Here is a 99,027-nt window from a genome sequence, read left to right on the forward strand (position 1 = left end):
CGCGCAGGGTCGCCACCAGAGCCGCCGCCTGCACGGGCGTCGGCGCCAGTTTGACCTGCACCACCAGCTTCACGATCACCGAGCGTAGACACACTCGCAACGCTCAGCCACACGTTCCCCACCCACCACCCCATCGAGTGACAACGACTCGGGCCGACAGGCAACGAAAACGCAGCCACCGCACAACCGAACGGATACACCGGCGCCGCAGGACTACGTGCTGCGCCACACTATGGCGCGAGCCTCCCCTGACGCGGGCCCCGGATCCCTCGCGAAAATGAACTGAACGCAGTTCGTCGCGTCCGTTCCCTTGACACCCCCGCCCGGAGCCGCGACTCTTCAAGACATCACTTGTGGGAGCGCTCCCACACTACCTGGCACTTACACATCCCGCACGTTCCCCGCCCGAGCCGCAGCGACGAACGAACGACATGAAGCAGCGGGTCCAACCATGCAGTTGGCCGGGGGGTCGGCACGTCAGGGCAACAGGAGGACGCAATGCGAGCAGCACGCAGAGGATCGGCCCGCAAGGCGGTGGTCGTGGCGGCCATCGCGTCGCTGGGCGCCGGGCTGCTGGCCGGCTGTGCCGACGACGGCAAGGACGAGGACAGCTCGTCGTCGGGCGACAGCAGCGGCAAGACCACCATCACCCTCGGCCTGTTCGGCACCATGGGCTTCAAGGAGGCCGGGCTCTACGAGGAGTACGAGAAGCTCAACCCGGACATCAACATCGAGGAAACGGTCACCGAGCGGAACGAGAACTACTACCCCGCTCTGGTCAACCACCTCACCACCGAGAGCGGCCTCCAGGACATCCAGGCCATCGAGGTCGGCAACATCGCCGAGGTCGTCGAGACCCAGGCCGACAAGTTCGTGGACATGGCCAAGGTCGAGGGCGTGCAGCCCAGCAGCTGGCTGGACTGGAAGTGGAAGCAGGGCGTCACCAAGGACGGCAAGGCGGTCGGCCTCGGCACCGACATCGGCCCGATGGCCATCTGCTACCGCAAGGACCTCTTCGAGAAGGCCGGCCTGCCGACCGACCGCGACGAGGTCAGCGCGCTGTGGGCGGGCGACTGGAACAAGTTCATCGAGGCCGGCGAGAAGTACAAGAAGGGTGCCGGCAAGGACACCTACTTCATGGACTCGCCCGGCGGCCTGATCAACGCCATCCTCAGCAGTGAGGAGGAGAAGTTCTACGACGCCTCCGGCAAGGTCATCTACAAGACCAACCCCGCCGTCAAGAAGGCCTTCGACCTGACCGCCGAGGCCGCCGAGAAGGACCTGGTCCAGGCGCAGACCCAGTTCCAGCCGGCCTGGGAACAGACCATCTCCAACAACCTCTTCGCCACCGTCGCCTGCCCGCCGTGGATGCTCGGCACCATCAAGGGCAAGTCCCAGCCCGAGGCCGCCGGCCAGTGGGACGTGGCCGCGGCGCCGAAGTCCGGCAACTGGGGCGGCTCCTTCCTGGGCGTGCCCAAGAGCGGCAAGAACGTCGAGGAGGCGCAGAAGTTCGTCGCCTGGCTGACCGCGCCGGAGCAGCAGGCCAAGCTCTTCGCCGTGCAGGGCAGCTTCCCGAGCGCGCCGGCCGCGTACAAGCTGCCGCAGGTGACGGACGCCAAGAACGAGATGACCGGTGACGCGCCGATCGGTGCGATCTTCGCCAAGGCCGCCGAGTCCATCCCGGCGCAGGTGATCGGCCCGAAGGACCAGATCATCCAGCAGGGTCTGACGGACAACGGCGTCATCCTCGTCACCCAGGGCAAGTCGCCCGAGGAGGCCTGGGAGAACGCCACCAAGACCATCGACAACAACCTGGAGAAGTGACCGGAATGACCACCCGGCACGACACCGCCGCGCCCCCCGCGAAGGGGGGCGCGGCCCCGGGCGGACCGCCCCGTGACGCGGTCGTCGCCGATGCGGCGAAGAAGCGGGCCCGGCTCTCCCGCCGCTGGCAGCGCGACCTGCGCTGGAGCCCGTACGCGTTCGTCTCCCCGTTCTTCCTGCTGTTCGCCGCCTTCGGCCTGTTCCCGCTGCTCTACACCGGCTGGGCCTCGCTGCACACGGTGGAGCTGACCGCGCCCACCGAGATGGAGTGGGCGGGCCTGGACAACTTCACCAGGATCTTCGACGACGACTTCTTCTGGAACGCCGCGCAGAACACCCTGACCATCGGCATCATCTCCACGGTGCCGCAGCTGCTGATGGCGATGGGCCTGGCGCACATCCTCAACTACAAGCTGCGCGGCTCCACGTTCTACCGCGTCGTGATGCTCGCGCCGTACGCGACGTCGATCGCTGCCGCGTCGCTGGTCTTCGTGCTGCTCTTCGGCCGCGACTACGGCATGATCAACTGGGCTCTCGACCTGGTCGGCCTGGACAAGGTCGACTGGCAGAGCGACAAGTGGCCGTCCCAGATAGCCGTCTCGTCGATCGTCATCTGGCGCTGGACCGGCTACAACGCGCTGATCTACCTGGCGGCGATGCAGGCGATCCCGCAGGACCTGTACGAGTCGGCGGCGCTGGACGGTGCCAGCCGGTGGCGGCAGTTCATCCACGTCACGCTGCCCCAGCTGCGTCCCACGATCCTCTTCACGGTCGTCGTGTCGACCATCGGCGCCTCGCAGCTGTTCGGCGAGCCGCTGCTGTTCGACGCCAACAAGGGCGCCTCCGGCGGCTCCCAGCACCAGTTCCAGACGCTCGGCCTGTACCTGTACGAACAGGGCTGGATCAACCAGCACCTGGGCCGCGCCTCCGCGATCGCCTGGACGATGTTCCTGATCCTCATCGTGATCGGGCTCGTCAACTACGTCATCTCGCGCCGGCTGCGCGCCAGTAGTTAAGGAGAACCGGCCGTGACGACGACCCTGACCAAACCCCCGGCCGAGCCGGTGCCCGAGCCGCCCCGGCGAGGCAGCCGCCGGCCGAAGTCGGCCCGCGCCGGCGGGCAGATGCACGCCGGCCCCGTCGCGTACATCATCCTCGCCCTGTTCACCATCGGCTCGCTGTTCCCGCTGGTGTGGACGGCGATCGCCGCCTCCCGCGACAACCAGCGCCTGGCCCAGACGCCGCCGCCGTTCTGGTTCGGCGGCAACCTCTTCGACAAGATCGAGATCGCCTGGACCGACGCCAACATGGGCGAGGCGATCCTCAACACCACGATCGTGGCGGGCATCTCGGCGGTCACCGTCGTCTTCCTGTCGACGATCGCCGGCTTCGCCTTCGCCAAGCTGAAGTTCCGGGGCCGCAGCGCCCTGATGCTGATCGTGGTCGGCACGATGATGATCCCGCCGCAGCTGAGCATCATCCCGCTGTACATGATGGTGGCCAAGCTGGACTGGACCGACCAGCTCCAGGCGGTGATCTTCCCGTCGCTGGTCAGCGCGTTCGGTGTGTTCTTCATGCGGCAGTACCTGCTCCAGGCGCTGCCGGACGAGATCATCGAGGCGGCCCGCGTGGACGGCGCGAGCAGCTGGCGCGTGGTGTGGCACGTGGTGTTCCCGGCGGCCCGGCCCGCGATGGCCGTCCTCGGCATGCTGATCTTCGTACAGGTGTGGAACGACTTCCTGTGGCCGTTCCTGGTGCTGACGCAGAACGGCAACCCGACCGTGCAGGTGGCGGTGGCGGGCCTCGGCCGCGGCTTCACCCCGGACCAGGCCCTGATCATGGGCGGCGCGCTGCTCGGCACCCTGCCCCTGCTGCTGGTCTTCGCGATCTTCGGCAAGCAGATCGTGGGCGGCATCATGCAGGGCGCCGTCAAGGGCTGACACCTGTCCGTCGCCAAGGGCTGACGCCGTCCCGGGGGCCGGGCCACCGCCGTCCCGGCCCCGCCTTCCCCCCTCGTACTTCCTACCCGTCGGTCTTCCACGATCCGCCCGTCGGTCTTCCACGATCCGCCCGTCGGTCTTCCACGATCCGCCCGTCGGTCTTCCACGATCCGCCCGTCGGTCTTCCACGACCGCCCGCCGGTCTCCCACGACCCGGGCGGCACGCCACGACCCCTCTATGGGAGCGCTTCCATGCTTGAGTCCGCAACGCCGGTGACCCCGGTGACCTTCCCCCCTGCCTTCCTCTGGGGCGCCGCGACCTCGGCCTACCAGATCGAGGGCGCGGTGCGGGAGGACGGCCGCACCCCCTCGATCTGGGACACCTTCAGCCACACGCCGGGGAAGACGGCCGGCGGCGACACCGGTGACATCGCTGTCGACCACTACCACCGCTACCGCGACGACGTGGCGCTGATGAAGGAGCTGGGGCTCGGCGCCTACCGCTTCTCCATCTCCTGGCCCCGGGTGCAGCCGACCGGCCGCGGCCCCGCCGTCCAGCGCGGCCTGGACTTCTACCGCCGCCTGGTGGACGAGCTGCTGGCCGCCGGGATCAAGCCGGCCGTCACCCTCTACCACTGGGACCTGCCGCAGGAGCTGGAGGACGCCGGCGGCTGGCCCGAACGGGACACGGCGTACCGGTTCGCCGAGTACGCGCAGATCGTCGGCGAGGCGCTCGGCGACCGCGTGGAGCAGTGGATCACGCTCAACGAGCCGTGGTGCGCCGCCTTCCTCGGCTACGCCTCCGGCGTGCACGCCCCCGGCCGCACCGACCCGGCGGCCGCACTGCGCGCCGCGCACCACCAGAACCTGGCGCACGGCCTGGGCACCGTGGCGCTGCGTTCGGTGATGCCGGCCCGCAACTCGGTGGCGATCAGCCTCAACACGTCCGTGGTCCGGCCGCTGTCGCAGAGCCCGGCGGACCTGGCGGCCGCGCAGAAGATCGACGACCTGTCCGGCGGCATCTTCCACGGCCCGATCCTGCACGGCGCCTACCCGCGGACCCTGCTGGAGGCGACGGCGCCGGTCACCGACTGGTCGTTCGTCCAGGACGGCGACCTGGGGCAGATCCGCCAGCCCATCGACGCCATCTGCCTCAACTACTACACGCCCACCGTCGTCTCGGCCGCCGACGCCGACTCGCGCGCCCCGCGCGCCGACGGCCACGGCGAGAGCGACCACTCCCCCTGGCCCGCCGCTGACGACGTGGCCTTCCACCAACCGCCGGGCGAGCGTACGGAGATGGGCTGGAGCGTCGACCCGACCGGCCTGCACGAGTTGATCATGCGCTACCACCGGGAGGCGCCCGGCCTGCCGCTGTACATCAGCGAGAACGGCGCCGCCTACGACGACAAGCCCGGCGCCGACGGCACGGTGCACGACCCCGAGCGGGTCGCCTACCTGGACGGTCACCTCAAGGCCGTCCGCCGGGCCATCGCGGACGGCGCCGACGTGCGCGGCTACTACCTGTGGTCCCTGCTGGACAACTTCGAGTGGGCGTACGGCTACGAGAAGCGGTTCGGCGCGGTGTACGTCGACTACGTCTCCCAGCAGCGCACGCCCAAGTCGAGCGCCCTGTGGTACGGGCGGGCGGCCCGCACGGGGGCGCTGCCGCCGGTGGAGTCGGCGGAGGGCGACGCCTCGGCCGAGTAGGCCCCTGCCCGGGGAGCGACGGGGCGGTTCCGGGCGGAGGTCGGCGATGTCCGGGTGGGCTCAAGGGTGACTCAAGGGAGAGATCGGGGCCGGTTGACGGAGGGGATCAGCCGGGGGTTGCGGCGCCGTCGCACGTTTCCGCGGTGTCCGTGCCGCCGCTCCGGTGCCGCCCGCCCGTCCAGCTGGATCCAGATCCGCACCTCGGTGCCGCCCAGCACGGAGGAGCCGATCCGTACGTCGCCGCCGGTCGACTCCGCCAGCCGGCGCACGATGTCCAGGCCGAGCCCGGTCGACCCGTCGCTGCCCGAACCCCGGCCGCGGGCCATCGCCGCCTGAGGGTCGGATATGCCGGGGCCCGCGTCCGACACGAGGACGATCACCGCGTCCTCGCCGTTGTGCAGGTCGACCGCGAAGGCCGCGCCCTCGGCGGTGTGCCGGAAGACGTTGCCGAGCAGGGCGTCCAGGGAGGCGGCCAGGTCGGCGCGGGCCACGGGTATGCGCACCGGCCGGTCGGCGCCGGCCACCCGCCACTTGCGGCCCTCGTCCTCGGCGAGCGCGGACCAGAAGACCATCCGCTCCCGGACCACTTCCGCCGCGTCGCACCCGGCGCCGGGACCGGCCGCGGCCGTCTGCGGCTTGGCGTCCCGGGCGGTGCGGATGATCGTGTCGACCTCGCGCTCCAACTGCTCGACGGCCGCCCGGGTCTGGTCGGCGGCCGGCCCGTCGCCGAGCGAGGCCGCGTTGAGCCGCAGCACGGTCAGCGGGGTGCGCAGGCGGTGGGACAGGTCGGCGGCCAGCTCCCGTTCGTTGGCCAGCAGCTGGACCACCTGGTCGGCCATGGAGTTGAACGCGACGGCCGCGAGCCGCAGTTCGTTCGGCCCCTCCTCCGGCACCCGCGCGCCCAGCTTCCCCTCCCCCAGTTCGTGCGCGCCCTCGACGAGGCGCTGCGCGGGTTGCACCATCCGTACGCCCAGCCGGTCGGCGACCGCGACCGAGCCGACGATCAGGGCGGCGCCGACGGCGGCCAGCACCGCCCAGGCCGTGCCGACGCCGTTGGTGACCTCGGACTCGGGGACGTACACCTCGACGACGGCGATCTCGCCGGAGCTGAGCGCGACCGGCTGGAGCAGGGTGGAACCGCCCTCGACCTCCGTGGTGGAGGCGCGGCCCATCTCGCGCACTGCGGCGATGTCCTGATCGGTGGCGCGCTGCCGGCCGATGTCGGTGGCGTCGGTCCGCGCGTCGAGTCCCGGTATGTGCACGGCCATTCCGGCGTCGGAGCCCGCGGAGGCGACGACGCGCTCCAACTGGTCGCGGTCGGTGGTGATGGACAGCGCGGGGGCGACGGCGGCGGCCTCGCGCTCGGCGTTGGAGAAGGCGCGGTCCCGGGCCATCTCGCGGATGACCAGGCCGAGCGGGACCGCGAAGGCGACCACGACCATCGCGGTGACCGCCAGCGACACCTTGACCAGGGCCCACCTCATCGTGGCGGCTCCGCACCGGGAGCCGGGGCGGCGGGCGGCTCCAGCTTCACGCCGACACCGCGCAGGGTGTGCAGATAGCGGGGCCGGGCCGCGGTCTCGCCCAGCTTGCGCCGCAGCCAGGACAGGTGGACGTCGATGGTCTGGTCGTCGCCGTAGGACTGCTGCCAGACCTCGGCGAGCAACTCCTTGCGCGGGACGACGACTCCCGGCCGTCCGGCCAGAAAGGCGAGCAGGTCGAACTCCCGACGGGTCAGGTCGAGCCGGGCACCGTCCAACTCGGCCTGGCGGCGCAGGGGGTCGACGGTGAGCCCGCCGACCCGGATCACGGTCTGAGGCGCCGCCTCCGCGGGACCGGACCGGGCCCGGCGCAGCACGGCCCCCATCCGGGCCGACAGGTGCTCCACAGAGAACGGCTTGGTCAGGTAGTCGTCCGCGCCCGCGTTCAACAGCCGTACGACCTCCGCCTCGTCGTCCCGGGCGGTGGCGACGATCACCGGCACGTCGGTGATGCCGCGCAGCATCTTCAGCGCCTCGGAGCCGTCCAGGTCGGGCAGTCCGAGGTCCAGGATCACCACGTCGAAGCGGAAATGGGCGACCTCGCGCAGCGCCTCCAGTGCCGTACCGACGCTGCGCACGGTGTGCGAGGCGTCGGTCAGATGCCGGATGAGCGCCGAGCGTACGAACTGGTCGTCCTCGACCACGAGCACACTTGCCATGGGCGGCACCGTACGCCATGCGAGAAAGCCCGGTGCGGGCCTGTGGACAACTCCCCCGGGCCCGCGTTACAGCACGTTCGCGCGACACGCGTGGGGCGGGTGAGGCAGTATGGCCGCGATGCGCAGAGGACTCGTCCACGTGATCGCCTGGCTGCTCGCCACCGGCGCCGCGGTCACCCTGTCGTGGTGGGGCGTCCACACGGTGATGGCGGGCACGGCCTACGACGCCCCCCGCGCGCTGCCCATCACGGCGGCCGACGCGAGCGTCCGGGACGGGGAGGACGACGACGGCGAGAGTGACGGCGGGGAGTCCCTCGCGTCGTCCACCAGCCGGCCGTCGCCCTCGCCGTCGGGCAGCGCGTCGCCGACGCCGAGCGGAACGCCCCGCGAGCCCGGCCCCGCTCCGTCACGGACCGCGCCGTCCACCGCGCCGCCCGAGGAACCGACGAGTCCCGCGCCCGCGACGTCCGGCCGGGTCAGGAGCTACGACACCGACGGGGGCCGCGCGGTCTTCGACCTCGGTACGTCGTCCGCGTCCCTGGTGTCGGCGACGCCGGGGGCGGGCTGGTCGATGCAGGTGTGGAAGACGGAGTCGTGGATCCGGGTGCAGTTCACCTCGGGCGCGGACCGGGTGTCGGTCTTCTGCACGTGGCACGACGGGCCGCCGAGGGTGGAGATCGGCAGCTACTGAGGGGCCTTCCGGTGCCGGTTCGGCCAGTTCGGCCGGTTCACCGGAACTTCGGCCGGTTCACCTGAACTTCGGCCGGTTCACCGGAACACGGAGTCCGGCGGGGCGGGCGAGTCCACGGCCGCCGCGTCCGTCACGGGTGCGGCGCCGCCGGTGAAGTCCCTCAGCGCACGGCCGTCTTCCACGCGCGCGGAGTGCGGGTCGGAGGCGGCCCGCCGGGTGAGTTCGGCGACCGGCAGCGGGTGGTCGGCGGCGACGAGGACCGCGTTGCCGAAGCGTCTGCCGCGCAGTACGACCGGGTCGGCGACGAGGGCGAGTTCCGGGAAGCGGGCGGCGGCGGTGGCGATCTGGCCGCGCAGGTGCGCCAGCGGCGGGCCGTCGGCGATGTTGGCGACGTAGACCCCGCCGGGCGCGAGCGCGCGCCGGACCTCGTCGAGGAACTCGGCGGACGTCAGGTGGGCCGGCGTGCGGGCCCCGCCGAACACGTCCGCGACGACCAGGTCCGCCCAGCCGTCGGGCACCTTGGCCAGCCCGGCGCGGGCGTCGGTGGAGCGCACCCGGATCCGGGCGCCGGGGTCCAGTGGCAGCTCGCGGCGGACCAGCTGGACGAGACCGGCGTCGCGCTCGACGACCTGCTGGGTGGAGCGGGGGCGGGTGGCGGCGACGTAGCGGGCGAGGGTGAACGCGCCGCCGCCGAGATGCACGGCGTGCACGGGTCTGCCGGGCGGGGCGACCAGGTCGATGACGTGGCCGATGCGGCGCTGGTACTCGAAGGACAGGTGCGCCGGGTCGTCGAGGTCGACGTGCGACTGCGGGGCGCCGTCGATCAGCAGCGTCCAGGCCCGGGGCCGCTCCCGGTCGGGGACCAGTTCGGCGCGCCCGCCGTCGACGTCCTCGACGACGGCTTCGACGGCCGCGCGCCCGCGGCGGGTGTTCCTGGACCTTCCCATCGGCCCATTATCGGACGACGCCGGGAGCGGACCGTCGTCCGGTCACCGGTCATGCCGTACGCACGGCGCTCGTCGTCCGGGCGCCGGGTCACGTCCGCGTCGCACGGCGCTCGTCCGGGCGCCGTGCCACGTCAGGGTCGGCGGACGTCGTGCGTACGTCGTGCCGTGTCCGGGTCGGCGGACGTCGTTCCTGCGCCGGGCCGGGCGGTGTCCGCCGGCCGCCGGCCGCGCACGGGCCCGCGGTGAGCCGGCGGCGGGGCTGCCGTCGGCCCGCTCAGCGGCAGCTGTCCGCGGCCTCGATCAGCCGGGCCGCCTCGCCCAGCGCGGCCCGCAGTACGGCGGGGTCGGTGGCCAGGTCGGCCTCACCGGGCGGCAGCAGCCAGTCCGAGCCCTCCACCGGAGGCTCCGGGTCCGGGGCGAGGCGCAGTCCGCGGCCGTCCGTCTCCGTGCAGGTGCTGCCGGGTACGTCCCAGGCGGCGGCCGTGCCCGAGGGCACCAGGAAGCCCAGGGTGTCGCAGCCGTCGTCGTGGATCACGGGGCCCACCCCGTCACCGGTGCCCCGCCTGAGGATGTCGACCGCCTCCAGGCCCTGCCGGGTCGGCACGGTGACGACGTCGCAGGCATCGCAGGCGGGTTCGCCGATCCGTCCGGTATCGCTGATCCGTCTGGTATCCATCCCGGCCTCCACCACGGAACTCCTCCTTGGACGAGCGGGTCGGGAGTCGGGGGCCTCCCGGTCCACCCGGTTCAACGCGGCGGAACGTCAACGGCTACGGCGCAAGTCAGCCGCAAAGGATGGCACTTCATGGCAGATCGGGGATGAGATATCCGGTTTGTAGCCAAACACCGCGTGGCCGTTCCGTCACAGCCGGTACGTTCTTGCTCGCCGGGAACGGGGCTGACGAACGGAGGAACGACCGCGCGTCCCCTGTTTCCCCGGCATGGTTCGACGGTTCGCACGAGAGGACCCGGCCATGGCGTCGTCAACGGTGACCTCTGCCCAGCCCGACCGGCCACCGCGGCCCAACCTCGCCTTCCGGCGGCTGCGCGGGAAGCGCTCGCCGGCCGAGTTCGCGGCGGCGGTGCGCCGGGCCGCGCTCGAGATCGGCGAACGGGTCAGCTGTGACGCGCGCTACGTCGGGCGGGTCGAGGCGGGCGAGATCCGCTGTCCCAACTACGCGTACGAGCGGGTGTTCCTGCACATGTTCCCCGGCCGCACGCTCACCGACCTGGGGTTCGCGCCCCGCTCGTCGGTACGTGGGCGCCGGGCGCGCGCCGCGAGTGAGACGCGGGGGGCGCGGGAGCCGTATGACACGCAGGAGACGCGGGACACGCAGGACCGGCAGTACCCGTACGACACGCACGACGACAACGAGGAGAGCGACGTGCTGCGTCGCGCATTCATGACGAGCGGTGCCACGGTGGCCGCCGCCTCGCTGGGCCCCCTGGGGCTCGCCCACGACGCCGCGGCGGCCGGACGCCCCCCGCGCAGGGCCGGGGCGGGTCACGCGGGCGCTCTGGAAGAAGCCGTCCGCCGGATCAGGCTGCTCGACGACCGGCACGGCGCGGACGGCCTCTACCGGCGCGCGGCGGCCCCGCTGCGCACGGCGTACGCGCTGCTGGACGCGGGCGCGACCCGGCAGGCGACGGCGGACCGGCTGTACGCGGGCGCGGGGGAACTGGCGATCTCCGTGGGCTGGCTGGCGCACGACTCCGGGCGCTTCGACGACGCGCGCTCCCACTACGCCGAGGCCCTCGCCACCTCACGCATGACCGGCGATCCCGCGCTGGAGGCGCACGCCTTCTGCAACATGGCGTTCCTGGCCCGTGACGCCGGGCGTCCGCGCGAGGCGGTCCGGGCGGCCCAGGCCGCGCAGCGCGCCGCCCGCCCGCTGGGCTCGGCCCGGCTGATGTCGCTGCTCGCGCTGCGCGAGGCGGGCGGCTGGGCGGGGCTCGCCGACCGGGTGGGCTGCGAGCAGGCGTTGGCCCGGGCGCAGGCGCTGTTCGGGCGGGGCTCCTCGGACACCGACCCCGAGTGGATGAGTTTCTACGGCGAGGCGGAACTGGAAGGCCTGGAGGCCCAGTGCTGGTCGACCCTGGGCGACTGGCCCCGGGCGGCCCGGCACGCACGCCGGGCGGCCGGGCTGCAGGACCCGCACTTCACCCGGAACCTCGCGCTGTACTCGGCGGAACTGGCCGACGACCTGGCCCGCGGCGGCCGTCCCGACGAGGCGGCCGGGGCGGGGCTGCGGGTCCTGGACCTCCTGGGCGAGGTCCAGTCCTCCCGCATCCACACGATGCTGGCGGGCACGGCCCGGGTACTGCTCCCGCACCGGCGGGCGTCGGGCGTGTCGGCCTTCCTGGACCGCCACGGGGCGCTGCCGCGGTCCGCGTGAGCGCGGCCCGGGTGAGCACGGTCTGCGTGAGCGCGGCCCGCGTCGGTGCGGCTCCCGTCGGTGCCCGGCACGGCCCGGGTGCTGCTCCCGCACCGGCGGGCGTCGGGCGTGTCGGCCTTCCTGGACCGCCACGGGGCGCTGCCGCGGTCCGCGTGAGCGTGGGCTGCGTCGGTGTGGGCCGCCGGGCGGTGTCGTGACCCGGCGTCGCGGGGTGCCGTTGTGCCCGCCCGCTCAGCCCGCCAGGTGCCCCAAGTCGTTCCAGCTCTCCAGCGCCGGCTCCCCGTACGCCCACCCCAGCACCGACAGCGACGTCGGGTTCAGCCGTATCCGGGCCGCGAAGTCCAGCGGCAGGCCCAGCCACCGCGCGCCGATCGACCGCAGGATGTGCCCGTGGGCGAAGACCAGGACGTCCCGGTCCGCCTCCCGCGCCCACGCGACGACCTCGTCCGCACGCGCGGTGACGTCCGCGAGGCTCTCCCCCTGCGGCACCCCGTCCCGCCAGATCAGCCAGCCGGGCCGGACGGCCTGGATCTCGGCCGGCGTCATGCCCTCGTACGCCCCGTAGTCCCACTCCATCAGCGTGTCCCAGGTCTCAGCGCGCTCGCCGAAGCCGGCGAGTTCGCAGGTCTCACGTGCGCGGGCGAGCGGACTGGTGCGCACCTCGACGCCGGGCAGTCCCTCCAGCGGGGCCCGGTGCAGCCGCTCGCCGAGCAGTTTCGCGCCGCGCCGGCCCTCCTCGAGGAGCGGCACATCGGTCCTGCCGGTGTGCTTGCCGGACAGCGACCACTCGGTCTGTCCATGCCGGGCCAGCAGGATGCGCGGTGCCATGAAGGGGGCCTTTCCGGGAGAAATGTCTGAGCGGACACCCCCATCATCGCGCACGCCCCGTACGGGCAACCCGGGGGGCGATGCCCGCGTCTATCAGGGCCGAGGGCGCTCCGTGAAGCGGGCGCGCACAGGCCGTAGAGTGGCACGTCCGTGTCAACGAGGCGCAAGCGAGAACGAAGGGGGAGGGCGATCGGATTGCCGCACACCGAGGCACCGGGCACCGAGGCGACCCCGGCGACCCCGAAGACTCGGCTGCGCTGGTGGACCGAGCTGCCGCTCATCCTCCTGGTCTACGCCTGCTACTCCGCGGGCCGCCTCCTCGTGCGGGGCGACGTCTCCGACGCGGTCGACCACGGCCTGGCCATCCTGCGCATAGAGAAGGCGCTGCACCTCAACGCGGAGCACCCGCTCAACCGTCTCTTCACCAGTGAGCCGTGGATCGGCATCCCGGCGGACTTCTGGTACGCGTCGCTGCACTACCTGGTCACCCCGGCGCTCCTGATCTGGATCTTCCGCTCCCGCGCGGTGCGCTACCGGGCCGCCCGGACCTGGCTGATGACGTCCACGTTCATCGGTCTCATCGGCTTCACGCTTCTGCCGACCTGCCCGCCCCGGCTGCTGGAGGCGAGCCACGGGTTCGTCGACACGATGGCCCAGTACAGCTCGTACGGCTGGTGGGGCGGCGAGGCGAGCGCGCCGCGCGGTCTGGGCGGGATGACCAACCAGTACGCGGCCATGCCGAGCCTGCACGTGGGCTGGTCGCTGTGGTGCGGGGTGATGCTGTGGCGCCACGGCGGCACGCGCGCGGCGAAGGTGGCCGGCGTCGTCTACCCGCTGGTGACCACGATCGTGGTGATGGGCACCGCCAACCACTACTTCCTCGACGCGGTCGCGGGCGCGGCCGTGATGGGCGCCGGGCTGCTGCTGACGCCGTATGTGATGCGGACCTCGGACCGGGCGCGGGCCCTGCTCGCGGCACGCTTCGCGACGCGCACCGCGTCCGGCTCCGCCACCGCGCCCGACGCGCTCGGCTCCTCCGGCGCACCGGTCACCGAGGGCGCGGTTTCCCCGATTGTCAGTGGTGGATGCCAGACTTCCGCGGGTGAGCGATTTCCACGGCAGCGCGAGCAGCGGCCGGCGCGAGGAGCCGAGCCGGACCCCTCCCCCTCGGACGCGGGGGACGAGACTCCGGCACCGGCTCGCTGAGCTGCGCGGCCCGGACGTACCGGCCAAGGCGCTGGACGCGCGGGCGCTGGCCGCCCTCGCCGCCAACCCGGGCTGCCGGCGGCGGGCGATCCTCGACGGTGCCGGGGTGGACAAGGCCTCGCTGGCGAGCGCGCTGGGCTCGCCGTCGGTCTTCGGGCAGTCGCAGTTCGCGTTCACGCGCGGCAACGCCTTCGAGGCGCGGGTCAAGGCGGACGGCGGCGCCGAGCTGCTGCGGTTGGTGCACGAGAAGCTCGACCGGGGCGCCGAGCCGCCCGCCGACGCGCACGTGCCCGACCTGTCCGCGTCCGGCCCCGAGGGCCGCGCCGCCCGGACGGCGCTGGCGCTGCGGGAGGCGACCGCCGGTACCGCGGCCGGGCCCGGCGGCACTCCGCAGGCGCCGGGCGCTCCTGGTACGTGGACGCTCCTCGACCACCCGATGCTCGCCCTGGACGTCGCCGGCTCCCCTGCCTTCCTGGAGCCGGACGCCGTGGTGGTGCATCCGGACGGCAGCTGGACGGTCGTGGAGATCAAGTCCTTCCCCATGCTGGACGGCTCCGCCGATCCGGCGAAGGTGGGCGCCGCGGCGCGGCAGGCCGCGGTGTACGTGCTGGCCCTGGAGCGGGTCGCCGCCCGGCTGGACCCCGCCCCGCGCGTACGCCACCGCGTCCTGCTGGTCTGCCCGAAGGACTTCTCCAACCTGCCCACCGCCTCCGCCGTCGACGTGCGCAAGCAGCGCGCGGTCACCGACCGGCAGCTGGCCCGGCTGACCCGCATCGAGGACATCGCGGACACGCTGCCCGAGGGCGTCTGCTTCTCCCCCGAACTGCCGGCCGAGGAGCTGACGGCCGCCGTGGAGGCGGTGCCTGCGACGTACGCGCCCGAGTGCCTGTCCGCCTGCGAGCTGGCCTTCCACTGCCGTGCCCGGTCCCGCGAGGCCGGCGTGGTGACCTCGCTGGGCCGCCCGGTGCGGGCGGAGCTGGGCGGTCTGTCGACGGTCGAGGACGTGCTGGCGGCGGCCCGCGGGGAGGCCGGTGACCCGGACGATCCGGCGGTGGCCGCGCTGCGCAGGGCGGCGGAGCTGCGGGCGGAGGCCCTCGCGGCGGCCGGTACCGGGACGCCGGGGGCGGCCGTATGTCCCTGATCACCACGCTGGCCCGGCTGGAGGCCGTGCGCACCGGCCGCGCCCAGCCCGCCGCCACCGTCCGGCACCGGCACCTGTCCGACCGCCCGCTGGTCTTCGTGCCGCTGATCACCGCCGGTGAGGCCGGCGCCCCGCTCGGCGCCCTGGTCGGCACCGACCGGGACGCGCCGCACCTGCTGGTCGTGCCGCAGCCCCGCGACCGCGACCTGCGGTTCGCGTTCCTCGCCGAGCTGGCCGGCATCGTGCTGCCGCACGTCGAGGCGTACGCGGACAGCGTCGAGGCCGCCGAGCGCACCGAGACCGACCCGGAGACGGGCAAGCGGGTCAAGGTCGAGGTCGACCTGTGCGCGGACGCCGCGCAGCTGATCGTGCCGTCCCGCGCGGGCGTCGACTTCGTGCGGCTGCTGGGCCGGTCGATGCGGTTCCGGCGTACGGCGGAGCAGGACCCGGAGACTCCGCACCCCGCGCCGCCGAGGGTGCCGCTGCTCGGGCGGTGGCTGACCCACTACGGCGAGCGGGCCCGGGTCCCCGGCTCCGCCCTGCTCCTCGCCATGACCGACCTGCTGGGCCGGCACTGGGCGACCGGTCAGTCCACGCTGGAGGACCAGCACCTGGGGGCGCTGCTCGCCTGGATCGCCCCGGACGAGGCGGGGCCGACCGGCGCGGAGGCGGCCCGCCGGGCCGAGCTGGCCCGTGACGCCGACGGCCAGTTGCTGTGTCCGCCCGCGGGCCCGGCCACCGACCCGGCCTTCGACAACAAGCTGCTCGCCCCCGCCATCGAGCGCTACGACCGGGCCCGCACCGCGCTCGCCGCCGCCGAGGACGGCCTGGAGGCCGACGACCGGCTCGGTGCGCTCACCGCCGCCGAACGCGAGATCCGCACACTCGTCGAGAGCCGCACGCGGCCCACCTGGGACGCGGTGTGGCGGGGCCTGGACCTGCTGCGGGAGCTGCCCGCCGGCGCGCATGTCGAGGACCGCTGGACCCGCGACCGCTGGTCCTTCACCTCCCACCGCGACCGCATCCTGTCCGGCGAGCCCCCGCAGCCGCGCCGCGACGACGCGGTGACCGCGGCCAACAAGCTCGCCACGCGGGAGCGGGAGCAGGCCCGGCTGGAGGCCCAGGAGGCGCTGGACGATCGGCTGGTGATGGCGGGGCGGCGGCTGGCCGGGGAGGCGTTCGCCGGGGAGGTCACCGACGTCGTGATGGCGTACAGCGAGAGCAGGCGGCCGAGCCCGCGCCCGCTGGTGACGGTCCGCACGGACGACCGGCCGCACCTGGGCGAGCGCGTGAGGGTCTACCGGTCGCTGGGCGGCAAGCCGCAGGCGGCCGAGTTCGTCGAGCAGCCGGAGGAGGGGGTCCTCGTGATGCGTGTCGTGGACAAGATGGGGCGTGGCAGGGAGCCCGAGGCCGGTTCGGTGCCGGAGAAGGGCGACCGGGTCTGCTTCACGCTCTTCGAGCACGAGCAGCGGGGCGGGGCGAAGCTGCCCGACCCGGACGCGACGCCGTGGACGCACGGCGGGCCGCCCGGTGAGGCGGCCGCGGTGCCGGAGGCCGCGGACGCCCAGACGGAGGAGGACGTCCTTTGACCGCCGAGACCGCCATCACCCCGGCCCTGGACACGGCCCTCGACTCCGCCTTCGACCCGGGTGCCGAGGCCGCCCGCGCGACCGCCGCGATCCTCCACGACACGCTGCACGGCACCGAGCGCGGCGTCGTCGTCGACTCCCCGCCCGGCGCCGGCAAGTCCACGCTCGTCGTGCGGGCCGCGCTGGAGCTGGCCGAGGCGGGCCGACCGCTGATGGTCGTGGCGCAGACCAACGCCCAGGTCGACGACCTCGTCCTGCGCCTCGCCGAGAAGAACCCGGACCTGCCGGTGGGCCGCCTGCACAGCAGCGACGCCGACCCGTACGACAAGGCGCTCGACGGCCTGGACAACGTACGCAAGTCGGCGAAGGCCGCCGATCTCGCCGGGCAGGCCGTCGTGCTGTCGACGGCGGCGAAGTGGGCGCACGTCAAGGTGGACGAGCCGTGGCGGCACGCGATCGTCGACGAGGCGTACCAGATGCGCTCCGACTCGCTGCTGGCGGTCGCCGGGCTGTTCGAGCGGGCGCTGTTCGTGGGCGACCCGGGTCAGCTGGACCCGTTCGCGACGGTCGGCAGTGAGCAGTGGGCGGGCCTGTCCTACGACCCGTCCGCCTCGGCCGTGACGACGTTGCTGGCCCACAATCCGGCCCTGCCGCAGCACCGGCTGCCGGTGTCGTGGCGGCTTCCGGCGTCGGCGGCGCCGCTGGTCTCCGACGCGTTCTACCCGTTCACGCCGTTCCGCAGCGGCACCGGTCACGGCGACCGGAGTCTCGCCTTCTCCGTCCCCTCGGACGGCTCGGGCCCCGACCGGGTGATCGACGAGGCCGCCCGCTCGGGCTGGGGCCTGCTGGAGCTGCCCGCGCGGCACACGCCGCGCACCGACCCGGAGGCGGTGCGGGCGGTGGCGGAGGTGGTCCGGCGGCTCCTGGACCGGGAGGGCGCGGCGACGTCCGAACGCGCGCCGGACCCCGTTCCCCTGACCGCCGACCGGGTCGCCGTCGGCACGGCGCACCGCGACCAGGCGGCGGCGGTGCGGGCGGCGCTGGCCGACCTGGGCGTGACCGAGGTGACCGTCGACACGGCGAACCGGCTCCAGGGCCGCGAGTACGACGTCACGGTCGTCCTGCACCCGCTCTCGGGCCGCCCCGACGCCACCGCCTTCCACCTGGAGACGGGCCGCCTGTGCGTCCTGACCTCCCGGCACCGGCACGCGTGCGTCGTGGTCTGCCGGGAAGGGGTCGGCGAGCTGCTGGACGACTACCCGTCCACGGAGCCGGTCCAGTTGGGCACGCTGGTGAAGTTCCCGGACGGCTGGGAAGCCAACCACGCGGTGCTGGCGCACCTCGCGGAACACCGCGTCGCCTGGCGGCCGTAACCCACCGGGCCCCTGCCCGGCAGGCGACCAGCGCGACGCCGCCTCACCCGCCGGACGGAGTCCGGCACGCCGCCGGAGGCGGCCGATGGACACAGCCCGGACGGCTGGGAGGCGAATCACGCGGTGCTGGCGCACCTCGCGGAGCACCGGGTGGCCTGGGGGCCTGACCCCCGGAGACGCGGTTTCCCTTAGGGCTAAGATTTCAATACCGAACACATGCCGCGAGGGGAAGACATGGCTCAGAGCAGGGCGGCGAAGCGGCCGGACGCCGTTGCGGGGATCGTCGAGGACTGGGCGCGGGAGCGGCCCGAGCTGGACACGTCACCGTTGGAGGTGCTGGCCCGGCTGCACCGGTCGTACCTGCAGTACCAGTCGCGGATGACCTCGCGGCTCGACGAGCACGGCGTGTCCGTCGCCGGGTTCGACGTGCTCACCGCGCTGCGCCGGGCCGGCGCCCCGTACCGGCTGACCGCCGGGCAGCTCGCGGACTCCGGGCTGATCTCCTCGGCCGGGGTGACCCTGCGGCTGGACCGGCTGGAGAAGGACGGGCTGCTGGTGCGCGAGCGCGATGCCGGTGACCGGCGCGTGGTGTACTCGCGGCTCACCGAGGCCGGGCTGGCGAAGGTGGACGAGGTGTTCGCCGAGCACCTGGAGAACGAGCGCCGGATGCTCGGCGGGATCTCGCCCGCCGAGCGTCGTCAGCTGGGCCGGCTGCTGGGGAAGCTGGAGCGGTCCATCGTGGATTCCGACGACCTCCCGGCTCAGCGTGCCGAGAGCGGCTGAGCTTTCGACTGCCGTGCGGCCTGGGCCTGGTAGAGGCGGCGCAGGCGGACCACGCCCAGGTCGTGCTGGTAGAGGTTCTCCCGCTGGTCGGCGTCGGCGGGCATGGCTTCGAGGATGATCCGGTCCTGCTCCAGGACCTCCCAGTGGCGGGCCTCGATGAGGGTCTTGTAGAGGAACCGCCAGGTGTCGCGCTGCCAGTCGCTCACCTTGCGGTAGCGCCAGAAGAAGACGCCGGTGCGGCCCGCGTCGACGGGGCAGGCCATACCGACGATGCCGAAGGGGCCGCCGGGGCCGGCCGACGGCGGGTAGGGGATGGACAGGTCCACCCAGTCGACGCCGGTGTGGCACAGCTCGACCCAGTCGAAGTTGACGCCCCGCTGGTCGGTCTTCTCGAAGAAGTAGCCCCGCTCGGTCTCCCGGATGCGGAACTTGGCGGTCGTGTCACCGGCGAACATCGTGTGCGACTCGGAGTGCAGGAACGCGCCGTGCATCGGGTCGAGCAGGTTCTCCATGGCGAACCGCCACGGCACGTTCCACTCGGCGTAGCAGAGGAAGGCGGAGATCCCGTCGTCGGCGAGCGGTTCGGGGAGGGTCAGCTCCACCGGCTCCGGGTGCTCCTCGTCGCCGAAGTAGGCGAGGATCGCGCCGCCGACCTCGCGGACGGGCAGCGAGGTGACGAGGGTCTTGCCCTCCAGGTTGCAGCCGGGCAGGCCGGGGACGGAGGTGACCGTGCCGGCGCCGTCGACCTCGACGCCGTGGTACCAGCAGGCGACCCGGTCGCCCAGGTGTTTGCCGAGGGAGAGGGGCGCCCCGCGGTGGGGGCAGCGGTCGGCGAGCATGGAGAGGCCGCCGTCGGACTTGCGGAAGAGCAGCCAGTTCTCGCCGAGGGCGGTCACCCTGCGCATGCCGCCGGGCTCGACGAAACTCGACGGTACGACGGGGTGCCACTGGTTGCGCAGGCCGTGGGCGTAGATGTGGTCGGCGGTGTCGCGGGTGGAGAGAGTGGTGGAGTGGGTGGTGGAGTGGGTCGTCATGTCAGGCTCCCAGGCGGTGCATCTCGGCGCGGAAGGACTCCTCGGTCCAGGGCTCGCCCGTGGGGGTGCGCAGCTGGCGGGAGTTGAGGCCGTCGATCACGTCGGACAGTTCGTGACCGTCCTTGGTGAAGATGTCCTCGAGGGTGCGCGCGAGCTTCGTCTCGTACGGGGTGGGCTCGTGGTCGCGGGTCTGGTGGGGGTCCAGGCTGGGCCAGGAGGTCTCGGGCACGGCGTTTCTCCGTAGGTGGTCAGAGGTTCAGGACGAGGCGGTCCGAGGCGCAGCGCGAGACGCAGATCATCATCGTCTCGCCGGTGGCGCGTTCGGCGTCGCTGAGCAGGAAGTCGCGGTGGTCGGGGGTGCCGGCCAGGACGCGGGTCTCGCAGGAGCCGCAGATGCCGTCGCGGCAGGAGGAGGCGACGGTGAGGCCCGCGTTCTCGGCGGCCTCCAGGACGGAGGTGCCGGGGCCGACGTTCAGGGTGACGCCCGACGTGCGGCACTCGACCTCGAAGGCGCTGTCGTCGCCGTCGTCCCGTGCGGTGGCCGGGGCGGCGAAGCGCTCGGTGCGCAGCCGCCCCTGCGGCGCCGCCTCCTCGACGGCCTTCAGCAGCGGCTCGGGACCGCAGCAGTACACGAGCGCGTCGGGCGGAAGGTCCGCGAGGACGCCCGCCACGTCGATGTGCCCCTGCTCGTCCTGCGGTACGAGGGTCACCTCGCCGCCGCCGAGCGCGGCGAGTTCGCCGCCGAACGCCATCGAGGCGCGGGTACGGCCGCCGTGGACCAGCCGGTAGGGGATGCCGTCCCGGTCGGCGCGGCGGGCCATCGCAAGGATCGGCGTGATGCCGATGCCGCCGGCGACGAAGAGGTAGGAGGCGGCCGGTTCGAGGGCGAAGTGGTTGCGCGGCCCGGCCACCCGCACAGTCTGGCCGGGCCGCACCTTGGTGTGCACGTGGCGCGAACCGCCGCGTGACGCCGGCTCGTTGAGGATGCCGAGCCGGTACACGCCCGTCTCCTCCGGGTCACCGCACAGGCTGTACTGGCGTATGTGGCCGCCCACGTGCAGGTCCAGGTGGGCGCCCGGTGTCCAGGCGGGCAGCGGTTTGCCGTCCGGGTGGACCAGTTCGACGGAGAGGACTCCGTCCGCCTCCCAGGTGGTGCGGTGGACGAGGAGGTCCAGTTCCTGCTCTTCGGTGGTGCTCATGTCGGCGGGCCTCCCTACCGGGCGGGGATCTTGACGGGCGGGGTGAAGGGGTTCTTCATCGGGCCGAGCGCGGCCAGGTCGACCTCGACGAGGGTCGGCCCGTCGGAGGCGACGGCCGCGTCGATCACCTTCGCGGCCTCGCTCGCGTCGCCGATCCGCGCGTACGGGAGGGAGCAGGCGGCGGCGAGCTGGGCGAAGTCGGGGGTGAACAGGTCGACGCCGGAGCGGCGTTCGGTGTAGGTGGCCTGCATGTTGCGCAGGACCCCGTACCCGCCGTCGTTGAAGACGATGAGCGTCAGCCGGGGCCGTTCCTGGGCGAGGGTGAGCAGTTCGCCGAGGTGGACGGCGAGTCCGCCGTCCCCGGCGATGACGACGGCCGGCTCGTCGGGGCGGGCGAGGGCGGCGCCGATGCCCATGGCGAGGCCCTGGCCGATGCCGCCGCCGCGCGGGAAGACGTTGGCCCGCGGATCGTGGATGGGCAGGAGGCGGTTGCCCCAGGCCGAGGAGGGAATGGTCACGTCCCGGGCGACGACGGCGCCCCGGGGCAGGGCGGCGGCGAGGGCGTCGCAGATCGCGGCCTGGGGGCCGATGCCGTCGTGCAGGGCGGCCCGCACCCGCTCCCGCACCTGCCGGACCCGGTCCGTCCACTCCGCGTCGGCCCGTACGGCGGCCTCGGTGAGGCGAGGCAGGACGGCCGCGGCGTCGCCGTGGAGACCGTGGCGGGCGGGGTACACGCGGCCGAGGGCGGCGGCGTCGACGTCGATCTGGATGTGCGCCTCGGGGAGGCGGAGGCCGTAGTCGGCGGTCTCGTTGGAGCGGAAGTGGGTGCCGACGGTGACGACGACGTCGGCGTCCGCGAGGAGGGCGCGAGCGGCGGGCGTGGTGGCGAAGTTGCCGATGACCTGGTCGTGGTCCTCGGGTACGGAGCCCCGGCCGGAGTTGGAGGTGAGCAGACCGGCGCCGGTCGCCTCCAGCAGGGCGTGGAGCTGGTCGCGGGCGGTGTTGGCGCCGCCGCCGGCCCAGATCAGCGGGCGCCGGGCGGTGGCGAGCAGGTCGCGTGCGCCGGCCAGCGCGGAGGCGTCCGGCACCGGAACCTCGACGGCGGGTGCGCTCTCGCCGTCGTCCTCCTGGACCGCGTACTGGAGGTCGATCGGCCACTCCACGCTCGCGGGCCCGCCCGGCGCGGTGAGCGCGGCGGCGGAGGCCTCGCGCAGGACGCGGCCCGCGTCCCGGGCGGAGGTGACGGTCGCGGCGTACGTGGAGACCGCGGCGAGCATGCCGAGCTGGTCCTTGGTCTCGTGGATGAAGCCGCGTCCGCTGCCGAGGTACGCCGACTCGACCTGGCCCGTGACGTGCAGCACCGCCGTTCCCGACGACAGGGCCTCGATCAGGGACCCGGCCGCGTTGCCCGCGCCGGTGCCGGTCGACGTGAGCGCGCAGCCGATGGAGCCGCGGGCCCGGCCGTAGGCGTCGGCGGCGTTGACGGCGCTCGCCTCGTGCCGCACCGGCACGAACCGCAGTTCCGGGTCGGCCTCGACGGCCTCCACCAGCGGCAGGTTGTGCACCGACACGATGCCGAACACGGTGTCGACGCCGAGGGACTTGAGGTGGGCGGCGAGGAGTCCGCCACCGTGGTCGTAACGCATGCGTACTCCTCAGAGGATGCCGCGGCCGACTCCGCCGCAGACGTCGATGCTGGTACCGGTGATGTAGGAGGCGCGCGGGGAGAGCAGGGAGACGATCGCGTAGGCGACCTCCTCGGCGCGGCCGAGCCGCCCGAGCGCGATGCCCCGGTCGGCGGCGATCTCCGCCTGCCACTCCTCGTACGTCAGCCCGCTGTCCGCCGCCGCGTGGCGGCGGGTCCACTGGCCGGTGTCGACCAGGCCGAGGCAGACGGAGTTGACGCGGATGCCCTCGGGAGCGAGGTCCCGGGCCAGGGAGGTGGAGAGGTTGAGGATGCCGGCGCGGGCGGCGCTCGTGGTGATCAGCCGGGTCTCGGGCTGCTTGGCGAGGACGGCGTTGACGTTGACGACGGCGGCGGCGTCGGAGGCGCGGAGCCGGTCGCGGGCGGCGGCGAGGGGGTTGAGGACGCCCGCGAACTTCAGCTCCAGCTCGTCGCGCCAGTCGTCCCCGGTCGTCTCGTCGAGGGACTTCATCCGCGACTGGCCCGCGTTGTTGACGAGGCCGTCGAGGCGTCCGCCGAGGTGGTCGGCGGCGCGCTCGGTGAAGTCCCGTACGGCGTCGGCGTCCCGGACGTCGCAGACGCCGGTGTACAGCCGGTCGCTGCCGGCGCCGAGGCCCGCGGCGGCCTTGGCGAGCCGGTCGGCGTCCCGCCCGCAGGTCGCGACGCGGGCGCCTTCCGCGAGCAGGGCGCGGACCGTGGCCAGGCCGACGCCGGAGCTGCCGCCGGTGACCAGGACGGTGCGGTCGGCGAGGCCGAGATCCATGAGTACTCCTAGACGCTGGGGAGTTGGTTCAGTGCATGGTGAAGCCGCCGTTGACGGCGATCACCTGGCCGGTCAGGTAGCGGGACTCCTCGCCCAGGAGGTGGGAGACGAGCCCCACCAGGTCGTCGGGCCGCTGGGGCCGGGCGATGGCGCGGTTCGCCGCGTAGAGGGCGTGCCGCTCGGCCGGTACGGTCTCGGTCGCCTCGACCTCGGTGAGGCCCGGCGCCACCGCGTTGACGGTGATGCCGCGCTCCCCCAGCTCGCGGGCCATCGCCCGGGTCAGTGCGATGACGGCGCCCTTGGAGGCGATGTAGTGGGCGAGGCGCGGGGAGCCGTAGAGGGCCGCGTCGGAGGCGATGTTGACGATCCGGCCCGGGCCGGACATCAGGGGCAGCAGGTGCTTGGCGACGAGCCAGGGGCCGCGCGCGTTGACGGTCATCAGCCGGTCCCAGGTCTCGACGTCGATGTCCTGGAACTCCCGGCCGCCCACGCCGTTGGCGAGGGCCGCGTTGTTGACCAGCCCGTACACCGGGCCGCCGGATGCGACGCGGGCGGCCAGCGCCTCGACGGAGGCCGGGTCGGCGACGTCCAGCGGTACGGACTCCGCCGCGCCGCCGGACTCCCGGATCGCCGTCGCCGTACGGGAGCCCCACTCGTCGTTCAGCTCGGCGACGACGACCCGGTATCCGTCGGCCGCCGCCCGGCGGGCCATGGCCTCCCCCAGGCCACGGCCCGCGCCGGTCACGACGACCGTGCGGCGCCCGGTGGCCGGGTCAGTCACGGGTGACGCCGTACAGCGGGGAGTACTCGGGGTAGGTCGGCACCTGCGGCTTCTGCGTGCCGATGATCACGCAGAACAGGGCGTCGGTGTCGCCCTCGTTCTTCAGCGAGCGGGTCACGCCGGCCGGGACCACGATCATGTCGCGGTAGCCGAGGGTGCGGTACTCGGTCTCGTCGGGGCCTCGGTGGATGCCGACGCGGACCTCGCCCTCCAGGACGAAGAAGGCCTCCTCGACGTCGTGGTGGGTGTGGGCGGGGCCCTCGGCGCCGGGCGGCAGCAGCATGTTGGAGAAGGTGAAGCCGCCGGAGGGGAGGATGCGGCCGTCGTTCTCGTGGTTGCCGGTGGCGCCGGAACCGACGTAGCGGATCTGCGCCCGCTTGTACTGCGGGCCCGCCTTCTCCTGGAAGGACAGGGTGCCCCAGTCCGGCTCGCGGGAGGCCTTGGAGGCGATCAGGGAGTCGGTGTACTTGGCGAGGTCCGAGCCGTTGTCGTAGTCGTCGGTGGTCAGCGGCATGGTGGTCAGCCCTTCGTGGTGCGGGTGTTGGTGACGATGTGCAGGTGGGAGAGCAGCCAGGCGTTGAAGTGCTCGGGCTGTTCCTGGTTGGCCAGGTGACCGGCGTCCTTGACGATCACGTAAGCGGTCTTGTGGAGTCCGCCGGCCAGGACCTGTGAGGCTTCGGGGCCGGTGATCCGGTCCTTCTCACCGCACAGGACGAGGGTGGGCGCGGTGACGTGGGCGAGTTCGCCGCGCAGGTCGGTGGCGGCCATCGACTCGGCCGCCGACCGGTAGCCGGGCGTCCGGACCGAGCCGGCCATGGTGTCGACGACCCGCCGCACCAGCTCGGGCGGCGCGTCCTCGGACAGCAGCCGGGGGCCGCGTTTCTCCGCGAAGGCGCGCGGGCCGAGGCTCTCCAGCTCCGGGACGCGGGCGCGCATGGCGGCGGCCTTCTCGGGGCTGGTGCCGGAGCCGGGTGTGGAGTCGGCGACGGTGAGGGAGGCGACGAGGTCCGGGTGCCGGGTGGCGAGCCGGAGCGCGATCACGCCGCCCCAGGAGACGCCGACGACGTGGGCGTCGGTGCCGCGGGCGCGGATGACCTCGGCGGCGGTGTCGGCGTAGTCGTCGAGGGTGAGGTCGTGGTCCGGGTCGGCGGACTCGGCGTAGCCGGGGGCGTCCCAGGCGACCATCCGGTGGCCGGCGGCGAGTGCCTCGGTCTGCGGGGCGAAGGCGGCGGACGAGGAGCCGATGCCGTGCAGGCACAGGACCAGCGGGCCGTCGTCGCCGTTCTCCTCCAGGTGCAGCCCGGCGGGGTCGTAGGCGGTCACAGGATCTGCCCCCGGCGTCCGGTCAGGGCCGCGAGCGAGCGCAGTACGGCGTACGGGACGACCCTGCTGGTGGCCGGGTTGGCCGCGTCGGGGACGTGGCGGACCTCGAAGCGGTACGAGCCCTGCGGGCCGCTCGCCTCGATCACGTGGGAGGTGTGCGCGGCCGCCGGGTCGGCGACGACGCGGACCCGTACGGCGTCGAGGTCGCCGACCGCGAGCGCCACCGAGGCGGCGACGTTCGTGGACTTGGGGAACCTGACCGGGACGTCGCGCGCGGTGCCGGACATGACCTCGACGGGCGTGGTCGTGGTCCGCAGCCGGGCGAGGGTCGCCTCGTCCATCCAGGGCTGTTCGAGGGTGGCCGGCAGTTTGGTGGTGGTGAGGGTGACCTCGCCGAGCGGTCCCATGGCGCGTACGGCCTGAAGCAGGTCGAGGCCGCCGACCGCGCCGCCGGTGAAGTACACCCGGCCGGGCCCGGCGGCGAGGAGCCGCTTGGACAGGTCCTCGTCGGTCAGTGCTCCGGTGGACGCCACGAGCAGGTCGGTGCCGGAGGCGAGGATCGTCTCGCCCCATTCCCGTACGACGCCCTGGCCCGCGGCCTCGACGATCAGGTCGCAGGAGGTGAGGGCCTGTTCCACGGTGAGCTGCGGGGCGGGGACGGCGTCGCCGAGCGGGCGGTTGTCGACGATGCCCGACAGTTCGGCGCCGGGCACCTCTCCCGCGGCGAGCGCGCCGCCGACGGTGCGGCCGATGGCGCCCCAGCCGATGAGGGCGACCTTGCGGGTGTGGGCTTGGGCGGCGCTGCTCATGCCGCTGCTCCTTCCGGGCCGGTGACGGCGTCCACGGGCGCGGCGACGGGGCTGCCGTCGGGCGTGCCCGTCATGTGGGCGCGGATGCGCTTCGACGGCGGGCCGGCCGTCCCCCACAGGTCGGACAGCTCGGGGGTGCGCCGCCACACCTTGCAGATCCAGGTGTCCTCGACGATCTGGGCGACCTCGGTGGTGTACTCGCAGACCAGGCCGGTGGGGTCGGTGAAGTAGGAGAAGGTGTTGTTGCCGGGGCCGTGCCGGCCGGGACCCCACTCGGGGTTGATTCCGTGGTGCCGGAGCCGGCCGAGGCCGCGCATGAAGTGGTCGATCGAGGTCATCTCGTAGGCGACGTGGTTGAGGGAGACCCACGGCGCCTGGTTGAAGGCGACGCAGTGGTGGTCGCTGCCGCAGCGCATGAAGGCCATCTGGTGCTCGGACCAGTCGGAGACGCGCATGCCGAGGACGTCGCGGTAGAAGGCGACGGAGGCGTCGATGTCGGGGGTGTTGAGGACGGCGTGGGTGACACCGACCGGCAGGGCCGCGTCCCGGCTGCGTTCGGTGACCGCCCAGGTGTCGGCGGACAGTTCGATCAGCCGTCCGTCGAGGTCGTGGAAGCGCAGGCCGTAGCCGCCGCCGACCTGGTCGAGGGGGCCGGGTTCGGTCACGAGCGCGATGCCGCGGGCCCGGAGGCGGCGGGCGGCCTCGTCGATCTCGGCGGGGGTGGCGAGGGCGAAGGCGAGGCGGCCGAGGCCGATCCGGTCGGAGCGGGTGAGGTGCAGGGCGTGGTGCTCCTCGCCGGTGCCGCGCAGCCAGCTCGCGCTGTGCTCGGCCTCGACGACCTGGAGGCCCCAGACCTCCTCGTAGAAGTCGACGGCGTCGGCGAAGTTCGGGGTGAGCAGCTCGACGGAGCGCAGGGCGCGCAGCCGGCCGATCGGGGGGTGGGTCGCGGCGGAACCGGTCGGGGGGTGGGTCATGGCGGAATCTCCCGGGGTGGTGGGTCAGTTGGCCCAGGGCAGGGGCGTGGCGTCGGTGCCCCAGTACAGGGACTTCTGCCGCTGGTAGGCGCGGATCAGGTCGCGGCCCTTCTCGGTGCCGAGCCCGGAGTCCTTCATCCCGCCGAAGGGGGTGGAGATGGAGAACTGCTTGTAGGTGTTGATCCACACGGTCCCGGCCTCGATCCGCCGCCCGAGCCGCCAGGCCGCCCGCGCGTCGCGGGTCCAGATGCCGCAGGCGAGGCCGTAGACGGAGTCGTTGGCCTGCGCGACGAGTTCGTCCTCGTCGTCGTAGGGCAGCGCGACGAGGACGGGACCGAAGACCTCCTCCTGGCAGACGCGGGCCGAGTTGGGCAGGGAGTCGATGACGGTCGGCAGGTAGTAGGCGCCGTTCGCGTACCGCTCGCCCTCGGGAGCGGACCCGCCGCACAGCACCCGGCCGCCCTCCGCGCGGGCGAGGTCGACGGCCGCGGCGACGGTGTCGCGGTGGGCGTGGTGGACGAGCGGTGCGACCTGGGTGTCGGGGGACGTGCCCGGTCCGACGCGCAGTTGGCGTACCCGCTCGACGAGTTCGCCGACGAAGGCGTCGTAGCGCGAGGCGTGGACGAAGAGCCGCGAGCCGGCGATGCAGGACTGGCCACTGGAGGAGAAGATCCCGTACATCACGCCCGCGAGGGCCTGTTCCGTGTCGGCGTCCTCGCGCACGATCGTCGGTGACTTGCCGCCGAGTTCGAGCGAGGCGGGGACGAGCTTGTCGGCGGCGGCGCGGGCGATGGCGCGTCCGGTGGCGGTGCCGCCGGTGAAGCCGATCCGGCCGACGAGCGGATGCCGGACGATGGCGTCGCCCACGATCCGGCCCTTGCCCGGCAGGACGGCGAACAGTGCGGCCGGCAACCCCTCCTCGGTGAGGACCCGGTGGACGAGCCGCCCGAAGGCGAGGGAGACCAGCGGGGTCCACTCGGCGGGCTTGAGCAGGACCGCGTTGCCGCCGGCCAGGGCGGGGGCGACCTTCTGGGCGTCGGAGGCGATCGGCGAGTTCCAGGGGTTGATCGCCCCGACGACGCCGATCGGTTCGTACGTGCTCATCGTGACGTAGGGGCCGCGTGAGGGGGTGAGCGCGTCCTCGGCGGTCTCCAGGGCGGCGGCCGTGTACCGGAAGGTGGCGGCGGCGCTGAGCGCCAGGGCGCGGGTCTCGCCGAGGGTCTTGCCGGTGTCGGCGGTCTGGAGGGCGGACAGTGCGTCGGCGTGCTCCTCGATCAGGTCGCCGATCCGGTGCAGGACGCGGGCCCGCCGGTGCGGCGGCAGATCCCGCCACTCGGGTGCGGCGGCCGCCGCGGCGGCGGCGTGCGCGGCCTCCTCCACGTCGTCCGGGGAGGCGGCGTGGACGGTGGTGATGACGCTGCCGTCGGCGGGGTCCACCGTGCGGATCGGCAGCCCGCCGCCGCGCCGCCAGTGCCCCGCGATGAGGATCTCGTCGGCTGGAACGCGCGGCATGGGGGCCTCCGGGAAGGGACGGTGCGGGAACTCGCGGACACGGCGGGGGCGTTGCCCGAACCGATGTGTCTAGGCGCTAGAAATCTAAGGGCTTAACTAATTGGCCCGCAAGGGACCAAGCGCGACGAATTTTTTCCGACGTCAGGACTAAGGCTTGCCTAACCTCGACCGACTACCGATAGAACTTAAGCCCTGAGACATTCAGCGCCTACATAAGTGGCCCGTCTCGTCCTCGCCGCACCTCTCCAGCCCTCATCGCCGCCCGGCACGCGGTTGCCCCGCCGTGCCGTGCGTCCCGAACCGGAGACCACACCATGACGATCGACGCAGCCCGGGCCACCCCGGGCCCACCGGGCGACTCGGCCGCGCTCGCGGCCGCCATCGGCGCCCGCTTCGAACGCCTGCCGCTGTGCCGCTGGCAGGTGATGGTCCGGCTCGTCGTCGGCGCCGTCACCTTCTTCGAGGCGTTCGACCAGCTCCTTATCGCGTACGCCCTCCCCGAACTGCGCGACGAGTGGCACCTCGGCACCACGCAGGTCACCGCCCTGATGACGGTCGGCTCGATCGGCATGCTGATCGGCGCGCTGGCCTCGGGCAGGCTCGCGGACCGGATCGGCCGGGTGAAGGTCATCGCCGCCTGCATCGCGCTGTCCGGCGTCTGCAACCTGGCCCTGACCCTGTGCACCTCCCCCGAGCCCTTCATGGCGATCCGCTTCGTCCAGGGCATGGCCATCGGCGGCGAGGTACCGATCGCGGCCACCTTCATCGCCGAGATCACCCGCGCCCACCAGCGCGGCCGCTTCGTCCTCCTGTACGAACTGGTCTTCCCGGCCGGTCTGACCGCGGGTGCCCTCCTCGCCGCGTGGCTGGTGCCGGTGCTCGGCTGGCGCTGGGTGTTCGGCCTCGCCGCAGTCCCCGGCCTGCTCTGCTTCGCCCTCGCCCGCTGGGTGCCGGAGTCACCGCGCTGGCTCGCCGACCACGGCAGGCACGACGAGGCCCTGGAGACGATGGCGTCGATCGAGGAGAAGGTCGAGCGGATCACCGGCGCCCCGCTGCCCGAGCCCGCCCCGGCGCGCCCCGTCCCGCCCGCGCCGCACAAGAGCGGCCTGCGCGAACTCCTGACCGGCAGGTACGGCAAACGCACCCTCGTGATCGGCCTGCTGTGGTTCACCGGCTACTTCGCGAACTACGGCATCACGTCCTGGCTGCCGACCATCTACGAGGACCACTTCGACCTCGACCTGTCCACGGCGCTCCTCTACTCGACGGTGACGAGCTGCGCGGGCCTGGCCGGCTGCCTGATCGTCGCCCTCACCGTCGACCGGGTCGGCCGCCGCAACACGGTGATCTGGTGCATGGCGGCGGCCGCGCTCTGCCTGCTGCTCCTCGGCCTGTCGGGCGGCGACTCGGCGACGGGCGTGCTGGCCTGGACGTCCCTGGCCGCGGTCTTCCTCTTCGGCTCCAACATCTGCCTCTACCTCTACACGCCGGAGCTCTTCCCCACCCGAATCAGGGCGCTGGGCTCCAGCGTGGGCGGCGCGATGAACCGCCTGGGCGTCATCCTCGGCCCGATCGTCGTGGGCGCCATCTACGCGGGAGGCGCCATCGGCACGGTGTTCGTGACCCTGGCGGCCGTCGCCCTCGCGGGCTCGCTGTCGGCGGCGGTCGGCGCGGAGGAGACGAGCGGCCGGACGCTGGAGGACGTCGCGCCGTAGCGTGCCGTCACCGAGGCCGCCGGGGATGGGCGGACTCCCCCCACGACGTGAACACTTGCGGTGATTCTGTCCTTGGACCGCTCATATGAGAGGTGGGTGAACAGTTTCGGCGGAAGTGTTCACGGTTGGGGGACGGTGGGTGTGAGCGATGCGGGCCGCGAGCCGGTGGATCAGCCGACGGGCCGGTTCCGGATCGACGACCTCGATGTGGTCGCTGAACTGGAGCAGTTGCCGCACTCCGTCCAGTCCGCCGTACGCCACGGTGATCTCGACCCGCCCGTCGCCGTCCGGCCGGTCACCCACCGTCCGGAGCCGGGCACCCAGGATGCGGCGGGCCAGGTCGACGCTCCCGGCATCGACGCGCGCCGTGACGACGACGTCCTGCCTGCTCTCCAGCACCTCGCCCAACTCCCGCGCCGTACCGACGAGGTCGGCGCCGGGCCGAAGCCGCCGCTCGGCGTCCAGCACCGACCAGTCCCGCAGGCGGGTGAGGGCGAACATACGCGGACGCCCGTCACGATCACCCACGAGATACCACCGCCCGGCCCGCTCCACCAGCCCGTAGGGATCGACCACGAAGTCCTCGGCGACAGCCGCGCCGCTGCGCCGGTAGCCGATCCGCAACCGCCTCCCCTTCCGCAGGTCCCGCACCAGCGCCGCGACGTCGGGCAGCGGCGCGGCCTCCCCGAACCAGGGCCGGTTGTCGATCGCGATCACGTCCGCCAGGGACAGCGGCAGGTCCTCCCGGGCCGGCGGAGGCGACCGGCGCGGCGTGAGCTTGCGCAGCGCCGACCGGGCGGCCGCCTCGCCGCCCACCCGGCGAGCCCGGTCGGGATCGAGCCCGACGGCCCGCAGCAGATCCGCCTCACCGGTCGTCAGCTTCGACAGATCGGCCTGGTCACCGGGCAGCAGACTGATCCCGCCGTACTTGCCCCGCTCGGTGAAGACGGGAATGCCCGCGTCGACCAGCGCCCGCACATCGCGCAGCACCGTCCGCCTCGAAACCCCCAGCTCCCCGGCCAACGCCTCGGCGGTGGTCCGCGGACGCGCCTGCAACGCCGCCAGCAGCTCGATCAAACGCTGCGGTCGCCCCACGCACCCTCCCCTTTTCCTCGAACAGGACAGGTCCTGTCATGTTCCCACGCGAGCCTGACACCGACGGCCGGAACCTCCGGCCCGAAGGGAGTCAGCCACCCATGTCCGCACCGTCCGCCCCCAACCTCTTCCTCGTCTACGTCACCGACACCGAGCGCGCGACCGCCTTCTACACCGACCTGTTCGACATGAAGCCGATCATGGTCACCCCCCGCTACATCCCGTTCGAGGTCGCACCCGGAGTCGTGTTCGCCCTCTGGAACGGCCAGACCGACCAGCTCCACCCCCGGACGCCGCGCACCTCGGAGATCGGCCTGATGCTGCCGGGCCCCGCCTCCGCCATCGACGACCTCCACACCGCGTGGACCGCCAAAGGCGCCACCGTGGTCGAACCGCCGCACGACGAGGTCTTCGGCCGCACCTTCGTCGTCGCGGACCCCGACGGCAACCTGATCCGGGTGGCGCCCGTCGACTAGCGACACGGGCCAGGGGGACGCGGGCCCACCGCGCCCCTCCGCCCGGGCGATCGCGCACTTGCCCTCAAGCGAACTTGAGGTCCTACGGTCTCCGCATGACCGAACGGCACCGGCTCCGCGCCCACGTACCGGGAGAGGACCTCTCATGACGACCCGACGGCTCTCCGAGTCCGAGGCCGAACTCGCCAAGCAGCCCGCGGCCTACTGGACCGGTGTCGCCTACGAGGCGCTCATCGCGTACACCCGGGCCCGGCAGGCCGAAAAGGGCTACACCCAGCCCCAGTTCTGGCTGCTGCGCAACCTGTCGGCGAACGACATCTCGCCCGACGGCGCGGGGATGACACTGCCCGAGCTGCGGGCGGCGATGGCCTCCTACATTCGGCCCGAGGACGACCTGGCGGCGGAGGCCGAGGCACTCCTGGATCGCGGCTGGCTGACGCGGGACGCCGAGGATCGGCTGTGGCTCACCGAGAAGGGCGAACAGGCCCGCGTCGACCTCAAACGCAGCACCCCCGCGATCCGCGCCGCCCTCCACGACGGCATCGACGACGCGGACTACGTCACCACGGTGAAGGTGCTCCAGCGACTGATCCGCAACGCGGGCGGGAGCCGCTGACGGCCCGGCCGGCGCGTCACGCCGTACGTCTCGCCGCCAACTCGCACCACACGTACTTGCCCCGGTTGCCCTCGCGGGCCAGCGGCTGCCACCCCCACACGTCGGCACAGGCCCGGACCATCGCCAGCCCCCGCCCGTCCTCCCGTTCCACCGCCCGATCGAACGGCTGCGGCGGCCGGGGCGGCGACGGGTCCGCGTCCCAGGCCCCGAGCCGGAGCACCCCGGTGCCGGACCAGCGCACCCGCAGGGCGGCGGGCCCCTTCGTATGCCGTACGGCATTGGAGACCAGCTCCGTCGCCAGCAGTTCGGCGCGGTCCACCAGCCGGATCAACCCGTGCATGGTGAGGATCAGCCGGAGGGTACGGCGGCAGACGGTGACGGCTCTGGGGTCGTTCGGGATGTAGAGGGAGTACTCCCACGGATCGTTTTCGGGCATGCGGGCTCCTTCGGAGATGCAGGGGGTGAGTGGGGCGCGGTGGCAGTGCCGCAGCCGTCATGGCAGGACGGAGGCGGGAAGCCGCAGGTCTCAAGGCGACCGAGGCTGCCAGCCTGCTCGGCGTGAACTCCGTTCAGATCAGTCAGATCGAATCCGGGATCGCGGGTGTGAGCGAGGAGCGTCTGCGACGCCTCGCCGCTCATTACGCCTGCGCAGACGAGGATTTGATCGCGGCGCTGGTGACGATGGCGACCGGCCGTACGCGCGGATGGTGGGAGGACTACCGGGGGTCGCTCCCCCACCCGTTCCTGGACCTCTCAGAATTGGAGCATCACGCATCCTGCCGGTGGGACGTGGACTTCCTGCACGTTCCGGGGCTTCTGCAGACCGCGGACTACGCGCGGGCCCTCTTCTCCTACGTCAACCCTCAGTTCCCGGACGAGGAGATCCAGCGCTGGGTGGATCACCGTATGCAGCGCAGAGTCATCGTCGAGCGACCACAGCCGATCCCGTACGAAGCCGTCATCCATGAAGCGGCCTTGCGCATCAGGGTGGTCGACAGCGCCGGGATGAGGGCCCAGCTCGCCCACATCCTGAGCCTTTCCGCACCCGACCACGTGACCGTACGCGTGATCCCCTTCTCCCTGAACCGCTTCGCCGGCGCGGGCAGCGCGATGGTGTACGCAGGCGGCCCCGTCCCGAAACTGGACACGGTCGTCCGCGACACACCGCATGGCACAGTCTTCGTCGACGCCGAAGCTCAACTGAGCCACTTCCGAACACTGTTTCGTAGGGTGGAAGAAGTGGCCCTTGAGCCCGAACGATCTCGTGAGTTCATTCACCGGCTGGCGAAGGAGCTGTGACCCGATGACACGCGGCCCATGGAAGAAGTCGTCCTACTCCGGTGGCGGTGAAGGCAACGCTTGCGTGGAGATCGCCCACCGCCACCCCCACATAGCCATCCGCGACTCCAAGACCCCCACCCGAGCCGTCCTCACCTTCCCCGCCCCCGCCTTCCTCACCTTCCTCGCCGCCCTCAAGGCCCCCGCCGGGGAATAACCGGAGACTGCCTCCTGTTACGTCCTCGCGCAGCGAACGACACCGAACGTGACACCGGGAGGCACCCACCATGGCCCCAGACGCCGCCGCAGGCACCGGCACAGGCACAGGCACCGCAGAGGAGATCCGGGGCACCGCCCACGGCACCGCCCCCGTCCCCCTCTCCGTGCTGGACCTGGTGACCGTCGGCGCCGGCCGGACCGCCACCGACGCCCTGCGCACCAGCGTGGACATCGCCCGCCTCGCGGAGAGCCGCGGCTTCCACCGGTACTGGGTCGCCGAGCACCACTCCATGCCCGGCGTCGCCTCCTCCTCCCCCGCCGTGATCCTGGCCCACCTGGCCGCCCACACCGACCGCATCCGGCTCGGCTCGGGCGGCGTCATGCTGCCGAACCACGCCCCGCTCGTCATCGCGGAGCAGTTCGGCACGCTGGAGGCCATGGCCCCCGGCCGCGTCGACCTCGGCCTCGGCCGCGCCCCCGGCACCGACGGCGCCACCGCCGCCGCCCTGCGCCGCACCGACCGCCTCAACGAAGGCGCCGACGACTTCCCGCAGCAGCTCGCCGAGCTGATCCGCTTCCTGGACGACGACTTCCCCGACGGACACCCCTACCGGCGCATCCACGCCGTACCCGGTCCCGTGCAGGCCACCTCCCCCGGCGGCGTGCAGTCGGCGCACCGGCCGCCGGTGTGGCTGCTCGGTTCCTCCGGCTTCAGCGCCCGGCTGGCCGGCACCATGGGCCTGCCCTTCGCCTTCGCGCACCACTTCTCCGCGCAGAACACGGTCCCCGCGCTGGACCTGTACCGGGAGTCGTTCCGACCGTCCGCCGTGCTCGACGCGCCGTACGCCCTCATCGGCGTCTCCGCGCTCGCCACCGACGACGAGAAGGAGGCCCGCCGGCAGGTGCTGGCCGCCGCGCTGAACATGGTCCGACTGCGCACCGGGCGTCCCGGGCTCGTGCCGACGCCCGAGGAGGCGGAGGCGTACGAGTTCAGCCCGATGGAGGAGGAGTTCGTCGCGTCCTGGAACTCCAACGTCATCCACGGCACCCCCGACGAGGTCCGCTCCGGCCTCGACGACCTCCAGAAGCGCACCGGCGCCGACGAGCTGATGCTCACCGCCAACGCCCACGGCGGCGACGTGCGCCTGCGCTCCTACGAGCTGATCGCCGATGCCTACGGCTTGCCGGCGCCTGCCTGAACCCCGGCCGCGCCGGGCCCGGCGGAGCCCAGCAGGGCGGAGATGCGGTCCGGCGCCACCGGCCGGGAGTAGAGCCAGCCCTGACCGGTGTCGCAGCCGATGCGGCGCAGCCGGGTCGCCTGGTCGGAGGTCTCCACGCACTCGGCGGTGACGGTGAGGCCGAGGCGGTGGGCGAGCTGGACCATCGCCTCGACGATGACCTCGTCGGCGGGGCTGGCCGCCGAGGCGTCCGCGTCCGGCGCGGCCGCGCCGCCCCGGATTCCGGCGGTGCCGCCACCGTCGTACTGGAAGCCCCGTACGAACGCCCCGTCCAGCTTCAGTACCGAGACCGGCAGCCGGCTGAGGTAGGCCAGGTTCGAGTAGCCGGTGCCGAAGTCGTCGATGGCGATGTGGACGCCCATGTCGCTGAGCGCCTTGAGGGCCTGGAGCGGGCGGCCCGCGGAGCCCATCACGGCCGACTCGGTCAGCTCCAGCTGGAGCAGGTGCGGGGCCAGGCCCGTCTCCTCCAGGGTCGCCGCCACGTCCGCCACCAGGTCGGAGTCCCAGACCTGGCGGACGGCCACGTTGACGCTGACGAAGATCGGCGGGTCGTCCGGGTGGGCGAGCTGCCAGCGGCGGGCCTGGCGGCAGGCCGTGCGCAGGATCCAGCGGCCGAGGGGAACGATCGATCCGTCCTCCTCCGCCAGTGCGATGAACCGATTCGGCGCCAGTACGCCGAACTGAGGATGATTCCAGCGGATGAGCGCCTCGACGCCGCGCACCCGGCCGTCCTCCATGCCGACCAGCGGCTGGTACTCCAGCGCGAACTCGCCGCGGTCGATGGCGGGGCGGAGGGTGGCGGCCAGCGCCTGGCGGGTCATGCGGCTGGCGTTGCGTTCGGGGTCGAACAGGGTCCAGCGGGCCCTGCCGTCGGCCTTGGCCCAGTACAGGGTCGTGTCGGCCGCCTGCATCAGGGCGGTGGGCGTGGTGCCGGCGGTGTGGCGTTCGACGACGCCGACGGAGGCGGTGACCGAGAGGCGGCGGTCGGCGACCTTGAAGGGCGCCTGGAGGGCCGCCAGCACGGATTCGGCCAGGTCGGCGAGCTGGTCGGTGCCGGTGGAGTCCTCGACGAGGAGGGCGAACTCGTCGCCGCCGAGGCGGGCGACCAGCGGGGCGCCGGAGCGGGCGTGCGCGGCCTCCTCGGCGCAGCGCGTGAGGCGCTCGGCGACGGCGGCCAGCAGCCGGTCGCCGACGCGGTGGCCGAGGGTGTCGTTGACGGCCTTGAAGCCGTCCAGGTCCAGGTAGCAGAGGCCGATCCGGCCGGTGCCGCCGCCGTGTTCGTACGACTCCGCCTCCAGGGCCGCCGTCAGGCGTTCGAAGAACAGGGCGCGGTTGGGCAGCCGGGTGACCGGGTCGTGCATCTGGAGGTGGCGCAGCCGGGCCTGGAGTTCGCGCCGGGCGCTGATGTCGGCGACCGACAGCAGCAGCCCCGGTGCGCCGTCCTCGCCCTCGGTCCCGGTCAGCGGTTCGACGGTCACCTGCACCCACAGGGAGCGCCCGTCGGCCCCCTTCAGGCGCCGGGTGCAGCGCAGCCGGGCCCGGTGGCCGGACAGCACCTCGCGGTACGCCTGCCAGGTGCCGGCGTCGGAGGCGAGGTCGACTAGGTCGGCGGCCGCACGGCCGGTCAGCGCGTCCGGGCCGGTGCCGAGGAGGGTGCCCAGCGTGTCGTTGGCGCCGACCACCAGGCCGTCGGCATCGACGACGGCCATGGCGAGGGGCGCGGCCGTGAACGCCGATCGGTAGGTGAGGGACCCCGCGCACGGCGCACGAGGAGCCAGGCCGACGTCACCCTCTGTGACGGTCGGCCGGTCGAAGTCTGCCGCGGGCGCCGGCCCTTCGGAGGTTCCGTTCACCGCTCGCTCCCGCAGTGCCTCGATCTCTGTTCGTGCTCTGTTCGTGCAGGAAAGTGTGCCGATCATAGAGGCTGGCACGGAGCCCTTCCAGCCGCCGCCCCGCGTTCCCGACCGGCCGAACCTCGCGCCAGATCGTTTCTGCTCGCGCCTGGACGACTTCTTCACGCCCCCGACCAGTTGTGACGTTGCGTAAGTGACTCACGGTTGCCGGTACGGTGACGTCCGTCGAAATTCCGGACGGCTCACCCATCCGGTGCAGGCGAACAGGACGTAGTACGACAATCACCCACAAGCTGGGTGCGGTGTCCCGTCAACCGCACCCGGAGGTCCATGTGCCGCGCCAGCTCCCCCTGAGGCGACTTCCGCGGGAGGCTCTCAAGGGGCTCGGTGCGGGCCGCGGCGCGGCGGGGGCGCCCCGCTCCAGGCTGCGCAGCACGGCGGCGGTGTGCACCACGATGTCCGCGCTCGCCGCGACCTCCCTGATCACCGCGCCGTCGGCCGCCGAGCCCTTCTCCCCTCAGCCCTGCGCCCTCCAGCGCACCGAGGTGCACCACTCCGAGGGCTTGAGCACCTGGAACGCCGCCTACCCGAAGCCCGTACGGGCCCTGGACGCGGTGATGGTCTTCCTGTCCTTCCCGGACTCCCAGCCGCTGACCGCGCCGGCCGAGCTCGCCGCCGACCACTTCCCCGCCACCACCCGCTTCTTCCAGCGCGCCTCGTACGGCAGGTTCACGCTGCGCCCGCACCCGTTGCCCGGCTGGATCCGCATGCCGCGCCCGTCGACGGCGTACGACATACAGCGTGACTGGAGTCCCCGGCACCGGGCCGCCTACCTGCGCGACGCCCTCGACGCCGCCGACCGGCACGTCGACTTCTCCCGCTACGACATCGTGTACTTCGTCGCCGACCCGGACGCGCCCGGCGTGGACTCCGACGCCACGAAGGTCGTCAACTTCGACACTCCCCTGCGGGCCGACGGCACCGACATCCGGCGGGTCGTCACCGTCTTCGAGAACCATCCGCCGGACCGGCTGGTCCTGGCCCACGAGACGGGGCACGTCTTCGACCTGCCCGACCTGTACCACCGGCCGGAGGACGACGAGGGCGACTGGGACACCCACGTCGGCGACTGGGACCTCATGGGCAGCCAGTTCGGACTGGCCCCGGACCTCTTCGGCTGGCACAAGTGGAAGCTGGGCTGGCTGGAGCCCCGGCAGGTGGCGTGCGTGCGGGGCGGTGAGCCGGTCCGGCTGACGCTGGAGCCGCTGGGGGCGGGGCCGGGGGTGGTGGTGACCGGCGCCGCGGGAGCGCCCGCCTTCGGCCTCGGCCGCGGTACGAAGCTGGCGGTGGTGCGGACGGGGGCGGACACCGTGCTCGCCTTCGAGGCCCGGGGACCGGTCGGCAACGACGCCGCCGCCTGCCGGGCGGGGATCCTCGTCTACCGGGTGCACAGCGGGGCCCGGTCCGGGGACGGGCCGATCGAGGTGGTCGACGCGCACCCGGACACCGAGGCGTGCTGGGAGGACTCCGTCTACCCGCCCCTGGCCGACGCCCCGGTCGCCCTGGGCGAGAGCTTCACGGTGCCGGGCGAGGGCGTACGGGTCCAGGTGCAGGGGCGGACGGTGTCGGGGGCGTGGACGGTGCAGGTCACGCCGGGGTGACCGGAGAGTCCCCTGAGCATGCGAGAAGGCCCTCCGCCTGGACGGAGGGCCTTCTCGTTGTCTGTGCGCCGCCAGGGACTCGAACCCCGGACCCGCTGATTAAGAGTCAGCTGCTCTAACCAACTGAGCTAGCGGCGCCTGCTGACGTCGTAGACATTAGCACTCTGGTCGGCGGAGGGAAAAATCGAAATACGTACGGCGGCGCGAGCGGCCCGCACCGCCGCCCACAGCAGCACCTCCGGGCCCGGCAGCCAGGGCATACGGGTGTCCGGTGCCACCAGCCAGCGGGAGCCGGTGCGGGCGGGTCCGCCGGCCGGGGCCGGCACGGTCACCGCGTCTCCGGCGCCGTGGCACAGCAGCGGCGGCACCGTGCCCGTACGGCCGCCCTCCCGGCCCCGCGCGCTCCACTCCTCCCACTCCAGCAGCGACGGCAGCCGCTGGGCCGTGCCGGGCGCGGCGAACAGGAGCATCCGTCCCCGGAACTCCGCCACGGGGCCCGAGCCCGGGCCCTCCTCCCACAGCCGGTCCAGCATCCGGCGGCCGAAAACCGCGGGAGCGCTCACCACGTCGAAGGCGGAACCGCAGGGCAGGACGACCGGGGCCGCGGGCCGCTCCTCCCAGAACGCGAGCGTGCTGCGCGGGTACGCGCCCGCCGAGGCCAGCCAGGCGGCGCCGTCGGCGGTGACGTCCGAGGCGTGGGGCGCGGCGTTGAGGGTGACGTTGCGCGTGCTGCTGCTCATGACGCATACATCTACCCGGCGTGAAGGGCCGGCTCCGGTGGGTTGCGGGAAACCGGGACAGGAGGGCGGGACGAGGAGTATCTTGCCCACCCGCGCGGCATATGCGGCTGTGCTAGTCGGTGCCGGTCCGCGCGGTCCGCGCAGTCCGCGCTAGTCGGGGTGGTCGCCGCCGCGCATCAGGTCCCGCCCGAACTCCACCATCTTCTTGGCGTAGTCCTCGGTCCACTCGGCCCGCTCGGCGATGTCCGCGGCCGTCAGCCGGTCGAAGCGGCGCGGGTCGGCCAGCTGGGCCGCCGCGATCGCCTGGAACTCCATCGCCCGGTCGGCCGCCGCGCGGAACGCCTGGGTCAGTTCGGTCGCCCGATCGAGGAGCGCCCGGGGGTCGTCGATCGACTCGAGGTCGAAGAAGTGCTCCGGGTCGGCGGACGCCTCCGCCGGCTCGAAGAGCAGGGGCGCGGGGCGTAGCCGCGGTTCGTTCCGACGCGGCGTGGGCTCCGCCATGTCTTCTCCTCCTCGTACGGTGCGACGGCCCTCCCCGCGTGGACGGGGGCACCCCGGTGGAGTGGGCCACCGTCCATTGTCCCGCGCCCGCGCAAGTGGGCGTCCGGCCCGGCGGGTGCCGGACCGGACGCGAGGAGAGGAGAACGGCGCCGCTAACCGGCGTAGGTCTCGAACTCGGCGACCTTCGGGGTGCCCGAGGCGCCGGTGATCTGGAAGGTGATCTTCTCCAGGGAGACCGCCGGGAAGGTGATGACGCCCGCTCCGCTGCCGGAGGCCAGGACGGCGCCGGTGTCGTGGTTCACGACCCGGTAGGAGCCGATGGTGCCCTCGGAGCCGGCCGCCTCCCGGATGTTGATCTTCGAGACGGTGGTGGCGTCGCCCCACTTGACCGAGACGGAGCCGGTGGTGCCGTCCGGCGACCAGTAGGTGCTCGGGTCACCGTCGCGGACGTCGCCGTAGCTGGTGCCGTCGGCCTTGGAGGAGCCGTCGGAGCCGGCGCCGATGCTGAGGTTGGTGCCGGTGGGCGGGTCGGTCGGGTCCGGTGTGGGGTCGGTGGGGTCCGGCGTCGGGTCGGTCGGGTCGGGCGTCTGCGGCGTGCAGTTTCCGTCCGAGACCTTCAGACCCTTGTTCGCGCCGGCCGTGCTGCTCACCACGCCGGGCACGCAGGAGGCGTCGTCGAGGGTGTAGGGGTACGGGATAGAAACCGTGGTGTTGGACTGCGGGTCGGGGCCGGCCGGGTTGTCGTCCCCCTCCGGCTCGGACCAGGTGACGTTGTCGTAGATGTTGCCGCTGACCTGCCAGAAGCCGGCCTGATCGGTGTAGAAGGTGCCGAGGACGTCCTTGGAGTCCTCGAAGTAGTTGTTGTCCACCTTGGCCTTGGCGCCGGCCCGGGAATTGATGCCGGACTCGTTCAGGCTCTTGTAGTGGTTGTTGTACATGTGGGCGATCCCGCCGCGCAGGAGGGGGGCGCGGGAGTCGATGTTCTCGTACAGGTTGTGGTGGAAGGTGACGTAGCCGTTGGAGCGGTCGGACTCGCTGGAGCCGATCAGGCCGCCGCGGCCGGAGTTGCGCAGGGTGCTGTAGGACAGGGTGACGTACTGAGTGTTGTCCTTCATGTCGAAGAGGCCGTCGTAGCCCTCCGACTCCCCGCCCGAGGCCTCCAGGGTGGTGTGGTCGACCCAGACGTTGCGGACGTCGCTCTCCATGCCGATGGCGTCGCCGCCGTTGGAGGTGGGCGAGCCGGACTTCTTGACGTTCCGGACCGTCACGTTCTGGATGATGATGTTGCTGGACTCCCGGATGTGGATGCCCAGTTGGTCGAAGACGGCGCCGCTGCCGACACCGACGATGGTGACGTTGCTGATCTGCTTGAGCTCGATCTTGTCGGCCGCGGTGCTGCAGCTGTCGCCGGACACCTTGGTGGTGTTGCCGTGGTTGATGGTGCCCTCGACCTCGATGGTGATCGGGGTGCTGCTGCTGGCGCGGCCGCACAGGGCCTCGTGGATCTGGGTTCCGGTGGTCGCCCGCACCGTCCGGCCGCCCGCGCCGCCGGTCGTGCCGCCGTTCTGGGTCGCGTACCCGGTGGCGCCGCCGGCCGCCGCCGCGGCCTCGGGCATGGACAGCACCACACCGGTCGCCGCCGCGACGGCCAACGTGGCCAGCGCGGCGTGGAGTCGCAGCGCGACTGGTCGTCTCATCCTCTGTCTCCCCTTCGTTTTCACATGTCGGAACGACAGGACTGTCGTGATCATGTCAATCAGACAGTTGGGAAAGCGCTTTCTGAGCGTGAGAATAGGGCGCACCCCAACACCTGACAAGGGTTCAGTGAAATTCATGTAGCAGTACGCTGGACATGTAGATGAACCACCCCGACGCCGATGTGCGCCTCGAACGGAGCTGCGGTACGCTCAAGCTGCCTGATCAAGGGGTCAACCCCCAAGAACCGGCAGTGCGTTGGTGGTCCAAGGAAAGACGCCCCACTTCCCGTGGGGAAATGCAGGTGCAAGGCCTGCCCAGCGCTCCAGGGAGAAGCCCGGCTCCGCCGCTGCGGAGCCGGGCTTCTCACGTGTCACGGCCTTCTCATGTCACGACCCTCTCAGGCCTGCACCACCGGCTCCCGTGTGAACAGCGCGCCCAGCTCCGGGGCGTTGACCCGGCGGTCCGCCAGGCGCAGGCCCTCCCAGACGGTGACCTGGTTGGCCGTGAGGACCGGCTTGCCCAGCTCCTTCTCCAGGGCCGGGATGTGGGCCACCGAGTGCAGGGCCGTGTCCGGGAGGAGGACCGCCTCGGCGTCCGGACGGTCGGCGGAGCGGGCCAGCGCCAGTACCTCCGGCTCGCCCCAGGTGCCGACCTCCGCCGCCGTGATGATCCCGGAGCTGACGACGTCGCTCACCCCGATGCCGGCGGCGCCGAGGAAGTCCGCGAAGAGCCGCGCCACGTCGTCCGGGTAGGTCGCGCCGATCGCGACCCGCCCGAGCCCCAGCTCCTTCGCCGCGTGCACGAAGGCGAAGGAGGTCGAGGAGGCCGGGAGGCCCGCCGACTGGGCCAGCGCGCGCACCTGCTCCCGGGCGCCCTCCCAGCCGTGCACGAAGCTGCCGCTGGTGCAGGCCCAGACCACCGCGTCGGCGCCGGACAGCCGCAGCTCCTCCACGCCGGCCGCCAGCCGCCGCGGTGAGCCCATCTCCAGCAGCGCGTCCACCCGGTGCGCGTCCTCACCGATGTCCGTGTGCACCAGGTCCACCCGGATGTCGCTGCCCAGGAGCTGCTCGATGCGTGGATAGTCGTCCTCGCCGGAGTGGCCCGGGTACAGGAATCCCAGTGCTGTCATGTCCACCCTTCCTGCTGCTGATCCGTGTCCGGGCCGTCCGAGACGCCCGGCATGTCCGCCACCGCGGGTCCGACCGAACCCGCCACCGCGGGACCGGCCGGTCCCGGCACCACGGGACCGATGCGCGCCGACGGGTCGGTCAGCGCCTGGTACGGCCCCACCGCAGGGGTACCCAGCCGGCGCAGCGCCGCCCACATCGTCACTTGGTTGGCCGAGATCACCGGAATCCGCAGCTCGGCCTCCAGCTGCGGGATGACGTCGTACGTGGGGAGGTTGGTGCAGGAGATGAACAGGGCGTCGGCCGCCCCCTCGGCCGGTACCGCCTGGCGAGCCATGTCGGCCACGTCGCGGTAGGGGACCTTCCAGATGTGCCGGGTCAGGCCCATGAAGGCGCAGCCGGTGACGGCGACGCCGGCCTCCGCGATGTACGCCTCCAGCGCCCGGGTCACGGAGACGGTGTACGGCGTCACCAGCGCGACCCGGCGTACGCCCAGCTCGGCCAGCGCGTCCAGGAGCGCGCCGGAGGTGGTCACGGACGGGACGGCACCCGCCCAGGTCATCGCCTCGCACATCGCGCGTTCACCGGCGACGCCGCCGACGAAGCTGCCCGAGGTGCAGGCGTAGGCGACGACCTCGGGGGCGATGGCGTTGAGGGTGCGCACCGCCTCGCCGAGCGTCTCGTGTTCGCTGACCATGCGCGCGAGGTCCAGACTGACCTCGACGGGCACAAAAGGGGTTCGGGTCATGTGGAGCGAGACCTCGTCGGGCACCCATCGCCACAGCTCGCGATCGAGTGCGAAGTCGAACGGGGCGACCACGCCGACCCCGCGCTGCGGAGCTGGTCCGCCCAGAAAGGAGATGTCCATGGCACGCACCGACCTCACACTGTGAGAGGGGACGACAACGCACCGTACGCACGGCCGTGTTGACGAAGGTAGGTTCTGGTGCGAGCGTGGTCAATCCGCCCGCGTCATTCCCAGGTCAACAGCCGGTTCCGTCCCCCGTCAACCCGTTCCGAGCATCCGTGCGACGCGCTCTCCCGAACCCCGTGCGACGCACCTGTGCGACCTCCCGTGCGACCCCCGGAGACAGACCCGCCGATGACCACGCCCACGCACCCCTCCGCGCCGCCGTCCACGCCCGCGTCCACGCCCACCCTCCTCGTGCTCGACGCCGAGCCGCCGCCCCGGCTGGGCCGGCTGACCGGCCGGGCGCGGATCGAGCACGCCGACGAGTCGACGCTCGCCGAGCGGCTGCCGCACGCCGACGTGCTGCTCGTGTGGGACTTCACCTCGCACGCCGTGCGCGAGGCGTGGCCGGGTGACGGCCCGCGCCCGCGCTGGGTGCACACCGCGAGCGCCGGCGTGGACCATCTGATGTGCCCGGAGCTGGCCGGCTCGGACACGGTGGTGACCAACGCGCGCGGTGTCTTCGACCAGCCGATCGCCGAGTACGTCGCCGCGCTCGTCCTGGCGATGGCCAAGGACCTTCCCACCACGCTGCGGTTGCAGGGCGAGCGGACCTGGCGGCACCGCGAGTCGCTGCGGGTGGCCGGAACTCGCGCCTGCGTGGTCGGTTCGGGGCCGATCGGGCGGGCGATCGCGCAGACGCTGAAGGCGCTCGGCATCACGGTCGCGCTGGTCGGCCGCACCGCCCGTCCCGGTGTCCACGGGCCCGGCGAGCTGGACCGGCTGCTGGCCCGCGCCGACTGGGTGGTCGCGGCGGCGCCGCTGACCGACGACACGCGCGGCATGTTCGACGCCCGGCGGTTCGGCGTGATGCAGCCGTCCGCGCGGTTCGTGAACGTGGGGCGCGGTCAGCTGGTCGTCGAGGACGATCTCGCCGAGGCGCTGACCAGCCGCTGGATCGCGGGCGCCGCCCTGGACGTGCTGAGCCACGAGCCCCTCGCCGCCGACAGCCCGCTGTGGGAGGTCCCGGACCTGATCGTCTCGCCGCACATGAGCGGGGACACGATCGGCTGGCGGGACGAACTCGGGGCGCAGTTCGTGGAGTTGTTCGAGAGCTGGGCGGCCGGCGAGCCGCTGGCGAACGTGGTCGACAAGAAGCGCGGATACGTGCCGGGACACTGACGTCCCTGGAAACGGGAGGGTGCATGACCGACCTCACGGAGCTGACCGCCGCACAGCTCGTCAACGGCTACCGCAAGGGTGATTTCAGCCCTGTCGATGTCACCCGTTCGGCCCTGGAGCGGGCCGAACGGATCCAGCCGGAGCTGAACGCGTTCGTCCGGCTGACCGGCGAGGAGGCGCTGGAGCAGGCCCGGCGGGCCGAGGAGCGGTGGCGGCGCGGGGAGCCGGGCGGGCGGCTGGACGGGGTGCCGGTCACCGTGAAGGACATCCTGCTGACGCGGGGTCACCCGACCCTGCGCGGCTCCCGGGCGGTGTCGCCGGACGGTCCGTGGGACGAGGACGCGCCCTCCGTCGCCCGGCTGCGCGAGCACGGCGCCGTGTTCATCGGCAAGACGACGACGCCCGAGTACGGCTGGAAGGGCGTGACGGACTCGCCCCTGTCCGGCGTGACCCGCAACCCGCACGACCCGAGCCGCACGGCGGGCGGCTCCAGCGGGGGCGCGGGGGCGGCCGTCGCGCGCGGGGCGGGTCCGCTGGCGCTCGGTACGGACGGCGGGGGCAGCGTGCGCATCCCGGCGTCCTTCTGCGGGATCTTCGGCCTGAAACCGACGTACGGAAGGGTGCCGCTGTATCCGGCGAGCGCGTTCGGCACCCTCGCGCACGTCGGCCCGATGACCCGGGACGCGGCGGACGCGGCGCTGATGCTGGACGTGATCGGCACGCCCGACGCCCGGGACTGGTCGGCGTTGGGCCCGGCGCCCGGGGCGTACACGGACGCCCTCGCCGAAGGGGTGCGGGGGCTGCGGGTGGCGTACTCGCCCTCGCTCGGCGGGCAGGTGTCGGTGCGCCCGGCGGTGGCGCGGGCGGTGCGGCGCGGCGTGGAGCGGCTGGCGGAGCTGGGCGCGTACGTGACGGAGACCGACCCGGACTTCACGGACCCGGTGGACGCCTTCCACACCCTGTGGTTCAGCGGGGCGGCCCGCGTGGTGCAGCACCTGAGGGCGGGGCAGCGGGAGCTGCTCGACCCGGGGCTGCGGGACGTCGTCGGCGCGGGGGCGCGGTACTCGGCGCTGGACTACCTGGCCGCGGTGGACGTCCGGATGGAGCTGGGCCGGCGGATGGGCCGCTTCCACGAGGCGTACGACCTGCTGGTGACGCCGACGCTGCCGGTCACGGCGTTCGAGGCGGGCGCCGAGGTGCCCAAGGGCTCGGGGCACCGGCGGTGGACGGGGTGGACGCCGTTCACCTACCCGTTCAACCTGACCCAGCAGCCCGCGGCGACCGTGCCGGTGGGGAGCGACGGGGACGGGCTGCCGATCGGTCTGCAACTGGTGGCGGCCCGCCACCGGGACGACCTGGTCCTGCGGGCCGCGCACGCGCTGTACGAGACGGGCGTGCCCGACGCGGCGCACGAGTCGGGCACGCCCGCCTCGCCTCCGGATTCGCCTACGCCCGCCGGAAGCTGAGGGTCTCCCCCGCCGCCCCCGTGCGCCACAGGTCGTTGCAGGCCTCGGCCATCGCGTCGAGGCCTTCGACGATGCTGCCCCAGACGGTGCCGGGGACCCAGCCGACGTCCGCGTTGAGGAGCAGGTTGTTGCGCTCGTAGAACAGGGCGAGGTCGACGAGGGTGGCGCCCGGCCGGACCTCGCGGTCGTAGCCGTACGCCTTGGTGCCCAACTCGGCGCCCGCGAAGGCGAAATAGCACAGGTCGCCCGGAATGGGCGTCACGGTCGGATTCTCCAGCGGTGGTTCGGATGCCGCGAAGGGCGGGAAGAGGGCGTAGATCTCGTTTCGGGCGTATTTGGCGTGATACACGTCGCCGCCCAGGGGGAGCGCGTCCCAGACCGCCGCGCAGGTGATCGGGGCCCGGTCGTCCAGCAGTTGGGCCCGGCAGGTGATTCCGCGTTTGACCAGCGAGACTTCGATGTAGCGATCAGCCATGCCCTCCATGGCAGTGCCCCGGGGCGCCGCGGTCAAGGGCGCCGGGCCGAGGTATCGGACTGAAAAAGATCGGCATAACCGGCCCGGCTTCGGGTAGCTGCGCGCCCATGGCTCCACCACACAGAACCCCTCTACGGGGTATATCCGACCAAAGGTCCACAACATCCGGGCCCACTCGCCGGTCGCTGCTCGCGGGGGTCGCGGCGCTCGGCGCGCTGGGGGCGGCCGGCTGCTCGCGGGTGGCCGCCGGGTCCGGCGTGGAAGGCGGCGACCTCCTCGACCGGCTCAAGGCACAGGGCGTGGCCCGGCTCGGCATCGCGGGCGAGATCCCCTTCGGGTACATCGACAAGAACGGTGAGCTGACCGGCGAGGCGCCGGAGCTGGCGAAGGTCATCTTCAAGCGGCTCGGAGTGGACCGGGTGCAGCCGGTGCCGACGGAGTTCGGCTCCCTCATCCCGGGTCTGGCGTCGCAGCAGTTCGACGTGGTGGCGGCCGGGATGTACATCAACCCCGACCGCTGCCAGCAGGTCATCTTCGCCGACCCCGACTACCAGATGCTCGACGCGTTCGTCGTGCGCAAGGGCAATCCGCTCGGGCTGCACAACTACAAGGACGTCTTCGAGAAGAAGGCCAAGTTCTCGACCGGCACCGGCTACGCCCAGATCGCCTACGCGGTGGAGCACGGCATCGAGGAGTCCGAGCACCTGATCGTCCCCGACCAGGTGGCCGGTCTCAACGCTGTCGAGTCCGGGCGGGCGGACGTCTTCGCGGGCACGGCGGTGACCGTCCGCCAGGTGGTGAAGAAGTCCACCAAGGCCGAGGCGATCGAGCCCTTCTCGCCGATCATCGACGGCGAGCCGAAGGTCGACGGCGGCGCCTTCGCCTTCCGGCCCAACGAGACCAACCTGCGGGACGCCTTCAACGTCGAGCTGCACAAGCTCAAGGAGAGCGGCGAACTGCTGCGCATTCTCAAGCCCTTCGGTTTCACCGAGAACGAGATGACCGATCTGACCGCGAAGGAGCTCTGCGGCGGATGACCTCGGGACTGTGGGAACTCGTACTCCAGGGCGTCTGGGTCACCGTCCAGCTGCTGTTCTTCAGCTCGCTGCTGGCGGCGGCCGTCTCCTTCGTGATCGGTGTCGCGCGCACCCACCGGCTGTGGGTCGTCCGCTTCCTCGCGGGCGTCTACACCGAGGTCTTCCGCGGGACCTCGGCGCTGGTGATGATCTTCTGGGTGTTCTTCGTGCTGCCGCCGGCCTTCGGCTGGCAGCTGGTGCCGATGTGGGCGGGCACGCTGGCGCTGGGCCTGACCTACGGTGCGTACGGCTCCGAGATCGTGCGCGGCGCGCTCGCCGCGGTCGACCCGGCGCAGAAGGAGGGCGGCATCGCCCTCAGCTTCACGCCCTGGCAGCGGATGAGGCTGATCCTGCTGCCGCAGGCGGTGCCGGAGATGATCCCGCCCTTCTCCAACCTGCTGATCGAGCTGCTCAAGGGCACCGCCCTGGTGTCGATCATGGGTATGGGTGACCTGGCGTTCAGCGGCAACCTGGTGCGCCTGGCGCTGCAGGAGAGCGCGGAGATCTACACGTACATCCTGCTCATCTACTTCGTCATCGCGTTCCTGCTGACGCGGGTGATGCGCGGGCTGGAGAAGAAGCTGAAGGCGGGCGTCGGGAAGGCGGCACCGAAGCGCAAGACCGCCGCCGTCGAGCCTGCCGGGGTCGGGGGTGTCCGATGAAGTGGGACTGGAGCGCGGTCTCCGACTTCATGCCGCACTTCTGGGACGGGCTGCTGGTCACGCTGCAGATCCTGGTCCTGGGGTCGCTGGTGTCGTTCGCCCTCGGACTGGTGTGGGCGCTGCTGATGCGGGTGCCGTCCCGCTTCGTGACCTGGCCCGTCGGGGTGGTCACCGAGTTCGTGCGCAACACCCCGCTGCTGGTGCAGCTGTTCTTCCTGTTCTACGTGCTGCCCGAGTGGGGTGTGACCGCCTCGGCGCTCACCACCGGTGTGCTCGCCATCGGCCTGCACTACTCGACGTACACGATGCAGGTCTACCGGGCCGGTATCGAGGCGGTGCCGGTCGGCCAGTGGGAGGCCGCGACGGCGCTGAACCTGCCGATGGGGCGGACCTGGACGGCCGTGATCCTGCCGCAGGCGATCCGCCGTGTGGTGCCCGCCCTCGGCAACTACGTGATCTCCATGCTGAAGGACACGCCGCTGCTGATGGCGATCACGGTGCTGGAGATGCTCGGCGAGGCGCGGCTGTTCTCGCAGCAGAACTTCCAGTTCACCGAGCCCCTGACGGTGATCGGCGTGGCCTTCATCGTCATCTCCTACCTGGCCTCCCTTGCCCTGCGAGCCCTGGAGCGACGCCTTGCCCACTGACACTCTCCCCAATCCCGAGAAGAGCCCCGAGCGCAGCTCCGGCGAGCTGATACGCCTGGAGCAGGTCACCAAGCGGTTCGGTGAGAACACCGTCCTCGACCACCTGGACTTCTCCGTCGACGCCGGCAAGCACGTCACCCTGATCGGCCCGTCCGGGTCGGGCAAGACGACGATCCTGCGGCTGCTGATGACGCTCCTCAAGCCCGACGAGGGCACGATCACCGTGGACGGGCAGAAGCTCTTCCCGGCGACCGAGAAGGAGCGGCGCGAGGTCCGCAAGCAGATCGGGATGGTGTTCCAGCAGTTCAACCTGTTCCCGAACATGAGCGTCCTGCGCAACATCACCGAGGCGCCGGTCACGGTGCTCGGGATGTCCAAGGACGAGGCGGTCGAGCGGGCCAAGGGACTGCTCGACATGGTGGGCCTGGCCGACAAGTGCGACGCCCGCCCGGCGCAGCTCTCCGGCGGCCAGCAGCAGCGCGTGGCGATCGCCCGGGCGCTGGCGATGCGGCCGAAGGTCCTCCTCCTCGACGAGGTGACCTCCGCGCTCGACCCGGAGCTGGTCGCGGGCGTCCTCGACCTGCTGCGGGACATCGCCCGCACCACGGACATCACCATGCTGTGCGTGACCCACGAGATGAACTTCGCCCGCGACATCTCGGACCAGGTCCTGATGTTCGACTCGGGCCGGGTCATCGAGGCCGGTCCGCCGGAGAAGATCTTCAGCGAGCCGGAGCACGACCGGACGCGGGAGTTCCTCAGCGCGGTGCTGTGACGCCCTGATGGCACGGCGGCGTGCCCCAACACCCGAGGTCGGGGCGTTGGGGCACGCCGCTGGCATATGCCAGCGGGCCAGCGTCGCAGACCAGGGCGGCGGAACTTCATCAACACCCCCTCACGCCAGACCTTTTGGCGGCTATCGTGAAAGGGATCCGCTGTCCGGTCGGGGGCACAGGCAGGGACAGGGGCAGGGGCCTACCAGCGAAGCGCAGGGGGAGACCACCGTGGCGCTGCAGCACAAGCCGACCGCGCCGCACCACTCGGCCCAGGACGCCCTGCGCGCCCTGGAGACGGTGGCGCGGCACACCACCGGGGTCACCGACTCCGAGATCGCCCGGCAGACCGGCCTGGACCGGGAGCGGCTGGCCCCGCTCCTGCGCATGCTGCGCCGCGAGGGCTACGTCGAGCAGACCGCCGACGGGGCGTACGTCACCGGGGAGGCACTGGCCCGCCTGGGCTCGGCCCACGACCGCGAGGAGGCCCTGCGCGACCAGCTCCAGCACACCCTGGACCGGCTGCGCGACTCGGTGGGCGCGGCCGTCTACATCAGCCGGTACGTGGACGGCGAGGTCAGCGTCACCCAGTACGCGGACGGCCCGGCCACGCCCAAGGTGAACGAGTGGGTGGACTTCCGGGTCTCGGCGCACGCCACCGCGGTCGGCAAGAGCCTGCTGACCCAGCTGGACCACGCGGGCCGCCGCGACCACCTGGCCCGGCACAAGATGGCCCGCCTGACCTCGCACACCATCACGAGCGACCGCCTGCTGCTGTCCCGGCTGGAGTCCCAGCCGCCCACCGTGCCCGTCCTCGACCTCCAGGAGTACGCGGTGGGCACGGTCTGCGCGGCCGTGCCGATCACGGCCGGTTCCGCCGTGGGCTGTCTCGCGCTGTCCCTGCCGGTCGAGCACGCCCACCGGCTGCGGCGGGCCGCGGACGAGCTGAACCGGAGCGCGGCACCGGTGCTGCTGTCGCTGGCGATCTAGGACCTGTCCGGAGACTGCGGCCCGGCTCACACCCCGGTGGTCACGAGCACCCCCGGGGACCGGGTAGTATTTTCGTCGTCGTCGGCCGCGGGAAGCGGACGGCGGGAGTCATGCGCCGCTAGCTCAGTTGGTTAGAGCAGCTGACTCTTAATCAGCGGGTCCGGGGTTCGAGTCCCTGGCGGCGCACAGCATGAAGGCCCCCTCGCCCAGGCGAGGGGGCCTTCGCGCGTTGCCGGACCGGCCCCGGTCAGAAGGTCACGTCCGAGCACGCGTAGAACGCGTTGCCCGTGTCGGCGACCGTCCACACCGCGAGGATCACGTGGTGCCCGCTCAGCCCGGACGGCAGCCTGCCGGTGTGGGAGAGCGTGGCCGGCGGCTGCTTGCCGCTGTAGGGCACCGTGAAGAACGGGGTGAGGTTGAGGTCGGACCGGGACAGGTTGTGGTTCTGGTTCCAGCCCGGCTTGGTGACGTAGTACCGGAAGTCGGTCGTGGCGTGCCGGGCGGTGAACTGCCAGCGGAAGGTGTAGCTCTGTCCGCCGTTCACCCTCGTGGTCGGCCACGCCTGTCCGTTCGGCGTCTTCGGGCTGTCGAGCTGGGAGAACCGGCCGTTGTTCGCGGAGCAGATCCGGCCGTCGGCCGGTCCGCCCGCCGGGAAGCCCTTGGGCCCCTCGACGCTCTGCGGTTCCCACTGGATGGCGCCGCAGTTGCTGACGCCGCCGTTCTGGCAGAGCTTCTGCCGGCTGACCGGCAGGTCGGTGTAGCCGTGGCCGCTGGCGCCGCCGGACGAGAGCACGAGGGCTCCGGTGGTCGCCATGCCCACCGCGGCGGCATACAACTTGGTCCTTGTGCGCATGCTGCTGCTCCTGTGACGTGGGGGAGGTTCAGTGAGCTGTGCAGGTCTAGACCAAGTCCCAGATTATTGCCGTTAGTTGAACATGTCCATACCAATAGCGGAACCCGGCGGCGCCATCGGCCCGGGGGGTCAGGCCCCCGTCTCCCCCCGTCCGGCGCAGAACGCCACCGTCAGGTCCTTCACCAGCACCTTGCGCTCGTAGTCGTCGAGTTCGACCAGCCCGCGCACGGTCAGCCGGGTCACGGTGTCCTCCACCGAGTCCACGACCGAGGTGAGCGCGCTGGCCCGCTGGGCGGCGTCCAGCGCGGCGATCCGGCGCCGGTGCATCGCGGCGGCGACCTCGGGGGCGTACTCCGCCCGGACCGGCCGCACCGAGAACACCTCCAGGCCGACCGGCGCCGCGTCCGCCGCGACCAGCCGGGTCAGCGTCTCGCCCGCCACGTCCGCCGAGCTGCGGACCGTGCCGAGCGGCTCGACCGGGACCCGGGCGAGCGCCGCCTCGACGCACTCGCGCAGGTACGCCTCGTGGTCCTCGACACCCAGCGTGGCCTTCGCGGTGTCCCGCACCCGCCACACCACCAGCGTCACCGCCCGGAGCGCCACCCCGTTGGCGTCGGCCGCGGGCATCGGCTCGCTGCGCCAGTGCCGCAACCGCACGTCCACCCGGCGGCGCAGCAGCAGCGGGTTGACCCACATCAGGCCGGTGCGCCGCACCGTCCCCCGGTAGCGGCCGAACAGACCGAGCACCCAGGCCCGCCCGGTCCGCCCCCGGGCCAGCCCGCCGAAGCCGAACAGCCCCAGCGCCCCGGCGGCAGCGTACGCCGCCCACTGCGCGGGCCCGAGCCCGGCACCGCCGTACGCCGGCAGCCCCAACGCCTGGGCCGCGAGCGGCGGCACCAGCCCCGCCCACCAGGAGGTGACCGCGCAGCCCACCGCGCCGCAGGCACCGGCGGCCACGCCCGCCGCGCCGGGCAGCACCCGCGCCGGGCGCTCCGTCAGTGCCGGGTCGATCCGCACCGCCGGCACCGTGCGCGCGGCGACCGGGCGGCGGGTGCGGGGCTGCTCCCCCGTGCCCTGCCGGCGGCCGACGACCGCGGGCCGCAGGGGCACCGGCGCCGGGGCGGGGTCGTCGCGGAAGAGGAGATGGACGGGGATCTCGGTGGTGGCCTCGTTGCGGATGAGCCGGACGGACCGGTGGCCGGACTCCGCCGGGCCGCCCGTGTCCGGGTTCGTGGAAGGGGTCGTACTCATGCGTGCTCCAGCCTCCGCGCCAGATGCGTCATGAACGGGTGATCACCGCGGCGGGCGGTCAGGAGAAGAGCCGCCGCCAGGTCTCCGGGCCCGGGTAGCCGTCCGCCGCGCCGCCGCGCCAGCCCTCGGCGCGCTGGAAGGCCTCGACGCCCCGCCGGTCCGCCTCGCCCCAGCGCGGACCCGGTCCGGTCGTGTAGTGGGTGCCGAATCCCTTCGTCACCAGCTGCCTTCCCAGCCGGGTGACGTACGGGTTGTCCGCGCCCGGCCGGAACATCGCCCGCCCGGGGTAGCCGGCCACTCCGTGCGAGGCGGGTCCCGGAGCCGGTACCTGCGCCTCGGCCCCGGCGGTGGTCGCGGTGACCCCCTTGTAGCGGTACGGCAGGTACTTGGCCGAGTCGCTCCAGTAGGCGTAGGGCGTGGACTGCTTCCGGGTGTGCGGCGGGGTCTGCTCGTAGGCGAGGTACGAGGTGTGCGTGGAGTCCGCCCAGCCGCCGAAGATCACCACGTGGGAGCCCTTCTGGGGGTCGGCCGTGTTGTGGAAGAGCAGGATGTCGCCGGGCTGGAGTTCCTCCTTGGTGATGCGGTCGGCGAAGGTGCCGAGGCTGCCGGTCCATTCGTTGGTGGGCAGTTTCCAGGCCATCGAGACATAGCCCGAGCAGTCCTGGCGGTAGCCGTCGGACCAGTAGGCGGTCATGCTGTAGGGCACCTTCGCGGTGACCCAGGTCTGGGCCCGTTCGATGATCTCCGTACGGGTGATGGCGGCCGGGGCCGTCCCCGCCGGGGGCACCGACGGCAGTCCGGCCGGGCCGTGCAGCGGCGCCCGCGGCCCCTGCGGGGTGTCGGGCACGTCGTCCGCCGCGACGCCGGGCCGGTGGGCCGCGTGGGCGGCGGCCGGAACCGCCGCCGCGACGCCCGTGCCGAGTGCGGAGGCCGCGGCGGTGGCCACGATCAGCGCACGGCGGGCCGCCGGATGGACGCCGGCGCGGCCGGTCCGGGAGTGCGGCAGGACCCGGCGCCAGTGACGGCAGCCGGCGCAGTCGCAGTCGTCCGGGGGATCGAATTCCTCGAACACGGGAGCAGTCTCCATGCGATTCCTCTCACACTCCCGGCGATAGTGTCCGAGACGGTACACATCGGTACATGCCGGACAGTTTCTCAACTGTCTTCCTCGCGCGCATGCTGACGGTCCGAATGATGTACACGGGCGCCGGGGTGCTCGCGCCGGGGCTTACGGGGTGGTCCGGAGCACCGGCCGGCATCGGGTAGAGTTGTGCAGGTCAGCAGGCGCCGCTAGCTCAGTTGGTTAGAGCAGCTGACTCTTAATCAGCGGGTCCGGGGTTCGAGTCCCTGGCGGCGCACAGACGGCCGAAGGCCCCCCGTAGCACACGGGGGGCCTTCGGCGTACCCGGCCTGCGGGCATCTTGCGATCATGGTGAACACCGTAGAACCCTGGTCCGGTTGGGGGGCCGGGTGCCGAGGGGATGCCGAGGGGGGCATCATGCAACCGGGGGTCGCTGTTCCATGTCTATAAGGTGTGGATGCCGTGGTGACCGCAACCCACCACTGTTACGTCCGTGAAGGTCGAGGGGGACCCGAGCGGGCGATGGAAGCGACGAAACACGCGTGACGCGCGTGTGGGGGGATGACACATGACGTCGACGCCGACGGGCGCCGGGCAGGACCACGACCCGTCCCAGACCACGCAGCTCAGGGTGCCTGCGCATCGGAACTGGAACACCGGCTCGTTCCGCCGGATGAAGAAGACCCTGCCGAGGTACGACTACGAGCACTACAGCCGGCTCGCCGGGCCCCTCACCCAGCCGGACCCGCACAAACCGTACAAGGTCCAGTACCGCTCGCTGATCTCGCAGGAGCCGCACCGCATCCGGGTCGCCCTGATGCTGGCCGCCGCCCCGCTGCTGTCGGTGGTGCTGCTGGTCTGGCTGCTCCAGCCCACGCACTGGACCGAGCGCGACTACCCGGCCTTCGACTGGCTGCCCACGCTCGACATCGTGATGCTCGTGGCGATCGGCCTGATCGAGCTGTTCCGCTGCCTGAACGTGCTGTCGAACGCGCACGCGACCCTGGTCGCCCGGGACCCGGTCCCGGTGGTGCCCGAGACCGGCACCCGGGTCGCCTTCCTCACCTCCTTCGTGCCCGGCAAGGAGCCGCTGGAGATGGTGACGAAGACCCTGGAGGCGGCCGTGAAGATCCGCCACCGCGGTCTGATGCACGTCTGGCTCCTCGACGAGGGCGACGACCCCGAGGTGAAGGCGGTCTGCGAGCGCCTCGGCGTGCACCACTTCTCCCGCAAGGGCGTCTCGAAGTGGAACCGGAAGAAGGGCCCGCACCGCGCCAAGACCAAGCACGGCAACTACAACGCCTGGCTGGACGCGCACGGCGACGACTACGACTTCTTCGCCTCCGTCGACACCGACCACGTGCCGCTGCCGAACTACCTGGAGCGGATGCTCGGCTTCTTCCGCGACCCGGACGTCGGCTTCGTCATCGGCCCGCAGGTCTACGGCAACTACGACAACCCGATCACCAAGGCCGCCGAGTCCCAGCAGTTCCTCTTCCACGCCCTGATCCAGCGCGCCGGCAACCGCTACGGCTCCCCGATGTTCGTGGGCACCTCGAACGCGGTGCGCATCAAGGCGCTCAAGCAGATCGGCGGTCTGTACGACTCGATCACCGAGGACATGGCGACCGGCTTCGAGATCCACCGCCACAAGAACCCGGCCACCGGCCGCAAGTGGCGCTCGGTCTACACCCCTGACGTGCTCGCCGTCGGCGAGGGCCCGAACGCCTGGACGGACTTCTTCACCCAGCAGATGCGCTGGTCGCGAGGGACGTACGAGACGATCCTCAAGCAGTACTGGAAGGGCTGGTACTCGCTCCCGCCGAGCAAGCTCTTCAACTACACGATGATGATCATCTTCTACCCGATGTCGGCTCTGAACTGGATCCTGGCGGCGCTGAGCTGCTGCCTGTTCCTGGGCCTGGGCGCCTCGGGTGTCAACATCGACCCGGCCGTCTGGCTGATGCTCTACGGCAACGCCTCCGCCCTCCAGATCGGCCTGTACGTCTGGAACCGCCGCCACAACGTCTCGCCGCACGAGCCGGAGGGCTCCGGCGGTGTGGCCGGCATGGTGATGTCCGCGCTGTCCGCGCCGCTGTACGCGAAGGCGCTCATCGACTCGGTGCTGCGCCGCAAGAGCAAGTTCGTGGTGACCCCGAAGGGCGACTCGGCCAGCCCGGACACCCTGTTCGGCACCTTCCGGTACCACTGGTACTTCATCGTGATCTTCGGCGCCTCGATCGCCGCCGGTTTCGTCTTCGGCCACGCGCACCCCGCGATGATCATCTGGGCGACGTTCGCGCTGCTGATCACCGCCTCACCGATGTTCGCGTGGCGCCACGAACTGCGGAAGGCGAAGAAGCAACCGCCGGTCGTGGCGGCGGAGCCCGAGCCCCGGGTTCCGCCGCAGCAGCCGGCGCACGCGGACGCGGCATCGGCGCAGGCGTACGCGCCGCACGCGCCGCATGCCTCGCACGCGCCGCAGCAGAAGCCCAGCTGGGCAGCTCCCGCCGACGGGGGCAACGACCAGACCATGCAGATCGCCCTTGGTGGACTTGGGGGACGTAAGGAATGAAGGACCGTGCCGGCCGCCGCCGGGCCCGTCGCTTCGCGATAGGCACGGCGGTGGTAGTCGCGCTGGCCGGGATGAACGGGCCGTGGCTCTACCGCTTCGGAACCGAGAAATACCACCAGTACAAGATCAACCAGCCGGAGTACAAGGCCGCCAACGGCAAGTGGGAGATCGTCGAGTTTCCCGAGGAGTACCGGCAGAACACCATCCACGCGGCGCTGCTGCGCACCGGCAAGGTGCTGCTCGTCGCCGGGTCGGGCAACAACCAGGACAACTTCGACGCCAAGCAGTACGACACCCGGATCTGGGACCCGGTCAAGGGGACCATCAAGAAGGTGCCGACGCCGACCGACCTGTTCTGCACCGGCCACACCCAGCTCGCCAACGGCAACCTGCTGATCGCGGGCGGCACCAAGCGGTACGAGAAGCTCAAGGGTGACGTCACCAAGGCCGGCGGCCTGATGATCGTCCACAACGAGAACCCGGACAAGCCGATCACCCTCCCGGCGGGCACCAAGTTCACCGGCAAGGAGAACGGCAAGACGTTCGTCTCCAAGGACCCGGTGCTGGTGCCGCGCGCCGAGAAGGTCTTCGACGAGGAGACCGGCGAGTTCCTGCGCAACGACCCGGGCCTCGGCCGGATCTACGTCGAGGCGGAGAAGAGCGGTCGGAAGTACCAGACGGGCACCCAGGACAACTACACCGTCCAGGGCCTGTCGGGCGACGACGCGCGCAACACGTACGGCATCGCCGAGAAGCTCGCCCTCGACAAGAAGGACTTCCAGGGCATCCGGGACGCCTTCGAGTTCGACCCGGTCGCCGAGAAGTACATCAAGGTCGACCCGATGAACGAGGCCCGCTGGTACCCGACGCTCACCACCCTGAGCGACGGCAGGATCCTCAGCGTCTCCGGCCTCGACGAGATCGGCCAGATCGTCCCGGGCAAGAGCGAGGTCTACGACCCCGAGACCAAGACGTGGGAGTACACCGGCAAGATCCGCCAGTTCCCGACGTACCCGGCGCTGTTCCTGATGCAGAACGGCAAGATCTTCTACTCGGGTGCGAACGCCGGCTACGGACCCGCCGACGTGGGCCGCGACCCGGGCATCTGGGACCTGAAGACCAACAAATTCACCGAGGTCCCCGGCATGAGCGACCCCGACATGCTGGAGACCGCCAACACCGTGCTGCTGCCGCCGGCGCAAGACGAGAAGTACATGGTGATCGGCGGCGGCGGCGTCGGCGAGTCCAAGAAGTCCAGCGAGAAGACCCGGATCGCCGACCTGAAGGCCGACGACCCGAAGTTCGTGGACGGGCCGTCACTGGACAAGGGCACGCGCTACCCGCAGGCCTCGATCCTCCCCGACGACAGTGTGCTGGTCTCCGGCGGCTCGGAGGACTACCGGGGCCGCAGCGCCTCCAACATCCTCGAGGCCCGGCTGTACCACCCGGACACGAACGAGTTCGAGCGGATCGCCGACCCGCTGGTGGGCCGGAACTACCACTCCGGTTCGATCCTGCTGCCCGACGGGCGCGTGATGTTCTTCGGCTCGGACTCGCTCTACGCCGACAAGGCGAACACCAAGCCGGGCAAGTTCGAGCAGCGCATCGAGATCTACACGCCGCCGTATCTCTACCGGGATTCCCGGCCGGATCTTTCCGGGGGGCCGAAGACCATCGAGCGTGGTGAGTCGGGGACGTTCACGTCGCGGGCGGCGGAGTCGATCAAGAAGGTGCGGCTGATTCGGCCGAGCGCGTCGACGCATGTCACGGACGTGGATCAGCGGTCGATCGCGTTGGACTTCAAGGCGGAGGGGGATCAGTTGACGGTGACGGTCCCTGAGAACAAGAACCTCGTTCAGTCGGGGTGGTACATGATGTTCGTGACTGACGGGGAGGGGACGCCGAGTAAGGCGGAGTGGGTGCACGTGCCGTAGCGCTCCCGCGGGTGCGTTGTCGGGCGCGGGGAGCGTCGTGGTTGATCGCGCAGTTCCCCGCGCCCCTAGGGCGCTTATCCTCGCGCCAGCTTCAAGGCGTACTCCGGCCACCACTCGCCCGCCTTCGGGCCGCCCTTGCATTCGCCGTCCGACTCTCCGGGGCGCTTGACCCAGAGGTAGGCGTCGACCAGGGGGTCGGCGGTCTTCGTCGTCGGGGTTTCGCCGAGGGCTCGGCCCGGTGGGTTGCACCAGCGTTCCGCCGGGTCGCCCTCGGTGTAGGGGCCGTTGCCGTTGCGGCTGGTGTCGATGACGAAGTGCTTGCCGCCGACCTTGGCGGAGAGCTGCTTGCCGTAGGCGATGGAGTCCTCGGTGGTGTAGAAGTTCGAGACGTTGACCGAGAAGCCGTCGGCCTGGTCGATGCCCGCCCGCTTGAGCGGCTCGAAGATCTGGTCGGGGTGGCCCCAGCCGGCGTTGCCCGCGTCCAGGTAGACCTTGGTGTTCTTCAGCGCGGAGAGCTTGGCGATGGCGCCCTTGAGGAGGTCGTAGCGCTCCTCGTGGAACTGCTCCGGGGTGCAGCCGTCGACCAGGTGGAGCACCGCGTCCGGCTCCAGGATGACCGTCGCGGAGCGGTCGCCGATGCCCTTGGCGACGCCGTCGATGAAGTCGCGGTAGGCGTTTCCGTCGGCGGCGCCACCGCCCGAGTACTGGCCGCAGTCGCGGTGCGGGATGTTGTAGAGGACGAGCAGCGCGGTGCGGCCGGCCTCGTCGGCGGCCTCGGTGAAGCCGCGGGCCTGCTCCTCGGGGTTCTCCGGGCTGATCCACTCGCCGGTCGGCTGCTGGGCGATCTTGCGGATCTGCGCGGCCTGGTCCTTCTTGCCGGACTCCCGCAGCGCCGCCAGTTGCTGCGCCGCGTTGCCGTCCGGGTTGACCCAGAAGGGGTCCGCTTCCTTCGGCTGCTGCGTGATCCCGGCCCCCGCGTCCTTGGCCTTGCCCTTGTCGTCCCCGTCTCCCGACGAGGAGCAGCCCGCGAGCAGCAGCGCCGCCCCCAGCACCACCGCGGACGCCCGCCTCGTGGACATCGTTCCGGCCCCCCTGCTGCCGTACATCCAACCCCCCTGGGTGCACTGTTCGGAGGCTCAATCCTGACATACGCCTCCGGCACCCACGAGGGACCCGGGCAGCCCCTACGTGCCGCCCGTCCCGGTGAGGTACGCCGAGACCACCACGTTGGCCGTGTAGCTGTTCGTGGCGCGGTCGAAGGTGCCGCCGCAGGTGATCAGGCGGAGCTCGGCGCGGCCGGCGTCGCGCGGGCCGTAGGCCTGCTGGGCGTCGAAGCCGTCGCGGGTGAGGACCTGGACGTCGTCGACGGTGAACTCGGCGACCCGGGCGTCCTCGCGGACCACGCGGATCGTCTCGCCGGGTTCCAGGGTGCTGACCTCGTAGAAGACGGCGGGCTTCGTGTCGGTGTCGACGTGGCCGACCATGAGCGCGGTCCCGGCCGCTCCCGGCGTCACGCCGTCCGCGTACCAGGCGACGGAGCCGGGGCGGTCGAAGGGCGGTGGTTCGATGGCGCCCTTGGTGTCGAGGCCGCTGGCCAGCACGGGGGCGCTGATGCCGAGCCCGGGGATGTCGAGGCGCTGCGGCGGGGCGTCGCCGAGGGGGGCGTGGGCGGGGGGCAGCGGTATGTCGGGTGGTCGGCCGGCCGCCGCCATGTCGCCGGTGGCCGGTACGGATATGCCCTCGCGCACGTCGGTGGCCTCGCGGCCCCACAGCCACAGCCCGAGCAGCAGCACCGTCCAGGCGATGCCGGTCACCAGGCGGCCACCGGGACCGACGGGGCGTCGCTGATCGTGCTGCCGGTCCTGTTGCCGGCTCTGTTCGTCCGTTTCGGACATGGTCAGTCCGTCCCGCGGCTCCGGCTGCGGACCCCGCGCAGCGCGACGGCGACGGCGGCGATGCCCGCGAGGACCAGGCCGGTCACGGTGTGTGCCGTGCCGGGGGGCTCGGGCCGGGCCTCGTCGCGGCTGTCGGAGGCGGCGAGCTGCGCGGTGCCGCCACCGCCCGCGTCGACGGGGGCGACGGGCGAGGCGGGTGCGGCCGGGCGCTGCCGCTCGGCGACGGTGACGGTGCCCTTGCGCGCGTCGTCACCGCACTTGACCTGGACGACGTACGCGCCGGCCTCCATGGTGGAGCGGACCGTGCCGGCCCCGACGAGGACGCCGTCCTTCGCGGCCAGGGTGAGCTTGGCGTCCGAGACGAACGCCGCCGACACGGCGACGGCCGTCTTCTCGGTGCAGTCCGCCACGCGGAGCTGGACGTCGCTGCCGGGGGCCGGGGTGGACGGTGACACCGAGACGCCTCCCCCGTCCACCGCGTACGCGGCCGGTGCGACCGCGATCGGGGCGATCGGTGCGAGCACCGCGGCCGCCGCGGCTCCGGCACAGAGAGTGACTTTCAGTGAGCCCATCGTGCACCTCCAGTTACCTGGAGACTCCCCCGCGGGAGGGGCCCCCGCATCCTGCGCGGGGGCCCGGCTGCTCCGAACGGGTTACTGCGGGGGCGGGCGGGTTTACCGGTGCTTCCCGGGCCTCAGACCCGTTCGACCAGGTCCGCGATCGAGTCGACCACCTTGGACGGGCGGTACGGGAAGTCCTCCACCTGCTCCGGCCGGGTCAGGCCGGTGAGGACCAGGAAGGTCTGCATCCCGGCCTCGATGCCGGCCAGCACGTCGGTGTCCATGCGGTCGCCGATCATGGCGCTGGTCTCGGAGTGGGCGCCGATCGCGTTGAGCCCGGTGCGCATCATCAGCGGGTTGGGCTTGCCCGCGAAGTACGGCTGCTTGCCGGTCGCCTTGGTGATCAGCGCCGCCACCGCGCCGGTCGCCGGGAGCGGCCCCTCGGTGGAGGGGCCGGTCTCGTCGGGGTTGGTGCAGATGAAGCGGGCGCCCGCGTTGATCAGCCGGACCGCCTTCGTCATGGCCTCGAAGGAGTAGGTGCGGGTCTCGCCGAGGACCACGTAGTCGGGGTCGTGGTCGGTGAGGATGTAGCCGATGTCGTGCAGGGCGGTGGTCAGCCCGGCCTCGCCGATGACGTACGCCGAGCCGCCGGGCCGCTGGTCGTCCAGGAACTTGGCGGTGGCCAGCGCCGACGTCCAGATCGACTCGATCGGCACCTCCAGGCCCATGCGGCGCAGCCGGGCGTGCAGGTCGCGCGGGGTGTAGATGGAGTTGTTGGTGAGGACCAGGAAGGGCTTGCCGGATTCCCGGAGCCGCTTGATGAAGGCGTCGGCGCCGGGGATCGGCACACCCTCGTGGATGAGGACCCCGTCCATGTCGGTGAGCCACGACTCGATGGGCTTGCGGTCTGCCATGTCCGGGTTCTCCTGCCTGCGTGGTCCGGCGTGCGCCCCAGCCTAGACAGCGCGGGATCTTGTGGGAACGGCCGTCTCAGCTTCCGGCGCTTCTCAGCTTCCGGTGGCTTCCTTCCAGGCGTCGATGTAGGAGGTGAGGTTCTTCTCGATGTCGTCCCAGTCGGGCTCGAAGACCTCGACGCCGTCCATCAGCTTGGTCAGGGCGATGGCGTTGGCGTCGGTGGCCTTGACGTCCTGGCGGGCCGCGAAGCCGCCGCCGATCTCGCTGACCTGCTGCTGCGCCTTCTGGCTGAGCATGTAGTCGAGGAGCTTCTTGCCGTTCTCGGTGTGCGGGGCGTCGGTCACGAGTCCGGCCGCGTAGGGCAGGGCGAAGGTGGTGGGCTTGCCGCCTTCGCGGGCCGGGAACCAGATGCCGAGGTTCGGCATGGACTTGGACTGGGCGAAGTTCATCTGGACGTCCCCGTTGGCGACGAGGAGTTCGCCCTTGTCGACCTTGGGGGCGAGCTTGCCGGTGGAGGCGGACGGGCCGACGTTGTTGGCCTGGAGCTTCTTCAGGTACTCCATGGCGGGCTGCTCGCCGCCGAAGTCGTGCATGGCCTTGATGAGGACGGCGGTGCCGTCGCCGGCGACGCCGGGAGTGGAGTACTGGAGCTTGTTCTCGTACTTGTCGTCGAGCAGGTCCTCCCAGGTGGTGGGGGCCTGCTTCAGCTCCTTCTTGTTGTGGATGAAGCCGAAGTAGTTGTTGACGACGGCGGTCCAGGTGCCGTTCGCGGCCTTGTCGGCGCCGCTGACCTGGTCGACGCCCTTCGGGGAGTACTTCTGGAGGAGGCCCTTGGTGTCGGCCTGCTGGATGAAGGGCGGGAGGGTGACGAGCACGTCGGCCTGCGGGTTGCGCTTCTCGCGGGTGGTGCGCTGCACCATCTCGCCGGAGCCGCCTTCGACGTACTCGACCTTGATGCCGGTCTCCTTCTCGAAGTCCTTGAAGACCCGGTCGTACCAGCCGTCGCCGTTCTCGCCCTTGAGGCCGTCGGCGCTGTAGACGGTGACGACGTTCTCGTCGGAGGCGGCGGAGGTCCCGGAGCAGGCGGTCAGCGGGACGGCGAGCGCGGCGAGGGCGGCGAGCGGCTTGAGGGCGTTCCTGGGCATGGCGAGGTGAACTCCTTGCGTGCGGGTCGGTGGGAGGCGGGCTCAGCGGTTCATCGGTTCATCGGTACGAGGCTCGGGTGCGGATGCGGGAGACGGCGAGCAGCACCAGCAGGGTCGCCGCCATCAGGACGACGGCGATCGCGGAGCCGGTGAACAGGGCGCCCCGGTCGGTGGAGGCGTAGATCAGGACCGGCAGCGGGGTCCAGTCCGGCGGGTAGAGCATCATCGTGGCGCTCAGCTCGCCCATGGACAGGGCGAAGCAGAGGCCGGCGGCGGCGGTCAGGGACGGCAGCAGCAGCGGGAGCTTCACCCGCCACAGGACGTACGCCGGTGAGGCGCCCAGGGACGCGGCGGCCTGTTCGTAGGCGGGGTCGAGGCGGGTGATCGCCGCGGACACCGACTGGTAGGCGAAGGCGGTGACCAGGACCGAGTGGGCGATGATCACGATCCAGCGGGTGCCGTTGAGCAGCATCGGCGGCTGCGAGAAGGCGACCAGGGTGGCGAGGCCGACGACGACCGAGGGCACGGCGACGGGCAGGACGAACAGCGCGTCGAGCACCTTGCGGTGCCGTTTCTTCAGCGCCGCCGCCGCGAGCGCCGCCCAGGTGCCGGTCGCGAGCGCGAGGAGGCTGGCGGTGACGGCGGTGACCAGGCTCGTGGTGAGCGCTTCGAGGGCCTCGCCGCGGGTGGCCGCCTGGTAGTTGGCGGTGGTGAAGCCGGAGGGCAGGACGCTGGACCAGTTGGTGGCGAAGGAGGCTCCGAGGACGACGAGCAGCGGGAGCGCGAAGAGGGGGACGAAGAGGAGGAAGAAGACCGCCCACGCGGCCCACCTCGCTGCGCGGCTATGCACCAGCACGGCGGCTCACCACCCGGTAGAGGCCGTAGAGGCCCGCGGAGATCAGGACGTTGACGACGGCGACCACGCAGGCGCCCGGGTAGTCGGACTCCAGGATGGCCTTGCCGTAGACGAGGGTCGGCAGGGTCGTGACGCCCTTGGCGCCGGTGAACAGGACGATGCCGAACTCGTTCAGGCACAGGACGAGGACCAGGCTGCCGCCGGCCGCGAGGGCGGGCAGCGCCTCCGGCAGGATGACCTGCCGGACGATGCGCGGCGCGCGGGCGCCCAGCGAACTGGCGGCCTCCAGCTGACCGGTGTCCAGCTGCGAGAAGGCGGCGAGCAGCGGGCGCACCACGAACGGCGTGAAGTACGTGATCTCCGCGAGCAGCACGCCCCACGGCGTGGTCAGGAACTGGAACGGCCCCTCGGCGGCCCCCGTCACATCCGTCCACGCCCCGTTGGCCATGCCGACCGTGCCGTAGATGAAGAGCAGGGCGAGCGTGATCAGGAAGGACGGGAAGGACAGGAAGACGTCGATGAAGCGGGCCACGGCCTTCGACCCCGGGAACGGCACGAAGGCGATGACCAGCGCGAGGACGAACCCGAGCACCAGGCAGCCGACGGTGGCCGCCACCGCCAGCCACACCGTGGTCCACAGCGCCTCGCGGAAGGCGTACGAGGCGAACACGTCGGCGTACGGCTGGACCGAGGTGCCGCCGGTGTCGGGCTGGAAGGACTGCTGGACGACGAGGGCGAGGGGGTAGAGGAAGACGAGGGCGAGGAGAGCTATGGGAGGCAGGGCCCAGAAAAGCGCCCCGCAGGGGCGCGGGGAACTGCGCGCCCAGCCACGGACAGGCCGCACTTTGTGCACGATCTCAGCCACCCCCCACCCCCGAAGGCAGCAACACCGCATCCTCGGACGCGAAGTGCACACTCACCGACTCCCCATGCACCGGCGGAGCCTTCAACTCACGCAGGTCGGCCATCACCCGGTGTCCGCCCACGTCGACGTACAGCCGGTGCGTCGCCCCCCGCCACTGGATCTCCCCCACCGTCCCGGTGAGCCGGTTCGGCCCGTCACCGAGCCCCACCAGATGCGGCCGTACGCACAGGGTCGCCGTCGCCCCCGGGGCGACACCCCCCGTGTCGACCTTGATCTCCGCGTCCCCGAAGGACACTCCCCCGGCCACCACGCTCACCGGCAGCAGGTTCGCGCCGCCCACGAAGGACGCCGTGAACTCGTCGGCCGGCGCCCGGTACAACTCCCTCGGCGTCCCGCATGCGCGCAGCTTCGCCTTGTCCATGACCGCGATCCGGTCGGCGAGGGTCAGCGCCTCCACCTGGTCGTGGGTGACGTAAAGGATCGACACGTCGGGCAGCTCGCGGTGCAGGCGGGCCAGTTCGGCGAGCATGCCGGAGCGGAGCTGGGCGTCGAGCGCGGACAGCGGTTCGTCGAGGAGCAGGACGTCCGGGCGGATGGCGAGGGCGCGGGCGATGGCGACGCGCTGCTGCTGGCCGCCGGACAGCTCGCGCGGGTAGCGGCGGGCGTAGGCGCCCATGCCGGTCATCTCCAGGGCCTCGAGGACGCGGGTGCGGATCTCGGCCTTGGGCACCTTGCGGGCCTTCAGGCCGAAGGCGACGTTGTCCTCCACCCGCATGTGCGGGAACAGGGCGTACTGCTGGACGACCATGCCGATGCCGCGCCGGTGCGGGGGCAGGTCGGTGACGTCGCGGTCGCCGAGGTACACCCGCCCGGAGGCGGGCCGTACGAACCCGGCGACCGCCCGCAGCGCGGTGGTCTTGCCGGATCCGGACGGCCCGAGCAGCGCCATGACCTCGCCCGGTTCGACGGTGAGGTCGAGGGCGTCCAGGACGACGTTGCCGTCGTAGGCGACGGTGACCGAGTCGAAGCGGATGCCGCTGCTTGTGGCGCTCATCAGCCGGCTGCTCCCCGCAGGAGGGCGGGCAGGCAGGCGACGGAGTCCAGCACGTGGGTCGCGCCCGCCTCGCGGAAGGCCTCGTCGCCGTGGGCTCCGGTGCGCACCCCGGCGACCAGTCCGGCTCCGGCCCGTACGCCGCTGAGCACGTCGTACGAGGTGTCGCCGACGACGGCGACCTGGTGTACGCCGTCGGCGGCCTTGGTGCGCAGGAAGGCCTCCAGCACCATGTCCGGGTACGGCCGTCCGCGCCCGCCCGCGTCGGCGGGGCACAGGGTGAGCGGCACCAGGTCGCGCCAGCCGAGCGCGTCGAGGATGGCGTCCTGGGTGACGCGGGCGAAGCCGGTGCTGAGGACGACGGTGCGGCCGTCGGCGGTGAGTTCCTCGACGGCCTCGCGGGCGCCGGGGACGGGAGCGATCAGGCCGCCGTCGACGAGTTCGCCGTACGCCTTCTCGAAGGCGGCGTTGGCCTGCCGCGCTCGGTCCTCGTCGCCGAACAGGTGCCGGAAGACGGAGATCTTGGACTCGCCCATGGTGGCCCGGACGTAGGAGAGCTTGTCGGCGTGGTCGTCGGTGCCGGGCTCGACGCCCAGTTCGCGGGCGGCGGTGTCGAAGGCGCGCTCGACGAGGCCGCCGTCGGCGACGGTGGTGCCGGCCATGTCGAGGACGACGAGGCGGATGTCGATCGGGTTCACGGGGGTCATGCGGGTGTCACCAGCCCAGTTCGTTCGCGGTGGTCTCGGCTATCGCGGGCGAGCAGGTCATGCCGCGCCCGCCGGGCCCGGTGACCAGCCAGACCCGGTCGCGCACCCGCTGCCGGTGCACGACCCGGCTCTTGTCGGTGCACTGCGCGTACACCCCGGCCCAGCGGCGCCGGATCTTCGGCAGCGGACGGCCGAGGAGGGACTCGACGACGCCGGTGAGGTGGTCGTAGGGGTCCTCGACGGTGTCGAAGGCGAAGGGGTGCTCGTACTCGTGGGTGTCGCCGATGGTCAGGCCGCCGTCGGCGCGCTGCACCATCAGCAACTGCATGGCGTGCTCGGCGGCCGTGGCGGGCTGCGGCTGCCGGGCGTTCAGCTCGTCCAGGGCGGGCGAGGCGTACGCCGGGTAGTAGCGGAAGCTGTCGGCGTCGGCGACCGAGGTGGTCAGCGGTTCACCGAGGGGGTCGGTCTGCATCATCTGGAGGCGGACTCGGCGCACGGGCAGGTCGGGCCCGGCCAGTTCGCGGACGAGGCCGCCGAGCCAGGCGCCGGTGGCGAGGACGACGGCATCGCCGGTGTGCGTGTCGCCGTGGTCGTCGCGGACGGCCCTCTCGCCGACGACCTCGCGGACCTCGCGGCCGGGCAGGAAGGTGTAGCGCGGGGACGTACGGAGTTCCGCGCGCAGGGCGAGCTGGGCGGTGCGCGGTTCCACGGCGGCGTCGCGCTCGCAGTACAGGGCCGCGTCGAAGTCGCCGCGCAGGGCGGGGTTGACGGCGCGGGCCTCGCCCGGGGTGAGCAGCTTGTAGCCGCGGGCGGCGGCGTCCGGGCGCGCCACGGCCGCCTCGGCGACGGCGTGCTCCAGGTCGCCGCGTACGGGGGTCAGGGAGCCGTTCGGGCGGAAGCCGAGCGCCGGGACGCGGGCGCCGATCTCCTCCCACAGCTCCCGGGCCCGCAGCGCGGTCTCCAGCTCCTCGCCGCCCGCGCGGCCACTGACCCAGATCTGGCCGAAATTGCGCAGTGAGGCGCCGCGGGCCTCGCTCTCGCGCTCGATCTGTACGACCTCATGGCCGCGGTTCACTGCGTGCCAGGCGTGCATGGTTCCCACCACGCCGGCTCCGACGACTATCACTCTCACGACCGCCACGCTCCTTGCCATCGGGGAACCGGAGGAATCCGGCTGACTACGAGAGCGTGAACTGGTCGTCACGTTTGGGCTAGACCCGTTATCCTTTCGTTACTGGTGCGGGGTGATCGGTCCGGGCGTTTTTCAGCCGCGCAGGTGGGTGGTGAAGGAGAAGCGGTCGCCGCGGAACAGCGTGCGCACCCGCTCCAGCGGGCGGCCCTCCGTGTCCCGGGAGACACGGTGGATCAGCAGCATCGGGAGGGCCGGCGGGGTGCCGATGAGCAGGGCCTCGCGCGGGGTGGCGAGCACCGTCTCGATGCGTTCGTCGGCGTCGCCGAAGGCGATGCCCTGCCCGGAGAGGAAGGCGTAGAAGGACGAGTCCGGGTCGAAGGCGGCGTCCAGGTCGGGGACGCGGGCCACGGAGACGTACGTGCTCTCCAGGCCGACCCGCTCGTCGTCCGCGAGCAGCACGCGCTCCAGGTGCCAGACGGGCTCGCCGCGCGTGAGGCCGGTCTCGGCGGCGAGCGCTTCGGGGCAGGGGAAGCGGTCGAGGGTGACGAGCGAGCGGCCGGGGGTACGGCCCTGGCGCCGGACGCCCTCGGTGTAGCTGGCCAGGGACAGCGGCTGCTCCAGCTTGGGGCCCGCGACCACGGTGCCGCGCCCCCGCCGGCGCAGCTTGCCCTCCAGCACGAGTTCACGCAGCGCCTGCCGCACGGTCTCGCGGGCGACCTCGTACCGCTCGGACAGGTCCCGTTCGGTGGGGATGGCGCTGCCCTCCCCCAGCTCGCCGACCAGTCGGTCGATCCGCGCCTTGACGGCGTAGTACTTCGGCACACGTCCGTGCTCCGGGATCCCGGAGCGCACGGGGGCGCCCGGGGCCTGGTCGTTCGGGTAGTCCACGGAGGGATGTTCGCAGACGGGGGTGTCGGCAAGTGGCCGGGGAGTGCCGGTCAGCGGCGCCGGCGGGCCAGCAGTACCGCCGCGCCGCCGGCGGCGACGAGCAGGACGGTGGCGCCCAGGGCCGCGTCGGGGCGGCCGATTCCGGTACCGGCGAGTTCGTCGGCGGAGGGCGGGGCGGTGTTCTGGTCGTCCGGGGTGGCGGCGACGGAGGGGGTGGCGGGGTCGGTGCTCCGGCCGGTGGACGACTCGCCGCCGGGGTCTGTGGGCGAGGGGTCGGCCGGTGCCGGTACGCCGTCGTGGATGCGGAAGCGGTAGTCGTTCGACTGGCCGATCCACTCGCCGTCGCCGCCACGGCGCTGGACGACGGCGGCGTTGGCGGTGACCTCGTCGGCCTCGGCGTCCGAGGTGAGCGCGAGCCGCACCTTGACGGTGAGGGTCTTGCCGGGACCGACGGTGAAGCCGGGGAAGCCCTCGCGCCCGCTCTCACCGAAGGCGCCGATCAGCTCGTCCCGGTCGGTCGGCTCGAAGGCGACGGGGTGCGGCCGGCCCCCGTCGTAGAACTCCAGGCGGGGCTGCGACGGCTCCAGCGTCCGCTTCTCGTCGACCAGGACGACGACCGGGTGGATGCTCTCGCAGGTGCGGGAGGTCGTGTTGGTGAGGTCCAGGTACCAGGTGCCGTAGCCGCCGCCGGCCTCGTAGGCGGAGGGGCCGCCGTGGATGCGGGTGGTGAGGGGGAAGGTGTGGTCGTCCGGGGCCGTGCAGGCGGGCAGCGGGACCTGCGGGTCCGCGTGCGCGGGGGTGGCGGGCGCGGAGGCGACGAGGAGGGCGGCTGCCGCCATCAGGCAGGGGGACACGGGCGTGAACAGTCGCATAAGCACATGAGCGTGCCGGTGGATCGCGGTCGCGGACACCGCCATTCGGGCCAGGACGCCCGGATGGCGGACGGACACCCCTCGACCGGCGGAGGCGTCCGGTGGGGCGCCCGGCACCGTTTGCGCCAGACGGCGCGAAAGTGGCGCGATCGCGTGTTGCCGCCCCGCTTCACGAGCCCCAGCCTGAGGGGCGGGAGCGCTCCCACACTCCGAGAGGCGAGAGGACCCACATGCAGTCTTGTCATATACATGATCGCCCGTCCGTGCGGCTGGGGCGCCGTCTGGTGCTACTCCTGAGCACCCTCCTCCTGGCCGTCCCGGCCCTTCTGCTGACGGCCCTCGCCCCCTTGCCCGCCGCGGCCGCCGACACAAACGCGCCGCCCGTCCCCCTCCCCTCCCTCAGCGCCACCACCACCCAGGTCGCCTCCGGCCTGAGACGGCCCACCGCCCTCGTCGCCCCCGACGACGGCACGGACCGGCTCTTCATCACCGAGAAGTCCGGCCGGGTCCGCGTCTACCACCCGGACACCGGCCTGGCCTCCACCCCGCTGCTCGACATCACCCCGTCCGTGGACGAGTCGGGCAACGAACGCGGCCTGCTCGGCATCGACCTCCCGCCCGACTTCGCCGACAGCCGGGACGTGTACCTGGCGTACACCGCGCTGCCCGACGGCGCGGTCACCCTCGCCCGCTACCGGCTCGACGAGTCCCGCCTGGAGCCCCTGCTCGCCCAGCCGCACGCCGAGTACAGCAACCACAACGGCGGCCAGCTCGCCTTCGGCCCCGACGGCCACCTGTACTGGAGCATCGGCGACGGCGGCGGCTCCGGGGACCCGTTCCGCTCCGGCCAGCGGCTGGACACCCTGCTGGGCAAGATCATGCGCATCGACGTGAGCCGCGCCTGCGCTCCGCTCGCGTACTGCGTCCCCGACGACAACCCCTTCGTCGACACCCCCGGGGCCCGCCCGGAGATCTGGCTGTACGGCCTGCGCAACCCGTGGCGCTTCACCTTCGACCGCGCCGACGGCTCGATGTGGATCGGCGACGTCGGCCAGGGCCGCTGGGAGGAGATCGACCACCTCCCCGCCGGACAGGGCGGGCTGAACCTGGGCTGGTCCTGCTACGAGGGCCTGGAGAGGTTCGAGGGCGGCGACTGCGCGCCCGGCGGACAGTACACCGAGCCGGTCTTCACCTACTCCCCGTACACCGGCGGCTGCTCGGTCATCGGGGGGCACGTCTACCGGGGCCGGGAGTACGCCGACCTGGTCGGCGGCGTGTACATCGCCACCGACTACTGCTCGTCCACCGTCTGGGCGCTGCGTCCCGACGGCCGGGGCGGCTACGAGCAGGCCGAGATCGGGGAGATGCCCACGCAGGTGACGTCGGTCGGTACGACCGTCGACGGGGAGTTCTACGTGGTCAACGACCTGCCGGGCGGCCTGCACCGGGTGTCGTTCGCACAGGAGGAGCCGACCTGCCGGGTGGACCGGACGGTGACCGCCTGGGGCACCGGCACGACGGTCGACCTCACCGTCACCAACACGGGCGGCACTCCGGTCAGCGGCTGGACGCTCGCGTTCCCGCTGCCCCTCGGGCAGACGGTCGTCTCCGACTGGAACACGGAGCTGACCCAGGGCAGCAACACGGTCTCGGCTACCAACGCCCCGCACAACGCCACGATCGCGCCGGGCGCGAGCGTCTCGCTGGGCTACCTGACGGAGCACACCGGCGACGCGTCGCCGCCACCGCGGTTCACGCTCAACGGGGACGCGTGCGCGGTGGGCCGCTGAGCGGCCGCCCCACTGAGCCGCCGGGCGTCGGTCCTGGCCGGCGCAGCCTCCGGAGTCTGCCCGGCACCGGGGCGCCGGCCGCGCCCCGTCAGGCGTCGCCCCGCCCGAAGAGCGGCGCGAGCAGCAGCTGGGCGGCGCCCTCCGCCACCCCGCGCGTCCCGCCGGGCGCGACCCGCACCGGTACGGCACCGTGCTGACCGCCCTCGCGCCGGGCGCGGGCGTCCAGGACGGCGCCGACCCCGTGGACGAAGGCCTCGGGTGCGGCGGCGACGGTACGGCCGCCGAGCAGGACCAGGTCGATGTCCAGCAGCCCGGCGAGGTTCGCGGCGCCCGCGCCCAGCACCCTGGCCGCCTCCGCGAGGTCACCGCGGGCGACGGCGGCCAGGCACAGGGCCTCCGTGCAGCCACGGGCGCCGCAGGTGCAGGGGGGACCGTCCAGCTGGATCACCTGGTGCCCGAACTCGCCCGCGCCGGTCCGGGCGCCCCGGTGCACGCCCCCGCCGATCACGAGACCGGCGCCGAGTCCCGTACCGAGGTGCAGGTAGGCGAACGAGCCGCCGTCGCCGCCCTCACCGCCGACGGCGAGGCCGAGCGCCGCCGCGTTGGTGTCCTTGTCGACGACGACCGGCAGCCCGAGCCGCCGCGCCAGCGCGTCCCGCAGCGGGAACCCGTCCCACTCCGGGAAACCGGTGACGCGGTGCAGCACGCCCCGGACGTGGTCGAGCGGGCCGGGGAGCGCGACACCGAGGCCGAGCAGACCGGGGACGGCGGCGAGCGTCCCGTCCGACGACCGCAGCGCACCCGCGACCAGCTCCCGCGCCGCCCGCGCCACCCCCTCCACCACGGCCCGTGCCCCCGCCCCCAGATCCAGCCCGGAACGCCGCTCCGCCACCACGGCCCCGTCGAGATCGACCAGCACCGCCCGCAGCTCGTCCCGGTCGAGGTGCACGCCGATCGCGTGGCCCGCCTCCGGGACCAGGCGCAGTACCGTACGCGGCTTGCCCCCCGTGGACGCACGGCGTCCCGCCTCGGCGGCGAGGCCGTCCTCCCGGAGCCGGGCGGTGATCTTGCTGACCGCCTGCGGGGTGAGTCCGGTCCGCTCGGCGAGCTCGAGCCGGCTGATCCCCCCGGCACCGGCGGTGCGCAGCAGGTCGAGCACCAGCGCTGTGTTGTGGCTGCGCAGGGCGAGCAGGTTGGCCCCGCCTCCGGCGCCCAGCACCCCGCCCCCGGCCGCGACGGGGACCGCGCCCGTTGCGCCCGTACCCGACGCTCCTCCTCCGTCGCTCCTGTTCACGCCCCCATTGTCCCCGGCGCTTGCACTTTGGCAACACCGTTGCGAAAGTGGGTGTCATGACTGGTACTCCTCCCGGCAGCCCCCTGCGCGTCGGCCTCGTCGGCTACGGACTCGCGGGCTCCGTCTTCCACGCCCCGCTGATCGCCGCCACCGAGGGCCTGGTCCTGGACACGGTGGTCACCTCGAACGCCGACCGGCAGCAGCAGGCCCGCGCCGAGTTCCCGAACGTACGGACCGTCGCCACCCCCGACGAGCTGTTCGACCGGGCCGCCGAGCTGGACCTCGTCGTCATCGCGTCCCCGAACAAGACGCACGTGCCGCTCGCGCGGCGGGCCATGGAGGCCGGTCTGCCGGTCGTGGTGGACAAGCCGGTCGCGGGCACGGCGGCCGAGGCCCGCGAGCTCGCGGCGCTGGCCGAGGAGCGCGGCCTGCTGCTCTCCGTCTTCCAGAACCGCCGCTGGGACAACGACTTCCTGACCCTGCGCAAGCTGCTCACCGAGGGCGCCCTGGGCGACGTATGGCGCTTCGAGTCCCGTTTCGAGCGCTGGCGGCCGAAGCCGAAGGGCGGCTGGCGCGAGTCCGGCGACCCGGCGGAGATCGGCGGTCTCCTGTACGACCTCGGCAGCCACGTCGTCGACCAGGCCCTCGTCCTGTTCGGCCCGGCCACGCAGGTGTACGCCGAGTCGGTCGTGCGGCGCGCGGGCGCCGAGGCGGACGACGACACGTTCATCGCGATCACCCACGCGAACGGCGTCCGCTCCCACCTCTACGTCTCCTCCACCGCAGCCCAGCTCGGCCCGCGCTTCCGCGTCCTGGGCTCGAAGGCCGGATACGTCAAGCACGGCCTGGACCCGCAGGAGGCGGCGCTGCGCGAGGGCAAGCGGCCGGGCCCCGGCTGGGGCGAGGAGGACGAGTCGCTGTGGGGCCGCGTGGGCGCCGGGGAGTCCCCGGTGACCGGCGGCGGCAGCGTGGAGGCGACCGTGCCGGGCGACTACCCCGCGTACTACGCGGCGGTGGCGAGGGCCCTGCGCGAGGGCGGCCCGAACCCGGTCGGCGTCCGTGAGGCGGCCGCCGCCCTGGACGTGCTGGAGGCGGCCCGCAAGTCCGCCCGCGACGGTCTGGTGGTGACCCTGTGAGCCCTGTGAGCCCCTCCCCCGACGCCGCCGCCCCGACCGTGGACGAACTGGAGGCCCAGGAACGCCGCCTGGTCTTCCGCCGGTTCACCAACGACGACGCGTGGGCGCTGGGCTCCCTCCTGGTCGAGCTGGCCCGGGAGCGCGAGGCGCCGGTCGCCATCGACATCCACCGGGCCGGCCAGCAGCTCTTCCACGCGGCCCTGCCCGGCTCGACGCCCGACAACGACGCCTGGATCGCCCGCAAGCGCCGCGTGGTGGAGCGGTACGGTTCCGCGTCGTACCTGGTCGGTTCCCGTTTCCGGGCCAAGGGCACGACGTTCGAGGAGTCCTCGCGCCTCGACCCCGACACGTACGCGGCGCACGGCGGCTCCTTCCCCGTCACCGTGGCCGGCGTCGGAGTGGTCGGCGCGGTGACGGTGTCCGGGCTGCCGCAGGTGGAGGACCACCGGCTGGTGGTGGAGGCGCTGGAACGCTTCCTGGGCGAGTAGGAGCTCTCGGATCTCTCCCCGTGTGGTCGGGGAATCAGCGGTGGGTACCCGTGGTTGGCAGGCAGGTACGCAGGATGATCACGGTGCCCACCGGAGGGATCTCAACCGATGAACGACGCGACGGCTTCGCCGAAGGGCCTCAAGGAATCGGTCGGACGGTACGGCGTCTGGAGCGCGGCCCTGCGCGCCGACGACCCGGCCCGCCGCGGGGAACGGGTCGGGGCCGTCGCCGAGCTGGAACGGCTCGGGTTCGGCGCCGTGTGGCTGGGCGGCAACACCTCCGCCCAGGACGCGGCCCCGCTGATCGAGGCGAGTGAGCGCATCGTCGTCGGCACCAGCATCCAGAGCATCTGGGAGCACCAGGCCTCCGAGACCGCGGCCCGCTTCGCCGAGCTGGAGGTGGCCCACCCAGGCCGCTTCCTGCTCGGCCTCGGCGTGAGCCACGGCCCCCGCGTGGAGGGCTACAGCCGCCCGTACTCGACGATGGTCGACCACCTCGACGACCTCGACAGGGCGGGCGTGCGGCCCGGCCACCGCGTGCTGGCGGCGCTCGGCCCGAAGATGCTGGAGCTGTCCCGGGACCGGGCGGCGGGCGCGATCCCGTACCTGGTCACCCCCGAGCACACGGCGCAGGCCCGCGAGCGGCTGGGCGAGGGCCCGCTGCTGGCCCCGGAGTTCAAGGTGGTCCTCGACTCCGACCCGTCCCGCGCCCGCGCGACGGCCCGCGCCTACCTCGGCCGCTACCTGGAGCTCCCGAACTACACCAGGAACTTCCTCAACCTCGGCTTCACCGACGCCGACGTCACCGGCGGCGGCAGCGACCGCCTCATCGACGCGGTCTTCGCCTGGGGCGACGAGTCCACGATCCGCACCCGCGTCGACGCCTTCCACGACGCGGGCGCGGACCACGTCGCCCTCCAGCTGGTGGAGGACGACATGACGTCCCTGCCCGGGGAGGGCTGGCGCCGGCTCGCCTCGCTCCTGAAGTGAAACACCGGCCGCGGGGCTGCTGCCCCGCGGCCGGCGCATGAATCGTTCCGGACGCGTCGCTACCTACTTGTCCCCGTAGCCGCCGTCGCCGTCGCCGTAGCCCCCGTCGCCGTGGTCGCCGTCACCATCTCCGTCGCCGTCGCCGTCGCCGTCGCCGTCCGAATCGTCGCGCTCGTTGTCGATCCGCACGGTGACGCCGTCCTCGGCGTTGTCCTCGGTCAGCTCGTAGGGTCCGGTGACCGGGTCCGCGGGCAGCTCGTACCCGTCGGGTACGGCGGTCTCCCGCAGGTAGTACGTGCCCGGCTCGAGTCCGTCGAAGGCACAGCCGCCGGAGGCGTCGGTGGTGCACGTCCCGGTCAGGGTGTCGGGGTCGGCTCCGTCCGTCTGGAGACCGGCCTCACCGTTGGTCTCCTCCCACAGCTCGAACTCCGCCCCGGCGAGGGCCTCCCCGCTCTCGGCGTCCGTCTTCTCCACCTCGACGGAACCCTCGTCCTCGGGACCGGGGCCGGGCTCGTCCTCGGCGGTGTTCTCCGCGTCGGCCTGGACTCCTTCGCCGAGGTTCTCGTCCGTCAGCACCAGCGGCCCGAAGACGTTCGGGTCGGGCAGCTCGTAGCCGTCGGGCGCGGCGGTCTCACGCCAGTAGTACGTACCGGTGTCCACCGACCGCGCGCACAGCCCGAGGGCGCCGGTCACGCAGGAGCCGCCGACCTGGGTGTCGGGGTCGGCACCGTCCGTCTGCAGACCCTCCGTACCGTTCGTCTCCTCCCAGAGCTCGAACTCCGCGCCCCGCAGTGCCTCGCCCGTCTCGGCGTCCGTCTTCCTGACCCGGACCTGCCCCGACTGCGGGCCGGGATCGTCACCGGCCGTGTTCTCGGCGCCGACCTGGACTCCGTCCTCGGCGTTGTCCTCGGTCAGCTCCAGCGGGCCGAACACGTTGGGATCCGGCAGCTCGTAGCCGTCCGGCGCGGTCGTCTCACGCCAGTAGTACGTGCCCGGCTCGACCGTCTGCGCGCACATGCCCTCCGCGTCGGTCGTGCAGACACCGCCGACCTGGGTGTCGGGGTCGGCGCCGTCCGTCTGGAGACCGGTGACGCCGTTGGTCTCCTCCCAGAGCTCGAACTCGGCCCCTGCCAGGGCGTCCCCGCTCTCCGCGTCCGTCTTCCCGACCCGCACCTCACCGGTCACCGGGTCCGGCCCGGGCCCGGGGTCGTCACCGCAGGACGGCAGGTCGCCGTCGAACGGGTAGGCGTGGAACTCGACGCCTGTCTGCGGGCTGGTGTGGGTGATGGAACCGCCGCTGAAGAAGCGGCCGTTGATGCCGGGCAGCGACACCGTGGCCATCGAGTCCTGCTGCCCGACCAGCACGCTGCCCTGGAACTGGCCCGTGCCGACGAGGTCGACGGTGGTGGCGTCGGGGAAGTTCCACAGGAGACGTTCGCGGTAGGCGTTGAGCGGGTCGGTGGCGTCGTCGATGCCGCCGCTGTACGTGTTGATGACGCGGTCGGAACCGAGGATGTTCACAAGGATGGTCGCGTCGTCGGGGATGTTCTCGAAGACGATCCCCTGCTGGCCGCCGGTGGCGCTCGCGAGGTCGAAGTCCACGTTGAACACCTGGATGTCGGACGTCCCGTCGCCGGTGAACAGGGTCTGGTAGCCCTGGTTCACGGCCGTGCCGGTGGCGGGCCGGGACTGGCCGTCCACCCGCGCGTAGCACTGGCTGGCGTCGGTGAGCTGGTCGCGCAGCGCCAGGTAGGGCTCGGCGGCGTCCGGGTCGTACTCGAGGTCGCCGGTCACGGTCCCGGTCAGCGTCCCGGCGTAGCGGACGACCCCGCCGTCGGCGAGCAGTCGCTGCCCGTCGGCGACGGTGACGTCGCCCCCGGTGGTCAGGAAGTCCGCTCCGTCGGGCGGCGGCACGCGCGAGCCGACGCCCGCGATGCCGATGTCGTAGACCGCGCTGCCGCCCGCGTCCTTGTCCATGTCGAAGTCGTCGAGGACGACGACCCGGCCCTCCGCCTCGGCGGCCCGCCCGCGGACGAGGAAGTCGTCACCGGCGAAGACGTTGATGCCGTTGTCCCGTCCGGCGAACGGGCCGTTGTTGATCTCGGGGTACGGGTCCGGACAGTCGCCCGGCACGCACGGGCCGAGGCCGCCCGGCAGGGGATCGGCCTGCGCCGGGGATGCGCCCGTCCCGACGACCAGTACGGGCGCCAGGCCAGCCACGAGTGCGCACGCCAGTCCGGTCCGGCCGAGGCGGGGCCGGAGCGCGGCCATGCGTTGTCTGATGGAGTGCATGGCCGACAGGCTGTACGTCGGCCGCCCGCATTCCCGGGAAAACATTCCGGGACCGCACGACGATCACACGAACAGCCTCCCGGCGCACACTCCCGCCGGCCCGGCTCAGGCCCCCTTGAGCTCCTGCCGCTGCCGCCCGAGCCCCTCGACCTCCAGCTCGACCACATCCCCGGCCCGCAGATACGGCTTCGGCTCGGGCTGCCCCATCGCCACCCCCGCCGGCGTCCCGGTGTTGATGACGTCACCGGGGCGCAGCACCATGAACTGGCTGACGTACCGCACGACCTCCCCCACCGGGAAGATCTGGTCCGCCGTCGTCCCGTCCTGCTTCAGCTCCCCGTTCACCCACAGCCGCAGCGGCAGCCGCTGCGGGTCGGGCACCTCGTCGGCGGTCACCAGCCACGGGCCCAGCGGGTTGAACGTCTCGCAGTTCTTCCCCTTGTCCCAGGTCCCGCCCCGCTCGATCTGGAACTCCCGCTCGGACACGTCGTGCGAGACGGTGTACCCGGCGACGCAGGCGAGTCCTTCCTCGGCCGACTCCAGGTAGCGGGCCGTACGCCCGATCACGACCGCCAGCTCCACCTCCCAGTCGGTCTTGACGGAGCCGCGCGGCACGAGCACGGTGTCGTCCGGCCCGACCACGGTGTCCGGCGCCTTGAAGAAGACGACGGGCTCGGCGGGCGGCTCGGCCCCGGTCTCGCGGGCGTGGTCGTGGTAGTTGAGCCCGATGCACACGATCTTCCCGATGCGCCCCACGGGCGGACCGACGCGCAGCCCGGTCGCGTCCAGGGCAGGCAGCTCACCGGCCGCGGCCGCGGACCGTACGCGCTCCAGCGCGGCATCGTCGGCGAGCAGTGCCCCGTCGACGTCCGTCACCACGCCCGACAGGTCTCGCAGGGTTCCGTCGGCGTCGAGCAGCGCGGGCCGCTCGGACCCCGACGTTCCGACTCGCAACAGCTTCATGTACCCAACTCCTCGTTCGCGGGCCGGCCCGCCCGATGAGTGCGACCTGGGTGCGGCAGGGACGCGACAGCCATCGGAGGACTGTTCGATCCTCCAAGGTCCGGTTCCACTCCGCAATACCCCGTTCACGTACTGGACCGTAGCCACGCCTCTGGGGCGGGCGGCGCTCACCGGTAGAGCACGGCCCGCTCGACGGCGCTCCACGCCGTACTGGTGACCACGTACAGCGCGGCGGCCAGCGGTACGACGGCCACGGTGAGGAGCGTGAAGAAGGACATGAACGGCATGACCTTGGTGACCGCGCCGAGCCCCGGCACGGGCTCGCCGTCACCGGCCGACGGCAGCACCGGCCGGTCGGCCATCGTCCGCTTGGTCAGCCGGTAACTGAAGGCGGCGACCCCCGCGACCACGGCGAACAGCACCACGTACACGACCCCCGCACCGCCGACCACCCCGCCGTCACCGAGCGCGTCCGCCCACCGCCCGCCGAGCGGAGCGGCCAGGAGCCGGTGCGAGAGCAGTTCGTTGGCCTGCCCGCCGATCGTGGAGCTGGAGAAGAGGTGATAGAGCAGGAAGAAGGCCGGGATCTGGCACAGACTCGGCAGGCACCCCGACAGCGGCGACACCTTCTCCTCGGCGTGCAGTTCGAGCACGGCCCGCTGAAGCCTCTCCGGGTCCTTCGCATGCTTGCGACGCAGCTCGGCGACCTTCGGCTGGAGCGCGGTGCGCGCCTTCTGTCCGCGCGCGGCGGCCCGGGACAGCGGGTGGACGAGGAGTCGTACGAGGGCGGTGAACAGGACGATGGCGGCGGCCGCGGCGGACGCGCCGAACAGCGGCTGGAGCAGGTCGGCGAGGCGCTCGACCAGGCTGGCGAAAACGGACATGGGTGGGTGAGCCCTCCGGGGGTCTCGTCGTGCCGGGGTGAGGTGGAAACGGCGGCATGACGACACGACCCGCGCGGGGATGTGCCCTGGATGAGGGGAAGTGCCCTACGCGGTGGTCGCCGGGAGGGCGTGTCCGGGTGCTCGGGGCCGGCGGCGGCCGGGGGCGTCGGGATCGCGTTGCGGCAGGAAGGCCGTACGCAGGTCCCGGTCCCTGATGGCCGTGCGCACCCGGGTGCGGGGCACGGCGGGCGCGCAGCGGGCGGCGATGACGGCGCAGACGGCGAGCGCGGAACCGACGGCGGCGGTCGCGGCGAGCGCGACGGCGGCGGAGAGGCTGCCGAGGTCGACGGCGGCGACGGGAAGGACCACGAGGAGCAGTACGAGCAGCGCACGGGACACCCGAACCACGGTCCGTCCCCGGCTCATCCGCGCCCCTCCCCTCGGCTCACTCCCACACACGCGTTTGCCCCAGTTATACAGGAGCTGTGCGCGAGCCGGTACGGCCCCCGGACCGGGACCGCGCGTCCCCGGTCCCTGCCCCCCGGGCCCCTCACCATCGTCACCCCACGGCAGTACGGTGTCCTCCATGCGCCCCGACACGCCCGCCGAAAACGTCGACCACGCCGCCGAGGCGGCACGCCTGGAACGGACCGCCGGCCTCTATCCCGAGGACGCCGAGGCCCTGCTCCTGCGCGCCGCGGCCCACCTGGAGCTCTCCGGCGACCGCCCCGCCGCGAGCAAGCTCTACGACCGCCTGCTCGCCTCCGACGCCCCCTTGGAGAACCCGTCCCTGGTCCGCGCCCTGAAGGCGTCGAACCTGTGGGAGTACGGCCACGAGGCGGAGGCCAGGGCGATCATCGACGGCGTCCGCACGGCGTCGCCGCGCGATCCGGCCCCCTGGGTGATCGCGGCGGAGGCCTTGGAGGCGCACGACGAGCTGGAGGCGGCGCACGAGACGTTCACGGAGGGTGCCCGCCTCCTCCTGACGGACGTCCCGGAACCCCCGTACTCCACCCACCCCCTCCTCTACGGCCGCCACCGCGTCCGCCGCATGCTGGGCCTCGCCCACGACGAGTGGGACACCCTGGCCGACACCCTCCACACCATGCCGGTCTCCCTGGACGAGCTGCACGACCCGAAACGCGTCTGGTCCCTGGGCTCGGAGGACCCGGCCGACCTGGAGGCGGAGATCTCCCGCCTGCGCGCCGAGCTGGGCGCCTACCGCGAGGCCCTCTCCCGCCCCTTCCCGGTCGCCATGCTCCACTGGCCGGCCGCCGAGCTGACGGAACTCCTCGACGCGTACCCGTCCCTCTCCGCCGAGTACCCCTCCTACGACGCCCACCTGACGGCGACGGAGGCGGCCCTGCGCGAACTGGCCTCCTCCGGCACCCCCAACCTGGGCGTGGTCCGCGGCACGGTCCCCTCCTACGAGGCCTTCGCCGCCTCGGAGGGCACCTCCCCGGCCGACGCGACCCTCCTCCCCCAGTACGCGACGACGCTGGCGGCCCGGGGCCGCGCGGTGGCGTGGCCGCCGCAGCGGGGCGCGGCCTGCTGGTGCGGCTCGGACCGCCCGTACGCGGACTGCCACGGAGCGGACACCCCGACGGACCGATGAGAACCGGCGCCGTCGGACGTCTAAAGGTGCGACAGCGTTACTCACCCCGAGGAGACGGACACCATGAGCACCGACCAGACCTCCACCCCGGCCGACGGTTTCTCCTACACCCTGACCCGCACCCTCGACGCCTCTCCGGCCCAGGTCTGGCAGGCCTGGACCACCCCCGACCAGTACGCCCAGTGGGCCCACGCCGTCCCCGGCTCCGTCGAACTCGACGTCCGCCCCGGCGGCGCCTGGAAGGCCACGATGCAGACCCCCGACGGCGCCGAGTTCCCCCTGACCGGCTCCTACGTGGAGGTGGACCACCACAGCCGCCTGACCCTCGGCATGGACATCCCCGGCCGCCCCGACCCCACCCTGATGACCATGGAACTCACGGAGCAGGGCCCCCGCAACACCGTGATCGTCCTCAGCCAGACCTGCGAGACGGAGGAGGAGCGGGACATGGCGGAGGAGGGGAGCGGGATGCTGCTGGACGGGCTGGAGGGGTTTCTGGGGGACGGGGGGCGGGGCTGAGTACCTTTGGGCCGACCCGCGCCTGCCGACAGCACACCGACCTCACGTGGCGTGAACACTTCCCGGTGAAGTGTTCACGCCCCGCTCATTTGTGACTCTGCCCAACAACCGCGGCGGTGGTGTCAGGCGCGGCAGGTCCACCACCACCCGGCTCGGGTGTCAGTGCCTCCTGCTACAACTACCTCCACATCAACGTGGTGGTGAAGGGGGTCGGGGTGGAGCAGCCGGGGAATCGAGAGCAGCCGGTCGCAGGGGTCTACGAGCAGCTGATCACAGACCGTGTGCGCGGTGAACTCGAGCAGCTCGAGGGCGCAGGTTGGAAGGCCATCGACGCGATGGTCGGTGCAGAATCGTCACCCCATGTACTGGCCCGGCATGTCGGTGACATAGTGGCCCGCCATCTCACCCAACTGCGGCCTGATCACCGTGTGCCCTTTGTGAACCGAGTTCTTGAGTCTCTGGCAGACGACGTCAGTGAGCAGAGCGGTGCTGATTCCGTCAGTGCGGTCATCGAAGGACCCCGGCAGTTGCTGGCTCTGGCGGAGCAGGAAGCACCCGGTGCCTACGCGATCCGCCCGCTCACCCCGCTCTCCGAAACCTCACTTCTCACCAACTCCCCGGAAGACCTGAACCTCGGGGCGGAGTTGCGGGCCGAGTTGGCCACGGCCGACCGAATCGATCTGCTCTGCGCATTCGTGAAGTGGTACGGCATCCGGGTGCTGGAGGACTCCCTCCTCGCAGCGAAGGAACGCGGCGTCCCGATCCGGATCATCACCACGACCTACATGGGTGCTACGGAGCGGCGTGCGCTCGACCGGCTCGTGCGCGAGTTCGGCGCCACGGTGAAGGTGAATTACGAGACCCGCTCGACACGATTGCATGCCAAGGCATGGCTCTTCCGGCGCCGGACGGGATTCGACACGGCGTACGTCGGCAGCTCGAACCTGTCCCGTGCGGCACTGCTCGACGGCCTGGAGTGGAACGTTCGCCTGTCGTCGGTGGCCACCCCGGCGGTGATAGACAAGTTCGAGGCCACCTTCGACGCGTACTGGAACGACGTAGCGTTCGAGACGTACGACCCTGATCTTCACGGCGAGCGCTTGGACGCGGCGCTGGCCCAGGCGGGCGGCACCGGCCCAACCACCGATTTCAAGATCAATCTGTCCGGCCTTCAGGTCCATCCCTTCCCGCACCAGCGGGACATGCTGGAGCGGCTGAGCGCTGAGCGCGAGATCCGCGGACGGCACCGCAATCTTCTGGTCGCGGCGACCGGCACCGGGAAGACCGTGATGGCCGCCATCGACTACCGCGATCTGAGCAAGAGGGCCATCTCCGGTCGGCCCAGGTTGCTGTTCGTGGCGCATCGCAAGGAGATTCTCAAACAGTCCTTGCGTACGTACCGCGAAGTGCTGGACGACGCCTCGTTCGGCGAGCTGCTGTACGGCGGCAGCGAGCCGCACGAGTGGACCCACGTCTTCGCCAGCGTCCAGTCACTCAACGTCCAAAGGCTGGAGCAGTTGGCTCCGGACCATTTCGACGTCATCGTCATCGACGAGTTCCACCACGCTACGGCCGGCACATACCGTCGGGTGATCGACCACTTCGCGCCGAAGGAACTGCTGGGGCTCACCGCCACCCCGGAGCGGATGGACGGGCGCAATGTCCAGGACGAGTACTTCGAGGGTCGAATCGCCGCCGAGATGAGGTTGTGGGAGGCACTGGAGAACGACCTGCTCTCCCCCTTCCACTACTTCGGCATCCCTGACGGGACCGACCTGACGAATGTCACCTGGCAGAGGGGTTCGTACGCCGATCGGGAGCTCGGCAATGTCCTGACGGGCAACGTTGCGCGAGCCCGCATCGTGCTCAAACAGGTCCGGGACAAGATCTCCGACCCCGGTGGGATGCGTGCACTCGGCTTCTGCGTCACCAAGGCGCACGCCCACTTCATGGCCGACTACTTCCGCAAGGCCGGTCTTCAAGCTGCGGCTCTCGACAGCGACTCGCCCGCGGAGGTACGGACACAGGCTCTGCTCGACCTTCGAGACGGCAAGCTCCAGGTCATCTTCTCGGTGGACTTGTTCAACGAAGGACTCGATATCCCGGACGTGGACACGCTGCTCTTGCTGCGGCCCACCAACAGCGCCACCGTCTTCCTTCAGCAACTGGGGCGAGGGCTACGGCGCACCGAAACGAAGCCAGTACTCACGGTTCTCGACTTCATCGGACAGCACCGAGCGGAGTTCCGTTTCGAGGAGCAGTTCCGGGCCATGACCAACCTGTCGCGCAACCGGTTGGTGGAGCACATCGAGCGAGGCTTTCCGCAGTTGCCGTCCGGGTGCCAGATCATCCTGGAGGGCAAGGCGAAGAAGCTGGTTCTCGACAACATCAGAACCCAATTGGCCGCCACGGTGAAGACGCTCGTGAAGGAGGTCAGGGAGTACAGCACTCCGCTCCTCGCCGACTACCTCCGCGAGAGCCGCCGAGAAATCAAGGAGCTGTACAAGAACGGCAACTCCTGGACTCTGCTCCTACGTCGTGCCGGACTGGCCACCGAACCGGCCCCGCCGGGCGAGGAGGCGCTACTCAAGCGGGTCCACGCCTTCCTGCACGTGGACGATCCCGAGCGTGCGGAGGCCTACCTGAACCTTCTAGTGGACGACGCCCCGCCGTACGAGGAACTCGACCAGACCGACCAGGCCTACGCCCGCATGCTCTTCTTCAACCTGTGGGACAACGCGGGCGGGTTCACCAGCTTCTCGGAGGGGCTCGCGACTCTGGGTTCGCAACGAGCGTTGAGGGACGAACTCCGGCAGGTGCTGTCGTACGCCATCGACCGCGCCGACCATGTCCCGATCCCGCTGTCCGGCGGCCTCGGCACGGTGCCGCTGAAAGTCCACAGCTCGTACAACCGGTCGGAGATCCTGGCCGCCCTCGGCATCGCCCGATTCGGTGGACAGATGCCGAGGTCCTTTGCCCAGGGCGTGCAGTGGGCGGAGGAGTTCCAGACCGACGCTCTGCTGATCACGCTGGAGAAGGATGAGAAGGACTTCTCACCCACCGTCCGGTACAAGGACTACGCGATCAGCCCGAACCTCTTCCACTGGGAATCCCAGAACGCAACTTCCCCCGATTCCGCCACCGGCAAGCGCTACCAGCAGCACGCCGGTCGCGGCACCCACGTTCTGCTGTTCATGCGCCGCTACGCGAACACGGACACGGGCAAGTCCCAACCGTGGATGCTCCTGGGCCCGGCAACCTACGTCGAGCACACCGGCAGCAAGCCGATGGCCATCACCTGGCGCCTGGAGCAGCCACTCCCGGCCGACGTATGGACGTACTCGGCGGCGATCCAGGCGAGTTGATCTCAGTACGTCGGCCAGGACGCACCCTGCTCAGGGCAGTCGCGCTTCGCACTCCGCCTCGAAGTGCGATTGCGCCCGGTCGAGCGCGTCATCGATGTCCCATCCTCGCGCGCGGAACCAGTAGAGGAGGTCGGTGATGGCGTTGATGGCGGCCTCCTCCGCCAATACCGCCGTCACTCGGCCTTGATCGACCGACTGCCGCGAAGGTCCCGAGCCGCCGTACAGATTCAGCACGTCTGCGGCACGGGCCAGGCGCGGCAGCGGCATGTGCCGCCGCTCGGTCCACGTGACGTCGATACGGAACTCGCACCAGGTCACCTTGCGATCACCGGCAAGCTCCACGCCCCAGCGATCACTCATGGCGTCGACCAGCGCCATTCCCCGGCCATCCTCCGCTTCGAGGCTTCCGCACGCGAGCGTCGGAAGTGCGCGAGCATCCGGATCGTGCACTTCGATGCGCAGGTGAGAGCCATCGTGTGAGGCGACGAGAGTAGACGGCGTGTCCGGTCCGACGTGCCTGACGACGTTGGCGACGAGTTCACCGGCGCAGAGTTCGGCGGAGTCGACCAACTCGTGCAACCCCCAGTACTCCAGGTGGACGCGCAAAGCGCGCCGCAGTGCCCCCACCTGGTCTGCCGCCGCCTGAAACGGCAGCCTCCACGGACGCGTCATCTGCCATAGAGAGTCATTCATGCCTTACCCGCTCCCCACTACCAGTGCTTACTGTGACGGACTCGCGACTCAGAGTTGCATTGAAACTCTCGAAATGGAACTCTCATTGCGGATCGATGGGGGCACACGGCCATGGCACGCGCCCCCGGCGCACACCGTCTTGCCGCGACCGCCAGCGGGGCACGACGATCTACCGGACCAACGCGAAGGACTGAGGCCATGCCAGTCGGACCCACCACCCGTAGGCGCCAACTCGGCGCCGACCTGCGACGACTTCGGGAACTCAAGGGACTGACGCTTGAAGAGGCGGGCTCACGTGTCGGCATCTCGAAGGCGACGCTGAGTCGCTACGAGACGAAGGAGGGCACCGTCAAGTGGCCGGCCGTCGACGCTCTGTGCCGCGAGTACGACGCGACGGACGAAGAGCGCTCAGCTCTCGTCGAGTTGGCGAAGGGAGCCAAGATCCAGGGATGGTGGCGGTCGCTCGCCGATCCCATCCCCGACTCCATGAACCTGATGCTCACCTTGGAAGACGAGGTGGTGCGCGAGGACCACTACGCGTGCATGTACGTCCCCGGGCTCCTCCAGACGCGCGCCTACGCTGAGGCGGTCCATCGCGCTTCAGAGGTGCAATGTGACGAACGCGAAGTCCAGCACATGGTCGACATCCGCATGAAACGGCAGGAGTTGTTGGAGCGTGATGAGCCCCCGCGCATCTGGTGCGTGATCGACGAAGCTGCGATCCGCCGTCAGGTCGGAGGCCGTGAGGTCATGCGCCAGCAACTCGCCCACTTGTTGGCCTGCGCCGAGCGCCCGCACATCACCGTTCAAGTCCTTCCGTTCTCCTTGGGAGCGCATGCGGCCGCAGTCGGAAGCTTCGTCACACTTCGTGGTCAATCCCGTGAACTGGACGTCGTCTACGTCGACCTGCTCGGTGGTGGGCTCTTCATGGAGAAGCCGGAGGAACTGGAGCGATATAGGTTGGCCTTCGACTACCTCAGCGCCCAGGCGCTCGACCTCGAGTCCTCGGTCGAACTCATCGACCGAGTCAGCAAGGAGTGAGTCTTGATGGCAGCCGACCCGGAGCCCCGCTGGTTCAAGTCCTCCTACAGCGGCGGCAGCGGCACTGAGTGCGTGGAATGCGCTTACGTCTCACGTAGCGCGTTGATACGCGACTCGAAGCACATCGACGGTCCCACACTCGGCGTGCAGCTGAGCGCCTGGAGCCGATTCATCGACTCAGTACGCCGCGACTTGCAGCAGTCCTCCTGACCGACCGAGACGGCTACGGCCTCTTCACTCGCACGGGGAAGGGCGGAAACGTGGAGACCGGCGCATCCGCACCGCTTCGCTTGCTGACCGTCGATGACGTAAGGGCGGCTCTGCTCGCAGGCCATGGGTTCCCCGGCGACCAGGAGGCATTCGAGGTCGATCTGCAGCGCGCCCTGGAGGCGACCCCGGGGACCGACCTCACTTCCGTGGCCGCCGTGATCCTGGATTACCGGGGACGAATCCGCTTGCGCCAGGACCCCGATTTCGACGTCGCCGTCCAGGAAGGCATCGACCTCACGATGCATCTGAAGCGGGATGCTCGGGGCGAGGCCACTCATGAAGGCCCGACGCGTAGAAGTTCGTGCAAGTAACTGGCCCGCGGAACTGCGGCCACGCAAGCCTGGTCACCGCGACAGACCTCAATGCCACCGGAGGGCATCATGGCGCTGCACCGCCTGGGTAAGGACCCCGAGAGCCCCAATAACGGCTCTCCGACCGTGTACCTGGACGACGAGACGGGGAACTACATCCTGCAAGGCTGGCGGGTCACGGATGCTGAGCGCCTGGCGCAGCTGGACATTCCCGGACACGAGACAGTGATCGAGTTCCCCAGGCGCATGATGCAGTTCTTCCCGGAGGTGAGCGGCGGTGCCGCAGCCGACGTTTGAGGAGCTCTTCCGGTCAGCCCGGCACAGCGCCTATCACCTCGAGATGCGCGACGCGTACGGCCTTGACGAGGACTACCGGGAGTGGTCAGCGGGCCACCGGTTCGACCCGGCGGAGCGCTGGCCCTGGTGGATCGAGCTCGTCTCCTCGGCGGTCGCCCGCGGCGTGGCCGTGCACCGCGCTCGCGTCGTTTCCGAACCGCTGTCCTCCTACGCTCGGTACGAGTACGAACTGACCAGCGGGCACAACATCAAGGCCGGCGAAGACGTGCGCTGGCTACCCCGCAGGCAGGCTTCGGGCCTCGCTCTGCCGGGAAACGACTTCTGGCTCTTCGACGGCACGTCCGTCCTGTTCAACCACTTCGCCGGGGACGGGACCATGACCGGCGAGGAACTTTCGACCGACCAGAGCGTCGTCAGCCTGTGCGCCTCCGCGTTCGCTGCCGTCTGGGAGCGGGCGATCCCCCATGAGGAGTACCGGCCGACCTGACAGAAACCGCCCGCCACATCCCATGTCGACGTCATCCAGCATTCAGGAGGCCCGCGAGGCCCTGGGCAAGCGCCTGCGCGAGATCCGGAAGGACTCGGGTCTCACCGCCCGGGAGCTTGCCTTCAGGGTCGGCTGGCACGAAAGCAAGTGCAGTCGCATCGAGAACGGCCGTACGCCACCCTCCGATGACGATCTGCGCGCGTACACGCTGCACTGCGCCGCGGCCGACCAGACAGCCGACCTGATCGCCACGGCTCGCAACATCGACGGGGCTTACGTCGAGTGGCGACGTATGGAGCGTGCTGGACTGCGTCGTGCCCAGGAATCGGTCATTCCCTTGTGGGAGCGCACCCGGCACTTCCGCGCGTACTCGTCGTGGCTCATACCCGGCCCGTTCCAGACACCCGCGTACATCAGGGCACTGCTGACGTCTATCCGCGACCGCCGTGCACTGCCTGATGACCTTGAGGCGGCCGTCGACGTCCGAGTGAACAAGCAGCGCGTCCTGTACGAGGGAGCACGCCGCTTCGCCGTAGTACTGGAGGAGAGCACGCTTCGGCACCTGATCGGTGGGCCCGAGACCATGGCCGGGCAACTGGGACACCTGTTGTCGCTGGCGGCGCTCCCCAACGTCAGCTTGGGCGTGATTCCGCTGAGCACGGACCGCACAGCGCTGTGGCCGGTCGAGGATTTCTGGGTGTTCGACGACTCCCAGGTCAACGTCGAGTTGGTTTCCGCCTTCCTGACCATCACACAGCCCCACGAAGTCGGCATGTACGCACAGACCTTCGCCACCCTCGCCGACTCGGCGGTCTACGGCGCCCCCGCTCGCACGCTGATCACATCGGCGATCGACTCGCTCGGGTGAATACGTGCAAGTCGGCGCACGTTCGTTGAGCGGTGTTCCCAGGCATTCCAAGCTTGGTCGGCATGGAACTCATGGAACCCATGCACCGGGAGCGGGTGCTCAACTCCGCTTCTTCCACCCACGCCCTCTGGGCGATGCGTCTCGTCACCGACCGCTTGCCGGTTACCCCCGCCCCCTACGCATCCGTCACCCTCGACGCCACCACCCAGACCGCCCGCTACACCGACGCCCTCGGCAAGGTGGTCGAGATGGGCAAGCACGGGACGTCCCGGACGAGCAGTACGGCGTCCGTTTCGGGCGGCGGGGACGGGCAGCAGCCGCAGCCTCAGTCTCAGGACGACACGACGACCGACTACGAGTCGGACTGAACGATGACACGTACCGTTCTGGTGCTCACCGCCCTGGAAGACGTGACCGCGGACTGGGTCATCGCCGCGCTGAATGAGCGCGAGGTTCCTGTGGTGAGGGCCGACCCGGCCGACATCGGCCGACGGCTGACCTTCGGGTTCCGAATCGGGGCCGGTGAGCCTGCCTGGAGTGGGCCGCTGCGTACGGAGAGCCGGGAGGTGGACCTGGGGGAGATCGGAGCCGTCTACTACCGACGCCCCACCCCTTACCTGGACCGGTTCGTACAGCTGCCGCGACAGCAGCGGCAATTCGCGGCGGCCGAGGCGAGGCACGGGCTCGGGGGTGTCCTGCGGAGTCTGCGTTCCGTCCGGTACGTCAACCATCCGGCGGCTGTGGCCCGCGCGGAGTTCAAGCCGGGGCAGCTGCAAGCCTTCACCGAACTGGGATTGCGGATTCCGGCGACGCTTGTCACCAACGATGCCGTGGCAGCGAAGGAGTTCGCCGAGGCGCAGCCGTCCGTCGTCTGCAAGTCCTTTCGCGGGCTGCCGCCCGGTGAGGACGGCCGTGCGGGGGCTATCTGGACTCAGCGTGTCCAGTCGGAGGACTTCGACGACTCGCTCTCGGTGACGGCTCATCTGTTCCAGGCCGAGGTTCCGAAAAGCAGCGACGCACGGATCACCGTGGTCGGTCGGCGCGTCTTCGCCCAGCGGATCACTTCCCCGGGCGGTGCAGTCGACTGGCGGTGCGGGGACTGGAGCGATCTGGTTCACGCGCCCGTCGTCGTGCCCTCGGTCGTCGAAGCCGCCCTGCACGGCTACCTGGCCGCTTCCGGGCTGGCTTTCGGGTGCTTCGACTTCGCGCTCACAGGTGACGGAAGCGCTCCGGAGAACTGGTACGCGATCGAGTGCAATCCCAACGGTCAGTGGGGCTGGCTTCCGGACGCCCCCGCGATCACTGAGGCCTTCGCCGACATTCTGAGCACGGAAGGGACTGGCAGCTCATGACTCTGCCCACAGACCTCGCCAACGACGCGGGGGCGCTGCGCGCGGCGATGGTGAAGGGCCTCACCGATGCCGGGGAACCGGTCCACCCGGACTGGCTCGCGGCCGCGGGGAAGGTGCCCCGCCACGCCTTCGTGCCCGGCTTCTACCTCCCGGCCGACGAACCGGACGTACACGGGCTGACGGTGTGGGAGCCGGTGACGTCCGAGCTCGACTACGGCCGCTGGCTCGCGGCCTCGTACTCGGACGCCACGCTGGTCACGCAGTTCGACGGGGAGGAGACCGACTGGGAACAGCCGGCCGTACGGCATGGAGGAGCGCCCACGTCGTCGTCGACGCTCCCCTCGCTCGTGCTGCGTATGTGGTCGGACGCCGATGTCCGCGAAGGGCACACGGTTCTGGAGGTCGGAACGGGAACCGGATACTCGACGGCGCTGGCCTGTGAACGGCTGGGCTCGTCGCACGTGACCAGCGTCGAGGTCGATCCCGCGAGGCTGGCAGGGGCCGCCGACGCCCTGTACGGCTGTGGCTACACGCCGACGCTCGCCCGGGCCGACGGGCTGTACGGGTACTGGCCCGAGGCCTGGTTCGACCGGATCGTGGCCGCCTGCTCCTTCCGGTCCGTGCCGCCCGCTCTGCTCCGGCAGGCGCGTCCCGGCGGGAAGATCCTGCTGCCCCTGTCGGGGTGGCTCTACGGCAACGCCCGCGTCCTGCTCACCGTCGCCGGGGACGGGACCGCCGAGGGGCCCCTGCTGCCCGGGACCATCTCCTTCATGCCCGCCCGGAGCGATGCGGCACCGGCGTACGGGAATCCCGCGGACTGGGTCGCGGGGCTCGACGAGGAGCGGTCCCGGTCCGCGCGGCACGCACCGGAGCGGCTCACGGCTGCGACCGAGGAGGCCTTCCACCTGCGGTTCCTCGCCCAGAGTGCCGTACCGGACGCGCAGATGGTCACCATCGACGGGGTGCTGCATCTGATCGACGTGGTCTCCGGGTCCGTCGCCACGCTCACTCCCGAGGGTGGGGACTGGCGTGTCCGGGAGGGCGGCCCGCTCAAGGTGTGGAGCCGGGTCGAGGACTTCATCGACGCCTTCGACGCGGCGGGACGGCCCGGGCCGGAGACGTACACCCTGCGGGTGGACGGCGACGGACAGCGGCTGCTGCACGCACAGGTGCCGCGGCTGCGACTGCCCCGAGGGTACTGATCGGCAGGGAAGGGCCCCGCACGGAGCCGGGAGCTCGAGGCTTGGGGGCTCATGTGCGGGGCCGCTCACAGGGTGCGGGCCGTCAGACCGCCGTCAGGTCGAACGTGCCCGTGCCGTCCTGCCGGCCGCTGGAGTACTGGCGTATGAACTCCCCGTCCGCGTACCGGTCGTAGCCCATCATGGAACCGGTGTACTTGTTCTGGACACCGATCTTCGAGCTGCCGGGTACATCACGGTAGATGTAGAACCGCTGGAGGTCGTCCTCCGCGCAGGGGACCGTCATCAGGACCGCTCGTTCGGTGGACGCGCTCTGCTCGGCGATGGTCGCGCAACCGCCGTTGCCCCAGTTCCACAGGGGCGCCTCGATGACCCCGTCGCGCTCTGTCACGTTGCACAGGCGCCAGTTGTCCAGGTGGGCGCTGAAGATCGACGAGGGACGCAGCCGGACACCGTCGTCCGCCAGGAGCGGGGCTCCCCAGGACAGGGGCTTGCCGGGTACGGCGATCTTGTAGGCCTCGGCCGAGCAGTCGAGAGCGGCCCGCGCGCTGTGCGCGGTGGCCGTGGGCTGTTCGGCGGAGGTGCCGGTGGTGGGAGCCGGGTCCGGCGCGGGCGGGCGAGCCTGCTTCTGCTGCGCCGTCGGCGCGACCGCGCCCGCCGGGTGGTCTGCCTTCGCGGCGGCCGAGCCGCAGTCGAGGAGGGCTTGTGCCTTGGCCATGATGCTGTCGGCGGGCACGCTGTCCTGGCAGCGCACCGCGCCCTCCTCAAGGGTGGTGAAGGTGGTGAAGCTGCCGCCGCCGGGTCCCTCGGTCCACTCCAGCGCCCAGCTTCCGTCGTCCTGTTGGGCGCGGTTGCAGTTGAGGCTTCCGTACGTGCCGGTGACCTTCTTGGTGCCCTTGTAGAAGCCGTAGTAGCCCGGCTGGGTCAGGTTCCAGGTGACCGAGTTCGACTCGTTGCTGGTGGAGGCGTACTCGAGCATCACGTTCAGACCGACGGTCGCGCTGACGTTGCTGAGCGCCTCGACGGCGAAACTGGTCTCGATCGTGTCGTTGAGGCCGACGGAGACCTTGATGACCGTCGTGGTGTCGGTGCTGACGGTCTGCTCACCGGTAGTGCCCTCGGTGACGTACCAGCCCTTGAAGTGAGTGATGGTCGGCGACACTTCGGTGGTCTTGATGTACGGGTGGCGGGTGCCGAGGTCGGTCGCCGTACAGCTGTCGCCGGGCCGGGGCAGCGTCGTGTCGGTGGGTGCCGCGGCGGCCGGTGAGGCGGCGAGGGTCAGGGCGGTGATCGCCCCGGTGGCCGCGGTGGCGGTCACCGCTGTGAGTGATCTGGTGATGCGACTGACGGGTCGTGTGGAGCGCATCGTTGCCTGTTCCCCCCTGGTCGAGTGGGTTCGGTCGAGGGTGAATGTAGCGGCCACACAGGGTGGTGGTGTGAGGCCCGAACTGGCCACGAATGATCACGGAGGGGCCCGTTCCGGCCCTGGCGGGGTCGTTGCCGGAGGTCGGAGGTCTGAGGCACAAGATCGGACAGGGCCGCATGAGCGTGAGCGGGGTCAGAGTCGAACCCAGCTGACATGTGGCGCAGGCCACAGTCGCTTCGGCGATGATCCAGCCCGTTCAACAAGGTCGTTCATGCGTAACTACGGGGTGACAGTCACGAAGGAGTCGAGTCATGCGGAAGATCATCCACTTCGTCCACACTTCGCTGGACGGCAACATCGAAGGCCCGAACGGCGACTTCGACTGGCCGGTCATGGGGACGGAGCTGTCCGCGTACTCGTTCGGTCTGCTGGAGCGGGCCGACACCCTCCTGTACGGCCGCCCGGTCTGGGAGATGATGGCCGGCTACTGGCCGAACGCGGAGTCCATGTCCGACGACCCGCACGACCTCAAGTTCGCCCCGGTCTGGCGCAGCAGCCCCAAGATCGTGTTCTCTCGCACGTTGACCGACCCCGGGCACGGCGCACGCGTGATCGGTGATGCGAACCTGGTCGAGGAGGTCACCGCGCTCAAGTCGGAGCCGGGGAAGGACATGGTGTTGATGGGCGGCTCCTCCCTCGCCGCCGGGCTCAGGGCCCATGGCCTGATCGACGAGCACCATGTCGTCGTGCATCCGGTTGTCCTCGGTGGCGGCAAGGCGCTCTTCCCCGAAACCGAGGAGCGACTCGACCTCCAGCTCCTCGACTCTCAGGTCTTCGACTCCCGGACCGTACTCCTGCGGTACCAGCCCGCCTCGAAGTGACGTCGTTCCCGGACCAAACAGGTACAGGCGGGGCTGTGCGTTCATCCGAGGTGTGGCCGGGGCATACCGCGAAGGTTTACCCCGCACCTAAGTCATCGGGTTGACGCGCCACCTGGGCCCGCTGCCTAGCATCTCCCCCTGTTCCGAGGCTCGTTCCGGACGACTTGACGGCGCGATCAGGAGGACCTGTGAAGAGCTCTGCAGGCAGGAAGCTGCTGTACGGCGCGGCAGCGGGCGGTGCGTTGATGCTCACCGTGGCCACCGCGGCACCCGCAACCGCACTCAACGAGGACGCATGCACGATGTACGGCTGTTACTCGAATGACGGCTGGGGGTCCGGCTTCGGTCGATGGGTACCCAACGGCGACAAGATGTGGGTGTGTGACCGCTCGGCGGACGGCTGGTCCGTCGTCGTCCAGGCCACCGTCCTGGGCAAGTCGGTCAGCAACAAATGGGTGACGACCGGAAACAACACCTGCGCCGAGCGGTCCTACGGGAACGTCACCGAGGGCTACGCCGTCAACTACATGACGTGCCTCGGCGACTACAGCGAACAGAAGATCGTTTGGTCCAGCTGCGGGACCGAGCAGTGGGGCCGGGCCTGATCGCCTGCGCCAGGTAGGACTGCCCGCTTCCCTGACGACGGCTGTTCAGCCCGGCACCCTATGGGATCGGATCCGCGCTTCCGCAGGGCCGCGGTTCTGGGCTGAGCTCGTGCCTCGCGGCTCCTGCGGAGAGAAGGCGCACTCATCGAGTGGTCGGCGTCGCACCCGTCGCGGCAAGGGACAGGTCCCAGAGCCGGGCGGCGCTGTCCGGGTCGGTGGCGTACGCGCGTACGCCGCCGTCGTCCATGGGGGTGCCGGGCGCGGAGGCACCTGCGACGTCGCAGTCCTCCAGGTAGAGGCCGCCGCGTCCGTCGAGGAGCGGGGATGTGGCGGCCCACAGGCCGGTGGCGGCACCCTGGGAGGGGGTTTTGAAGTCGGCGCCGATGAGCTTGCCGTGCTCGTCCACCCATCCGCGGTCGACCTGCTCCTGGAGCGTCATCTCCCGCTGGAGACCGGTGAGGATCTTGCCGGGGTGAAGGGCGAAGGCTCGGACGCCGTCGCCCTTCCCGAGGGCGTCGAGGTGCACGGCGAACAGGGCGTTGGCCGTCTTGGCCTGGCCGTAGGCCAGCCACTTGTCGTAGCCGGTGCGGAAGTGCGGATCGTGCCAGCGGATGTCGGTCAGGGCGTGTCCGGCGGAGCTGTTCACCACGACACGTGCTCCGTCCGCGGAGGCCAGGAGCGGATAGAGCTCGCAGGCGAGCGTGAAGTGCCCGAAGTGGTTGGCGGTGAGCTGGCCTTCCCATCCGGGACCGACCCGCAGCTCCGGTGTGGCCATGACTCCGGCGACGGCCATCAGGAGGTCGAGCCGGGCGATACGGTCGCGGATGTGCGCGGCGGCTGAACGGACGCTGCCGAGGTCGGTCAGGTCCATGGGGACGACGTCGCTGCCCTTCACGTCCTTCAGCGCGGTGCGGGCGATTTCGGGGCGGCGGGCGGGAACGATGACGCGGGCCCCGGCGGCCGTCAGAGCCCGGGTGCTCTCCAGGCCGAGTCCGGAGTAGCCCCCGGTCACCACAGCGGTCACGCCCGAGAGGTCGCGGCCGGACATGACCTCCTGGGCGGTGGTGGCGGCGGAGAAGGGCGAGTTGAGCGGCTGCTGGTCGATGCTGGTCATGGCGCCGACGCTACGATCTGGAGCGAGGTCTAGATCAAGTGGTCCAGGGGGAGCGGCATGACGAGCGCCGAGGCGGCCGTGCAGTCGCTGAGCATCGGGGCGGTGGCAGAGCGGACCGGACTGAGCGTGCACGCGCTGCGCTTCTACGAGCGCGAGGGGCTGCTCGTCGGGCCGGTCCGGCGCACTTCGGGCGGAAGCCGGCGGTACACGTCCCTCGACGTCGAGTGGCTGTTGGTCTGTGTCAAGCTCCGCGAGTCCGGCATGCCGATCGCCGACCTCAAGCAGTTCGCCGGACTGGTACGGCAGGGGCCGGGCAACGAGGCGGAACGCCTGCGGTTGCTCGACGCCCATCAACGGCGCGTCGACGCACAGATCGAGGCGCTGCAGGAGTGCCGGGCCGTCATCGCCTGGAAGGTCGGTGTCTACGCCGAGCACCTCGCCCGGGGCGAGGCCGGTGGGCTGTGGGATCCGACGGCCTGAGGCGGACGTGGACAGTTCCATCACGTACCCCCGGATCGATCCGTGGCCGTCGCGCGCCGCCCGATGAACTTGGGGCGGCCGTCGGCTTTCGCTTGAGCAACCAACGTGTCGCCGCATGGGAGATCGGAAATCGGATGTCGCCCGAGCAGGCCACCGTGCCAGGATCCGCGCATGTCAGTCCGATACCCACGCCCCCTGCGCCCCGGTGACCGTGTCGGCGTGACCGCTCCCTCGAGCGGTGTCCCTAAGGGCATGCGTGACCGGCTCCAGGTCGCCGTCCGTGATGTGCGGGCACGTGGGTACGAGGTCGTCGTCGGGGAGTGCATGGACGGCTCGGGGCACGTGAGCGCCCCGGCAGCGGACCGGGCACGGGAACTGATGGCGATGCTGACCGACCCCACCGTCCGGGCGGTCGTGCCGCCGTGGGGCGGAGAGACCGCGATCGACCTGGTTCCGCTGCTCGACTGGGAGCGACTGCGTGAGACGGAGCCGACCTGGCTCGTCGGGTTCTCCGACATCTCGAGCCTGATGACCCCGCCGACCCTGCTCACCGGGACGGCGACCCTCCACGGCAACAACCTCATGGACACGCCCTACCGCGTCCCCGAGGGACTGTCGTCGTGGCTCGACGTCGTCACCGCACCCGCGGGCCACCGGTTCACGCAGTACCCGCCCGGTCGCCACCGGACCACGGGCTTCGACGACTTCGTCGGCCATCCTGAGATACGTGAGTACACGCTGGACGCCGTCGGCACGTGGACCCGGCTCGACGGCACCGGTGACGTGGAGGCCGAGGGAAGACTGATCGGGGGCTGTGTCGAGGCGCTGTGCAACCTCGCGGGGACGAGTTACCTCGATACCGCCGCCTTCGCACGCGACGAGTCCCCTGACGGGCTCATCGTGTACGTGGAGGACGCGGGCAGTGACGTATTCACGATCTGCCGGAACCTCCACGGCATGAGGATCGCCGGGTTCTTCGACCGCGCGAACGCGGTCGTCGTCGGCCGCAGCGGCGCAGCGGGCCACAGCTCCCTCAGCCACCATGAGGCCGTCCTCGACGCGCTCGGCTCCCTGAACGTGCCGATCATCGCCGACGTCGAGTGCGGCCACATTCCGCCCTACATGCCGATCGTCAACGGGGCAATCGGCCGGATCGTCCACACGTCGGGCCGCAGCGAACTGACGCAGACCTTGGGCTGACGCACGGCGGTGCGACCTGCTGAGGGTCCAGGCAACCTCCGTCACGGGCTCGGTCGGTCCAGCTAGATCTGCTCTCGTTTTCCAACGGACAAGAGACGGTACGCATGGCGAACAACGCATTCCTGGTGATGGACGTCCAGCGGGACGTCGTGGCCATCGCCGACGATGGTTCCGGATATCTGCCGCGCCTGCGCAGGGCGATCGACGGTGCCCGGGCTGCCGGTATCCCCGTGATCTACGTGGTGATGGGCTTACGGCCCGGCGATCCCGTGGCCAGCCCTCGCAACAGGGTGATGGCCAATGTCCTGCGGGCCGGTCTGTTCACCGAGGGAGCACCTGGCACCGAGATCCATCACGATGTCGCGCCTCAGCAGGGCGACGTGGTGGTCACCAAAAGGCGGGGGAGCGCGTTCTCGGGCAGCGACCTCGACCTCGTGCTCAGGGCTCGCGACATCGACAGCCTTGTTCTCACCAACATCGCCACCAGCGCCGTAGTGCTCTCCACCCTGTGGCACGCCATCGACCTGGACTTCGGTCTCACCGTCCTGGCGGACGGCTGCCTCGACACCGACCCCGAGGTGCACCGGATGCTCACTGAGAAGCTGTTCCCGCAGTGGGCGGAGGTCGTCACCGTCGAGGACTGGGTCGAAGCCGTCGCACCGCGCTGACGGGAGGTCGAGGTCGTCCGAGCTCTGGCCGGCAGGGCAGGGCGCTACCGGAATCTCTGGGACGACGGGCTCGGGAGGGCGTGAGCCTGACCGAGCGTTTCATCGGCAGCCTTCGACCGAGCTACCGTCCACGCCGGCGAAGCCCTCCGGCGGACGCACGGTACTGCCCCGGCGTCACACCGACCCCCGCGCGGAAGGCACGGCTGAAGTCGGAGGCGCGTGGGAAGCCCCAGCGGGCGCCGATCGCGTGGACGGGGAGATCGTGCAGTGCCGGGTCGGCGAGGTCGCGACGGCAGCGCGCCAGGCGCCGCTCGCGGAGGAATCCGGCGACGGTCGTGCCCTGCTCCTGGAAGACACGCTGCAGGTACCGAAGCGAGATGCCGTGGGCGGAGGCCAAGGACGCGGGCGACAGGGCGGGGTCGGAGAGGTGCCGTTCCATGAAGGCGGTGATGACCGTGAAGTGGACGCTCCGTCTCGACTCCGGGCAGAGCCCCGGGTTCCGGTCGGTGTGCCGGGCCAGGAAAGCCGCGACCAGGTCGAGCGCCGTCTGCCCCAGCCGGGCCGTGTCACGGGGCGAGCAGTGGGGGTATTCGCGGGCGGCCTCCGTAAGGAATTGGAGAAGAACACGTCCGACACCGGATCCGCGAGTGGCTGAAAGCGGCACTGCCAGCAGATCCCGCATTCGCCGGGGGGAAATGCGAAGTGAACTCTTGGGAAACTGCAGAACAATCGATGTCGAAGTCCCGGGAGTCAGTGCGGATTGCGCGGCGAACGGCAGCGAACTGTCGTACAGAACCATTTCACCGGGTCTCAGCCGCGCCTGGTTGCGGGCCTGCTCGATCCCCTGCTCCCCGGACCGGACGACGGCCAGTTGGTAAAGCTCCGGGTCGCTCCGGCGGATGAGCTGCGGGGTGCGCTCCGACACAAGCGGACTGTACGACAGATCGGTCAGCTCACCGGCGCCCAGCGGCATGGTGGCGATACGGGCACGGAAGGCGTCCGGATCAACGAATCGGAAGCGCTGCGGCATCAACGCGTCCTTGGTCACCTCAACCCACGTGGACGTACGTTCTTTTCTAAGCGTTGTCCCGTAACTACTGATCGGTACTCGCGTCTGGTTACGTCAGCTGGGCGCCGTGCAGAGAGTTCGTAGCCGCTGATTCTCGGGTCGGCT

97 protein-coding genes, 3 tRNA genes and 1 pseudogene (1 of these 101 running past the window's edge) are annotated in these 99,027 nt (G+C 71.5%); 50 read left to right on the plus strand and 51 right to left on the minus strand.

The window, feature by feature from the left end; translation table 11 throughout:
- Nucleotides 1–73 (minus strand): annotated as a pseudogene (locus KUM03_RS33810) (RNA-guided endonuclease InsQ/TnpB family protein) (it extends 1,212 nt beyond the left edge of the window).
- A gap of 425 nt (nucleotides 74–498) precedes the next feature.
- Here KUM03_RS33810 and KUM03_RS33815 point away from each other — a divergent pair.
- From KUM03_RS33815 to KUM03_RS33830, 4 genes are all read left to right on the plus strand, one after another.
- On the plus strand, nucleotides 499–1,824 hold the full coding sequence (locus KUM03_RS33815) for an ABC transporter substrate-binding protein (protein WP_217254390.1): 1,326 nt from the start codon (nucleotides 499–501) through the stop codon (nucleotides 1,822–1,824).
- 5 nt (nucleotides 1,825–1,829) lie between these two features.
- Nucleotides 1,830–2,840 (plus strand): carbohydrate ABC transporter permease, encoded by a 1,011-nt coding sequence (locus KUM03_RS33820; protein WP_217254391.1) that lies wholly within the window; start codon nucleotides 1,830–1,832, stop codon nucleotides 2,838–2,840.
- 12 nt (nucleotides 2,841–2,852) lie between these two features.
- On the plus strand, nucleotides 2,853–3,764 hold the full coding sequence (locus KUM03_RS33825; RefSeq protein ID WP_217254392.1) for a carbohydrate ABC transporter permease: 912 nt from the start codon (nucleotides 2,853–2,855) through the stop codon (nucleotides 3,762–3,764).
- 252 nt (nucleotides 3,765–4,016) lie between these two features.
- Complete coding sequence (locus tag KUM03_RS33830) at nucleotides 4,017–5,474, plus strand: GH1 family beta-glucosidase (protein ID WP_217254393.1); 1,458 nt, start codon at nucleotides 4,017–4,019, stop codon at nucleotides 5,472–5,474.
- A gap of 71 nt (nucleotides 5,475–5,545) precedes the next feature.
- On the opposite strand, the gene KUM03_RS33835 is transcribed toward KUM03_RS33830, so the two are convergent.
- The gene (locus KUM03_RS33835) at nucleotides 5,546–6,958 is read right to left on the minus strand and encodes a HAMP domain-containing sensor histidine kinase (protein WP_217254394.1); all 1,413 of its coding nucleotides are present in this window, start codon (nucleotides 6,956–6,958) and stop codon (nucleotides 5,546–5,548) included.
- Nucleotides 6,955–7,674: a response regulator transcription factor gene (locus tag KUM03_RS33840; RefSeq protein ID WP_217254395.1), complete on the minus strand. Its 720-nt coding sequence runs from the start codon at nucleotides 7,672–7,674 to the stop codon at nucleotides 6,955–6,957. The genes KUM03_RS33835 and KUM03_RS33840 overlap by 4 nt, the downstream gene beginning before the upstream one ends.
- A gap of 118 nt (nucleotides 7,675–7,792) precedes the next feature.
- On the opposite strand from KUM03_RS33840, the gene KUM03_RS33845 reads away from it, so the two are divergent.
- A complete protein-coding gene (locus tag KUM03_RS33845; protein WP_217254396.1) occupies nucleotides 7,793–8,365 on the plus strand; it encodes a hypothetical protein in 573 nt (190 codons plus the stop codon).
- A gap of 77 nt (nucleotides 8,366–8,442) precedes the next feature.
- Here KUM03_RS33845 and KUM03_RS33850 read toward each other — a convergent pair whose 3' ends face one another.
- Nucleotides 8,443–9,312, minus strand: coding sequence for a spermidine synthase (locus tag KUM03_RS33850; RefSeq protein WP_217254397.1), 870 nt, complete (start codon nucleotides 9,310–9,312; stop codon nucleotides 8,443–8,445).
- Nucleotides 9,313–9,586: 274 nt separating this feature from the next.
- Nucleotides 9,587–9,988: a hypothetical protein gene (locus KUM03_RS33855; protein ID WP_217254398.1), complete on the minus strand. Its 402-nt coding sequence runs from the start codon at nucleotides 9,986–9,988 to the stop codon at nucleotides 9,587–9,589.
- Between the two features lie 298 nt (nucleotides 9,989–10,286).
- Here KUM03_RS33855 and KUM03_RS33860 point away from each other — a divergent pair, with 298 nt between their 5' ends.
- A complete protein-coding gene (locus KUM03_RS33860; RefSeq protein WP_217254399.1) occupies nucleotides 10,287–11,708 on the plus strand; it encodes a hypothetical protein in 1,422 nt (473 codons plus the stop codon).
- Between the two features lie 231 nt (nucleotides 11,709–11,939).
- On the opposite strand, the gene KUM03_RS33865 is transcribed toward KUM03_RS33860, so the two are convergent.
- Nucleotides 11,940–12,536 carry a histidine phosphatase family protein gene (locus KUM03_RS33865; protein ID WP_217254400.1) on the minus strand — a complete coding sequence of 199 codons (597 nt, stop codon included), beginning with the start codon at nucleotides 12,534–12,536 and terminating at the stop codon, nucleotides 11,940–11,942.
- Between the two features lie 195 nt (nucleotides 12,537–12,731).
- Between KUM03_RS33865 and KUM03_RS33870 the strand changes: the two genes are divergently transcribed.
- The 5 genes from KUM03_RS33870 (at nucleotide 12,732) to KUM03_RS33890 (ending at nucleotide 18,628) form a co-directional block, all read left to right on the plus strand.
- A complete protein-coding gene (locus KUM03_RS33870) occupies nucleotides 12,732–13,742 on the plus strand; it encodes a phosphatase PAP2 family protein (protein ID WP_217254401.1) in 1,011 nt (336 codons plus the stop codon).
- Nucleotides 13,639–14,883 carry a hypothetical protein gene (locus tag KUM03_RS33875; protein WP_374225414.1) on the plus strand — a complete coding sequence of 415 codons (1,245 nt, stop codon included), beginning with the start codon at nucleotides 13,639–13,641 and terminating at the stop codon, nucleotides 14,881–14,883. The genes KUM03_RS33870 and KUM03_RS33875 overlap by 104 nt, the downstream gene beginning before the upstream one ends.
- A complete protein-coding gene (locus KUM03_RS33880; protein ID WP_217254402.1) occupies nucleotides 14,874–16,472 on the plus strand; it encodes a hypothetical protein in 1,599 nt (532 codons plus the stop codon). Before KUM03_RS33875 ends, KUM03_RS33880 begins: the two co-directional genes overlap by 10 nt.
- A complete protein-coding gene (locus tag KUM03_RS33885; protein WP_254400289.1) occupies nucleotides 16,469–17,845 on the plus strand; it encodes an AAA domain-containing protein in 1,377 nt (458 codons plus the stop codon). The genes KUM03_RS33880 and KUM03_RS33885 overlap by 4 nt, the downstream gene beginning before the upstream one ends.
- Before the next feature lie 234 nt (nucleotides 17,846–18,079).
- Nucleotides 18,080–18,628, plus strand: a complete 549-nt coding sequence (locus KUM03_RS33890; RefSeq protein ID WP_217254403.1) for a MarR family winged helix-turn-helix transcriptional regulator — start codon at nucleotides 18,080–18,082, stop codon at nucleotides 18,626–18,628.
- Here the strand turns inward: KUM03_RS33890 and KUM03_RS33895 are convergent.
- From KUM03_RS33895 to KUM03_RS33945, 11 genes are read right to left on the minus strand one after another with little or no spacing between them, the layout of a single operon-like run.
- Nucleotides 18,607–19,662, minus strand: coding sequence for an aromatic ring-hydroxylating dioxygenase subunit alpha (locus KUM03_RS33895; RefSeq protein WP_217254404.1), 1,056 nt, complete (start codon nucleotides 19,660–19,662; stop codon nucleotides 18,607–18,609). The two genes, KUM03_RS33890 and KUM03_RS33895, sit on opposite strands and share 22 nt — an antisense overlap.
- Nucleotide 19,663: 1 nt before the next feature.
- The gene (locus tag KUM03_RS33900) at nucleotides 19,664–19,891 is read right to left on the minus strand and encodes a recombinase-like helix-turn-helix domain-containing protein (protein ID WP_217254405.1); all 228 of its coding nucleotides are present in this window, start codon (nucleotides 19,889–19,891) and stop codon (nucleotides 19,664–19,666) included.
- A 19-nt stretch (nucleotides 19,892–19,910) separates the two neighbouring features.
- Complete coding sequence (locus tag KUM03_RS33905; RefSeq protein ID WP_217254406.1) at nucleotides 19,911–20,861, minus strand: PDR/VanB family oxidoreductase; 951 nt, start codon at nucleotides 20,859–20,861, stop codon at nucleotides 19,911–19,913.
- A 14-nt stretch (nucleotides 20,862–20,875) separates the two neighbouring features.
- Nucleotides 20,876–22,507, minus strand: coding sequence for a thiamine pyrophosphate-binding protein (locus KUM03_RS33910; RefSeq protein ID WP_217254407.1), 1,632 nt, complete (start codon nucleotides 22,505–22,507; stop codon nucleotides 20,876–20,878).
- Nucleotides 22,508–22,516: 9 nt separating this feature from the next.
- Complete coding sequence (locus tag KUM03_RS33915) at nucleotides 22,517–23,308, minus strand: SDR family oxidoreductase (protein ID WP_217254408.1); 792 nt, start codon at nucleotides 23,306–23,308, stop codon at nucleotides 22,517–22,519.
- 28 nt (nucleotides 23,309–23,336) lie between these two features.
- Nucleotides 23,337–24,089: an SDR family oxidoreductase gene (locus tag KUM03_RS33920; protein WP_217254409.1), complete on the minus strand. Its 753-nt coding sequence runs from the start codon at nucleotides 24,087–24,089 to the stop codon at nucleotides 23,337–23,339.
- Nucleotides 24,082–24,603 carry a cupin domain-containing protein gene (locus tag KUM03_RS33925; RefSeq protein WP_217254410.1) on the minus strand — a complete coding sequence of 174 codons (522 nt, stop codon included), beginning with the start codon at nucleotides 24,601–24,603 and terminating at the stop codon, nucleotides 24,082–24,084. The genes KUM03_RS33920 and KUM03_RS33925 overlap by 8 nt, the downstream gene beginning before the upstream one ends.
- A 5-nt stretch (nucleotides 24,604–24,608) precedes the next feature.
- Complete coding sequence (locus KUM03_RS33930; protein WP_217254411.1) at nucleotides 24,609–25,412, minus strand: alpha/beta fold hydrolase; 804 nt, start codon at nucleotides 25,410–25,412, stop codon at nucleotides 24,609–24,611.
- A complete protein-coding gene (locus KUM03_RS33935) occupies nucleotides 25,409–26,221 on the minus strand; it encodes an aspartate dehydrogenase domain-containing protein (protein ID WP_217254412.1) in 813 nt (270 codons plus the stop codon). The genes KUM03_RS33930 and KUM03_RS33935 overlap by 4 nt, the downstream gene beginning before the upstream one ends.
- A complete protein-coding gene (locus KUM03_RS33940; RefSeq protein WP_217254413.1) occupies nucleotides 26,218–27,195 on the minus strand; it encodes a VOC family protein in 978 nt (325 codons plus the stop codon). Before KUM03_RS33940 ends, KUM03_RS33935 begins: the two co-directional genes overlap by 4 nt.
- Before the next feature lie 24 nt (nucleotides 27,196–27,219).
- Nucleotides 27,220–28,707: an aldehyde dehydrogenase gene (locus KUM03_RS33945; protein WP_217254414.1), complete on the minus strand. Its 1,488-nt coding sequence runs from the start codon at nucleotides 28,705–28,707 to the stop codon at nucleotides 27,220–27,222.
- A 314-nt stretch (nucleotides 28,708–29,021) separates the two neighbouring features.
- Here KUM03_RS33945 and KUM03_RS33950 point away from each other — a divergent pair, with 314 nt between their 5' ends.
- Nucleotides 29,022–30,422 (plus strand): MFS transporter, encoded by a 1,401-nt coding sequence (locus KUM03_RS33950; RefSeq protein ID WP_217254415.1) that lies wholly within the window; start codon nucleotides 29,022–29,024, stop codon nucleotides 30,420–30,422.
- 81 nt (nucleotides 30,423–30,503) lie between these two features.
- Here KUM03_RS33950 and KUM03_RS33955 read toward each other — a convergent pair whose 3' ends face one another.
- Nucleotides 30,504–31,517 carry a YafY family protein gene (locus KUM03_RS33955; protein ID WP_217254416.1) on the minus strand — a complete coding sequence of 338 codons (1,014 nt, stop codon included), beginning with the start codon at nucleotides 31,515–31,517 and terminating at the stop codon, nucleotides 30,504–30,506.
- A 101-nt stretch (nucleotides 31,518–31,618) separates the two neighbouring features.
- Here KUM03_RS33955 and KUM03_RS33960 point away from each other — a divergent pair, with 101 nt between their 5' ends.
- Both KUM03_RS33960 and KUM03_RS33965 read left to right on the plus strand, forming a co-directional pair.
- Nucleotides 31,619–31,993 carry a VOC family protein gene (locus KUM03_RS33960; protein ID WP_217254417.1) on the plus strand — a complete coding sequence of 125 codons (375 nt, stop codon included), beginning with the start codon at nucleotides 31,619–31,621 and terminating at the stop codon, nucleotides 31,991–31,993.
- Between the two features lie 145 nt (nucleotides 31,994–32,138).
- Nucleotides 32,139–32,609 carry a MarR family winged helix-turn-helix transcriptional regulator gene (locus tag KUM03_RS33965; protein WP_217254418.1) on the plus strand — a complete coding sequence of 157 codons (471 nt, stop codon included), beginning with the start codon at nucleotides 32,139–32,141 and terminating at the stop codon, nucleotides 32,607–32,609.
- Nucleotides 32,610–32,625: 16 nt separating this feature from the next.
- Here the strand turns inward: KUM03_RS33965 and KUM03_RS33970 are convergent, their stop codons facing one another.
- Nucleotides 32,626–33,045: an ATP-binding protein gene (locus KUM03_RS33970; protein ID WP_217254419.1), complete on the minus strand. Its 420-nt coding sequence runs from the start codon at nucleotides 33,043–33,045 to the stop codon at nucleotides 32,626–32,628.
- Between the two features lie 59 nt (nucleotides 33,046–33,104).
- Between KUM03_RS33970 and KUM03_RS33975 the strand changes: the two genes are divergently transcribed.
- The 3 genes from KUM03_RS33975 to KUM03_RS33985 all read left to right on the plus strand — a co-directional run bounded on the left by KUM03_RS33975 (nucleotide 33,105) and on the right by KUM03_RS33985 (nucleotide 35,305).
- A complete protein-coding gene (locus KUM03_RS33975; protein ID WP_217254420.1) occupies nucleotides 33,105–33,908 on the plus strand; it encodes a helix-turn-helix transcriptional regulator in 804 nt (267 codons plus the stop codon).
- Between the two features lie 4 nt (nucleotides 33,909–33,912).
- The gene (locus KUM03_RS33980; RefSeq protein WP_217254421.1) at nucleotides 33,913–34,104 is read left to right on the plus strand and encodes a DUF397 domain-containing protein; all 192 of its coding nucleotides are present in this window, start codon (nucleotides 33,913–33,915) and stop codon (nucleotides 34,102–34,104) included.
- Between the two features lie 70 nt (nucleotides 34,105–34,174).
- Nucleotides 34,175–35,305: an LLM class flavin-dependent oxidoreductase gene (locus KUM03_RS33985; RefSeq protein ID WP_217254422.1), complete on the plus strand. Its 1,131-nt coding sequence runs from the start codon at nucleotides 34,175–34,177 to the stop codon at nucleotides 35,303–35,305.
- On the opposite strand, the gene KUM03_RS33990 is transcribed toward KUM03_RS33985, so the two are convergent.
- On the minus strand, nucleotides 35,281–37,197 hold the full coding sequence (locus tag KUM03_RS33990) for a bifunctional diguanylate cyclase/phosphodiesterase (protein ID WP_217254423.1): 1,917 nt from the start codon (nucleotides 37,195–37,197) through the stop codon (nucleotides 35,281–35,283). The genes KUM03_RS33985 and KUM03_RS33990 overlap by 25 nt on opposite strands.
- Nucleotides 37,198–37,499: 302 nt before the next feature.
- On the opposite strand from KUM03_RS33990, the gene KUM03_RS33995 reads away from it, so the two are divergent.
- Nucleotides 37,500–38,858, plus strand: coding sequence for a M6 family metalloprotease domain-containing protein (locus KUM03_RS33995; protein ID WP_217254424.1), 1,359 nt, complete (start codon nucleotides 37,500–37,502; stop codon nucleotides 38,856–38,858).
- A gap of 64 nt (nucleotides 38,859–38,922) precedes the next feature.
- Here KUM03_RS33995 and KUM03_RS34000 read toward each other — a convergent pair.
- The 6 genes from KUM03_RS34000 to KUM03_RS34025 all read right to left on the minus strand — a co-directional run bounded on the left by KUM03_RS34000 (nucleotide 38,923) and on the right by KUM03_RS34025 (nucleotide 43,792).
- Nucleotides 38,923–38,996 (minus strand) — tRNA-Lys (locus KUM03_RS34000).
- Nucleotides 38,987–39,598, minus strand: a complete 612-nt coding sequence (locus KUM03_RS34005) for a bifunctional DNA primase/polymerase (RefSeq protein WP_217254425.1) — start codon at nucleotides 39,596–39,598, stop codon at nucleotides 38,987–38,989. Before KUM03_RS34005 ends, KUM03_RS34000 begins: the two co-directional genes overlap by 10 nt.
- Before the next feature lie 150 nt (nucleotides 39,599–39,748).
- Nucleotides 39,749–40,099 (minus strand): hypothetical protein, encoded by a 351-nt coding sequence (locus KUM03_RS34010; protein WP_217254426.1) that lies wholly within the window; start codon nucleotides 40,097–40,099, stop codon nucleotides 39,749–39,751.
- 152 nt (nucleotides 40,100–40,251) lie between these two features.
- Nucleotides 40,252–41,796, minus strand: a complete 1,545-nt coding sequence (locus KUM03_RS34015; protein WP_217254427.1) for a polysaccharide lyase family 1 protein — start codon at nucleotides 41,794–41,796, stop codon at nucleotides 40,252–40,254.
- Between the two features lie 398 nt (nucleotides 41,797–42,194).
- The gene (locus KUM03_RS34020) at nucleotides 42,195–42,926 is read right to left on the minus strand and encodes an aspartate/glutamate racemase family protein (RefSeq protein WP_217254428.1); all 732 of its coding nucleotides are present in this window, start codon (nucleotides 42,924–42,926) and stop codon (nucleotides 42,195–42,197) included.
- Nucleotides 42,923–43,792, minus strand: coding sequence for an aspartate/glutamate racemase family protein (locus KUM03_RS34025; protein ID WP_217254429.1), 870 nt, complete (start codon nucleotides 43,790–43,792; stop codon nucleotides 42,923–42,925). The genes KUM03_RS34020 and KUM03_RS34025 overlap by 4 nt, the downstream gene beginning before the upstream one ends.
- A gap of 234 nt (nucleotides 43,793–44,026) precedes the next feature.
- On the opposite strand from KUM03_RS34025, the gene KUM03_RS34030 reads away from it, so the two are divergent.
- Complete coding sequence (locus KUM03_RS34030) at nucleotides 44,027–45,016, plus strand: D-2-hydroxyacid dehydrogenase (RefSeq protein ID WP_217254430.1); 990 nt, start codon at nucleotides 44,027–44,029, stop codon at nucleotides 45,014–45,016.
- A 23-nt stretch (nucleotides 45,017–45,039) separates the two neighbouring features.
- Nucleotides 45,040–46,482 carry an amidase gene (locus tag KUM03_RS34035; protein ID WP_217254431.1) on the plus strand — a complete coding sequence of 481 codons (1,443 nt, stop codon included), beginning with the start codon at nucleotides 45,040–45,042 and terminating at the stop codon, nucleotides 46,480–46,482.
- On the opposite strand, the gene KUM03_RS34040 is transcribed toward KUM03_RS34035, so the two are convergent.
- On the minus strand, nucleotides 46,463–46,957 hold the full coding sequence (locus tag KUM03_RS34040) for a DUF3830 family protein (protein ID WP_217254432.1): 495 nt from the start codon (nucleotides 46,955–46,957) through the stop codon (nucleotides 46,463–46,465). The two genes, KUM03_RS34035 and KUM03_RS34040, sit on opposite strands and share 20 nt — an antisense overlap.
- A 107-nt stretch (nucleotides 46,958–47,064) precedes the next feature.
- Between KUM03_RS34040 and ehuB the strand changes: the two genes are divergently transcribed.
- From ehuB to KUM03_RS34070, 6 genes are all read left to right on the plus strand, one after another.
- Nucleotides 47,065–47,994, plus strand: a complete 930-nt coding sequence (gene ehuB / locus KUM03_RS34045) for an ectoine/hydroxyectoine ABC transporter substrate-binding protein EhuB (protein ID WP_217254433.1) — start codon at nucleotides 47,065–47,067, stop codon at nucleotides 47,992–47,994.
- Entirely contained in the window at nucleotides 47,991–48,695 is a 705-nt protein-coding gene (ehuC, locus tag KUM03_RS34050) for an ectoine/hydroxyectoine ABC transporter permease subunit EhuC (protein ID WP_217254434.1), read from the plus strand. Before ehuB ends, ehuC begins: the two co-directional genes overlap by 4 nt.
- The gene (gene ehuD / locus KUM03_RS34055) at nucleotides 48,692–49,342 is read left to right on the plus strand and encodes an ectoine/hydroxyectoine ABC transporter permease subunit EhuD (RefSeq protein ID WP_217254435.1); all 651 of its coding nucleotides are present in this window, start codon (nucleotides 48,692–48,694) and stop codon (nucleotides 49,340–49,342) included. The genes ehuC and ehuD overlap by 4 nt, the downstream gene beginning before the upstream one ends.
- Entirely contained in the window at nucleotides 49,332–50,117 is a 786-nt protein-coding gene (gene ehuA / locus KUM03_RS34060) for an ectoine/hydroxyectoine ABC transporter ATP-binding protein EhuA (RefSeq protein ID WP_073723449.1), read from the plus strand. The genes ehuD and ehuA overlap by 11 nt, the downstream gene beginning before the upstream one ends.
- Before the next feature lie 229 nt (nucleotides 50,118–50,346).
- On the plus strand, nucleotides 50,347–51,105 hold the full coding sequence (locus KUM03_RS34065) for an IclR family transcriptional regulator (RefSeq protein WP_217254436.1): 759 nt from the start codon (nucleotides 50,347–50,349) through the stop codon (nucleotides 51,103–51,105).
- A gap of 112 nt (nucleotides 51,106–51,217) precedes the next feature.
- Nucleotides 51,218–51,291 (plus strand) — tRNA-Lys (locus KUM03_RS34070).
- A 61-nt stretch (nucleotides 51,292–51,352) separates the two neighbouring features.
- Here the strand turns inward: KUM03_RS34070 and KUM03_RS34075 are convergent.
- The 3 genes from KUM03_RS34075 to KUM03_RS34085 form a co-directional block, all read right to left on the minus strand.
- Nucleotides 51,353–51,958 (minus strand): lytic polysaccharide monooxygenase, encoded by a 606-nt coding sequence (locus KUM03_RS34075; RefSeq protein ID WP_217254437.1) that lies wholly within the window; start codon nucleotides 51,956–51,958, stop codon nucleotides 51,353–51,355.
- Nucleotides 51,959–52,087: 129 nt separating this feature from the next.
- Nucleotides 52,088–53,209 carry an SPFH domain-containing protein gene (locus tag KUM03_RS34080; RefSeq protein ID WP_217254438.1) on the minus strand — a complete coding sequence of 374 codons (1,122 nt, stop codon included), beginning with the start codon at nucleotides 53,207–53,209 and terminating at the stop codon, nucleotides 52,088–52,090.
- Nucleotides 53,210–53,267: 58 nt separating this feature from the next.
- Nucleotides 53,268–54,296 carry a peptidoglycan-binding protein gene (locus KUM03_RS34085; protein WP_217254439.1) on the minus strand — a complete coding sequence of 343 codons (1,029 nt, stop codon included), beginning with the start codon at nucleotides 54,294–54,296 and terminating at the stop codon, nucleotides 53,268–53,270.
- 197 nt (nucleotides 54,297–54,493) lie between these two features.
- On the opposite strand from KUM03_RS34085, the gene KUM03_RS34090 reads away from it, so the two are divergent.
- From KUM03_RS34090 to KUM03_RS34100, 3 genes are all read left to right on the plus strand, one after another.
- Nucleotides 54,494–54,567: transfer RNA gene (locus tag KUM03_RS34090), tRNA-Lys, on the plus strand.
- Nucleotides 54,568–54,858: 291 nt separating this feature from the next.
- Nucleotides 54,859–56,865 (plus strand): glycosyltransferase family 2 protein, encoded by a 2,007-nt coding sequence (locus KUM03_RS34095; protein WP_217254440.1) that lies wholly within the window; start codon nucleotides 54,859–54,861, stop codon nucleotides 56,863–56,865.
- The gene (locus tag KUM03_RS34100; RefSeq protein WP_217254441.1) at nucleotides 56,862–58,799 is read left to right on the plus strand and encodes a kelch motif-containing protein; all 1,938 of its coding nucleotides are present in this window, start codon (nucleotides 56,862–56,864) and stop codon (nucleotides 58,797–58,799) included. Before KUM03_RS34095 ends, KUM03_RS34100 begins: the two co-directional genes overlap by 4 nt.
- A gap of 74 nt (nucleotides 58,800–58,873) precedes the next feature.
- Here KUM03_RS34100 and KUM03_RS34105 read toward each other — a convergent pair whose 3' ends face one another.
- The 12 genes from KUM03_RS34105 to KUM03_RS34160 form a co-directional block, all read right to left on the minus strand.
- Nucleotides 58,874–59,905, minus strand: coding sequence for a glycoside hydrolase family 6 protein (locus KUM03_RS34105; protein ID WP_217254442.1), 1,032 nt, complete (start codon nucleotides 59,903–59,905; stop codon nucleotides 58,874–58,876).
- A 78-nt stretch (nucleotides 59,906–59,983) separates the two neighbouring features.
- The gene (locus KUM03_RS34110) at nucleotides 59,984–60,694 is read right to left on the minus strand and encodes a class F sortase (protein WP_254400291.1); all 711 of its coding nucleotides are present in this window, start codon (nucleotides 60,692–60,694) and stop codon (nucleotides 59,984–59,986) included.
- Between the two features lie 2 nt (nucleotides 60,695–60,696).
- Nucleotides 60,697–61,266: a hypothetical protein gene (locus KUM03_RS34115; protein WP_217254443.1), complete on the minus strand. Its 570-nt coding sequence runs from the start codon at nucleotides 61,264–61,266 to the stop codon at nucleotides 60,697–60,699.
- A 122-nt stretch (nucleotides 61,267–61,388) separates the two neighbouring features.
- Complete coding sequence (locus KUM03_RS34120) at nucleotides 61,389–62,168, minus strand: HAD-IIA family hydrolase (RefSeq protein ID WP_217254444.1); 780 nt, start codon at nucleotides 62,166–62,168, stop codon at nucleotides 61,389–61,391.
- Between the two features lie 93 nt (nucleotides 62,169–62,261).
- The gene (locus tag KUM03_RS34125) at nucleotides 62,262–63,314 is read right to left on the minus strand and encodes a 2-aminoethylphosphonate ABC transporter substrate-binding protein (RefSeq protein ID WP_217254445.1); all 1,053 of its coding nucleotides are present in this window, start codon (nucleotides 63,312–63,314) and stop codon (nucleotides 62,262–62,264) included.
- Between the two features lie 58 nt (nucleotides 63,315–63,372).
- A complete protein-coding gene (locus KUM03_RS34130; RefSeq protein ID WP_217254446.1) occupies nucleotides 63,373–64,170 on the minus strand; it encodes an ABC transporter permease in 798 nt (265 codons plus the stop codon).
- Entirely contained in the window at nucleotides 64,157–65,065 is a 909-nt protein-coding gene (locus tag KUM03_RS34135) for a 2-aminoethylphosphonate ABC transporter permease subunit (protein ID WP_254400292.1), read from the minus strand. The genes KUM03_RS34130 and KUM03_RS34135 overlap by 14 nt, the downstream gene beginning before the upstream one ends.
- A complete protein-coding gene (locus KUM03_RS34140; RefSeq protein WP_217254448.1) occupies nucleotides 65,028–66,089 on the minus strand; it encodes an ABC transporter ATP-binding protein in 1,062 nt (353 codons plus the stop codon). Before KUM03_RS34140 ends, KUM03_RS34135 begins: the two co-directional genes overlap by 38 nt.
- On the minus strand, nucleotides 66,089–66,793 hold the full coding sequence (locus tag KUM03_RS34145) for an HAD family hydrolase (protein WP_217254449.1): 705 nt from the start codon (nucleotides 66,791–66,793) through the stop codon (nucleotides 66,089–66,091). The genes KUM03_RS34140 and KUM03_RS34145 overlap by 1 nt, the downstream gene beginning before the upstream one ends.
- A 7-nt stretch (nucleotides 66,794–66,800) precedes the next feature.
- A complete protein-coding gene (locus KUM03_RS34150) occupies nucleotides 66,801–67,946 on the minus strand; it encodes a TIGR03364 family FAD-dependent oxidoreductase (protein WP_217254450.1) in 1,146 nt (381 codons plus the stop codon).
- 111 nt (nucleotides 67,947–68,057) lie between these two features.
- Nucleotides 68,058–68,813, minus strand: a complete 756-nt coding sequence (locus KUM03_RS34155; RefSeq protein ID WP_217254451.1) for a GntR family transcriptional regulator — start codon at nucleotides 68,811–68,813, stop codon at nucleotides 68,058–68,060.
- 50 nt (nucleotides 68,814–68,863) lie between these two features.
- On the minus strand, nucleotides 68,864–69,685 hold the full coding sequence (locus KUM03_RS34160; protein ID WP_217254452.1) for a hypothetical protein: 822 nt from the start codon (nucleotides 69,683–69,685) through the stop codon (nucleotides 68,864–68,866).
- A 263-nt stretch (nucleotides 69,686–69,948) separates the two neighbouring features.
- Here KUM03_RS34160 and KUM03_RS34165 point away from each other — a divergent pair, with 263 nt between their 5' ends.
- Nucleotides 69,949–71,475, plus strand: a complete 1,527-nt coding sequence (locus KUM03_RS34165; RefSeq protein WP_217254453.1) for a PQQ-dependent sugar dehydrogenase — start codon at nucleotides 69,949–69,951, stop codon at nucleotides 71,473–71,475.
- Between the two features lie 88 nt (nucleotides 71,476–71,563).
- Here the strand turns inward: KUM03_RS34165 and KUM03_RS34170 are convergent, their stop codons facing one another.
- A complete protein-coding gene (locus KUM03_RS34170) occupies nucleotides 71,564–72,769 on the minus strand; it encodes an ROK family protein (protein ID WP_374225416.1) in 1,206 nt (401 codons plus the stop codon).
- A gap of 56 nt (nucleotides 72,770–72,825) precedes the next feature.
- Here KUM03_RS34170 and KUM03_RS34175 point away from each other — a divergent pair, with 56 nt between their 5' ends.
- The 3 genes from KUM03_RS34175 to KUM03_RS34185 all read left to right on the plus strand — a co-directional run bounded on the left by KUM03_RS34175 (nucleotide 72,826) and on the right by KUM03_RS34185 (nucleotide 75,383).
- A complete protein-coding gene (locus KUM03_RS34175) occupies nucleotides 72,826–73,905 on the plus strand; it encodes a Gfo/Idh/MocA family oxidoreductase (RefSeq protein ID WP_217254454.1) in 1,080 nt (359 codons plus the stop codon).
- A 5-nt stretch (nucleotides 73,906–73,910) separates the two neighbouring features.
- Nucleotides 73,911–74,393, plus strand: a complete 483-nt coding sequence (locus KUM03_RS34180) for a heme-degrading domain-containing protein (protein ID WP_217254482.1) — start codon at nucleotides 73,911–73,913, stop codon at nucleotides 74,391–74,393.
- A 108-nt stretch (nucleotides 74,394–74,501) separates the two neighbouring features.
- Nucleotides 74,502–75,383 carry an LLM class F420-dependent oxidoreductase gene (locus KUM03_RS34185; protein WP_217254455.1) on the plus strand — a complete coding sequence of 294 codons (882 nt, stop codon included), beginning with the start codon at nucleotides 74,502–74,504 and terminating at the stop codon, nucleotides 75,381–75,383.
- Nucleotides 75,384–75,446: 63 nt separating this feature from the next.
- On the opposite strand, the gene KUM03_RS34190 is transcribed toward KUM03_RS34185, so the two are convergent.
- The 4 genes from KUM03_RS34190 to KUM03_RS34205 all read right to left on the minus strand — a co-directional run bounded on the left by KUM03_RS34190 (nucleotide 75,447) and on the right by KUM03_RS34205 (nucleotide 79,948).
- Nucleotides 75,447–77,675, minus strand: a complete 2,229-nt coding sequence (locus tag KUM03_RS34190) for a choice-of-anchor A family protein (RefSeq protein WP_217254456.1) — start codon at nucleotides 77,673–77,675, stop codon at nucleotides 75,447–75,449.
- Nucleotides 77,676–77,780: 105 nt separating this feature from the next.
- The gene (locus KUM03_RS34195) at nucleotides 77,781–78,638 is read right to left on the minus strand and encodes a fumarylacetoacetate hydrolase family protein (RefSeq protein ID WP_217254457.1); all 858 of its coding nucleotides are present in this window, start codon (nucleotides 78,636–78,638) and stop codon (nucleotides 77,781–77,783) included.
- Between the two features lie 167 nt (nucleotides 78,639–78,805).
- Nucleotides 78,806–79,522 carry a membrane protein insertase YidC gene (locus KUM03_RS34200; protein ID WP_217254458.1) on the minus strand — a complete coding sequence of 239 codons (717 nt, stop codon included), beginning with the start codon at nucleotides 79,520–79,522 and terminating at the stop codon, nucleotides 78,806–78,808.
- A 105-nt stretch (nucleotides 79,523–79,627) separates the two neighbouring features.
- On the minus strand, nucleotides 79,628–79,948 hold the full coding sequence (locus KUM03_RS34205) for a DUF6412 domain-containing protein (RefSeq protein WP_217254459.1): 321 nt from the start codon (nucleotides 79,946–79,948) through the stop codon (nucleotides 79,628–79,630).
- Between the two features lie 160 nt (nucleotides 79,949–80,108).
- Here KUM03_RS34205 and KUM03_RS34210 point away from each other — a divergent pair, with 160 nt between their 5' ends.
- From KUM03_RS34210 to KUM03_RS34220, 3 genes are all read left to right on the plus strand, one after another.
- The gene (locus KUM03_RS34210; RefSeq protein ID WP_217254460.1) at nucleotides 80,109–81,137 is read left to right on the plus strand and encodes an SEC-C domain-containing protein; all 1,029 of its coding nucleotides are present in this window, start codon (nucleotides 80,109–80,111) and stop codon (nucleotides 81,135–81,137) included.
- 63 nt (nucleotides 81,138–81,200) lie between these two features.
- Nucleotides 81,201–81,656, plus strand: a complete 456-nt coding sequence (locus KUM03_RS34215; RefSeq protein ID WP_217254461.1) for an SRPBCC domain-containing protein — start codon at nucleotides 81,201–81,203, stop codon at nucleotides 81,654–81,656.
- A gap of 215 nt (nucleotides 81,657–81,871) precedes the next feature.
- The gene (locus tag KUM03_RS34220; protein WP_217254483.1) at nucleotides 81,872–85,021 is read left to right on the plus strand and encodes a DUF3427 domain-containing protein; all 3,150 of its coding nucleotides are present in this window, start codon (nucleotides 81,872–81,874) and stop codon (nucleotides 85,019–85,021) included.
- Between the two features lie 30 nt (nucleotides 85,022–85,051).
- Here KUM03_RS34220 and KUM03_RS34225 read toward each other — a convergent pair whose 3' ends face one another.
- Nucleotides 85,052–85,714 carry an ATP-binding protein gene (locus KUM03_RS34225; protein ID WP_217254462.1) on the minus strand — a complete coding sequence of 221 codons (663 nt, stop codon included), beginning with the start codon at nucleotides 85,712–85,714 and terminating at the stop codon, nucleotides 85,052–85,054.
- 198 nt (nucleotides 85,715–85,912) lie between these two features.
- Between KUM03_RS34225 and KUM03_RS34230 the strand changes: the two genes are divergently transcribed.
- From KUM03_RS34230 to tgmC, 9 genes are all read left to right on the plus strand, one after another.
- On the plus strand, nucleotides 85,913–86,755 hold the full coding sequence (locus tag KUM03_RS34230) for a helix-turn-helix transcriptional regulator (protein ID WP_217254463.1): 843 nt from the start codon (nucleotides 85,913–85,915) through the stop codon (nucleotides 86,753–86,755).
- A 6-nt stretch (nucleotides 86,756–86,761) separates the two neighbouring features.
- Entirely contained in the window at nucleotides 86,762–86,965 is a 204-nt protein-coding gene (locus KUM03_RS34235) for a DUF397 domain-containing protein (protein WP_217254464.1), read from the plus strand.
- 50 nt (nucleotides 86,966–87,015) lie between these two features.
- Nucleotides 87,016–87,336: a hypothetical protein gene (locus tag KUM03_RS34240; protein ID WP_308406472.1), complete on the plus strand. Its 321-nt coding sequence runs from the start codon at nucleotides 87,016–87,018 to the stop codon at nucleotides 87,334–87,336.
- 69 nt (nucleotides 87,337–87,405) lie between these two features.
- The gene (locus tag KUM03_RS34245; protein WP_030180050.1) at nucleotides 87,406–87,633 is read left to right on the plus strand and encodes a hypothetical protein; all 228 of its coding nucleotides are present in this window, start codon (nucleotides 87,406–87,408) and stop codon (nucleotides 87,631–87,633) included.
- 43 nt (nucleotides 87,634–87,676) lie between these two features.
- Complete coding sequence (locus tag KUM03_RS34250; protein WP_254400317.1) at nucleotides 87,677–88,120, plus strand: DUF6879 family protein; 444 nt, start codon at nucleotides 87,677–87,679, stop codon at nucleotides 88,118–88,120.
- A 22-nt stretch (nucleotides 88,121–88,142) separates the two neighbouring features.
- Nucleotides 88,143–88,988, plus strand: coding sequence for a helix-turn-helix transcriptional regulator (locus KUM03_RS34255; protein WP_217254466.1), 846 nt, complete (start codon nucleotides 88,143–88,145; stop codon nucleotides 88,986–88,988).
- Nucleotides 88,989–89,050: 62 nt separating this feature from the next.
- On the plus strand, nucleotides 89,051–89,356 hold the full coding sequence (locus tag KUM03_RS34260; RefSeq protein WP_254400294.1) for a putative ATP-grasp-modified RiPP: 306 nt from the start codon (nucleotides 89,051–89,053) through the stop codon (nucleotides 89,354–89,356).
- Nucleotides 89,357–89,359: 3 nt separating this feature from the next.
- Nucleotides 89,360–90,340, plus strand: a complete 981-nt coding sequence (gene tgmB / locus KUM03_RS34265; protein WP_217254467.1) for an ATP-grasp ribosomal peptide maturase — start codon at nucleotides 89,360–89,362, stop codon at nucleotides 90,338–90,340.
- The gene (gene tgmC / locus KUM03_RS34270; RefSeq protein WP_217254468.1) at nucleotides 90,337–91,542 is read left to right on the plus strand and encodes an ATP-grasp peptide maturase system methyltransferase; all 1,206 of its coding nucleotides are present in this window, start codon (nucleotides 90,337–90,339) and stop codon (nucleotides 91,540–91,542) included. Before tgmB ends, tgmC begins: the two co-directional genes overlap by 4 nt.
- Before the next feature lie 82 nt (nucleotides 91,543–91,624).
- On the opposite strand, the gene KUM03_RS34275 is transcribed toward tgmC, so the two are convergent.
- Nucleotides 91,625–92,905, minus strand: a complete 1,281-nt coding sequence (locus KUM03_RS34275) for a hypothetical protein (RefSeq protein ID WP_217254469.1) — start codon at nucleotides 92,903–92,905, stop codon at nucleotides 91,625–91,627.
- Nucleotides 92,906–93,216: 311 nt separating this feature from the next.
- Here KUM03_RS34275 and KUM03_RS34280 point away from each other — a divergent pair, with 311 nt between their 5' ends.
- Nucleotides 93,217–93,786: a dihydrofolate reductase family protein gene (locus KUM03_RS34280; protein WP_217254470.1), complete on the plus strand. Its 570-nt coding sequence runs from the start codon at nucleotides 93,217–93,219 to the stop codon at nucleotides 93,784–93,786.
- Nucleotides 93,787–93,974: 188 nt separating this feature from the next.
- Nucleotides 93,975–94,391 (plus strand): hypothetical protein, encoded by a 417-nt coding sequence (locus tag KUM03_RS34285; RefSeq protein ID WP_217254471.1) that lies wholly within the window; start codon nucleotides 93,975–93,977, stop codon nucleotides 94,389–94,391.
- A 142-nt stretch (nucleotides 94,392–94,533) separates the two neighbouring features.
- On the opposite strand, the gene KUM03_RS34290 is transcribed toward KUM03_RS34285, so the two are convergent.
- A complete protein-coding gene (locus KUM03_RS34290) occupies nucleotides 94,534–95,505 on the minus strand; it encodes an SDR family NAD(P)-dependent oxidoreductase (RefSeq protein WP_217254472.1) in 972 nt (323 codons plus the stop codon).
- Between the two features lie 57 nt (nucleotides 95,506–95,562).
- On the opposite strand from KUM03_RS34290, the gene KUM03_RS34295 reads away from it, so the two are divergent.
- From KUM03_RS34295 to KUM03_RS34305, 3 genes are all read left to right on the plus strand, one after another.
- A complete protein-coding gene (locus KUM03_RS34295) occupies nucleotides 95,563–95,985 on the plus strand; it encodes a MerR family transcriptional regulator (protein WP_217254473.1) in 423 nt (140 codons plus the stop codon).
- A gap of 171 nt (nucleotides 95,986–96,156) precedes the next feature.
- Nucleotides 96,157–97,185, plus strand: coding sequence for a S66 peptidase family protein (locus KUM03_RS34300; protein WP_217254474.1), 1,029 nt, complete (start codon nucleotides 96,157–96,159; stop codon nucleotides 97,183–97,185).
- Nucleotides 97,186–97,289: 104 nt separating this feature from the next.
- On the plus strand, nucleotides 97,290–97,853 hold the full coding sequence (locus tag KUM03_RS34305) for a cysteine hydrolase family protein (protein ID WP_217254475.1): 564 nt from the start codon (nucleotides 97,290–97,292) through the stop codon (nucleotides 97,851–97,853).
- Between the two features lie 121 nt (nucleotides 97,854–97,974).
- On the opposite strand, the gene KUM03_RS39125 is transcribed toward KUM03_RS34305, so the two are convergent.
- A complete protein-coding gene (locus KUM03_RS39125) occupies nucleotides 97,975–98,901 on the minus strand; it encodes a helix-turn-helix domain-containing protein (RefSeq protein WP_308406473.1) in 927 nt (308 codons plus the stop codon).
- Nucleotides 98,902–99,027: the final 126 nt, after the last annotated feature.

The organism is Streptomyces sp. AC602_WCS936, from assembly GCF_019049125.1.
GTDB lineage: Bacteria > Actinomycetota > Actinomycetes > Streptomycetales > Streptomycetaceae > Streptomyces.

Bases quoted from the DNA above. Each gene is read 5' to 3' on its own strand.
- KUM03_RS33815 (WP_217254390.1), top strand. From the start codon at position 499: ATGCGAGCAGCACGCAGAGGATCGGCCCGCAAGGCGGTGGTCGTGGCG.
- KUM03_RS33820 (WP_217254391.1), top strand. From the start codon at position 1,830: ATGACCACCCGGCACGACACCGCCGCGCCCCCCGCGAAGGGGGGCGCG.
- KUM03_RS33830 (WP_217254393.1), top strand. From the start codon at position 4,017: ATGCTTGAGTCCGCAACGCCGGTGACCCCGGTGACCTTCCCCCCTGCC.
- KUM03_RS33835 (WP_217254394.1), bottom strand. From the start codon at position 6,958: ATGAGGTGGGCCCTGGTCAAGGTGTCGCTGGCGGTCACCGCGATGGTC.
- KUM03_RS33840 (WP_217254395.1), bottom strand. From the start codon at position 7,674: ATGGCAAGTGTGCTCGTGGTCGAGGACGACCAGTTCGTACGCTCGGCG.
- KUM03_RS33845 (WP_217254396.1), top strand. From the start codon at position 7,793: ATGCGCAGAGGACTCGTCCACGTGATCGCCTGGCTGCTCGCCACCGGC.
- KUM03_RS33850 (WP_217254397.1), bottom strand. From the start codon at position 9,312: ATGGGAAGGTCCAGGAACACCCGCCGCGGGCGCGCGGCCGTCGAAGCC.
- KUM03_RS33855 (WP_217254398.1), bottom strand. From the start codon at position 9,988: ATGGATACCAGACGGATCAGCGATACCGGACGGATCGGCGAACCCGCC.
- KUM03_RS33860 (WP_217254399.1), top strand. From the start codon at position 10,287: ATGGCGTCGTCAACGGTGACCTCTGCCCAGCCCGACCGGCCACCGCGG.
- KUM03_RS33865 (WP_217254400.1), bottom strand. From the start codon at position 12,536: ATGGCACCGCGCATCCTGCTGGCCCGGCATGGACAGACCGAGTGGTCG.
- KUM03_RS33880 (WP_217254402.1), top strand. From the start codon at position 14,874: ATGTCCCTGATCACCACGCTGGCCCGGCTGGAGGCCGTGCGCACCGGC.
- KUM03_RS33890 (WP_217254403.1), top strand. From the start codon at position 18,080: ATGGCTCAGAGCAGGGCGGCGAAGCGGCCGGACGCCGTTGCGGGGATC.
- KUM03_RS33895 (WP_217254404.1), bottom strand. From the start codon at position 19,662: ATGACGACCCACTCCACCACCCACTCCACCACTCTCTCCACCCGCGAC.
- KUM03_RS33905 (WP_217254406.1), bottom strand. From the start codon at position 20,861: ATGAGCACCACCGAAGAGCAGGAACTGGACCTCCTCGTCCACCGCACC.
- KUM03_RS33910 (WP_217254407.1), bottom strand. From the start codon at position 22,507: ATGCGTTACGACCACGGTGGCGGACTCCTCGCCGCCCACCTCAAGTCC.
- KUM03_RS33915 (WP_217254408.1), bottom strand. From the start codon at position 23,308: ATGGATCTCGGCCTCGCCGACCGCACCGTCCTGGTCACCGGCGGCAGC.
- KUM03_RS33925 (WP_217254410.1), bottom strand. From the start codon at position 24,603: ATGCCGCTGACCACCGACGACTACGACAACGGCTCGGACCTCGCCAAG.
- KUM03_RS33935 (WP_217254412.1), bottom strand. From the start codon at position 26,221: ATGAGCAGCGCCGCCCAAGCCCACACCCGCAAGGTCGCCCTCATCGGC.
- KUM03_RS33940 (WP_217254413.1), bottom strand. From the start codon at position 27,195: ATGACCCACCCCCCGACCGGTTCCGCCGCGACCCACCCCCCGATCGGC.
- KUM03_RS33945 (WP_217254414.1), bottom strand. From the start codon at position 28,707: ATGCCGCGCGTTCCAGCCGACGAGATCCTCATCGCGGGGCACTGGCGG.
- KUM03_RS33950 (WP_217254415.1), top strand. From the start codon at position 29,022: ATGACGATCGACGCAGCCCGGGCCACCCCGGGCCCACCGGGCGACTCG.
- KUM03_RS33960 (WP_217254417.1), top strand. From the start codon at position 31,619: ATGTCCGCACCGTCCGCCCCCAACCTCTTCCTCGTCTACGTCACCGAC.
- KUM03_RS33965 (WP_217254418.1), top strand. From the start codon at position 32,139: ATGACGACCCGACGGCTCTCCGAGTCCGAGGCCGAACTCGCCAAGCAG.
- KUM03_RS33970 (WP_217254419.1), bottom strand. From the start codon at position 33,045: ATGCCCGAAAACGATCCGTGGGAGTACTCCCTCTACATCCCGAACGAC.
- KUM03_RS33975 (WP_217254420.1), top strand. From the start codon at position 33,105: ATGGCAGGACGGAGGCGGGAAGCCGCAGGTCTCAAGGCGACCGAGGCT.
- KUM03_RS33980 (WP_217254421.1), top strand. From the start codon at position 33,913: ATGACACGCGGCCCATGGAAGAAGTCGTCCTACTCCGGTGGCGGTGAA.
- KUM03_RS33985 (WP_217254422.1), top strand. From the start codon at position 34,175: ATGGCCCCAGACGCCGCCGCAGGCACCGGCACAGGCACAGGCACCGCA.
- KUM03_RS34005 (WP_217254425.1), bottom strand. From the start codon at position 39,598: ATGAGCAGCAGCACGCGCAACGTCACCCTCAACGCCGCGCCCCACGCC.
- KUM03_RS34010 (WP_217254426.1), bottom strand. From the start codon at position 40,099: ATGGCGGAGCCCACGCCGCGTCGGAACGAACCGCGGCTACGCCCCGCG.
- KUM03_RS34015 (WP_217254427.1), bottom strand. From the start codon at position 41,796: ATGAGACGACCAGTCGCGCTGCGACTCCACGCCGCGCTGGCCACGTTG.
- KUM03_RS34020 (WP_217254428.1), bottom strand. From the start codon at position 42,926: ATGACAGCACTGGGATTCCTGTACCCGGGCCACTCCGGCGAGGACGAC.
- KUM03_RS34025 (WP_217254429.1), bottom strand. From the start codon at position 43,792: ATGGACATCTCCTTTCTGGGCGGACCAGCTCCGCAGCGCGGGGTCGGC.
- KUM03_RS34030 (WP_217254430.1), top strand. From the start codon at position 44,027: ATGACCACGCCCACGCACCCCTCCGCGCCGCCGTCCACGCCCGCGTCC.
- KUM03_RS34035 (WP_217254431.1), top strand. From the start codon at position 45,040: ATGACCGACCTCACGGAGCTGACCGCCGCACAGCTCGTCAACGGCTAC.
- KUM03_RS34040 (WP_217254432.1), bottom strand. From the start codon at position 46,957: ATGGCTGATCGCTACATCGAAGTCTCGCTGGTCAAACGCGGAATCACC.
- ehuB (WP_217254433.1), top strand. From the start codon at position 47,065: ATGGCTCCACCACACAGAACCCCTCTACGGGGTATATCCGACCAAAGG.
- ehuC (WP_217254434.1), top strand. From the start codon at position 47,991: ATGACCTCGGGACTGTGGGAACTCGTACTCCAGGGCGTCTGGGTCACC.
- ehuD (WP_217254435.1), top strand. From the start codon at position 48,692: ATGAAGTGGGACTGGAGCGCGGTCTCCGACTTCATGCCGCACTTCTGG.
- KUM03_RS34075 (WP_217254437.1), bottom strand. From the start codon at position 51,958: ATGCGCACAAGGACCAAGTTGTATGCCGCCGCGGTGGGCATGGCGACC.
- KUM03_RS34080 (WP_217254438.1), bottom strand. From the start codon at position 53,209: ATGAGTACGACCCCTTCCACGAACCCGGACACGGGCGGCCCGGCGGAG.
- KUM03_RS34085 (WP_217254439.1), bottom strand. From the start codon at position 54,296: ATGGAGACTGCTCCCGTGTTCGAGGAATTCGATCCCCCGGACGACTGC.
- KUM03_RS34095 (WP_217254440.1), top strand. From the start codon at position 54,859: ATGACGTCGACGCCGACGGGCGCCGGGCAGGACCACGACCCGTCCCAG.
- KUM03_RS34100 (WP_217254441.1), top strand. From the start codon at position 56,862: ATGAAGGACCGTGCCGGCCGCCGCCGGGCCCGTCGCTTCGCGATAGGC.
- KUM03_RS34105 (WP_217254442.1), bottom strand. From the start codon at position 59,905: ATGTACGGCAGCAGGGGGGCCGGAACGATGTCCACGAGGCGGGCGTCC.
- KUM03_RS34110 (WP_254400291.1), bottom strand. From the start codon at position 60,694: ATGTCCGAAACGGACGAACAGAGCCGGCAACAGGACCGGCAGCACGAT.
- KUM03_RS34115 (WP_217254443.1), bottom strand. From the start codon at position 61,266: ATGGGCTCACTGAAAGTCACTCTCTGTGCCGGAGCCGCGGCGGCCGCG.
- KUM03_RS34120 (WP_217254444.1), bottom strand. From the start codon at position 62,168: ATGGCAGACCGCAAGCCCATCGAGTCGTGGCTCACCGACATGGACGGG.
- KUM03_RS34125 (WP_217254445.1), bottom strand. From the start codon at position 63,314: ATGCCCAGGAACGCCCTCAAGCCGCTCGCCGCCCTCGCCGCGCTCGCC.
- KUM03_RS34135 (WP_254400292.1), bottom strand. From the start codon at position 65,065: ATGCGGTGTTGCTGCCTTCGGGGGTGGGGGGTGGCTGAGATCGTGCAC.
- KUM03_RS34140 (WP_217254448.1), bottom strand. From the start codon at position 66,089: ATGAGCGCCACAAGCAGCGGCATCCGCTTCGACTCGGTCACCGTCGCC.
- KUM03_RS34145 (WP_217254449.1), bottom strand. From the start codon at position 66,793: ATGACCCCCGTGAACCCGATCGACATCCGCCTCGTCGTCCTCGACATG.
- KUM03_RS34150 (WP_217254450.1), bottom strand. From the start codon at position 67,946: ATGGCAAGGAGCGTGGCGGTCGTGAGAGTGATAGTCGTCGGAGCCGGC.
- KUM03_RS34160 (WP_217254452.1), bottom strand. From the start codon at position 69,685: ATGCGACTGTTCACGCCCGTGTCCCCCTGCCTGATGGCGGCAGCCGCC.
- KUM03_RS34175 (WP_217254454.1), top strand. From the start codon at position 72,826: ATGACTGGTACTCCTCCCGGCAGCCCCCTGCGCGTCGGCCTCGTCGGC.
- KUM03_RS34185 (WP_217254455.1), top strand. From the start codon at position 74,502: ATGAACGACGCGACGGCTTCGCCGAAGGGCCTCAAGGAATCGGTCGGA.
- KUM03_RS34190 (WP_217254456.1), bottom strand. From the start codon at position 77,675: ATGCACTCCATCAGACAACGCATGGCCGCGCTCCGGCCCCGCCTCGGC.
- KUM03_RS34195 (WP_217254457.1), bottom strand. From the start codon at position 78,638: ATGAAGCTGTTGCGAGTCGGAACGTCGGGGTCCGAGCGGCCCGCGCTG.
- KUM03_RS34200 (WP_217254458.1), bottom strand. From the start codon at position 79,522: ATGTCCGTTTTCGCCAGCCTGGTCGAGCGCCTCGCCGACCTGCTCCAG.
- KUM03_RS34205 (WP_217254459.1), bottom strand. From the start codon at position 79,948: ATGAGCCGGGGACGGACCGTGGTTCGGGTGTCCCGTGCGCTGCTCGTA.
- KUM03_RS34210 (WP_217254460.1), top strand. From the start codon at position 80,109: ATGCGCCCCGACACGCCCGCCGAAAACGTCGACCACGCCGCCGAGGCG.
- KUM03_RS34215 (WP_217254461.1), top strand. From the start codon at position 81,201: ATGAGCACCGACCAGACCTCCACCCCGGCCGACGGTTTCTCCTACACC.
- KUM03_RS34225 (WP_217254462.1), bottom strand. From the start codon at position 85,714: ATGAATGACTCTCTATGGCAGATGACGCGTCCGTGGAGGCTGCCGTTT.
- KUM03_RS34230 (WP_217254463.1), top strand. From the start codon at position 85,913: ATGCCAGTCGGACCCACCACCCGTAGGCGCCAACTCGGCGCCGACCTG.
- KUM03_RS34235 (WP_217254464.1), top strand. From the start codon at position 86,762: ATGGCAGCCGACCCGGAGCCCCGCTGGTTCAAGTCCTCCTACAGCGGC.
- KUM03_RS34245 (WP_030180050.1), top strand. From the start codon at position 87,406: ATGGCGCTGCACCGCCTGGGTAAGGACCCCGAGAGCCCCAATAACGGC.
- KUM03_RS34250 (WP_254400317.1), top strand. From the start codon at position 87,677: ATGCGCGACGCGTACGGCCTTGACGAGGACTACCGGGAGTGGTCAGCG.
- KUM03_RS34255 (WP_217254466.1), top strand. From the start codon at position 88,143: ATGTCGACGTCATCCAGCATTCAGGAGGCCCGCGAGGCCCTGGGCAAG.
- KUM03_RS34260 (WP_254400294.1), top strand. From the start codon at position 89,051: ATGGAACTCATGGAACCCATGCACCGGGAGCGGGTGCTCAACTCCGCT.
- tgmB (WP_217254467.1), top strand. From the start codon at position 89,360: ATGACACGTACCGTTCTGGTGCTCACCGCCCTGGAAGACGTGACCGCG.
- tgmC (WP_217254468.1), top strand. From the start codon at position 90,337: ATGACTCTGCCCACAGACCTCGCCAACGACGCGGGGGCGCTGCGCGCG.
- KUM03_RS34275 (WP_217254469.1), bottom strand. From the start codon at position 92,905: ATGCGCTCCACACGACCCGTCAGTCGCATCACCAGATCACTCACAGCG.
- KUM03_RS34280 (WP_217254470.1), top strand. From the start codon at position 93,217: ATGCGGAAGATCATCCACTTCGTCCACACTTCGCTGGACGGCAACATC.
- KUM03_RS34290 (WP_217254472.1), bottom strand. From the start codon at position 95,505: ATGACCAGCATCGACCAGCAGCCGCTCAACTCGCCCTTCTCCGCCGCC.
- KUM03_RS34295 (WP_217254473.1), top strand. From the start codon at position 95,563: ATGACGAGCGCCGAGGCGGCCGTGCAGTCGCTGAGCATCGGGGCGGTG.
- KUM03_RS34300 (WP_217254474.1), top strand. From the start codon at position 96,157: ATGTCAGTCCGATACCCACGCCCCCTGCGCCCCGGTGACCGTGTCGGC.
- KUM03_RS34305 (WP_217254475.1), top strand. From the start codon at position 97,290: ATGGCGAACAACGCATTCCTGGTGATGGACGTCCAGCGGGACGTCGTG.